The following is a 113313-nucleotide window of genomic DNA, read 5'->3' as shown; positions in this document are numbered from 1 at the left end:
CAGGTCCGCGAGGGTGTTCAGGGAGCCGTCAAGAATTTGACGGACGGCATCAAGAAGGCCACCGAGGGGCTCGGCGGCAAGAGCACCAAGGCCGGCAAGCACGCCAAGTCCAGCGGCGGCTCGTCATCGTCAGGATCGAGCAGCGCAAGTTCAAGCGGCGCAGCCTGATTCACCGCCACCCGGTGGGCCTCCTCTGATGAGGGGGCCCACTGCTGGTTTACCGGCCCTTGGTCCAGCTGCCCGCGTCGCCGACGATGCCGACGGGCACGGCGCCGGTCAAGCTGACGTTCTGCACGCTCGGCCCGGCCGCGACGATCGTGGTGTCTTGCAAGATCGGCAACACCGTGGACATGTTCCACAGCTTGGGCTCGACCGCCTGGATCACCTCGGCGATGTTCTGCGAACCATCCAGTGCCGCATCGATCTTCTGCTGGATGCTGTGGTCACAGATGCCGGTGATGTTGCTGGGCGCCTGCACCAACGCGCCCGAGTCGGGAGCCGGGATGGGCTGGGTCGATGTCGGAGTGGTGACCGGTGCGGGGGCGGTACTGGTGGTCGGCTTCGGTGACGGCGACGGCGCGACACCGGGGACCGCGGTGGAGACAGCGGTCGCTTCCAGCGCGCGGCAGCCGTAGCGCGAGGCAAGGCTGGTGGCCAGGTCTCCCCCGGCCTGATGCCAGCCGACGACGGCGTCGACACGGTTGTTGGTCAGCGCATCGCCGTAGAGCGCAACGGGATCCAAAGCCAGCACCGAGGCGTCGATACCGACATTCCGCAGTTGATCGGCCGCGGTATTGGCCACTGCCACCGAAGTCGGATCATTGGATGCCACGCCCAGAACCAACGACAGCGGGTCGCCGTCCTTGGTGATGCGCTGCCTGCTGTTGCCGGGGGCCGGCGGCGCACCGGGCGCGGGAGGCTCGGCGGCGGGTTCGATCTCGTATCCGGCGCCGCGCAACAGATCCAGTGCGGCCTCCCTCGACATCGCCGGAGGAGCCGTCGGCACATAGCCGGGATCTGACGGCGAGCGCACCTGGGCCTGGGCCAGCGTCACCGTGTTGTCGTCACCCGCACCCACCGACGCCAGCAGATCGACATCGATGAGACCCAGGATCGCCTTGCGCACCTGAGCTTGCTCCAGGGTGGGCTGCTGCCCCCGCAGGGTCAGCTGCATGACACGGGGCGTCACGATCCGGGCGGTGCGAACATCGGGGATCGCACTCAACTGCGCGAAAGTGGCTGCGCCGCCGTGCACCTGGGCCACCTGGGTGTCGCCGTTGCGAATCGAGTCGGCGAGTGCGGCGGGCGCACCACCGCGCCGGAACAGCACCAGATCGGGTTTTGCCGGCGCACTCCAGTACCGGTCGTTGCGGGCCAGCAGGATCTCATCGCGTTGCGGGTCAATGCTCTCCACCCGGAACTGCCCGCCGGTCACCGGCATGGCGCGGGCCAGACCGGCCCCGAAGCCACCCGGGATGTCCTTGACGATGTGAGCCGGCAGGATGTCGTTGAACAGCTCCCGCCACGCCGGGTAGGGCTGCGAGAACGTCACCACCGCCTGCTTGCCGCCCTCCACCGACTGCACACCGGTGATCAGGTCGTAGCCTGCCGGGTCCACAACGCCTGGCTGGCTGACCATTTGGCGCCACAGATACCAGTAGTCGTCGGCGGCGATGGGCGCATTGTCGGTCCACTGCGCTTCCGGGCGGATCTTGTAGGTGACCGTGAACGGGTTCTCACTGGTGACCTCGGCCGATTCGAGCAAGGTCGGATCGAGCTCCCAGCGCGACCCCGTCGGCGACTTCGGGTCGGGCACCGGGCGGAACGAGCTCGGCAGCACCATCGAGGCGACCGCGGCATTCACCGGGGACTGGTCCGACAGCAGGTGCGGGTTGAAGCCCGGGCCGATCGAGTCGATGGCCATGATGATCTGTGTCGCCTTCATCGGAGGCGGCGGCGTCGTCTCTGTGGTCTCGGTGCTCTGCGGCGCCGGCGGCGGGCTGACCGTACAGCCGCTGAACAGAAGCGCCGGCACCGAAACGAGCGCCCCGATCATCAGATGGGCGCGGCGGATGGGTGTCGGCACGCTACTCAGGGTAACGAGCCCCTGCGGCCGTCACTGCCGCGCACCGGCACTCACAGTTCACCGGCTCCACAGCTACTCGCATCACCAGAATCGATCCAAGTCTTTCAAGGTGCAACCAAGACGGCACTGCCAGCGAGATTACCTCTGACATGCGCAGATGGCTGCACGACAACGGACCGGCGCCAGCGAACTACCCCAACTTCACGATTTTTGCATCTATCTCAGGCGATTCTCAGATAGCGTTCGCCGTCAGCCGGAGTGACCGGCACCACGCATCACGAGAGGAGACCCCGTTGCCACAAGCACTGCGGCCTTACGTAACGGCCGGAATGGCGATCGCAGGCGCCAGCGTCATCGCCGTCACCCCGATATCGGCTCCCCCACCGCAGGCGGAGCGCACGATCGAATATTCGTCGGTCCAACTGTCGGGGTCGGTACAGGCGTTCGACGCTCCCGCCGCCGACGCCGGCGCCAACGCGATCCCGCCGGAGCTGAGCCCCGCCGAGGCCTACCAGTACGTCGCGATGCTGACCGCGGCGTACGTGATGGATGCCATCGCCCCGATCGTCAGTAACCCGACGCCGATCCTCAGCCAGGTCCTGGCCAACCAGTTCTGGTACGCCAACATCCTGACGATGGGGACCGTCACTGGCGCGACGAATCTCCTCGGGACGCTGCAGGAGGTGCCCGAGCAGCTGAGCACGGCGGCCGCACAGCTGATGGCGGGTGATCCCGCCGCAGCGATCTCGACGGTGTGGAACAGCGTGGTGGTGGATTCGTTGATGGCGGTCGCGATACCGCTCATCCCGGCGCTTGAGATCCCTGTCGCGATCAGTCAGAACATCGCCAATGTCATCGCCGCCACGCCAACCATGGTGATGGAACTGGGGTTTGACGTACTCGGGATCGCCAACAACACCGTGGAGGCGACGGCGGCGTCGCTCCGCAGCATTGTCGAAGCGGCCGGATCCGGTGACCCGACAGCCGTCGCGAACGCGATCCTGGTCGCACCCGCCAACATCGCCAGCGGACTCCTCATCGGCGACATCGCCGAAGGAGGACACAACCCCGGCTTGATCAACGGCCTTGCCAAACATCTGGTGCTGGCCCGGGAGACCATCGCCGAAGCCCTCGGCGCGCCGCCCCGGGAGATACCCGAGGCCGCCCCCGCAGCCAGGGCAGCCGCGGCAGAACCCATCGGTGTCAAAGCCGAAACCGTCACGCTCACCGCCGAACCGGCCACGACGGAACACGAAGCGACGGAACCCAAAGCGACGGAGCCCGAAGCGAAGTCCGTCGTCCGCACCAGCCCCAAGGCAGTGCCAGGAAAGGCCGGCCTGACCGGTAAACGCCATGCGGCGGCACCCAAGTTGGCGAAGACGATCAGCGACCGCGTCACGGCCACCGTCGACAAGCTGGGATCCAACGTGAAGAAAGCACTCACCAAACCGGACAAGACGGCTTCGACCGCCGCCCGGTAACTCGAACCACGAGCGGCCAGTTATCGCACCTCAGGCCCGAAAAGCCGTGCAATAACTGGCCATTCGGCAGCTGAAAGTGAAACTAGCCCCGCGCCTTGGCCCGGGCCTTCGCCCGCGCCCGCAGCGAGGCCGTCAGCTCCACCTTGCGCACGCGGACGACCTCAGGGGTCACCTCCACGCACTCGTCCTCGGCGCAGAATTCCATGGCCTGCTCCAGGCCCAATTCCAGCGGCCGGGCCAGGGTTTCCATGACGTCGGCGGTCGACGACCGCATGTTCGTCAGCTTCTTCTCGCGGGTGATGTTGATGTCGAGATCCTCGGCGCGCGGGTTGATCCCGACAACCTGGCCCTCATAGGTGTCCTGACCGGGCTCGACGAAGAACTGTCCGCGGTCGGCCAGCTGGATCATCGCGAACGGGGTGATCGAACCGGACCGGTCGCTCACCAGCGAGCCGGTGTGGCGGGCGCGGATCTCCCCGGCCCACGGCCGGTAGCCCTCGAACACCGCGTTGGCGATACCGGTGCCACGGGTCTCGGTGAGGAAGTCGGTGCGGAACCCGATCAGCCCACGGCTGGGCACCACGAAGTCCATCCGCACCCACCCGGCGGCGTGGTTGGTCATCTGCTCCATGCGGCCCTTGCGGTTGGCCATCAGCTGGGTGATGGCGCCGACGAACTCCTCGGGGCAGTCGATGGTGAGCTCTTCGAACGGCTCGTGCAGCTTGCCGTCGATGTTCTTGGTGACCACCTGCGGCTTGCCGACGGTCAGCTCGAAGCCCTCACGGCGCATCTGCTCGACCAAGATGGCCAGCGCCAGCTCACCGCGGCCCTGCACCTCCCAGGCGTCGGGGCGGCCGATGTCGACGACCCGGATCGACACGTTGCCGATCAACTCGGAGTCGAGGCGGTTCTTGACCATGCGGGCGGTCAGCTTGTGCCCGGACACCCGACCGGCCAGCGGCGAGGTGTTGGTGCCGATGGTCACCGAGATGGCGGGCTCGTCGACGGTGATGCGCGGCAGGGCGTGCGCGTGCTCGGGGTCGGCCAGGGTGTCGCCGATCATGATCTCGGGGATGCCCGCGACGGCGACGATGTCTCCGGCTACGGCTTCCTCGGTCGGATTGCGGTCGACGCCTTCGGTGGCCAACAGCTCGGTGATCTTGGCGTTGGTGATCACCGGCGCGCCGTCGACCTCACGCATCCAAGCGACCTGCTGGCCCTTCTTGAGCCGGCCGTTGTAGATACGGATCAGGGCGAGGCGGCCGAGGAAGGCCGACGCGTCGAGGTTGGTGACCAGCGCCTGCAGCGGGGCCTCAGGGTCACCGGACGGGGCCGGGATGTGTTCCATCAGCACGTCGAACAGCGGGTCCAGGTTCTCGCCGTCAGGGTTCTCGCCGTTGGCGGGTTGCGTGGTCGACGCGATACCGGCGCGGCCCGAGGCGTACAACGTGGGCAGGTCCAGTGCCTTCTCGGCAGCGGCCTGGGCTTCCTCGTCGAGGTCGGAGGCGACGTCCAGCAGCAGGTCGTGGCTTTCCTCGACCACCTCGGCGATGCGGGCGTCGGGCCGGTCGGTCTTGTTGACCACCAGGATCACCGGAAGGTGCGCGGCCAGGGCCTTGCGCAGCACGAACCGCGTCTGCGGGAGCGGGCCTTCGGAGGCGTCGACGAGCAGCACCACACCGTCGACCATGGACAGGCCGCGCTCCACCTCGCCGCCGAAATCGGCGTGACCTGGGGTGTCGATGACGTTGATCACCGTCATCGAACCGTCCGCATGGTGCCGGTGCACCGCGGTGTTCTTGGCCAGGATGGTGATGCCCTTTTCCTTCTCAAGGTCACCTGAGTCCATCAAGCGCTCGACCGCGTCGTCGCCACGGTGCGTCAAGGCACCGGACTGTCGCAGCATCGCATCGACTAGGGTCGTCTTGCCGTGGTCGACGTGGGCGACGATGGCGACATTGCGAAAGCTCGGGCGTGAATCCACCCCGACATTCTCGCAGGCACGCCGGTCGATCACGAAAACGAGAGAGCCCCGTCACGTTGAAGTCCGCAAAGATCGCCCGCCTGAAGCCCAAGAAAAAGTGCTGCAGGAGCAAGCCGCGCTGCAAACGGTGCCCCCTGGTGCTGCACCAGGTCCGCAAGGCCGAACACCACGGAGCGAGCGGCAAAGAGCTGGACAAGGTCTTCAAACGGGCCAGGAAATCCTAAGGTTCGCGAGTACCGTTTCAGGTATCCGTCACGTGTGCGATGAGCGTGCTTGGAGGTGCCAGGATGACGGTTTATGAAGCGCTCACGGTCGCTTTGATCATGGTGCTGGCCGCGGGGACCACGGTCGCGATCTACGTGGGCATGGCCAACTGGATCGGGGCCTGTTACATGGTCCGCTGCAGCGAATGCCACCACCTCACCTTCGCGTCGGCGAACCAGCCGCAGGCCTCCTGCGCGCACTGCCGCCACCCGATGCTGCTGCACCCGCTGTATGCGACGCAGCACCCGGGCCACGCCGTGCGGGTGGTCAACGACCGGTTGCGGTACTGAGGGCACTCACAGCACCGACGGAACCTTGTCGAAGGTCACCACGTAGTCGGTGTTCGTGCCGGGTGTGACGATGGTGTGGGTCTGCGCTCCGCCGTCGGACCAGCTGACGAACACCAGCTGACCGTCCTCGACGTATTGCGGTGACGGGACGCCGAGGACCCGCTCGACACCCACCACCGACGTCTCGGTGTGAGAACCGGTGTAGGGCTTGCCGTCGATGGTGAAGACTGCGTCCGGGTCACTCGCGGTGAACGTCTGCGTGACGGTGTTCGGGTAGACCATGGCCGAGGAAGTCGTGGACAGGCCGGTGCTGTCGGTGACCGTCAGCCTGACCTCGTACCAAGTGTCCGCCGAGTTGTGCGGGTCGGTCGGAACGGTGATGCTGCCCGTCTTGCCGACGACATTGCTGGTGACCGGATGGATGTGGTCGGCGTGGTGGAACACCACGGTCCAGTTGTAGGCGCTGTCGGGCAGTGTCTCATCTTGATCCAACGCCGAACCGGTGAACGAAATGGTGTCGCCGGCATTGTATTTCGTGTTGTCGAGGGGGCCGCCCAGCGGCGTGGTGATGGTCAGGTCGTGCGGCGCGGTGCTGCCGACGGTGATCGACTGCGTGTCCTGCCCCGTCTTCTCCCCGTCGCTCACGGTCAACGTCACGTGGTAGGTGCCGTTGGTGTCGTAGGTCTTGGTCGGATTGGCCTGCGTCGAGGTGGTGCCGTCACCGAAGTCCCAGTGATACGTGAGCGCGGTGTCCGGGTCGGGGTCACCGGAGCCCTGCGACGAGAACTCGACGACCAGAGGCGAATACCCGTTACTCGGCGTCGCCGTGAGAACAGCTGTCGGAGCCCGATTTCCGCCCGACGGTGCGATCACCGACAGCTCACCGGGATAGATGTTGAGTTGATAGATGTTGCCGTCAGGCCCCTGGATCAGCCGCACCGGCGTCCCCGCCTGGCCGTCGAAGGGCTGCTCGCTGACGTAGCTGGCGTAGTTCTCGTCGAGGGTCAGCACCTTGATCCAGCCGAGCGTGTAGTCGGCGACGAAGACCTTGCCCTGGTACTCCTCGGGGAAGGTGTCGCCGGTGTACACCAGGACAGAGGTGATCGAGGCGGTTCCAGCGGGCGTGTTGTGGTCGTAGGAGTAGATCGGATTGACGTAACCGCAGCCGACACATACGCCTTCAGCACCGGGCCACCCGTAGTTGGCGCCCTTCGTCACGACGTTGAGCTCTTCCCACGACGTGTCGCCCACATCGCCTACCAGCAGCTGGCCGTTGGGCGCGACGTCGAACCGGAACGGGTTACGCAGTCCGTAGGCCCAGATTTCCTTGCGGGCACCCGGTGTGTTGTAGAAGGGATTGTCCGTCGGGATCGTTCCGTCAGGGTGGATCCGCATGATCTTGCCGTGGATGTTGGTCAGATCTTGCGCGTTGGTGCTGACCGAGTTGTCGCCCTTGGCCCAGTAGATGTAATCGGCGGCGTCGCCGGGATTGTCCTCGTAGTAGATCTCCCCGCCGTGGTGGATGGGCCCGGCCACCTCGTCCGACGCGATCAGCACCTTCTCGGAGGCCAGGATGGCGGCTTGATCACCGGAGAGCGTGAAGCGCGACAGCACATCGGTGTCGTTGCCGTTGGTGTATGACACGTAGACGTAGTGGTTTTCCGCGAAGTTCGGGTCGACCTCGATGCCACCGATACCGCTCTCGAAGTCGGTCTTGGTCGGCAGGACCACCACGGTGGTCGTCCCCTGCCCCTCCTGGTAAAGCTTGATCGCCCCGCCCTTTTCGGCGATCAGGATTCCACCGTCGTCCGGCAGGAACCGGAAATCCACCGGTTCGGACAGCCCCGACACGATCACGGTGCGTTCGAGCTCCGCCGGCAGCCCCTCGGTGGGCTCTCCGCACGACTGCGTCACCTGCTGAAGCGTCAAAGTACCCCAGGCCGTCACCGCTTCGGTGAAGTCGGAAATCGGTGGAGCGGAGAGGATCTGGTCAGCCTGTCGGCGCACCCAGCCGAGCACGGCCCACAACGCCGGCGAATCCGGCGTCTCCCCGGGGGCGGGCCCTGCCAGCAGGGGCATGATGTACTCGTTGATCACGCCGCCGAGCTTCTGGGCGATGGGAGCCACCGTCGTGAAGACGTTGCAGAAGCAACCCCAGGCCTTCTGGATCGGCTCGGGTGAATTCGGCCCCGGAAGCGGCAGCGGTGGGATGGTGATCGCTTTTGCCTGCGTCTGGGTCTGCAGCGTCACCGTCGGTTTCGGCACCGTGTCGAGCGCTTCGATCTTGGCTTTCATGACACCCAGAAATGTCGCGCGCTCGGTGTCCTCCGCCCGCTTCAACTGCGGCTCCGTTTTGCGCACCTTCGAATTGAGCTCACCGGCAAGATGATTCGACGAACTCAGCGCATGGGTGTCTTCTGCGACTTGCGGCTCGTCCGATGTCACCGGCTCTGACTCCAGCTCGACGACAACCGCCGGTTGATCGGGGAGGTTCGGCGGTACGTCCGGCGCGTCCTTGACGGCGCCCCTCGTGTGCGCCCCGCCCGAGCTACGAATGATCACACCGCGGTCGAGGGTGACAACGGATTGCTCGGCCGTGGATCTCTTCGTGATCAGTACTTTCGAGCGTGACCTGGCGGGCCGCTCGGAAGACCCGGTGGCCGCTGTCGCCGTGGGCTGAGGGGATGCAGCCGGCGGTTGCGGATCCGTCGCGGGCTGGCTGTTCGCTTCCGACGACGGCGATTCCGAGGTCGACGTAGAGGCGGTCTCGTCAGCCGCTGCCACCCCGGCAGGAGAGGCGACGGCAGCGCCGAGCCCTAGGGCGACTGCCACCGCGCCGACGCGGGCGGCGTGCTTGACTCCGGCGCCGACAGGCTGACTGAACATGGGCCCCCCACGAATCCATCTCCCGTTCTCGAGGAATGGAGCGGGACGATCGTGCCCAGACTCTATGGCTTTCCTGTGAATTTGGCGTGTGAATCCTGGAACTCGCCGGCCGAGTTGCCGCCCTGGTAATGGGGCATCGCATGGTCGCGGAGCTCGCGGCCGGTGACCTTCTCGGTGCGGATCCGTACGAAGTGATCGCGCCGCCCTTCGGCCCACGGCTGCACGAAAGTTCCGGCGATCTCCACCTGTTCATCGACATCGGTGATCGGCTCGGCATGGCCGACAACGGTCACGCTCCAGCCCCTCCGTAGGTCGGCGTCGAGCTCGTCGGCCTGAAACGCCACCACCTGATGCTCGATGGCCGCGGTCAGCTTGGGCCCGCCGGCCACCCGGATCACCACATCGTCGTGCAACAACCGGAAGTTGACCGGCTGCACGGCCGGAAGGGCGTCCTCGGTGAACACCAATCGTCCGACACGCACCCGCTCCAGCAGATCCAGGCATTGCCTGCGGGTGAGCACGCCGAGTTCTTGTCCCTTCATCGGTCAACCTCTCTGTACGTTGAAGAGTCCCCGCCCCGCGTCCGGGGCGGCCAACTGCTCCATATCTCCATCCTGCACCTGCTACCCACTCCCTGGCAGAGCCGAAGGTCCCCTCATTGCGACGCTCACCAGCCCCGGCGCTGCGGCCGTGATCCGACCAGTTCGCTGCGCTCGGCGACATCGCGGCTGCGGTACACGACGTAAGGCCGGAAGAGGTAGCCGATCGGCGCGCTGAACACGTGCACCAGCCGGGTGAACGGCCAGAGGCAAAACAGGACGAGCGCGATCATCACGTGGATGTGGAAGTACAACGGCGCCTGAGCCATCAGGTCGCCACGTGGCTGCAGGATCCAGATCGAGCGGAACCACGGTGACACTGTCTCGCGGTAGTCGTGCTCGGCACCCTCCGGCGTGGCGCCGATGGCCGTACAGGCGAATCCGGCCACCATCGCGGCCACCAGCACCACGTACATCGTCTTGTCGTTGACGGTGGTCGCCATGAAGACGGGGCCGGTGGCCCGGCGACGGTAGATCAGCAGTGCGATGCCGACCAGGGCCGCGATGCCGGCGATGCCGCCGAGGATCACCGCCTGCAGGTGATAGACGTGATCACTCATCACCAGGTCCATCCACGATTCCGGGATGAACAGGCCGACGACATGCCCGATGAACACCACGAGCATGCCGAAGTGGAACATCGGGCTGGCGATGCGCAGCAGTCGCGACTCGTAGAGCTGCGACGAGCGCGTGGTCCAGCCGAACTTGTCGTAGCGGTAGCGCCACCAGGTGCCGACGGCGACCATCGCCAGTGTCACATACGGCACCACGTCCCAGAAGATCTCCCAGTCCATCGTCCCGGCCTCCTCATGCCCTTCGGGGCGGCACTGTCAGTTGAAAAGGTTGTAGGCCAACAGATTCAGCCGGCGGCCCGGACACCATCAACCGCGACACATCATCGACCGAAGCCAGAGGCGGCAGGGTCGCGTCGACGGCTGCGACGGCGGGCGCGTAGGGCGACTTCCGCTCGGCCAAGGCTTCGGCCACCACGCCGATCGGCACTCGGTACTTGGCGAGCAGCCGCCGCCCGGCAGCCGGATCGACTGTGGCGGCGAACTCCAGGACCACCGGAAGGTGGTCGGGGGCCTCACCTTTCGGCATCTCGACACCGGCAGCACGGTAGGTCTGAGTGAATTCCACCATATCCGCTCCCCGGTTCCGGGTGTCTCCCGACGTCCAGTAGGTCAGCAGCATGGTGCACCGCTTCTGCAGGTCGAAGGTCTCGACATACTCCTGGGCCAGCTCCATGGCCGGGCGCAGGCTCAGCCCGGCAACGGTTTCGTCGAGCAGCGCCCTGGGCTCGCCGGTGACATGGTCCAGCAGGCGCGCGGCGGTCTGCAGCCGGTCGGCGTGGCCGTCGTCCGGGTAGGAAAGCAGCAGTGACGCCGCCTGCCACACCAGGCGGTCCTGCATCGCGTTTTCGCGATTACGGCGTCTTCGCATGCTCATCGATCCCCCGGGAACATGCCCGAGGGCACTCCCCTGCCGTCCCAGTTGAGGAGGTTCACCCGCGACGGCCGCTCGGCGTTGGCGGCCATGCCGCCGGTGGTCTGCCGGTGCTGCAGTGCATGGAAGGTCTCCACCGCCACCGGTACCGGCCCGCCGCTGGCCTCACCGAACGGACCCGACTCGTACATTCCCGGCCCACCTTCGAAGGACAGGGAACAGCCGGGCTCCTCCGCCCCCGGTATGCCCTCGGAGCTGTACGCAGTCGGAATGACGTAGCGCTCCTCGTATTTCGCGAGCGCCAGCAGCCGGTACATCTCGTATGTCTGTTCCTCGGTCATGCCGACTGCGGCCGGGATGTGCGGTTGGGTCTCGCGACCGAGGTTGATGTCGCGCATGTAGGACCGCATCGCCGCGAGACGACGCAGCACCCCCTCGACCACGGCGGTGTCCCCCGCGGTGAACAGCCCGGCCAGATACTCGATCGGGATACGCAGGGCCTCCAGCGCCCCGAACAGATTGCCGACGTCCTCGCCGTCATGTCCGTCGCGGCTGACCGCGTCGACCACCGGGGACAGCGGCGGGATGTACCAGACCATCGGCACGGTGCGGAACTCCGGATGCAATGGCAGCGCAACACCATAGGTGTGAATGAGCTTGTATATCGGGGACCGCTGGGCGGCTTCGATCCACTCGTCGGAGATGCCCTCGGCCCGGGCCCCGGCGATCACCTCGGGGTCGGTCGGGTCCAGCAGGATCTGCCGCTGCGCCTCGTAGAGGTCCTTGTCGTCGGGCACCGACGCCGCCTCCAGCACCCGGTCCACGTCGTAGAGCACCAGACCGAGGTAGCGCAACCGCCCCACGCAGGTCTCAGAGCACACCGTGGGCAGCCCGACCTCGATCCGCGGGTAGCACAGCGTGCACTTCTCGGCCTTGCCCGTCTTGTGGTTGAAATAGACCTTCTTGTAAGGGCATCCGGACACACACATCCGCCATCCGCGGCAACGGTCCTGATCGACCAGCACGATGCCGTCCTCGGAACGCTTGTACATCGCGCCCGACGGACAGGACGCCACGCACGCCGGGTTGAGGCAGTGCTCGCAGATGCGCGGCAGGTAGAACATGAAGGTCTGCTCGAGTTCGAGCTTGATCTGCTCGCTTACCTGTTTGAGCACCGGGTCCCCCGGCACGATCTCCGGTGAACCGGCCAGGTCGTCATCCCAGTTCGCCGACCATGACACCTTCATGGGCTTGCCGGTGATCAAGCTGCGCGGCGGCGCGGTGGGGATGTGTTCGCCGAGTGGTGCCGAGGTCAAGTTCTCGTAGTCATACGTCCACGGCTCGTAGTAGTCCTCGATGGACGGCAGCTTCGGGTTCGCGAAGATCCTGGCCAGCTTGGCCAGCCGACCACCGTCACGCAGGCGCAGCCGGCCACGCCGGTCCAGCTTCCATCCGCCGCGCCATTTGTCCTGGTCCTGGTACGTTCGTGGATAGCCCTGTCCCGGACGGGTTTCCACGTTGTTGAACCAGACGTATTCGGTGCCGGCCCGGTTGGTCCAGGCTTGTTTGCAGGTGACCGAACAGGTTTGACACCCGATGCACTTGTCGAGGTTCATCACCATCGCCATCTGGGCCATGACCTTCACTGGTACTTCACCTCCTGCGAACGGCGGCGAACCACCGTCACCTCGTCACGCTGATTTCCGGTCGGGCCGAGATAGTTGAAGGCGAACGAATGCTGGGCATACCCGCCGGCGAGATGGCTGGGCTTGACCAACAGCCGGGTCAGCGAATTGTGAATGCCACCACGGGTTCCCGTGGTTTCACTCAGCGGCACGTCAATGGTCCGTTCCTGGGCGTGGTAGACGTACACCACACCCTCGGGCATCCGGTGGCTGACCACCGCCCGGCACACCAGCACGCCGTTACGGTTGACCGCCTCGATCCAGTCGTTGTCTGACACGTCGATCTTCGCGGCGTCCGCCGGGCTCATCCACATGGTCGGTCCGCCCCGCGACAACGACAGCATGAACAAGTTGTCCTGATACTCCGAGTGGATCGACCACTTGGAATGCGGGGTCAGGTACCGCACCGTCAGGCCGATACCGTCGCGGCCCAGTTTGGATTCGCCGAACAACCGCGCCATGTCCAGCGGTGGCCGGTAGATCGGCAGTTGCTCGCCGAGTTCCTCCAGCCAGTCATGGTCGACGTAGAAGTGCATGCGTCCGGTGAGGGTGTGAAACGGCTTGAGCTCCTCGATGTTCACCGTGAACGGCGCGTAGCGGCGCCCACCGGTCTCACTGCCCGACCACTCCGGGCTGGTGATCACCGGTACCGGGCGGGCCTGGGTGTCGGCGTAGGTGATCCGGCGTTCCTCGTTGCCGATGGCCAGGTGGATCAGCTTGCGGCCGGTGCGCCGTTCGAGTTCGCGGAATCCTTCCACGGCCAGCCGGCCGTTGGAGGTGCCCGACAGCGCCAGGATCACATCGGCCATCCGCTCGGCTGTAGTGATCGCCGGGCGGCCCTGGCCGGCACCCGAATCCATCACCCCGAATTTGGCGGCGAGCTCAGCGACCTCCTGGTCGGGGTGGGTGGTGATGCCCTTGGTGGTCAGCCCCAGACTCTCGACCAGCGGCCCGAGAGTTGCCCACTTTTCCGCGATCGCCGCGTAGTCGCGCTCGACCACCACCAGCGGTCCCATTGTCTTGCCCGGCACCGGCGTCTCACCGGTGACCCGCCAATCATGTTCGGTGCCAGCGGGGTAGGCCATCGCGCCGGGGGTGTCGTGCTGCAGCGTGCCCATCACCACGTCGGTGCGGGTACCCAGATGCCGGGCGGCCAACGTGCTGAAGGTTCGGGCGATCGCACCGAAAGCTTCGAAGTCCGACCGGGTTTCCCACGGCGGGTCGACCGCCGGGCTGAAGGCATGGATATAGGGATGCATGTCGGTACTGGACAGGTCGGCCTTCTCGTACCACGTCGCCGCGGGCAGCACCACGTCAGAGAGCAGCGTCGTCGACGTCATCCGGAAGTCGATCGACATCAGCAGATCGAGCTTGCCTTCGGGGATGTCGTCGGTCCAGGCCACATCGTTGGGCCGCAGCCCCTCGGCGGTGGGCTCGGCCTGCACGTTCGACGTGGTGCCCAGCAGGTGGCGCAGGAAGTATTCGTTGCCCTTGCTGGACGAGCCCAGCAGGTTGGCTCGCCAGACGTTGAGCACCCGCGGCCAGTTCGCCGGATTGTCCGGGTCGGTGACCGCGAGTTTCAGCCCGCCACTGGCCAATTGACCGGCGACGTACTCCGGCACTTCCTGGCCGGCGGCCTTGGCCTCGTCGACCACATCCAGGCTGGACCGGTCGAACTGCGGGTAGAACGGCGTCCACCCCATCGCCACCGCCGAAGCCATCACATCCATGGTGTGCTTGTCGCGGAAGCGGCCTCGGCCGACCGGGCTGGACAGGGCGTCGGCGCGGTAGCCGTCGTAGCGCCACTGATCGGTGTGGGCATACCAGTAGGAGGTTCCCGCCATCTGCCGGGGCGGGCGCGACCAGTCCGTGCCCATCGCCATCGCCGCCCACCCGGTCACCGGCCGGCACTTCTCCTGACCCACGTAATGCGCCCAGCCGCCACCGTTGCGACCCATCGAACCGGTGAGCAGCAGCAGCGCCAGGACAGCCCGGTAGGTGGCGTCACCGTGAAACCACTGGCAGATCCCCGCGCCCATGATGATCATCGACCTGCCACCGGATTCCTCGGCGTTGCGGGCGAATTCGCGCGCGATGCGGATCGCCTGACCGGCCGACACCCCGGTGATCTGCTCCTGCCAGGCCGGGGTGTACGGCTGGCCGGCGTCGTCGTATCCGGTGGGCCACTCGCCGGGCAGGCCCGGCCGGTGCACGCCGTACTGGGCCAGCATCAGGTCGAACACCGTGCACACCAGGTGCTCGCCGACCCGTCGCACCGGCACCCCGCGCCGCATGGTCGTGCCGCTGCCGTCGACGGTGTCGAAACGGGGCAGCGTGATCTCGGCGGTCTCGAATATGTCGTCCAACACCGTCAGGGCGGGTGAGAGATTCTCCAGATCCAGATTCCACTTGCCGACACCGTCAGCGCCATACCGGAATCCCAACGAGCCCTGCGGCACCGCGATACTGTTGCTGGCACCGTCGAGCAGCACCGGCTTGAACGCCGCGTTCTCCTGTTCGGCCACCGGGCCGCCCAGATCAGCGGCGGTGAGATTCTTACCGGGAACCACCATGCCGTCGCGTTCTTCGAGCTTGACCAGGAACGGCAGATCGGTGAATCTGCGGACGTAGTCGACGAAGTACGGAATCCGGTTCCGCACAAAACATTCGTCGAGGATGACGTGACCCATCGCCATTGCCAGCGCACCGTCGGTGCCCGCCGCGCACGGCATCCATTCGTCTGCGAACTTGGTGTTGTCGGCGTAATCCGGGCTGACCGTCACCACTTTGGTACCCCGATAGCGGACTTCGGCCATCCAATGCGCGTCGGGGGTGCGGGTGACCGGGACGTTGGAACCCCACATCATCAGATACGACGCGTCCCACCAGTCCCCGGACTCCGGCACGTCGGTCTGGTCTCCGAACACCTGCGGAGAGGCCACCGGAAGGTCGGCGTACCAGTCGTAGAACGACGTCATCACCCCGCCGAGGAGTTCGACGAAACGCGAGCCCGCGGCGAACGACACCATCGACATCGCGGGGATAGGCGAGAATCCGGCGACCCGGTCCGGCCCGTAGGTCTTGATCGTGTGCACATGCGCGGCGGCGATCATCTCGGTGGCCTCAGCCCAGCTGACCCGGACCAGACCACCTTTGCCGCGGGCCTGGTGATACCGCTTGCGCCGCGCGGGATCGCCTTGGATGTCGGCCCACGCCAGCACCGGATCCTTCAAGCGGGTCTTGGCTTCCCGGTACATCTCCACCAGCACCCCGCGTGCGTACGGGTACCGCACTCGCGTCGGCGAGTAGGTGTACCACGAGAACGCCGCACCGCGGGGGCACCCGCGCGGCTCGTATTCGGGGCGGTCCGGACCCACGGACGGGTAGTCGGTCTCCTGGGTTTCCCAGGTGATGATCCCGTCCTTGACGTAGATCTTCCAGGAACACGATCCGGTGCAGTTGACCCCATGGGTGGAGCGGACCACCTTGTCGTGGCTCCACCGGTCGCGGTAGAACACGTCGCCCTGACGGCCCCCCTGCCGCGTGACCGTTCGCAGATCACCGGAGAACTCACCGGCGGTGAAGAACCTGCCACTGCGCTCCAGCAACTCTTCGATCGATCCGCCGATGTGGGGCTTGGTCATTGACGCGCCTCCTTGGGCTGGGGTTCGTGGGCATGTAGTCGCAGGGCCGTGTAGCCGAACGCCACCAGTGCCGTCGCCACGAGAAGCAGCAACCCGACCGAATAGTCATGATCGACAGCGTCGTACGTCGCTCCCATCACCAAGGGTGGGAAGTAGCCGCCCAATCCGCCTGCGGCGGCCACGATCCCGGTGACCGAGCCGACCTCCTTGTGCGGTGACCGCCGTGCCACCCAGGCGAACACGCCGCCGGTGCCGATACCGAGGAAGATCGCCAGAGCGATGAACGTCGCCGCAGACCACACATCGGGTGGTGGCTGGAACATCGCGACGAAGGCGAGTACCGCGGTCCCGGCGAAGGACGTGAGCACCACATACTTGGGTGGGATGCGGTCCGAGAGCGCACCGCCGATCGGGCGGGCCAGCACCGCGGCCAACGCGAACCCCGCTGTGCGACTTCCGGCTTGGACCGAGGAGAACTCGTACACGTTCTTGATGTAGGTGGGCAGGTAGTTGCTGAACGCCACGAATCCGCCGAAGACCACCGCGTACAGGAACGACATCTCCCATGTCACGGGAAGCTTCAGCGCCGACTTGAGCTTGGGCAGCACCGGATCGGTATTCGGCTCGAACGCGGGGGCATTGCGCATCACCACCAAACACAGCACCGCGGTCAGCGCCAGGGCGGCCGCGATGATGAGATGGGTGGGGAACAACCCGAACCAGCGCACGAATCGCGGCGTGAAGAATGCCGACAGCGCCGTTCCGACCATGCCCATGCCGAATACACCGGTGGCGTAACCGCGCCGGGACGGCTCATACCAGTTATTGGCGAACGGGATTCCGACGGCGAAAATTGTGCCCGCGATGCCCAGGAAGAACCCGCACACCAACAACATCGGGTACGACCTGGCCTCGCCGGCCGCCCCGACGGCCAACACCGGCACGATCGAGGCCAGCGTCACCGCGAGGAACATCGTGCGGCCGCCGTACCTGTCGGTCAGCGCGCCCACTGCGATCCGGCCGAGCGAGCCGACCAATATCGGAGTCGCGACCAGCATCGAAGCCTGGGTGCTGCTCAACTTCATGTCGCCGGCGTAAGTGGTGGACAGCGGGCCGATCATGTTCCAGGCCCAGAAATTGATGGCCGAGACCCAGGTGGCCAGCAAGAGATTGATGCTCTGCCCTTGGCCCAGGTACGGCGTACTTGCCGTGGTCACCACAACAGCAAAACATCATATTCGCCACGGTCGCGTCATTTTCCCGGAAACGTTGCAGGTAGTTTCACGGAAATGTAATCCGCAACATCGATATGTCGAAATTAATCCTGTTGCGTGGTCGCCCTATTGTGCGAGCGAATATAGAGCTGCCCGAAATCGCGTCATTCTAGGTACTTTCACGTCTTCTCGGCGAAGAAGGGGAAAACGCGGCGGCCAGCTCCGGGAGCCAGACGCGGTCGGCGGGCACCCACGGCAGCTGGTCGAGTTCGTCGACCGTCACCCAGCGCAGCGCCCGGTGATCGTGCGGCTGCGGACTGCCCGAGGTGAGGGTGGCCCGATAGGCGCGCAGTGTCATGCCCGCGTTCAGAGCGACGTCCACGCCGAGACGGTCACCGACGGACACCTCGACGCCCAGCTCCTCCCGCAGCTCGCGGGTGAGCGCGTCGGCGTCACTCTCACCGGTGGCCACCTTGCCGCCCGGCAGCTCCCATAGACCGGCCAGCTCTGGGGGCCGCTTGCGTTGCGCGACCAACAGCCCAGCCGCCGAGAACAGGGCACCGGCCACGACGATCTGTTCATCCATCGCGCCCGACGGTATACCGTCGGGTATGGCCGTGTTATCGAACGATCAGGTCGACGCCGCACTGCCCGATCTGCCGGGCTGGGAACGCGCGGCGGGCGCCCTGCGCAGATCCACAAAATTCCCGACGTTCCTCGACGGCATCGAAGCCGTGCGCCGCGTGGCTGAGTTCGCCGAGGAAAAAGACCACCATCCGGATATCGATATCCGTTGGCGCACCGTCACATTCGCCTTGGTGACACATTCCGCCGGCGGGATCACCGACAAGGACGTTCAGATGGCCGAGGAGATCAACCGGATTCTGTCCGACCAGCCCGGCTAGTCGCGATCCACGCCAGCGTCGCCAGCGTCGAGACGATGTAGACCAGCCCGGCCCAGGCCAGATACCAGGGCCGGCTGATCACCCAGATCGTCGGCTGGGCGAAGCTGAGCAACCACGGCACGCCGATCAGCGTCAGCGCCAACCATCCCCAACCCAGGATGCGCGCCCCCAGCCGGTCGGCCAATGGCCCGTGCAGCAACCAGATCATCAGCGGAATCAGCCAGACCCAGTGGTGCGTCCACGAAATCGGCGAAAGCAGCAACCCGAACAGGCTCACGATCACAATGGCGCCGAGCCGGTCGGCGCTGCCGCCGATGGCCCGCCACGCCAGCACGGCGAGGACCGCGGTGACCGCGATACCGAGCAGCACCGCCGGACCGTAGCCGGCGTCATGGCCGAGGATGCGCGAGATCCCACCGCGCCACGACTGGTTGAACGAGGTCCCGATCGGCCCGATCCGGTCTGCGTCGCCGAGCAATTCGGTGAAATACCGGCGGGCCTCATCCCCGATCACGAGAACCGACAGCGCGACCGTTCCGAAGAACACCACCGCCGAGAACACCGCGGTGCCCCAACGCCGCGCACCGACGAAATACAGACCCGACACCGCGGGCGTCAGCTTCACGCCGGCAGCCAGGCCCACCAACAGACCCGACAACCACCATCGATTGCTGTACACCGCGTAGAGCACCGCCAGCACCAGGACCACATTGACCTGGCCGTAGTCGAACGTGCTGCGCAGCGGTTCGGTCCAGATGCCGACGGCGGTCCACAACATCGCAAGACGCCGGGGCGCCGGCCCACCGAGCAGCAGCTGACTGATCCGCACCACGCCGTACAGCGCCGCGATGATGCCGAGCTGCCAGCAGAACGCCACCAGCCCGAACGGCAGCAGATGCAGCGGGTAGAACACCACCGCGGCAAACGGTGGATAGGTGAAAGGCAGTGGGAAATCCGGTGTCTGGTCCGCGTAGACGTAGTCGTACAGCGCGCCGGCATGACCGTCGAGCGTGGCGGCGCCACCGACGTAGACGTGCAGGTCGACGAAGTTGGCGCCGTTGGGGACGAGGTACGTCCAGGCCAGGCGCGCCGCAATGCTGAGGACCAGCAACACGGGCGCCAGGCGATAGAGCCACGCGGTTGCTGAGGGTCGGGTAGCCGGTTCGGTGTTAACGGACACGACTTTAGCGACCCGGCCCACGTGTCTTGCCGGGGGTTTGACGGGCCGGCTTGGCTCGCCCGCTTCGTCACGCTGGCTCGCGCACCGTTTGTCACGCCAGCGTGGCTCTCGACGGCGAGCGTCACGCTGGCGTGGCGATCCGCGGCCACCCTCGTCCACGTCGTCACGCTGGAGTGGCTCTCGTCGGCGGGCGCCACTCCAGCGTGACATTCGCGGCGACGGCGACAGCGGCGGCGACGGCGACGGCGAGGGCGAGGGCGACGGTGACGGCGACAGCGGCGACAGCGACGGCGGGGCCTCGGCAGCGGCCGGCGCATCACGCCCGAGGCACTGCCGGATAACGAAATCGACCGCTGCAGTAACGGTTGAATAACCGCCACACGTGTCACTTGAGTAACACCAGTAACTGGATAGTTTCGTGCTCAGTCGTTCAAGCAACCGATTGGGAGAACCATGATCTTCACCTGGAAAGCACTTTCCACCAGCATGATCGCGGCTGCCGGCGCAGTCCCGGTCGCGTTGGCCCTCAGCGCCACAGCGAACGCCGAGCCGGTCCCCCCGGCCCCGGCCATCCCCGGCGCGCCGAACCTGCCGATCGTCAACCAGCTCGCCGGCGTGCCGGCCGCCGCGCCGCAACTGCTGCAGGGTGTGAGCTCGGCGTTGACCGGCGCCCCCGCCGCCGCACCGGCACCTGCTCCCGGCGCCACCGCATCGGTGACGCTGCCGCAGATGCCCGCGACGGCCGCCCCCGCAGCCGCGAATGCACCGCTGGGATCGTTGGTGTCGGGCCTGCCGGCCGCGCCCGCTGCCGCCCCGGCGGCAACCGCTCCGGCTCCGGCCAGCGGCCCGGCCTCGCTGATCCCCTCGGCCGAGGTGACGATCCCGCAGGTGCCCGGGATGCCGATCCCGCTGCCCCAGAAGGTGAACATCCCCGGCGATCTGGCCTCTCTGGCCCCGGTCGCGGCGCAAACGGCTCTGCCTGCCACGTCACTGGCCCCGGCCGCGGCAGCAGCTCCGGCAGCGGTGGCGGCTCCCGCTGCTGCGGCGCCCGGCGTCTCGAACACCGGGGTTGCGGCGCTGGCCCCGCTGCTGACCGCCGGCCTGCCCTGATCCCCGAACTGGTCTGACCGCCCGAAACGATTGGGAAAGCCATGTCACCGCGTAAGTCCCTGAAAACGATGTTCGGCACCGCCGCTGCAATCGGGTCCACCGCCCTGTTGTTCTTCGGAAGCGCCGTCGCCAACGCCGACCCGGCACCGCTGCCGATCGACAACCTGCAGGCGCCCGGCCTGCCGGCGATGGAGAACCTGAGCCCGATCATCCAGCAGGCTGCGGCCGACCCTGGTGGCGCGGTGCAGCTGTTGATGGCAGCCGCGCAAGCCTTCGCTGCCAACAAGTCGGAGACGGCGGAATCCCGCAACGTCGCGACGGCGGTCAACCAGTTCGCGGCCCAACCGGTCGCCGCACCCGAGCATGTTCCCGCTCTGGGTGCCGGCGCCGACGCTCACCTGCCGATGGGTGTCGACCCGGCCCACGCGGCCGGGCCGGCCCCAGAAGCACTTCCGGCTCCAGCTCCGGCTCCGGCGCCCGCCGCGGCTGTCCCCGCACCGGCACCTGCCCCCGAGCCCGCACCCGCGCCCGCTCCCGGGGCTGTTCCGGCGGCGGTGACCATCCCGGCCCCGCCCGCCCCTGAAGCCGCACCCGCGCCCGCTCCGGCACCTGCGCCGGCACCGGCCGGGGCGCCCGCCCCGGCTCCCGATTTCGGGCCCGATGCCCCGACGACGCAGGACTTCATGTACCCGTCGATCAGCAACGGCTGCCTCAAGGACGGCGGAAACGTTCTGGCGACCGCGATTTCGGTGGCCGGACCGGCCACGATCCCCCTGCCCGGCCCGAAAGCCGGCCAGACCGCCTATGTGTTCACCGCGATCGGTACACCGGGCCCAGCCGCCGAGCAGAAGCTGCCGCTCAACGTCACCTGGGTCAACCTGACCACCGGAAAGTCCGGCAGTGCGACGCTTCAACCGCGCTCGGACATCAACCCTGAAGGACCGACCACGCTGACCGCGATCGCCGACACCGGCTCCGGCAGCATCATGTCGACGATCTTCGGACAGGTCACGACCACCGAGAAGCAGTGCCAGTTCATGCCCACCATCGGATCCACGGTGGTGCCCTGACCACACCGGATAAATGGGGAAACGAAATTCCCGGTCGCTGGCCCTCTTGTTGGCCGGCGACCGGGAATTTTGTGTGGGCCTAGTAGGCCATGAAGAGGATCATCTCGCGGTCGTACTCGCGCCCGGGGTGCTGCTGCGCCAGATGCGCCTGAGCCTTCTCAACCAGGTCGTCTTCATCGGTGCCGCTGATCGCTTCTCCACACGGGCAGTTCAGATGTGTCTTCGCCATATGTTCACCATCGCATAGGTAGCCCAGCTTTCAACCCCGAGTGTGCACACAGATCGCGATTTCGCCGCGAAACGCGATCTCAGCGCACGCTCGACGCGGAAATCAGCTCTTGGACTTGGCTTCTTTCGCGGCGGCCTTCATCTGCTTCTTGTAGGTGCGGACCTTCTGCAACGATCCCGGGTCCACCACGTCGGCCACCGACATGAAGCTGCCCGCGGCGCCGTAATCCCCTGCGGCCTCCCGCCAGCCCGCCGGCGTCACCCCGTACTGCTTGCCCAACAGCGCCAAGAAGATCCGGGCTTTCTGGTCACCGAACCCCGGCAACCGCTTGAGCCGGCGCAGCACCTCTTTACCGTCGGGGTCACCACCGGTCCACAGTGCCGTCACATCGCCGTCGTACTCGTCGACGATGGCTCGCGCGAGGTCCTGCACCCGCTTGCCCATCGACCCCGGAAACCGGTGGATGGCAGGGGTTTGCGACACCAGCTCGATGAACGCGTCGGGGTTGTAATCGGCGATCTCTCTGGCGTCGACGCCACCGAGACGGTCGGCGATCTTCTTGGGCCCGCCGAATGCGACCTCCATCGGAATCTGCTGGTCCAACAACATGCCCACCAAAAGCGCGAACGGGTTGGATTCCAGCAGGGCGTCGGCCTCGGGATCTTGGACCAGCTGCAGTTTTCCCACGTCGCCAGTCTAGGACCAGACCCGTTTTTGACGTCTGTGTCGGTGCGATGTGCGAATGTGTACGCGATAACCGGTGATGTGCCCATAGGAGATGGACATGAGACGCGTCGTTGCACCCCTTTTCGTGGCGGTGGTCACCGCGATTGCCTTGGCCGCCACCGCCAATGCGATCCCCGATCAGGGCACGCCGGATTTCGACAACTACATGCAGGGCCTGGACCGCAACGGCTTCCACCTGAACCCCGACACGGCCTGGCGCGTCGCCCACCAGGCGTGCATGGGCGGCATCCCGGGATACATCGGTTTGGAGCTGGCAGCCCAAGGTGTCATCGGCCCCGGATCCCAGGATCGGGTATTCGAGGTCGCCCGAAAGTACGCCTGCCCCGTGCAATAGGTGAGCTAGCTGCGGTTTCGCCGCACAGCCATCTAAGGTTGGCGCACGATGTCCGGCGAGGTTGCAGTCGCGCTTGCCCTGGCGCTGATCCTGGCGGCGGTCGCCGCCGTCGTCGTGGTGCGCACCCGAAAAGTCGTGGCCACGCCCACCGAACGGGCCGTGCACGCCGCGTTGCACACTGCGGCCCAGGCGGCCCGAGCGTTGCGTCAGGGCTTGGACACCGAATCCGCCCGCACCGCCGCCCCCTACCTGCGTGAATTGACCGGCACAGCAGGGCTGGCCCTGTTCGACGAGGACGCGGCACTGTTGGCGCGCGACGACGATGACGACGCGATCTGGCAGCCGGACACCGTCGACGTCTGCGCCGACACCGCACGGGAATCGATCGCCGCCGGGCGCCGGGTCCTGCGCACCGCGCGCTCGACGGCCGTGGTGGCCCAGCCGCTGCTGACCGAGGGCGGCGAGGTGCTCGGCGCCCTCGTGGTGCTGGCACCGGCCAGTCCCGGCCCGGGCATGCTCGGCGCCGTCGGCGAGGTGGCCCGGTACGCGGCCAGCCAGATCGAGCTGGCCGAGCTCGACGCGTCGCGCGCCCGGCTGGACCGGGCCGAGGTGCTCGCACTGCGGGCTCAGATCAGTCCGCATTTCATCTACAACGCGCTCAACACGATTGCGTCCTTCGTGCGCACCGACCCCGACCGGGCCCGGGAGCTGATCCTAGAATTCGCCGACTTCACCCGGTACTCGTTCCGCGCGGCCGGCCAGTACACCACGCTGGCCGACGAGCTACGCAACATCGACCGCTACCTCACCTTGGAGCGGGCGCGGTTCGGCACCAACTTGCGGGTGCGGCTCCAGGTAGCGCCGGAGGTGCTCAATGTGGTGGTGCCATTTCTGGCGCTGCAACCGTTGGTGGAGAACGCGGTGCGACACGGGCTGGCCGGCAACGGTGGCGGGTCCGTGGAGATCTTCGCGCGCGACGCCGGTACCGAATGCGTGATCACCGTCGAGGACGACGGGGCCGGCATGGATCCGGACTCCCTGCGCGCCGGACCGGGTGACGCGTTGGCCGACCGCTCCGGCGAATCCGCCCATGTCGGGTTGACCAATGTCGATCATCGGCTGCGCGCGGCGTTCGGCAACGACTACGGTCTTGTGGTCGAGACAGCGGTTGGCGCGGGCACGAAAGTGGTGATGCGCGTGCCGAAATTCCGCTCAGGGGTCAGAGCCGGCGGAGGTGGTTTCAGGTGAGCACAAACCTGACCGTGCTCGCCGTCGACGACGAGGCGCCCGCGCTGGACGAGCTCGCCTACCTGCTGGGCCGACACCCCGACATCAGCGAGGTACACACCGCCTCCGACGCCACCTCGGCGCTGCGCGAACTCACCCAGCACACGATCGACGCCGTGTTCCTCGACATCAACATGCCCGGGCTGTCAGGAATCGAATTGGCCGGTGTGCTGGCCAATTACGCGAATCCGCCCGCGGTGGTGTTCGTGACGGCCCACGAGGACAAAGCGGTGGCCGCCTTCGACGTCGGCGCCGTCGACTATCTGCTCAAACCGATCCGGCAGAACCGCCTCGACGAAGCCGTACGCCGCGTCGCCTCGGCGGCAACCCGGTCCACAACTGAATCGCCTTCCCAGCACGAAGACCAGGACTGGGACGTGGTCCCCGCCGAACTGGGCGGCATCACCCACCTGGTGCCCCGCGACAGCATCGGCTGGGTCGAAGCCGAGGGCGACTATGCCCGGCTGCACTCGGCCACCGGTGCCCACCTGGTACGAATCCCTTTGAGCACCTTGGAATCCCGCTGGCGCGACCACGGCTTCCAGCGCATCCATCGGTCCTATCTGGTGTCCCTGCGACAGGTCACCGGGCTGCGCACAGCCGACGGCGCGGTGCTGGTGCGGCTGCGCGCCAACGGGACCTCCCCCGCCGTCGAACTCCCGGTGAGCCGCCGTCAGGCCCGTGAACTGCGTGACCGGTTGGTCCGCGAGCCGATGCGCAATCTCAAGCCGGCGGGCACCGATGAGTGACCGGCCCACTCCGCAACGGCAGCGCGTCGTGCTCGCCCACCGCCGCGGTACCCGCATGGTGCGGACCCGGGTCGAGGTGGCCGAACAGACCCAGGTGGGCGACGCGCTGGTGCGCGGCCTGGTGCGGACCCAACTGGGTCTCGCGCTGCGGCTGGCGCTGGTCGTCGTGTCCGTAGTGGTGGCGCTGGTACTGCTCAACGCCGCAGTGCCGGAACTGGCCGCGCTCACCGTATTCGGGATCCGGCTCAACTGGCTGATCCTCGCCGGGCTGCTCTACCCGCTGCTGTACGGGGTGGGACGGCTGTATGTGCGTCTGGCCGAACAGGGCGAACGGGACTTTGTCCGGGTCGTCGACAGCGAACCATGACCGGCGCACCACTGACCGCCGCCGCCCTGCTGGCCGCCGTGGTGGCCACCATCGCCATCGGCGCCTACGGAGTCCGGTTGTCGCGCACCACCTCCGACTTCCTCGTCGCCTCTCGCAGCGTCGGCCCACAATGGAACGCCGCCGCGATCTCGGGGGAATACCTCTCCGCTGCATCGTTTCTCGGCGTGGCCGGGCTGATCGCCAAATACGGTGCCGACGCCCTGTGGTACCCGGTCGGATTCACCGCCGGCTATCTCGGCGTGCTGCTGTTCGTGGCCGCCCCGCTGCGACGCTCGGGTGCCTACACCGTCCCCGACTTCGCCGAGTTCCGGCTCGGCTCGGCGCGGCTGCGCAAGGTGGCCATGCTCGTCGTCGTGGTGATCTGTCTGTTCTATCTGGCCCCTCAGTATCAGGGTGCCGGGCTGGCCCTCAAAACGCTTCTGGGCGTTCCGGTCTGGGTCGGGCCGCTGCTGGTCGCCGGCATCGTCATCACCAACGTGGTCGCCGGAGGCATGCGGTCGATCACGTTCGTGCAGGCGTTCCAGTACTGGCTCAAGCTCACCGCCGTGGCGGTCCCGGCCCTGGCGTTGCTCGGCCTGTTCATCGGCGACCGTGGCGAATTGGGCGGCCCACTGCCGCCGACCGTGCAGCAGCAGACCACCGTGAAAGTCGAAACCGATGTCATCGTCCAGGTCATCGAACCGGCAGGGATCACCGTGTCCGGCGATCTCGACGGCCGCCCCGTCGCCTCCGCCACGATCGCCGCGCCCGGGCAACACACCCTCTCCGCGGGCACCACGTTGACGCTGGCCGCCGGCGCGGCCACACCCGTGGTGGCCGGCACGCCGGGCACCGGGGACGAGTGGATCGCCTCCGGTGGCGGCCTGGGCGGCGGCCACCCGCTCTACCAGGTGCTTTCCATCATCGTCGCGACGTTCCTCGGCACCATGGGCTTGCCACACGTGCTGGTCCGCTTCTACACCAACCCCGACGGCCGGGCCGCCCGGCGTACCGCGCTCGCCGTGGTGGCGCTGCTATCGGTGTTCTATTTCTTCCCGATCCTGCTGGGAGTGTTCTCCCGGCTGTATGTCCCGCAGCTGCTGATCACCGGAACTGCCGACGCCGCAGTGCTCTTGGCGCCCGGCGCGGCGGTCGGCGGGATCGGCGGCCAACTCCTGGCCGCCCTGGTGGCCGCGGGCGCCATCGCAGCGTTCCTGGCCACCTCCTCGGGCCTGTTGATCAGTGTCGCCGGCGCCCTGGCCACCGATGTGCTGCGTGGTCGGGTGCGCGACTTCCGGATCGCCGCAGTGGTCGGCGGTCTGGTCCCGATCCCGTTGTCGCTGTTGGTGTCCGGGCTTGAGCTGTCGCGCAGCGTCGGATTGGCCTTTGCCGTCGCGGCGTCCACGCTGTGCCCGCTACTGGTGCTCGGGGTCTGGTGGCGCGGCCTGACGGTCGCCGGCGCGGCGTGCGGGCTCGTGGTGGGCGGATGCGTGTGTGGCGGCGCGGTGCTGGTGGCCATCACCGGCGGCGTAGACGACGCGGTGCTCGGCGGGTGGCCCGCGGTGATGGTGGGCTACCCGGCGGCGGTCAGCGTGCCGATCGCCTTCCTCACGATGATCCTCGTCAGCCTGTTCACGAAGCCGACCCCTGGCGTCGCACAGATCTTCGCGCGCATGCATGTGCCCGAGCGCCTGGGCCTGGGTGTCGAGCGGGTGCCCGCAGGCTGACCGCCTGCCGCTCAGCCTCTGCGACCGACCGCTCAGCGCAGCGATGGCCGAATTCGGCGTATCGCCGGCGATACCCCTGCTGTGTGACCCACCTCTCAATTAGGTTCAGTTGTCAACCGACCCACAGCCAACTGTCAGGAGCCCTCGGTGCCCGAAATCGACCTTCCCGAGAGGGTTGCCCCCACCGGGGAGCAGTTCCTCGCCATGCAAGCCAGTCCCGAATTCCAGGAGCTGCGTACCAGATTGCGCCGCTTCGTTTTTCCGATGACCGCCTTCTTCCTGATCTGGTACGGCCTCTACGTCGCCCTCGGCGCGTTCGCCCACGACTTCATGGCCATCCAGGTGTTCGGCAACATCAACGTCGGACTGCTGATCGGTTTGGGCCAGTTCCTCACGACGTTCCTGATCACCGGGCTCTACGTGCGCTTCGCCAATCGTGAGCTCGACCCGCGGGCCACCGCCATCCGCGAAGAGCTGGAGGGCACCCGATGACCGTCACCACTCTTGCCGCCGAGACCGTCGGCAACCCGGCAGCCAACATCGGCATCTTCAGCCTCTTCGTCGTCGTCACGATGATCGTGGTGATCAAGGCCAGCAAGCGCAACGCGACCGCTGACGAGTTCTTCACCGGTGGCCGCGGCTTCTCCGGCCCGCAGAACGGTATCGCCATCGCCGGCGACTACCTGTCGGCGGCCAGCTTCCTCGGCATCGCCGGCGCCATCGCCGTGTACGGCTACGACGGCTTCCTCTACTCCATCGGCTTCCTGGTGGCCTGGCTGGTGGCCCTGCTGCTGGTGGCCGAATTGCTGCGCAACACCGGCAAATTCACCATGGCCGACGTACTGAGCTTCCGGCTCAAGCAGCGCCCGGTCCGGCTGGCCGCGGCCATCTCGACGCTGACCGTCTCGCTGTTCTACCTGCTGGCCCAGATGGCCGGCGCCGGCGGCCTGGTGGCGCTGCTGCTCGACGTCAACAGCCGGGCCGGGCAGTCGATCGTGATCGCCGTCGTCGGCGTTCTGATGATCGTCTACGTGCTGGTCGGCGGAATGAAGGGCACCACCTGGGTGCAGATCATCAAGGCCGTGCTGCTGATCGCCGGTGCTGCCCTGATGACGGTGATGGTGCTGAGCAAGTTCGGGCTGAACTTCTCCGAGATCCTCGGTTCGGCGCAGTCGGCGATCTCGGAAGCCACCACCAAGGGTGTCTCCAGCCGCGACGTGCTGGCCCCGGGCGCGCAGTACGGCGGATCGCTCACCTCGCAGATCAACTTCATCTCGCTGGCACTGGCGCTGGTGCTCGGCACCGCGGGCCTGCCGCATGTGCTGATGCGCTTCTACACCGTGCCGACCGCGAAAGAGGCTCGGCGGTCGGTGGTTTGGGCGATCGCGCTGATCGGCGCCTTCTACCTGTTCACCCTGGTGCTGGGCTACGGCGCCGCCGCGCTGGTCGGCCCGGACCGGATCCTCGGTGCCGCAGGCGGCGTCAACTCCGCGGCCCCGCTGCTGGCGTTCGAACTCGGCGGGGTGGTCCTGCTCGGCGTCATCTCGGCGGTCGCGTTCGCGACCATCCTCGCCGTGGTGGCCGGCCTGACCATCACCGCGTCGGCATCCTTCGCGCATGACATCTATGCGTCGGTCCTCAAGTCGCACAAGGTGACCGAGGACGAGCAGGTGCGGGTATCGCGGATCACCGCGGTCGTGCTGGGCGTGTTCGCGATCGGGCTGGGCATCCTGGCCAACGGCCAGAACGTGGCGTTCCTGGTGGCGCTGGCGTTCGCCGTGGCGGCCGCGGCCAACCTGCCGACCATCCTGTACTCGCTGTACTGGAGGCGGTTCAACACCCGAGGTGCGCTGTGGAGCATGTACGGCGGTCTGATCTCGACCATCGTGCTGATCGTGTTCTCCCCCGCCGTGTCCGGTTCGAAGACCGCGATGATCCCCGGTGCCGACTTCGATTTCTTCCCGCTGGCCAACCCGGGCATCGTGTCCATCCCGCTGGCCTTCGCTCTCGGCATCATCGGCACGCTCACCTCGCCCGACACCGGCGACGCCGAGCGCAACGCCGAGATGGAGGTGCGGTCGCTGACCGGGGTAGGTGCCGAGAAGGCGGTCGCGCACTAGCAACGAGCACTTCCCCAACCCGCTTCCCCACCCCCGCTTCCCACCCCCACTGTCACGCTGGAGTGGCGCCACAGCCCGGCCGCCACTCCAGCGTGACGCTGGCGGGTAGGGCGGCAATCGCTACCCTGAATTGTGCTCAGCCGCGTGTCGTTTCCCCTTCTCGCATACGCGTTCGCGGCGATCATGGTCGGCACCACCCTGCCCACCCCGATGTATGCGCTCTACGCCGAGCACATGCATTTCGCGGTGCTGACCACGACGGTCATCTACGCCACCTATGCCGGGGGCGTGCTGTTCGCACTGCTGGTGTTCGGCCGCTGGTCCGACGCGGTGGGCAGGCGGCCGATGCTGCTCGCCGGAGTGGCGTCGGCACTGGCCAGTGCGGTGGTGTTCCTGCTCGCCGACTCCGTGCCGCTACTGCTGATCGGCCGGGTGCTGTCCGGCCTGTCGGCCGGCCTCTTCACCGGAACTGCCACGGCGGCCGTCATCGAGGCCGCCCCGCAGGCCTGGAAGAACCGGGCCGCAGCGGTGGCCACGGTAGCCAACATCGGCGGTTTGGGCGCGGGCCCGCTGCTGGCCGGTCTGCTGGTGCAGTACGCACCGCAACCCCTTCACCTGCCGTTCCTGGTGCACATCGGACTCGCGCTTCTGGCGGGGTTCGCGGTGCTCGTCGTCCCGGAGACCTCGGCACGCACCGGCCGAATCGGATTGCAGCGCCTGTCGGTACCCACCGAGGTGCGGACCGTCTTCGTGATCGCCGCCCTGGCCGCCTTCGCCGGTTTCGCCGTGACGGGGCTGTTCACCGCGGTGGCACCGTCGTTCCTGTCGACGGTGATCGGCATCGGTAACCACGCGGTGGCCGGCGCGATCGCCTGCTCGATCTTCGCGGCCTCGGCGCTGACCCAGGTCTTCGCGAATCGAATGGCCGCCGAACGAGCAGTGGCGGTCGGGTGCGGGCTGCTGATCGCGGGCATGATGATTCTGACTGCGGCACTGTATTTTTCCTCGCTGCCCGGCCTGATCTCGGCGGCCGTGGTGTCCGGCATCGGCCAGGGCATGAGCTTCAGCCGGGGCCTGGCCGCTGTCGTCGAGCGTGCTCCGGCCCAGCGTCGAGCCGAGGTCAGCTCCACCTACTTCGTCGTCGCCTACATCGCCATCTCGCTTCCGGTGATCGGTGAAGGCCTGGCCGCGCAATCGCTGGGCCTGCGTACCGCGGGAATCACCTTCGCGATCGCGGTCGCCGTGCTGGCCTCGATCTGCCTGACCGCGATCCTGGTCGCCGAGGCGCGGGGCAAATCCCGTAGTTCTACCTAGGGACTACGCAGCCGCGGGACCATAGCGTTCTAGCCATGACCGTTGCTGCTGACACAGCTGCCAAGAAAGCCCCCGCGACGGGGCTGTTCCCGTCCCCCGCCGAGGTCGAGGCCCAGACGCCGGCCGGCCGGGACCGCGCCATCGACGTCATCCGGATCGCCTCACTGGTGGGTGTGGTGTTCGGCCACACCATCATGGCCACGAGCACGATCCGCGACGACGTGTTCATCTGGAGCAACCTGCTCACCGAATCCACCGTCTTCCAAGCGCTGACCTGGGTGTTCCAGATCATGCCGCTGTTCTTCTTCGCCGGCGTCGCCGCCTCGGTGCAGTCCTGGAACCCTGGCTCGTCCTGGGGCGGCTGGCTGCTCAAGCGCTGCACCCGGCTGTACCGGCCGGCGTTCTACTACCTGGCGTTCTGGACCGTCGCACTGGCGGGCCTGCGGTTCGTGCTGCCCGAGCATGTCTACGAGCCCATCGCCGGCATCTCCATCCAGCTGCTGTGGTTCCTCGGCGCCTATGTCCTGGTGTTGGCGGCGGTGCCGCTGCTGGCCCGCATCACCACAACCGGGCAGGTCACCGGCGCGATCGTCGGCACCTACGCGTTCATCGCCGCAATCGACGCCATCCGGATCAACATCGACGGTTACGCCTCGCTGGGCTACCTCAACACCGTGGTGTGGTTGATCCCCGGCGTGTTCGGTGTGGCCTACCGCCGCCACCTGCTGACCAGCGCCGCCGCCCTCAAGGTCGGGCTCGGCATGCTGGGCGTGAACCTTGCCCTGCTCTACTTCGGCCCCTACGAGCTGAGCCTGGTCGGCATCGAGACCCAGCACCTGAAGAACATGACACCGCCGTCGCTGCTGCTGGCCGGCCACGCAATCATGATGTGCGCGTTCGCGATTGCCGCTGCCCCTGCCATCAACCGCTGGGCGCAGCGGCCCCGGGTGTGGTGGCTGACCGCGATCGGCAACTCCGGGGCGATGACGCTGTACCTGTGGCACATGCCGCTGCTGCTGGGCCTGCACCTGGTGTTCGACTATCTGGGCGCCGACCGCTACGACCCCTCGGCCCCCGGCTTCGTCGCGCTCTCGCTGCTGCAGTTGGCTCTGATGGCCGGCATGGTCGCGATCGCGTTCACCGTGCTGCGGCCGCTGGAGAACAACCCGTTGCCGCTGTGGGACGGGGGCGTCGTCACCCGCACCGGACCCCGCAGTGCGGCGATCGGTCTGCTGCTGTGTGTGGCCGGCGCGGCGACACTGAGCTCGGTGGCCTGGGGCCTGAAGGATCAGGGTGTGTACTGCGTGGTCGTCATGGTGGCCGCGCTCGTCGCTGCCCGCGCGCTGGCGGACGGCTGACCGCATCGAGCGTGCGTACAGATCGCGAATTCCCGCAGAATCGCGATCTGTGCGCACACTCGGCGTTGGTGGACCGGGGCCTATCCGCTCTTGCGGCGGAACTCGCGCCGATTCTCCACCGGGCCGTGCGCACGGGGTTGGTTGCGGCCGCCGTCCTTGTGCGCGGCGCCTCCCGACGACTGCGCCTTCTTGCGCTCCAGGGCCTCCCGGAATTTGCGCTTGTTGTCGTCTTCCGGTTTGTCGTCAGCCATACGCCGCAGCGTAGCGTGACAGCACTGCAAACGTCATGCGGTTTAGCGCCGACCCGGCGGCATCCCGTACACGTGCGTGATCGGCAGCGTCAGCAACACGCGCCGGTCGTCGACCATGGCGCGCCGGTAATCGTCCCAATCCGGATGTTCCCCGGCGATGTTGCGGTACAACGCAATCAGCCCCTCGACCGTTTCGTCGTCGGGCGCGGCGGCCGGCGGAGTGAGGATCGCATCGCCTTCGGCCACCGCATAGGACCAACCGTCGTCGGAGCTGACATGAATGGACGCACGCGGATCCCGCCGCAGATTGCGGGTCTTGGCCCGCGGTTCGGTGATCGACACCTGGATCTGCACTGCCCGCGGGTCGAAGTAGTAGGAGACATTGGACAGCTGCGGACGACCATCCTGTTTGATCGTCGCAAGAACTCCCAGCGAGTTGCCGCCGATCAAGGCCAAAAGCTTGTCGTCGAAAACCTGGCGCCCCATGTGACGAGCGTACGTCTTTACCATCGGTTCGATGAGCGTGATTGACGGCAACACCCTCGAGGGCGTCTCGGCGACGACGTTGTGGACCCTGAGCAACCGCGGCCGCGAGGCCAAACGTTCCGACGGGGTGATCCGCGATCCGTGGGCGGTGGCACTGCTCGACTCGATCGAGTTCGACTACGGCAAGTTCGGCAGACCGACCCAGGCCCATGCCCTGCGGGACCGCTCATTCGACATCGAGACCCGCGACTACCTCGCGACGCACCCGAAGGCAGCGGTGGTGGCGCTCGCCGAGGGTTTGCAGACCAGCTTCTGGCGGCTCGATCAAGCCGGTGCGGCCGACGAATTGACCTGGTATTCGGTCGATCTACCGCCGGTAATCGCCCTCCGGGAACGCCTGCTGCCCTCCGATGACCGCATCGTCAACATCGCTCAATCCGCGCTCGACCGCAGCTGGATGGACCGGGTCGACGACCGCAACGGCGTGTTCATCACCGCCGAGGGTCTGCTGATGTACCTGGAGCCGGACGATGTGCGCAGCCTGATCGCCGACTGCGCGGCACGGTTTCCCGGCGGCCGGATGGTGTTCGACTCGATTCCGCATTGGGTGAGCCGACGCACCCTCAAGGGCCTGCGGCTGTCCAACCGGTACATCGCGCCACCGATGCCGTTCGCGCTGACCGCCGACGAGGGCCTGGCCATGGCCGGCACAGGGCCGGGCGCCATCGCCGGCGTGCGCTCGGCCCGCGACGTGCCGCTACAGCCGGGCCGCGGCTTGTTCAAGTTGGCCGCCGCGCCGTGGCTGGACCGGATCGGCCTGATCCACCGCATCCGCCCGTCCATCACCGCGCTGGACTTCTGACGGGCCGGCTCGCCACGACATGGCATTGTTCAACAGACGCCTGCTTATGGTGTGCGCCGCGCTGCTGGTCGCCGGAGTCACCTCCTGCGCGACGCCCACCGCCACGCAAACAAGGACCGCGCGGATCGAAGTGGTGCCCGAGGCACTCACCCAGCCCAAGTTCAGCGTCACCCGGTTCCACTACCTGCCCGAGGTACGCGCGGGCGGAAGATATCCCGATCAGAACTGGGTCGATTTGTACCTGCCCGGCGGCACCCACGCGTTCAATTCGATCCCGCTCGTGGTGCTCATCCACGGCGGCGGGTGGAAGAGCACGATGGGCGCCGGGGTGTTCGACGGATTGGCCCGCGAACTCACCAGCCGCGGCATGGCCGTCTACAACATCGAGTACCGGCGGGTCGGATCGGGCGGCGGGTGGCCGACCACGTTCACCGACGTGGCTCGGGCGATGGACTATGTCGCCCAGGTGAATCTGCGATACCCGCAGCTGGCCATCGACGACGCGCTGGTCGTGGGCCACAGTGCGGGAGCTCAGCTGGCGGTGTGGGCCAGCACCCGTCACGACCTGCACGGTGACGAGGTCGGATCCCGGCCGGTCTTCCGGCCGACTCGGGTCATCTCACTGGCCGGCCCGCTCGACATGGTTTACGCCGCCACTCACGGCGACAAGCACATCGCAGCGGTGCTCGGCGGACGCCCGTCCGAGGTGCCGAAGCGGTACGCCTCGGTGGATCCGATCCAGAATCTGGACCCGCAAGTGCCGGTGATCGCGGTCCACGGCACACTCGACACCGTTGTGGCACCGGCCAATTCGCGGCGCTACGTCGCAGCACTCGACAAGCTCGGCGGGCGGGCCGGCCTGGTGTTGCTGCCCGGCGAGAACCATACGTCGATCATGTCCAGCCGCTCGCCCGGATTCCGAGAGGTACTGCGCCTCATCACCACCACCTCGAAAGCCCAACCGGACCAGCTGCCGATGAAGTGAGTGGGTGTTTAGGCTGGAACCGTGACCCGGTACATCGCATTCTTGCGCGGCGTCAACGTGGGAGGCGTCAACCTCAAGATGGCCGAGGTGGGCAAAGCCATGGACGCCGCCGGGTTCACCGACGTCAAGACCATCCTGGCAAGCGGAAACGTCTTGCTGGACAGCCCTTCCAAGGCCCCTGAAGTTCGCAGCACGGCCGAGAAGGCACTACGGGATGCCTTCGGCTACGAGGCATGGGTGTTGGTGTACGACCTCGCCACCCTGAAGAAGATCTCGGACGGCTACCCGTTCGAACGTGAGGTTCCCGACCACCACTCCTATGTCACGTTCGTCAGCGACGACGAGTTGCTCGACGAGCTGGCGGCGCTGCCCCCGGGCCCCGACGAAAAGGTGCGGCGCGGCGACGGCGTCCTCTACTGGCAGGTACCCCGGGCCGCCACACTGGACAGTGCGATCGGCAAAACCATGGGCAAGAAACGCTACAAATCGTCGACGACGACACGCAATCTGCGCACGCTGGAGAAGGTGTTGCGCTGACGCGTCAGCCGCGGGCCCCGCGCATCCATCCCAACCCCTCGCTGGTGCCGGCGGCGGGGCGGTATTCACAGCCCACCCAGCCGTCGAACCCGGTCTCATCGATGACCGCCAGCAGGTGGTCGATCGCCAACTCACCGCTGTCCGGCTCGTGCCGGTCCGGGACGCCGGCGATCTGCAGGTGCCCCACCCGGCCGGTCGGGATATCGGACCGCAGCCGGACCGTCACGTCGCCTTCGGTGATCTGGCAGTGGTACAGGTCCAGTTGGACCTTGAGATTCGGCGCCCCGACCTCGTCGACGATCCGGTGCGCTTCGTCCTGGAAGCTCAACAGGTAGCCGGGCATGTCGCGCTGGTTGATCGGTTCGATCATCACCTCGACGCCGCGGTCGGCGGCCTGCGCGGCGGCCCAGGTGAGATTGCCGCGGTACACCGCCAGCCGCTCGGCACGCTCGGCCGCGGCCGGGGCAAGGCCCGCCATGACGTGTACCCGTGGGCACTTCAGAGTTTCGGCATAGGTCAGCGCATGCCGGAACCCGTCCCGGAACTCGGCCTCACGTCCGGGAAGCGAGGCGACGCCACGTTCGCCGGATTCGAAGTCCCCCGGTGGCGCGTTGAACAAAACCTGGCGCAGGCCGTTGGCGTCGAGCAGTCCGCGCAGGTGCTCGGCCGGGTAGGCGTATGGGAACAGGTACTCCACCGCCGTGAACCCGTCGGCTGCCGCGGCGGCGAACCGATCCGGAAAGGCATGCTCGACGTACATCATGGAGAGGTTGGCCGCAAAGCGTGGCACGGGCTGGCTCCTTCCATCCGATCAGCGGTTCACGCCATCTTTGCGTGTGGCCGGACGGCGGCGGCCGGACGCCCCCGGCCGAACACAGGTACATTCGCGGCAATGACGGATAGCCCAGTCAAAGTCAGCGGCGACGCGCTCACCGGTGTCTCCGAGACCGCGCTGATGACCCTGCAGGTACGCGCGCACGAGGCACGCCGCCCGGACGGCCTGATCGAGGATCCGATGGCAGTGCACCTGGTCGACTCGATCGACTTCGACTTCGCCAAGTTCGGCTACACCCGGCGCCAGGACATGGCCTTGCGGGCGTTGTTGTTCGACCGAATGACCTCCGACTATCTGCAAAGCCATCCGAAGGCCACGGTGGTGGCGTTGGCCGAAGGTTTGCAGACCAGCTTCTACCGGCTGGACGCAGCCGGGCTGGGGCATGAGTTCCGTTGGCTCTCGGTAGATCTGGAGCCGATGATCGAGTTCCGCAACAAGCTGCTGCCCAAGCCGGACCGGGTCGCCCAGTGCGCCCAGTCGGCACTGGACTTCAGCTGGATGGATCATGTCGACAACGGCGACGGCGTGTTCATCACCGCCGAGGGGCTGCTGATGTACCTGCAGCCCGAGGAGTCGATGTCGCTGATCCGCGCCTGCGCGCAACGCTTTCCGGGCGGGCAGATGATGTTCGACCTGCCGCCGGCCTTCTTCGCCTTCCTGACCCGCAAGGGGATGCCGACGTCGATGCGCTATCGGGTGCCGCCCATGCCGTTCAGCCTGTCGCCCGCGGAACTGGCCGATCTGGTCAACACGGTCCCCGGGGTCAGGGCGGTGCGCGATCTACCCATGCCGCCGGGCCGCGGCAGGATCTTCAACGCCCTGCTGCGCGCACAGCATCTGCCGGTCTTCGATTCGGTCCGCCCGGTGGTGGGGCTGCTGGAGTTCGGGTAGCTGCCCGCCGGATCAGGCGCTCGACCCGGCCAGTTCTGCCCGGGCTGTTTCGAACCGCAGGCTCGGGTCGGTCACCGGACCGTTGCGCAGCGTCTGGGCGTCGAGCGTGTAGTTCATGGTCATCTGCCATGGCCCGTCGACGCCCTGGCGGGGAATCTCGTCGATCGAGCGCTGCACGTAACCGGCGGCGAAGTCCAGCAGTGGGCGGGTCTGACCACCGGCGAACTCCGGCCGCACGGAGTCAAAACCGTTGTCGTCCATGTGTTTGAGCAAACGGCAGAAGTGTTCGCAGAGCAGACCGACCTTGAGCGTCCACGACGAGTTGGTGTAGCCGAAGGCGAAGGCGAAGTTGGGCACACCCGAGAGCATGATGCCCTTGTAGGCCACGGCTTCCGAGAGATTCACCGCCTGACCGTCGACGGTCAGCGTCATCCCTCCGAACAGCTGGATGTTGAGCCCCGTTGCGGTGACGATGATGTCGGCGTCCAATTCGCGGCCGGACTCCAGCAGGATGCCGTTCTCGGTGAAGGTCGCGATGCGGTCGGTGACCACCGAGGCGCCGCCGTCGCCGAGCGCGGTGAACAGATCGCCGTCGGGAACCGCGCACAGCCGCTGATCCCACGGGTTGTAGCGGGGGCTGAAGTGCTCGTCCACCGGGTAACCGGCGGGCAGCTTGGCGGCGTTGATCCGCCGGATCAACGCCCGGGCCGCCCTGGGATACTTCTGGCAGAACGTGTAGACCCCGCGCTGCTTGAGGATGTTCTTACGCCGGGTCAGTGCGTAGCCACGCTCATCACCGAGCAGGCGCTTGGCGGTGTTGGCGAAGGAGTCCTTGGCCGGCACCGGCATCACGTAGGTCGGTGAGCGCTGCAGCATGGTGACGTGGGCGGCCGTTCCCGCCATCGCCGGCACCAGCGTGACGGCGGTGGCGCCACTACCGATCACGACGACCTTCTTCCCCGTGTAATCGAGGTCTTCCGGCCAGTGCTGGGGATGCACGATGCGCCCGGTGAACCGGTCGGCGCCCTCGAATTGCGGGGCGTAACCCTGGTCGTAGCGGTAGTACCCGCCGCCGCAGAACAGCCAGTTCGCCGATATCTGGACGAGTTCGGGGTTCGACCCGTCGGCGTCGGTCCGCTCGACGTCCACGGTCCAGGCGGCCCGGGCCGAGTCCCAGGCGGCCGCCAGCACCTTGTGGCGCAGCCGGATGTGGTGGTCGATGCCGTTCTCGGCGGCCGTCTCACGCAGATAGGCCAGGATCTTGTCCGCGGTGGCGATGGCGTGCTCGTCGCGCCACGGCTTGAACTCGTACCCGAAGGTGTGCAGGTCGGAGTCGGACCGAATTCCCGGGTAGCGGAACAGATCCCAGGTGCCGCCGGTGGCACCGCGGGCTTCCAGGACGGCGTAACTGCGCCCCGGGTGTTCACGCTGGAGGTAGTAGGCAGCACCGATGCCGGAGATGCCGGCGCCGATGATGAGTACGTCGACGTGTTCGGTGTGGTTCATGTCTCAATGGTGGCGGCCCTCCCGACGCCACCCAAGGGCAGAAATGCCAAGAATGGCCCATTCAATGGTGCACTTTGCACCACCGATCTACGCTGGGCTGATGGGTTGGCAGCCACCGTCACAGCGGGTGAAAGACCTGATCCGGCAGTGCGCACAGATTGTGCTCAACCCGCGCGAGGAATGGCTCGACGAGTTCGACGCCGCCGTGCTGGCCGCCAGCCGGGAGATCGCGTCCGACCCCGAACTCGCCGCCGCCGTCGTCCGCAGCAACCATGCCAACCTGTATTTCTGGGGTTCGGCGAATGTGCGCGACCCAGGCGCCCCGGTGCCGCCGAACACCGGGCCGGAGCCGCTGAGCATTGCCCGAGAGCTGGTCCGCCGCGGCGTCAACGAATTTCCCCTCGACGCGTACCGGGTCGGTGAGGGGGTGGCCTGGCGCCGGCTGATGGAGATCGCGTTCGAGCTGACGTCCGACCCCGCCGAGCTACACGAGATGCTCGATATCTGCTCGCAGTCCATCAGCGCGTTCGTCGACGCCACACTGGCCGGGATCGCCGCGCAGATCGAGCTCGAACGCGAAGACCTGACCCGGGGCACCCACGCCGAGCGACGCGAGACCGTCGCGCTGTTGCTCGAAGGCGCCCCGATCCCCAGGCAGCGTGCCGAAGCCCGCCTGGGCCACCGCCTGACCGGACCCCACACCGCGGCGGTGATCTGGAGCGAGGACCCCGCCGGCGACATGTCCGGGCTGGACCGCGCCGCCGAGGCGTTCGGTCAGGACTGCGGTGATCCGCGGCCGCTGAGCGTGCTGGCGAGCACCGCCACCCGCTGGGTGTGGGCGGCGGGCAGCGCCGACATCGAGCACGGGTTCCCGGCCCTGGCCCGCGCCGCAGCAGAGCTGGACGCCGTCCGCATCGCCGTCGGGCCGGTGGCCGAGGGTCTGGATGGCTTCCGGCGCAGCCATTTCGACGCGATCACCACTCAGCAGATGATGGCCCGGCTGCATTCCACGCAACAGATCGCGCAATTCGGCGACGTCGAACTCGTCGCACTCATCACCGCCGAACCCGATCGTGCCGCCGAGTTCGTCAGCCACAACCTCGGCGCGCTCGAGACCGCTGACGCCGAATTACGGGAAACCGTACGGATATTCGTCACTGAACAGTGCAACGCTTCCCGGGCCGCGGCACGGCTGTACCTGCACCGCAATACGCTGCTGCGCCGGCTGGCCCGCGCAGAGGAACTGCTGCCCCGCCCGTTGACCGAGAACAGTGTCGCGGTTGCCGTCGCGCTGGACGTGCTGCGGTGGCGCGGCACCGCGACCGGCTGAGAGCCGATCAATCGAAGGCCGCGTCCAGATAGCGGAGTGCATCGCTCTTGCCGATACCGAGCGCGCGGGCGGCCTCGGCGAACGAGTGCGCAGCCGCGGCCATCGCCGCATCGGCCGGATCCGCCCGCGCTACGAACGTCCCGTACCGCCCGCGAGTCTCCAACACACCCGCCGACTCCAGCTCGCGATATGCCCTGGCCACGGTGTTGACCGCCAGGCCGACCTGGCCCGCCAACTCCCGCACCGTCGGCAGCCGGGTACCCGGAGCCAGCCGGCCCTGCCTTATTCCGTCGATAATCTGGATCCTGAGCTGATCGAACAGCGGTTTGTCCGCGCTCGGATCCACCCGAACCCAATCCCCCAACTGACCCACGTGCTCAGTATCACTCAAACCGACTACGTTGGTGATGTGCAAGTGACTGTCCTGTCGGGTGCCGGGATCTCGGCCGAAAGCGGGGTGCCGACGTTCCGCGACGTCGAGACGGGGCTGTGGGCGCAGGTGGACCCATACGAAATTTCCAGCGTCGAAGGCTGGCAGCAACGTCCGGAAAAGGTCTGGGCCTGGTACCTGTGGCGCCACTACATGATGGCCCACGTGCAGCCCAACGACGGGCATCGGGCCGTGGCCGCCTGGCAGGACTTCGCCGACGTCCACGTCATCACTCAGAACGTCGACAACCTGCACGAGCGCGCCGGCAGCACCAACGTGTACCACCTGCACGGAAACTTGTTCGAGTTCCGTTGCGACGCTTGCGGTTCGAGGTTCGAGGGCGATCTTCCCCCGATGCCCGAACCCGTCGAGACGATCGAACCCCCCGTGTGCCCGTGCGGCGGTCTGATCCGGCCCAGTGTCGTGTGGTTCGGTGAACCCTTGCCCGACGACGCCTGGCAACGGTCGGTCAAAGCGGTCGCCGATGCCGACGTGGTGATCGTGGTGGGCACCAGCTCGGTGGTGTATCCCGCGGCAGGGCTGGCCGAAGCGGCCGTGGCCGCGGGCACCGTAGTGGTGGAGGTCAACCCCGAGCGCACGCCGCTGTCCGACAGCGCGACGATCTCGCTGCGCGAGACCGCCGGCGCCTCCCTGCCGAACCTGCTGGAGCGGCTGCCCACACTGCTCGGTTCTAGGCAGGCCTGACCGCGCGACCGATGGCGAACTCGGTCACCGGCAGCGGCACCCAGGCCGGCATCGCCAGCTCACGGTGCGCAGAGGCGACCTCGAACCCGCTGCCCGCGATCGCCTGCTCGGTGTGCCGATGGGTATGGCAGTTGCCGAACAGCCGCGGCCACACCGTGGCATCGGCCACGCGCTGCATCCCGCCCCGCCAGCCGCGGCCGGCCACATGCTCGAGATACCGCAGCTCACCACCCGGCCGAAGCAGCGAGAACAACTGCTGCAGAACAGCATCCGGCTGCTCGATGGAGCACAGCACCAGCGAGCAGACCACCGCGTCGAACGGTTCGGTGCTGTCGAACTGTTCGGCAGTGTCACTGGTCACCGTCACCGGCACCGGGGCTTCGGCCGCGGCGGTACGGGCCACCTGCGCAAGGTGACGCTCGGGTTCGATGGCGACCACCTCGGTCACCGTCGAGGGATAGAAGGTGAAGTTGGTCCCGGTGCCCGCGCCGATCTCCAGGACCCGGCCGCTGAGCCCGGCGAGGTTCTCACTGCGCAGCCGCCGCAGGGCCTTCGGCTCCGAACTCGACAACGTCTTCCACACTCGGGCGAAAAACGGATTGTCGACGGTCTTGTCGGTCACGCTTGTCCTCCATCCGCGTATTCGCCGGCGAATCCCTTCAACCGAGCGATGGTTTCGTCGGGCTCCAGATCTGTTCCGATGATTCCCGAGACGATCTGGCCCGTACACACCGCCCGCAGCACACGGTCGGTGAACTTCTCGACATCTCCCCACGGCAGATACGGTTTGGAGATCAGAATGGCGGCCACGCCGTGCGCGGCGGTCCACAGTTCCAGCGCCAACATCGTGGCGTCGCCGGACGGGTACACCCCCTCGGCGATCAGCGTTTCCATCGCCGCGCGCATGTGCTGAAACGCCGAGCTGTTGAGGGTCACGTCGACGTCGCTGCCGGGTCTGCCCTCGCCCATCGTCGCCAGCCGGTACAACTCCGGCGTGCGCCTGGCGAAGCTCACATAAGCGTGGCCCTGGGCCCGCAACACCTCGATGGTCGAGGAATGGTCTGCGGCCGCGCGCTGCATCTCCTCGTCGAGCTTTTCGAAGTAGCGCGAGCACACGGCGTCCAGCAGCGCGTCCTTGTCGGCGAAATGCAGGTAGATCGACGGCGGGGTGACCCCGACCCGCTGAGCCACCGACCGGATCGACACCGCTTTGGCGTGGCCGGTCTCCAGCAGCAGATCGGTTGTGGCATCGAGGATCTGATCGCGAAGCAGCTCACCGGAACCCCGCGGCGCGCGGCGTCGTTTGCGAGGTTGAATCACCACGCTAGCCGTCCGTCACTCCAGCACCGGCGCATTCCCGCTTGTCGCCCGGTGGAATGTCGCCGGGCCCGCGAGGATCCCGTGCGGCCGGGCCTGACTCACTGATGCCGAATCGCTTGTGCAGACGGGCCAGCGGTGCCGGCGCCCACCAGTTCCACTGCCCCATCAGATGCATGAATGCCGGCACCAGCAGCATGCGCACCAACGTGGCGTCGACCAGCACCGCGATGGTCAGACCGAGGCCGAACATCCGCATGAAGGCCACCTGCGCGGCGATCAGCGCCGCGAACGAGATCGACATCAGCAGCGCGGCCGCTGTCACCACCCGGCCGGTGCGGGCCAGGCCGAGCGCCACACTCTCGTCGTTATCGTCACGGGTCCGGCCGGATTCGAGCCAGTACTCGCGAATTCGCGACACCAGGAACACCTCGTAGTCCATCGACAACCCGAAGGCGATGCAGAACAACAACACCGGCAGGTTCGCGACCAAGGTGCCCGTCGACGTGGTGCCCAGCGCGCCGAGGTGGCCGTCCTGAAATATCCACACCAGCGCACCGAACGCCGCCGAGAGCGACAACACGTTGAGCACCAACGCTTTCAGCGGAAGTATCACGCTGCCGGTGAGCAGGAACAGCAGCACGAACGTGATCGCGGCGATGATGCCGAGCACCATCGGCAGCCGTGAGGTGATCGCCTCTGAGCTGTCCCGGTTGACCTGGGCGATGCCGGTGAACTTCGTCTCGGTAGGTGCGGGCACCCCGTGCAGTGCGTCGAGTTGCGCCTCGGAGGCGTCGCTGAACAACGGCACGTTGCTGCCGATCGTCAGATATGCGCTGCCGTCGGCGATTCCGGTCCCCGATGTCGGCGGGCCGACCCGGCGCCCGTCGACGAACGTGCCGCCGGGCGCGGACACCGAGGCCCCGTCCGCGGCTCGCGACAGCTCACCGGCGTAGCGGTCGATTTCCGCGGGCGGCAGCCCGGCCACGTCCGGCAGCACCACCGTGACCGCGGTCGAGGAGTCGACGGCGAAATCCGTGCGCAGCTCGTCGCCGAGTTGGCGGGCCGATGCCGACGACGGCAGCACACGGTCGTCGGGGAAACCCCACTTGATCCCCAGGAACGGCGCGCCCAGCACCAACAGCAGCGCGATCACCGCGAGTCCGACCGGGAGCGCGCGCCGCATCACCCGCTTGGTCATGCGGTACCAGAAGGTCTGCTCGACAGGTTTGTTCACCGGCTCGGGCCGTCCCAGGGTTCGGCGGATGAACCGGCGAACGTCATAGGCGTCCAGGCGGTCACCGAGCAACGCAATGGCGGCGGGGGCCACCACGATGGCCGCGAACGCCGCCAGCGCCACCACCGCGATGCCCGCGTAGGCGAACGACTTGAGGAAGTACATCGGGAACAGCACCATCGCGACCATCGACAGCGCCACCGTCATCGCCGAGAACAGCACGGTGCGTCCGGCGGTGACCATGGTGCGCACCAGGGCCCGGTCGGGGTCGACGCCGTCGGCCAATTCGTCGCGGTAACGGCTGACGATCAACAGGGTGTAATCGATGGCCAGCGCCAGCCCCATCGCGACCGTGAGGTTGAGCGCGAAGATCGAGACGTCGGTGACCATCGTGAACCCGCGCAGCACGGCCAGCGAACCCAGAATCGCGAAGCCGCCGACCGCGAGCGGCAATGCTGCGGCCAGCAGTCCGCCGAACACCCAGACCAACACGACGAAGCTCAGCGGAATCGCGATGGATTCCATCATCAAGAGGTCTTTTTCGCTCTGCCCGTTGATCTGGACGTAGGTCATCGCCTCACCGCCGGCCCGCACGGTGACGCCATCGCGATCGTGCACGAGTTGATCGGTGAGCTCCTTGGCGTGCTTCTGCGCGCCGCTCTCCCCGCCGTTGATCCCGGCCAGGATGAGGCCGGTCTTGCCGTCCTTGCTGATCAGCGTGGCCGCCGCCGGCGGGGGCACGGTCCAGGACGAGCTGACCTCGGTCACGTACGGCGACGCCTTGAGCCGGCCGGCGATGTCGGTGCCCACCGCCCGGGCCGCAGGACCGTCAGCGCCGGCGCCGTCATCGGTCACGCTGATGACCAATTGCATGTCGCCGCGGGCGAACTTGTCCGACAGCAGCTGGGTGGCCTGCGCGGATTCCGACGTCGGGTCCTGGAAGCCGCCGGCCGACAGACTGTTGGCCACCGGAATGCCGAAGATGCCCGCGGCGACCATCACCAACGCGGCCACGAGGAGCACCCGTCGCGGTGCGGCGATGGCCAGATGTGCGATGCGGTGGAGCAATGCGCGTCCTTCCCCCGAAGAATATCGCCGTTAAGTTAACAGCGATAAGTTTCCGGCGTCAACGTCGACCTCGCTCTGGATACGGACGCCGGCACCGAACAGTTCACCCGATGGGCGCGCTGCGATGAATTCGGACGCTTCGCTACGTCTAATTGGGCATGGCCAACACCACCGTCGCCGAAACCGCGACCACACACATGACCGATACCGGGTTACTGATCCTGCGCATCGCCATCGGCGCAACCATGCTGCAAGCCGGCCTGATCAAGGCTTTCGACTTCGGCACCGCCGTCGGATTCATGGAGTCCAGCGGCTGGCGGTTGCCGGCATTCGGGGCCTTCATGGTCACCGCGGCCGAGACGCTGGGCGGCATCGGCCTGCTGCTCGGCATCCTGACGCCGCTGGCGGCCTGCGCGGTGATCGGCGCGATGGTCGACGCCTGGGCGGTGAACGTGTCAGCCGACGCCTTCTGGTCGCAACCGTTCAACGTGCCCTTTCTGGCCGCATTCGCCGCCGCGGCGCTGCTGTTCACCGGGGCCGGCGCGTACTCGGTCGATCACCGGGTGTTCGGCCGCTCCAGGGTGTCCGCCCGGCCATCCGTGGTTCTCGTGGTGATCGGCGTCGTCGTCGCCGTGGTGACCTGGATCGCGCTCAACGGGACCAACCCCATTCACGGCACAAAACCCCCTGCTTGAGACCCCAGCGAGGGTGACCCCGCCGATTTCCACACCAGGGCGGGGCCCAGCGTGGCGAGCGACCCTGCGGTCGAAACCGGCGCACGCCGCCGGCCGGGCTACTCGCCAGAAACCTACCCAAAAGTAGGATTGCCACCATTTTCCGAACCGTGACTCAAAGATTCCTTAATGGTGATCCATACGCTCAGTGTCATGTGGATCGACGACACCAGTGCCGATGTCATCAAGGTTGACTTCGAGGCTCTCTACCACGGCGATGTCCTCGTCGAGGGTGAAACCTCCGAGCAGTTTGACGACTTCCAAGAACTGCCCACCGCAGTATGAGAAAACGCGCGCCTCGCGGCGCGCGTTTCCCATCTTGAGTTTGCCGTAGCTAGCCCCTCCAGGGGCCACAGTCCTCGTCTCAGGCGAGGACTGCTTCTTTCTCCGACTCGGCTTCGCCCGCGCCGATCATGTTCGCCAGGCGCCCGCTGATCAGCTCCTCGGCCTCGGCGACCATCCGCGAGACGAGCTCACCGCAGGTGGGGATGTCGTTGATCAGGCCCATCGAGGTTCCGACCGACCAGATCCCTGCGTCGAGATCGCCGATCTCATAGACCTTCACGCCGCGTTTGCCGGCCACCAGATCCTTGACGTCCTCGAACTGGCCGCCATCCTTGAGGATCTGCACCACCTCACGCGAGACCGCGTTGCTCGCCACCCGCGCGGTGTTACCCAGGCTGCGGAAGATCAGCTCGGTGTCGAGCTCGGTGCCCGCCACGATCGCTTCCTTGACCTTCTGATGAATCGCCGATTCCACGGTGCACATGAACCGCGAGCCCATGTTGATGCCGTCGGCACCGAGCGCGAGCGCGGCCACCAAGCCCCGCGCGTCGGCGAAACCGCCCGAGGCGATCATCGGGATCTCGATCTTGGCCGACGCCGCCGGGATCAGCACCAGGCCCGGGATGTCGTCCTCGCCGGGGTGCCCGGCGCACTCGAAGCCGTCGATGCTGATGCCGTCCACACCGAGGCTCTGGGCCTTGACCGCGTGGCGCACCGAGGTGCACTTGTGCAGCACCTTGATGCCGTTGTCGTGGAACATCGGCAGGTGCGGCGCCGGGTTGGAGCCCGCGGTCTCGACGATCTTGATGCCGGAATCGACGATCACCTGGCGGTACTCGTCGTATGGCGGCGGGTTGATCGTCGGCAGGATGGTCAGGTTCACCCCGAACGGCTTGTCGGTGAGCTCACGACACCGCTCGATCTCCTTGGCCAGGTCCGCCGGGGTGGGCTGGGTGAGCGCGGTGATGAAACCCAGCGCACCCGCATTCGCCACGGCCGCAACGAGTTCGGCGCGACCGACCCACTGCATGCCACCCTGCACGATGGGGTGCTCGACCCCGAACGTCTCGGTGAACTTCGTCTTCAATGCCATATCAGTCCTTATTTACCTGGGGGCCATGCGGATTGCGCCGTCGAGGCGGATCACCTCGCCGTTGAGCATCGGGTTCTCGATGATGTGCACGGCCAGTGCGCCGTACTCATCGGGATCGCCGAGCCGAGCCGGGTGCGGCACCTGCTGGCCCAGCGACTTTTGCGCCTCTTCGGGCAGCGAGCCCAGCAGCGGGGTCTTGAACAGACCCGGCGCGATGGTGCACACGCGGATCAGCTCACGCGACAGATCGCGCGCGATCGGCAGGGTCATGCCGACCACACCGCCCTTGGACGCCGAGTAGGCGGCCTGACCGATCTGCCCGTCGAACGCCGCCACCGAGGCGGTGTTGATGATGACGCCGCGCTCTTCGTTCTTGAGCGGCTCCGTCTTGGCGATGCGCTCGGCCGACAGTCGGATCACGTTGAACGTGCCGATCAGGTTGACCTCGACCACCTTGCGGAACCCGTCCAGCGGGAACGCGCCGTTCTTGCTCAGGGTCTTGATGGCGTTGCCGATACCGGCGCAGTTGACGTTGATCCGCACCGGCCCAAGCGATTCCGCGACGTCGAGCGCCTCGGTCACCCCCGCCTCGTCGGTGACGTCGGTGGCGACGAACTTGGCCCGGTCGCCCAATTCGGCCACCACCTCTTCACCCTTGAGGTCGATGACGACCACCAGGGCACCCGCATCCAGCAGCCGCTTGGTGGTGGCCAGGCCGAGGCCCGAGGCACCGCCGGTGACGACGGCTACCGCGTCCTTGATCTCCATGTACCGCATTCCTTTCCGGCCGGCTTCCCGCCGGCCCATTGGTCGAACCGAATAGTGGTCGAACTAAACCCAGTCCCGCAGAACGGCTTCGGTGTCGGCGCCACGCTCGCGCGGCGGCGTGGGCACGGACAGGGCGCTGCGCGAGAATCGCGGTGCCGGCATCGGCTGCAGGTTGCCCTCGTCGTCGAAGAACGTGTCACGCTCGGCGATGTGCGGCTCGGTGAGCACCTCGGCGAACGAGAGCACCGGCGTCGCACACGCATCGGTACCGGCGAACACCTTGGCCCAATGATCGCGGTCGTGCGCCGCGAACGCCTTGGTGAAGGCCTCACGCAGCTCGGGCCAGCGGGCCATGTCGTTCTGCGCCGGCAGGTCGGCGCCGTCCAATTCGAGCCCCTTGAGCAGCTCGGCGTAGAACTGCGGCTCGATCGCCCCGATGGCCATGTACTTGCCGTCGGCGGTCTCGTAGGTGTCGTAGTAGGGCGCACCGGTGTCGAGCATGTTGGTGCCACGCTCGTCGGACCACATGCCGTTGGCGCGGAAGCCCCACATCATCTGCATCAGCACCGACGATCCGTCGACCATGGCCGCGTCGATCACCTGGCCCTTGCCGGAGGTCTGCCGCTCGAACAGGGCCGAGAGAATGCCGACGAGCAGGAACATCGACCCGCCACCGAAATCACCGGCCAGGTTCAGCGGCGGAACCGGCCGCTCACCCTTGCGGCCGACGGCATGCAGCAGGCCGTTGAGCGAGATGTAGTTGATGTCGTGGCCGGCCTGCAGGGCCCGCGGACCGTCCTGGCCCCAGCCCGTCATCCGGGCGTAGATCAACCGGTCGTTGATCTTGGCGCAGTCATCGGGGCCCAATCCCAGACGCTCGGTGACCCCGGGCCGGTAGCCCTCGATCAGCACGTCGGCCTTGGCGATCAGCTTGAGCACCAGCTCGCGGCCCTCGTCACTCTTGAGGTCCGCTGCCACCGAACGCCGGTTACGCAACATCGAATCGCGATCACCGGCCGGCACTCCCCCGCCGCGGCCCGGCCGCTCGATCCGCACGACGTCGGCGCCGAGATCGCCCAGAATCATCGCCGCGTGCGGGCCCGGGCCGATGCCGGCCAACTCGACAACGCGCAACCCTTGCAGTGGTCCTGCCATGCTCTTCCGCCCTTCGCGTGTTAGGCCTTGGTTGACCGGTGACATAGCTTACTTGTATAACCTTCTCGACCGGTATGGCCATAGCCGGCCCCGCCCGCAGCGGGCCACGGGCCCGCCAGACTTAAGGTGCATAGATGACCGTGACCCGCGAATACCCCGACGTCAAAGACGTATCCGTGACCCTCGAGGGCGGTGTGCTGTCGGTGACGCTGAACCGGCCCGACAGCCTCAACTCCCTGACCCAGGGCATGCTCGTCGCGATCGCCGACGCCATGGATCTGGCCGCCTCCGATCCCGAGGTCCGGGTGGTCCGCTTGGGTGGCGCGGGCCGCGGATTCAGCTCGGGTGCCGGCATCAGCGAGGAAGACCAGAACGCCGACAGCCACGACGCCGAAGGCGTGCTCGACGCCGCCAACCGGGCCGTCGCCTCGATCGTGGCGCTGCCCAAGCCGGTCGTGGCCGTCGTGCAGGGACCGGCCGCCGGCGTCGGGGTGTCCCTGGCCCTGGCGTGCGACGTGGTGCTGGCGTCCGAGGCGGCCTTCTTCCTACTGGCCTTCACCAAGATCGGGCTGATGCCCGACGGTGGCGCCTCGGCGCTCGTCGCCGCGAACATCGGCCGGATCCGGGCCATGCGCCTGGCGCTGCTGGCCGACCGGCTCACCGCCGCCGACGCCTACGACTGGGGTCTGATCAGCGCCGTGTACCCGGCCGACGAGTTCGACGCCGCGGTGGACAAGATCATCGCCAAGCTGCGGTCCGGCCCGGCAGTCGCCCTGCGAGAGACCAAGCAGGCCGTCAACGCCGCCACCCTCACCGAGCTCGAAGGGGCGTTCGCCCGCGAGCGCAAGGGCCAGCTGCAGCTGCTGGTGTCCAGCGACTTCCGCGAGGGCACCCAGGCCTTCCAGCAGAACCGCCGCCCGGAGTTCACCGACCGGTAATCGCACGCCGGGCTCACACGGCGAAAATCGTTGGACGCAACCCACTCCGGGTGGGCACCATCGAATGTTGTGAGCATGCAGCACGACACCCAGCCACCGGTCGGTCAGACCGGTGGCTGGCGTGTGCTCGCGCCCTTCCGCATCCGCGAGTACCGGCTGCTCATCGCCGCGGTCACGCTGTCGATCTTCGCCGAGGGCATGTGGTCGGTGGTGATGGCGTTGCAGGTCATCGCGATCGACAACGACCCGGCCTCACTGTCACTGGTGGCCACCTGCATGGGTGTGGGCTTGGTGGCATTCGTACTGGTCGGCGGCATCACCGCCGACCGGATCAACCAGCGCACCATCATCATCGCGGTGGAGACGATCAATCTGGTGACGGTCTCCACCATCGCGGTGCTGGGCCTGCTCGATTTGCTCAAGATCTGGCACCTGGCCGTCGCCGCGGGCATCCTCGGCATCGCCGCGGCGTTCTTCTTCCCCGCCTACAGCGCGCTGCTGCCACGCATCCTGCCGGCCGAACAACTGTTGGCGGCCAACGGCGTTGAGGGCGTGGTCCGCCCGGTGTTCCAACGTTCTGTCGGGCCCGCGGTGGCGGGCATGGTGATCGCCGCGACCTTCCCCTCGCTGGGCGCGGTCGTGGTGGCGGCGCTGTTCGGCGCGGGCCTGGTCCTGCTCGTCGCCACCCGGCCGACCGTGGATTCGATTGCGGCGCAGGAGGACAACGAGCGCCCCCACGTACTGCGTGATCTGCGTGAGGGCTTCGCGTTCATGGTGCGCACGCCGTGGCTGCTGTGGACGCTGTTGTTCGCGAGCATATTCGTGCTCGTCGTCCTCGGACCGATCGAGGTGCTGCTGCCGTTCATCGCCCAGGACCGGTTCGCCGACGGCGCCCGCGCCTACGGATTCATCCTGGCGTTCTTCGGATTCGGCAGCGCCCTGGGCGCGTTGACGGTGTCGTCGCGTCGGATGCCGCGGCGCTACCTGACCACGATGATGGCGATGTGGGGGCTGGGCTCGGTGCCGCTGGTCATCGTCGGCGTCACGTCGTCGTTCCCGTTGATGGCGTTGGCCACGTTCTGCATCGGCGTCACCGACGGCGCCGGGATGGTGATCTGGGGAACGCTGCTGCAGCGCCGGGTGCCGACGGAAATGCTGGGCCGGGTGTCGAGCCTGGACTTCTTCGTATCGCTGGCATTCATGCCGCTGTCGTTCGCGATCGTCGGCCCGCTGTCGAAGGTGGTCTCGATGGAGTCCATCTTCCTGGTGTCCGGACTGTTGCCCGCGGCGTTGGCGGCCGTGGCCGTGACGGCCGCCAGGATGCCGCGCGACGAGTTGACGCACCCGTTGCGTTAGACGCCGAAGATCGGCGGCAGGGCCAGCACCATGACCAGGCCCCAGAAGAAGTGGGTCAGCATGGGAGCCAGCACACCATCGGTCATACGGCGCTCCACTGCGCAGACCGCGCCGAGCAGAATCGCGGCGAATCCGAGCATCGGATTGCCCGACGCCATCACGGCGGCAACGTAGATCAGCGTGGAAATCGTCGCCGGGTGGTGGTCGTCCAATGCGGTGTACAGCGCCCCGCGAAAGAAGAGTTCCTCGGCCAACCCGTTGATCAGCGTGATCAGCACGACCACCACCAGGCTGCCGTGATTCGCGAATTCCAGTACCGCAGCGACATATTCGCGCAGGCCCGGAATCAGCCGGGCCACCAGCCCACCGAGGACGAACACCAGACCGAGGGCCAGACCCACCGCCGTGCCGAGCACCACCGGCAAGCGACCGGTCCCCAGGTGCAACGGGCCGGATATCAGCGCACCCACCGACCACACTCCGGCCAGGGCCAAAGTCAGCCAGTAGAAAGAACTCTCACCTGGTTCGGCACCCAGCGACACCGCCAGCAGAACGGCCCCGATGACCAGCACCACGGCGACGACGAGCCGTCGGCGCAACAGCCCGGCCGGCCGGCCCGTCGTCACCCCCGGCACGCCTCAAGCCCCGCTGGGAACCAGCCGGGCCGCCACGTCGAGGCCGGAGCGCACCACCGCGGCAACCGGTCCGGGCATCGGGGGCAACAGCCCGAGCGCAGAGCGCACGAAGCCGGGTGTGAGCTCCCGGATCCGGGCGGCGTCACCGCCGGCCCAGGCCGGGTCGGTGTCGGCCAGATGGTGCGGATCGGCCAGCGCGGTGACCGGCCGGCGCTCGGCCGGCGACCCGTCGGGACCCAAGGCCCGCCGGATCGCCTCGTCCACGGTCAGCAGGCCGCCCGGCGGATCCGGCACCACGGTGCGGATGCCCTCCCGCGCAGCACTCATCGGATGATCGAGCGAGGTGATCAAATCCGTTGCCAGACCGGCGGGAATCGGCAAGGCCGCCGCCGACACACGGGCCGCCACCCCGGCCCCGGGCCCACCGATCGGCACGGTCAGCCGGCGCGTGCCGGCCAGCCGGGCATAGGTCGCCACCAGTCCCTGATAAGTCGTGGTGTCCGGCCCGCAGATGTCGTAGTCGCCGGCAGGCACCTGATCCGATTCACCGGCCGCCACCAGGTAATGCAGCACGTCGCGGATCGAGATCGGGTCGATCCGGTTGGCCATCCAGGCGGGTGCGGGCAGGACCAGGAACCGGTCTGCCACGTAGCGCAGAATCTCGAAAGACGTTGAGCCCGAACCGATGATCAACGCAGCGCCCAGCCACACCACCTCGGGCCCGCCGTCGACGCGCAGCGCCTGAGCCACCTCGGCCCGGCCTGCGAGATGGTCCGACAGGCTCTCGGACTCCGGCACGAAACCGCCAAGATACACGATCCGCTGGACTCCGGCTGCCTGGGCTGCGGCCGCGACGTTGGCAGCGGCTCGGCTGTCGGCCTCCCGGAAGCCGGACTGCCCGATCCCGTGGGCCAGGTAATAGACCAGGTCGACCGGGCCGAGCTGCTCGAACGCGGCCTTGGTGGACAGCGGGTCGTCGGCATCGAGTTGCACCGCGGTGACGTCGTGGAACCAGCCGTACTCGGCGAGCTTGTCGAGACTACGCCCGGCCACGACCACGCGGTGCCCGCCGGTCAACAGCACGCTCACCAGACGCGAACCGACGTAGCCGCTCGCACCGATCACCAGAATCCGTTTACTCGCCGTATCAGTCACGCGGCGGTTAGTACCCGGCTTGACGGGGCGGCAATCGTCGGCCGCGTCACTCCGCGTCGCGGTGCAACCCCGTCAGGTGTGTGTAGGCCGCGGCGTTGAGCTGGTTGTGGCCGACCTCGTCATCGCTGAGTTCGCGGCGCACCTTGGCGGGCACACCGGCCACCAGCGAGCGCGGCGGCACCACCATGCCCTGCGGCACCACCGCGCCGGCGGCCACCAGCGAGCCGGCGCCGATCACCGCACCGTTGAGCACCACCGCACCCATGCCGACCAGGCTGTCCTGCTCGACGGTGCAGCCGTGCAGCACCACGTTGTGTCCCACCGTCACGCCGGTGGCGATGCGGCACGGGAAACCCGGGTCGACGTGGACGGTCACCCCGTCCTGGATGTTGCTACCCTCACCGACCTCGATGGGCTCGACCTCGGCACGCAGCGTCGCGCCGTACCAGACGCTGGCACCGGCGGCCAGCGAAACCTGGCCGATCACACTGGCATTGGGGGCAACCCAGGCGTCCGGGTCGATCTGCGGGGTGTGACCGGCAACGGAAACGATCAGTGGCTCAGGCATGCCGGTCATGGTAAACAGCCACTCGGCCGACGCCCCCGGGTGGCACGTTCTTGACGATGGCTGTCTGTAATGCCGCTGGCTCACGCCGCTGTCCTCGTGAACAGTGATCGGGTGACCACGCCCGACCCGAACCTGTCCACCGTCCGTATTCACTGGGCCTGGGTCGTGGCCGCGGTGAGCTTCGTGGCGATCCTCGGCGCGGCCGGGTTCCGGTCCATCCCCGGCGTGATGATGAATCCGCTGCACCACGAGTTCGGCTGGTCGCACGGCACGGTCGGGCTGGCGATGTCGGTCAACATGATGTTGTACGGCCTCACCGCGCCGTTCGCCGCCGCGTTGATGGATCGCTTCGGAGTTCGGCCCGTGCTGACCGTGGCACTGCTGCTGATCGCCACCGGTTCGGCGTGCAGCATCGCGATGACAGCCAGTTGGCAGCTGGTGCTGCTGTGGGGCGTGCTGGTCGGCGTCGGCACCGGGTCGATCTCGATGGGGTTCGTGGCGACCATCGCCACCCGTTGGTTCGAACACCGCCGCGGACTGGTCACCGGTGTGCTCACCGCCGCCAGTGCCACCGGTCAACTGCTGTTCCTTCCGGTCGTCGCGGCCGTCACGACACAACACGGCTGGCGCTGGGCATCGTTGATCGTCGCGGCCGCCTCGCTGGCCGTCGTCCCGCTCGTCGCGCTGTTCATGCGCAACCGTCCCGAAGACCTCGGATTGACGCCCTACGGAGCCACCGAGCCGGTCGTGCCCGCCCCCGCACCCGCGGGGGGACTCACCGCAGCCGTCGGCGGTCTACTCGTCGGCGCCCGCACCCGGGTGTTCTGGCTGCTGGCCGGCAGCTTCGCGATCTGTGGGATGACCACCAACGGCCTCATCGGCACCCACTTCATCCCGGCCGCCAACGACCACGGCATGCCCACCACGGTCGCCGCCGGCCTGCTGGCCACCATCGGCATTCTCGATGTCGCCGGCACAGTGTTCTCCGGCTGGCTCACCGACCGGCTGGACCCGCGGCTGCTGCTGCTCGTCTACTACGCGGGACGCGGCCTGTCCCTGTTGCTGTTGCCGTCACTGCTGTCCCCACACGCCCAACCGAGCACCTGGGTGTTCGTCATCTTCTACGGGCTGGACTGGGTGGCCACCGTGCCGCCGACCATCGTGCTGTGCCGGGAGCACTTCGGCGATCGTTCGCCAGTGGTGTTCGGCTGGGTGTTCGCCTCCCACCAGATCGGTGCGGCCATCGCCGCGGCGGGCGCCGGTTGGTTGCGGGATCTCAACGGCGATTACGACGCGGCCTTCCAGCTTGCCGGCGGGCTGTGTTTCGTCGCCGCGGTGCTCTGCCTCAGCATCCGAAAAGCGCAGGTCAAAAGCATTGATTCGGCGCGGGTAGACACTTCTGCTTTGCCGTAACCGCTTCGTAACCCTTACCATCCGATGCGGCGCCGCGGGGAACGCTGAGGCTGTCATGCTCGTGGTCGCTCGCCATAGTCGCGCGGACAACCGCGTAACGCGTCACCGACAGCCGACGAATACCAGGCTAGGCATGAGCGGGAGGAAAACCCACCAAATGAAGACTCGCACCAAGACACTGGGCGTTGCTGCGGCCGTCGCCGCCATCACTGCGTCGTTGCCGTTGGCGGCCACCGCCTCGGCTGACCCGGCGCCGACGACGACCACCGCCCCGGTGGTGGAGATCCCCGACCCCCAGGGCTCGGGTTGCGACAACTTCAAGAAGGCCATGCCGGAGTGGAAGAACCTCGCGGAACTGCCGGCGGGCAAGGTGCTGGCCAGCATCCCCGACATCAGCACGTTCAACGCGGCGCTGTCCGGCGGGATGAACCCGGACGTCAACATCATCCCGGTGCTCGACAACGGCCCGTACGTCATCTTCGCGCCCACCAATGACGCGTTCGCGGCCATGGAACCCGGCAAGCTCGACGCGCTCAAGGCCGATTCGGCCGCGCTCACCAGCTTCGACTACTACCACGCGTTCCTGGGCCTGCTCGGCCCCGATGACGTCAAGGGCCAGCGGCCCACCCAGCAGGGCGCCGAGGTCAAGGTGACCGGCAAGGGCGGCGACATCAAGGTCAACGACACCGCCAAGCTGGTCTGCGGTCCCATCCAGGCGCAGAACGCCCGCATCTACCTGATCGACACCGTGCTCGATCCCAACAGCCCGCCCGAGGAGCTGGTCCCGACCATCACGGGCACCAGCACCACGACCACGACGAAGGCTCCGGAGACCCCGGCTGCCGACGCCCCGATCGGCTGAGCTTCTCCGCGCGGCACTGCGCCAGCAGACGCAAATGTCCCCGACACGCCGGCGTGTCGGGGACATTTGCGTCTGATCGGCGAAAGAACTACACGCCGAGCTCGCGGCCGATGATCTCCTTCATGATCTCGGTGGTGCCACCGAAGATCGTCTGGATCCGTCCGTCCACGTAGGCCCGTGCGACGCGGTATTCCATCATGTAGCCGTAGCCGCCGTGCAGCTGCACGCACTGGTCGACGACCTTCTTGGCGACCTCGGTGGCCCACCACTTGGCCTTGGCCGCCTCGACCGCGGTCAGCTCACCGTCGACCACGCCCTGCAGGCAGCGGTCGAGGTAGTTCTCGGTGACCTCCAGCTCGGTCTCCATCTCGGCGAGCAGGAACCGGTTGTGCTGGAAACTGCCGATCGGCTGACCAAAAGCCTTGCGGTCCTTGGCGTATTGCAGCGTCTCCTGGAAGACGGCGCGGGCACCGTAGATCGCCGAGATCGCGATCCCGAGCCGCTCCGAGGGCAGGTTGGTCATCAGGTGGTAGAAACCACGACCCTCCTTGCCCAACAGGTTGGCATTGGGCACCCGGACGTTCTCGAAATTCAGCTCGGAGGTGTCCTGGCTGTGCAGGCCCATCTTGTCGAGCTTGCGTCCGCGGGTGAAGCCCTCCATACCGCGCTCCACGACGAACAGTGTGAAGCCCTTGTGGCCGGCCTCGGGGTCGGTGCGGGCCACCACGACACACAGGTCGCAGTTGATGCCTGACGAGATGAAGGTCTTGGAGCCGTTGATGATCCAGTCGTCGCCGTCACGCACCGCGGACGTGCGGATGCCGGCCAGGTCACTGCCCGCACCGGGCTCGGTCATCGCGATCGCGATGATCAGTTCGCCACTGGCGATCCCGGGCAGCCAGCGCTTCTTCTGCTCATCGTTGGCCAGTTCCTTGAAGTACGGGCCGACGACGTCGTTGTGCAGGCTCAGCGCCGGGCCGTGCACACCGGCTTTGGCGATCTCCTCGTCGATGATGGCGTTGAACCGGAAGTCGTCCGAGCCGCCGCCGCCGTACTCCTCGGGCATGTTGAACCCGATGAGGCCGTACTTGCCGGCGGCCGTGTATGCCGACCGGTCGACGATGCGCTCGGTCTCCCACTTCTCGGCGTTGGGCACGAGCTCGCGCTCGATGTACTCCTTGACCGTCTGCCGGAACGCCTCGTGCTCCGCGGTGTAGATCTGTCGCTTCATGACTTACCTTGCCTTCCAAACAGGTTCGCGCTTCTGAGCGAAGGCCAGCGGCCCTTCCTTGGCGTCCTCGGTCTGCAGCAGAGTGCTGAACTCGCGGTTGGTGCGCTTCCAGCCGTCCTTGTCGCCGACGACGACGCCCTCGTCGACCCCGTAGGCGACACGCTTGGAGGCCTGCACAGCCAGCGGCGCGTTGCCGGTGATCCGCTCGGCCAGCTTGAGCGCGGCGTCGACGACGGTGCCGTCGGGCACGACCTGGTTGATCAGGCCCCAGCGCAGCGCATCGGCGGACGACATCGGCTCACCGGTGAACAGCAGCTCATTGGCCACCTTGCGGGGCAGCTGCTCGGCGATACGGAACACACCGCCGGCACCGGCGATCAGGCCCCGCTTCACCTCGGGCAGACCGAACTTCGCGTTCTCCTCGGCGACGATGAGGTCGCTGGCCAGGGCCAGTTCGGTGCCGCCGCCCAGGGCGGTGCCGTTGACCGCGGCGATCGTCGGTTTGTCGATGAAATGGCTGACGTAGCCGGCGAATCCGTATTCCGGGTGCTCGGGGTGAAACAGGTTCTCGCCCCGGGAGATCGCCTTCAGGTCGGCGCCGGCGCAGAACGACTTGTCGCCCGATCCGGTGAGCACGACGGCGCGGATCTCGGGATCGTTCTGGGCCTGCTCCAGCGCGTCGCCGACGGCGATGCTGACCGAGGCGTTGATCGCATTGCGCGCCTCGGGCCGGTTGATGGTGATGAGCAGTACGTTGCCTTTGCGCTCTACGAGGGCGCCGGGCTGGGTGTCGGTCACAGGAGCTCCAGGATGGTCGCGTTGGCCTGGCCGCCGCCCTCGCACATGGTCTGCAGGCCGTACTGAATGTTGTTGTCCCGCATGTGGTACAGCAGCGTGGTCAGGATGCGGGCACCGGAACCGCCGAGCGGGTGGCCCAGCGCGATGGCGCCGCCGTTGGGGTTCAGGCGCTCTTCATCGGCGCCGATGTCCTTGAGCCAGGCCATCGGAACCGGGGCGAAGGCCTCGTTGACCTCGAACACCCCGATCTGGTCGACGCTCAGGCCGGACTTGGCCAGCGCCTTCTGGGTGGCCGGGATCGGCGCGGTCAGCATGATGACCGGGTCGGCACCGGCGAGCACCGCGGTGTGCACCTTGGCAAGCGGCTTGAGCCCCAGGTCTTTTGCCTTGTCGGCCGACATGATCAGCAGCGCGGCGGACCCGTCGGAGATCTGGCTGGAGTTACCGGCGTGGATCACGCCGTCTTCCTTGAAGGCGGGCTTGATGGCAGCCATGGATTCGACGGTGCCGCCGCGGCGGATGCCGCCGTCTTCCAGCACTGCGCTTTCGTTGCCGTGCTCGTCCTTTACCTTGATGCCCACGATCTGGTCCTTGAACGCACCCGCATCCTGTGCGGCAGCGGCCTTCTCGTGCGAACGCAGGGAGAACTCGTCGAGCTGGGTGCGCGAGAAGCCCCACTGCTCGGCGATCATCTCGGCGCCCACACCCTGGTTCGGGGTCTTGTGGTCGTAGCGCTCACGGAATGCCTCCGGGTAGGGATGCCCACCATTGGCCAGCGACGAACCCATCGGGGTCCGCGACATCGACTCCACGCCACCGGCGACCACGACGTCGTAGTGGCCCGCGATCACGCCCGCGACGGCGAAATGCAGGGACTGCTGGCTGGAACCGCACTGCCGATCCACGGTGACACCGGGCACGGTCTCGGGCCAACCGGCGGTCAGCACCGCGGTGCGGGCAATGTCGAGCGCCTGCTCACCGGCCTGCATGACGCAACCCCAGATGACGTCGTCGACGAGGGCGGGGTCGATCCCGGCGCGCTCCACGAGACCGTTGAGCACCTGGGCCGACAGCTCCGACGGATGCACACCTGAGAGGGCGCCGTTGCGCTTCCCGACGGGTGACCGGACAGCCTCGACGATGACGGCTTCAGCCATGACTTCTCCTTTGAAGGGTGGATGGTGCAACCCCCGGTCGAGCTCAAAAGGGGCGCTCGAGGTGAAAATAGACCAGTAGGTTTACTAGGTCAACCTACTGGTTGGTAGAGGTCGATGTTCCGTTCCTGCGGTGAACAGATGGTTTACTGAGTTGTACAGCTGGCCGTCCGGTCAGCATAAAAGTCGTCCTACCTGGGAGTGTCTGGTGGCTCGAACCACACCACTGGCGCCGATGATCGGCCCTGACGCGATAGCACCGCAGGCACCGGTCCGTTCCCCCAAGACGGCCGAGCTCGTCGCAGGCACGCTACGGCGCATGGTCGTCGACGGCCAGCTCAAAGAGGGCGACTTCCTGCCCAACGAGGCCGAGCTCATGGAGCACTTCGGCGTCAGCAGGCCCACGCTGCGCGAGGCCGTGCGGGTCCTGGAATCCGAACGGCTGGTCGAGGTGCGGCGCGGCTCCCGCACCGGAGCCCGGGTCCGGGTGCCCGGCCCCGAGATCGTCGCCCGCCCGGCCGGCCTGCTGCTCGAACTGTCCGGCGCCGATATCGCCGACCTCCTGGTGGGCCGGGCTGCGATCGAGCCGATGGCCGCACGCCTACTGGCCGAGAAAGGCGACGAGGCGGCGTTCGCCGAACTGGAACGCATGCTCGACGAGCACATCCCGACCGACCATCAGTCGGACCGGCTGGCCGAGACCACCGGCGACTTTCATCGCCGGGTCGTCGAGCTGTCCGGCAACGCCACCTTGGGCATCATCGCCGGCATGCTGCACGAGATCACCGTGCGCCACCACGCCTTCCTGTTCAAAGAGCGCAGGCCGGTTTCCAAGACCGATTACGACAAGCTGATGCGGTCCTACCGCAAGCTCATCACGATCATCCGCTCCGGCGACGGTGACGCCGCCGAGGCGCACTGGCGCAAGCACCTGGACACCGCACGGGTCCTGATGCTCCAAGACATCGAGAGCGTCAAGGTCCGCGACGTCATGCGCTGATCCCACTTTCCGCCGAGTCTGCGCCCAGCCCACCGAGTCTGCGCTCAGATCTCGTTTCGCGGCGATTTTGCGATCTGTGCGCAGTTTCGAAGATCCGTGCGCTGTTTCGAGCACCACAGCTAGTCCGGCCACACCGCCAACCTCGCATCGGTGTCGCGCCAGCCGTCGGTGGTCTTCCATCGCATCGGCAACAGGCGATAACGCCAGCTACCGGCCGCTCCCCCGGGTCCCACGTGGTCGACCGTGATCGAGATCAGGTCGGCATCAAGCCGTTTGGCGTGCGTCTCCAGATAGATGCCGGCCTCGTCGTCGAGCTCCGACATCAACTCGCCGAACAGCAACCGCGGCCCGGGCGGGCGATGCAGCAGCACGCACTGCGGTCGCTGCGGACAATGCCCGGCCCGGACCGTGGCATGACACTGCGTGTCGACCCCGCCCAGGTCGCTCATCAACCGCCCGGACTCGTCGATCCATACCTCGACCGGGTCAGGCGGTGACGTCATCTCGCTGGACATGGACGGGCAGTTCGTCGTCCCAGGGCTGGCGCGTCACCATGTCGGCAACGTTGACGTACCCCCGCTCGAACTCGCCCGTGGCAGCGTCGACCAACCGGTACTGCTGGGTCTGGCGCTGGATCGGCTGAGCGTCGAGCATCACCACCCGCACCTCCCCCGGCTCGAAGTGGCACCGCTTCTGCAGGGCGGCCACAAGTTGCTCGTTGCTCATGTGTCCGTCGCCGAAGTTCCAGCCGATGGCCGTGGAGACAATGCGCTCGCCATCGGTGAGCACGTAGTCATCCTCGTTCTGGCCGGCCATCGCCCGATGCGCCAGCGTGAACAGGGCGCGGCCGTGAGAGTTGAAGCCGCGGAACGCATATCCCATGTATAGGTACATCTGGGCGACCTCCGGGCTGCCGTAGTACCGCTCCATCTGGGCGGCCGGCATGCTGGCGATCGCGACGATGTCCTTCTCGATCTTCTCGGCGGCCGAGGGCTTGACGCACCACAGCGAGGTGTCCCAGTTGCCGGCGTAATAGCGCATCCCCGGCAGGAACGAGATCTTGCGCGGAAACAGGTTTCCGAGCACCACGGTGCCGGCGACGACGGCGAACAACACGATCGGCCACGGGCTGGTGAGATCCCCCAGGCCGATCCCCGGGTGCCCGACGAACAGTGCCAGCACCGAGAACATCATGAAGACGTTCCACTCCAGCGGCACGCCCATCGGGATGGAGCTCAGAATGCCGAAGTGGAAGACCAACATGACGAAGGCCGCGATGGCCGTCGCCCAGCCGCCGTGTGAGAAGAACAGCACCAGTGGCACCAAACCCTCGATGGCAGTGGAGAAGTGCGCCAGGAAACGCGATGGCCAACCGGGCCGGAGGTCGTCGGGGAAGTGTTCGAAGAACTTCCGCTTGATCCAGCGCGGCCGGAACACCGGGTTGTTGCTCATCATCGTCGAGATGACGAACGGGAAGTGTTTGGTGAGCTTCGAGGACGCCGCACCGATCCAGATGGTCAGGCAGATCAGCTTGGCGGCGATGACGATGTCGGCGCCGGCGAACAGGAAGCACACGGCCAGTGAGCCGTACACCTCGCCGCGGGCGGCCAAGAAGATCACCTTGTCGCGCAGGCCGGCCACGGCGAGCAGGCCGACGATCGCCGCGGTCTGCCACACCGGCAGCACGCCGATTTCGGTGCCGAGGGCCGGGATGGGCCCGGTGCCCTGCGAGGCCAGCGCCACCACCAGCATCACCAGCAACGCCCCGTACAGCGCTACGTCGACGAGGGTCCGGTCATCGCCCTTGGTCAGCGGCACCCGGTTGGGCCAAGGTGGCAGCCGAATCGTCTTGGGCCGCAACCAGTAGAGGATCGAGCCCATCGGCGGGAAGAACCGGTTGTTGAGCGGGCCGAAGCCGCAGCCGAGGCCGACGACCTCGAACAGCATCGTGTAGAACACGACCTTCTGGTAGACGATCGGCTCGGCGTACCAGGAGGCGACGTTGGTGAACCCGTCGACACCTTCAGTGGTCAGCGCGATCAGCCAGGCACCCAGGATGTAGGCCAGAATCTTGACGACGTAGAACAGGTGCAGCGCAACCGGGGTTCCGAACCCCACCTCCGCCCAGTGCCGCGCCATCGGCTGGATCTTCTCGGCGCGGCTGCCCTTGCTCCACTGCTCGTAGTCGATCTGCGGCGATTCCTGTTTGAGAAAACCCATGCCGCTCAGATTAGAACGTGTTCTATTCCGCTCTCACGCGAACACTAGGACTTCACCGGCGGGCGGTAGAAGATCACCAGCTGGCCGATGCCGCCGGCCAGCCCGAGCACCACCGCGATGGCCAGCCCGCACCAGCCGTGCAGCAGGTGATAGAAGCTGCAGTTGGAGAACAGCAGGTGATCAAGGCTGTAGCGCCCGGCCCCCAGCCCGGCGATCGCCACCGCGGCCACCGCCAGGATGAGGTTGTACTCCCAGCCCTCCTTGACGATGAAGAAGCCGTTGGCCCGGTGCACGGTCCAGGCGGCCACCAGCATCAGCGCCACGAACCCGGCGGCGGGCACCGGGGTGAGCAGGCCCAGAGCCAAGCCCAGCCCGGCCGCCAGTTCGGTGCTTGCCGCGACCCGGGCGTGGAACATGCCCGGCTTCATGCCGATGCTGTCGAACCATCCCGCGGTGCCGGGGATCCGGCCCCCACCGAAGAACTTGTTGTAGCCGTGAGCGGCCATGGTCAGGCCGAGCACCACGCGCAGGAGCAGGATCGCAGTGTCGTAAGCAGAGGAAGCCATGTAACAGAATGTAGGACATCTGTTAAGCCGCCGCCCAGCCCCCATCCACACTGAGAACCACTCCGTGGATGTTTCCGGAGTCTTCACCGGCCAGGAAGGCCACCGCCGCGGCGACCTCCTCCGGGGTGCTCATCCGCCGGGAGGGGACGCGGGCCAGCACCGGGGCGAGCTCATCTGCGATATCCGCGACCCGTTCGGTGGCGATCGGACCCGGTGCCACCGCATTCACCCGCACCCCGCGCGGACCGTATTCGACCGCCCACGATTTCGTCAGCGAGTGTGCGGCCGCCTTGGTCGACGAGTACAGCGCCGACCGGTCTCCGCCGATCAGCCCGTTGATCGATCCGACATTGACCACGGCTCCGTGGCCGCGCTCGGCCATGGCCGGCACCAGAGCACCGGTCAGCAGGAACGGCGCGATGACGTTCGCCTGATAGGACTCCAGCAGTGTTTCTTCAGAAATCTCCTCTGTGGGTTGCGGCATCCCCCAGACCGCCGCGTTGTTGACCAGGATGTCGATCTGCCCGCCGGCTGCTGCCGTGGCTTCACGTGCGAGTCGGTGGACTTCGTCGCCTCCGGCCCCCAGATCGGCGGCGACGAACTCGGCCCGCCCTCCAGTGGCGCGGATCTCGGCGACGACGGCGTCTCCGCGTTCCTTGTTGCGACCGCTGACGACGACGAGGGCGCCCTGGGATGCCAGGGCCTTGGCGATGGCGACGCCGAGGCCGCCGGTGGAACCAGTGACAAGTGCTGTGCGACCTTGCAGGCGCGTAGTGTTTGGACTCATGAGTCCAGGTATAGGCCGCTGAAAATGGACCTGCAAGTCCAGAAACTGACCGCGAAAGGCGAGGCCACCCGGCGCCGCATCATCGAGGGCGCCGCGGCGGTGATCCGCACCAACGGCGTGGCAGCCACCACGCTCGACGATATCCGCGCCCACACCCAGACCTCCAAGAGCCAGCTGTTCCACTACTTCCCCGACGGCAAGGATCAACTGCTGCTGGCGGTCGCCGAACGCGAAGCCCAGATGGTGCTGGAAGACCAGCAGCCCTACCTGGGCGAGCTGACCTCGTGGGCGGCCTGGCAACGCTGGCGCGACGCCGTGGTGGATCGGTACCGCCGCCAAGGGCAGAGCTGCCCGCTGAGCCTGCTGATGTCGGAGATCGGGCGCACCACCCCCGGCGCTCAGGCGGTCACGAAAGCCCTGCTGCGGCAATGGCACGACGAGATCGCCGACGGCATCCGCCATATGCAGTCGCAGGGCAAGATGGCCACCGATCTGGACGCCGACCAGGTGGGTGCCGCCCTACTGGCCGGCATCCAGGGCGGCGTCAGCGTGATGCTGGCCTCGGGCGACCTGAGCTATCTCGAATCCGCACTGGACGTCGGGATCGCCATGCTGCGCCGCGGTTAACCGCCCAGCGCGGCATCCAGCCGGGCCACGTACGCGTCGATGTCGCCGACCGCCGACTCCGCGGCGTGGACACTGACGGCCACAGTCTCGCCGATGCCGTGCACCCCATGGGTCAGCCCCATCATGAGCGACAGCGATGGGTAACCGGCCGTCACCACCACCCCGGCGCTGCCGAATCGCAGGTCGGCGGCTCCCCGATTGACGCTGGACACCACGGTATTGCCGGTCACCGCCGGCGCCCGCACGGTCGGATCGAATTGCGCCACCCCCCAACGCAACAACGGCGCAGGGGTCGCGGCGTACGCGCGGCCGGCCGCGGCCATGCCCGGATGCGCTGCCCGACGGCGACGGTCGGCGAAGTCGGCGGCGATGCGCGTGAAGCGTTCGGCGCCGGCCAGTTCGGGGTACAGCCCGATGCCGACGTTGCCGAAATGGTTGTGGGCACGCCGCTCTCCCGGCTTGGCCATGGGCACTTCGGCGCCGAGCTCGGCGGTGTCGTCGCCGAATTCACGTAGGTGCGCGGCCAGCGCCGAGGAGATGGCTGCAAGCACCCCGATGGTCACCGTCGGGCCGGGAATCTGGGCGCGGCGCCGGACGACGGTGCGGACCCAGCGTCGACCTGTCGGCGCCGAATTGCTGTGCAGCACAGGGCGCGACGGGGCCTGCGCCGGCACCGCACCGGCTTCGGTGTCACGTACCAGTTCGCGGTGGGTGCGGGCGGCCCGCACCGCACGCCATGGCAGCCGCGCGGGGGCAAACCGTTGCGACGGCACCGGGACGACCTCTTGCGGCCGGCCGAACAGCCAGGCGGCCAGCGCCGAGGCCCGGGTGCCGTCGGCGAGGGCGTGGGAAATCTGGAGTACCGCAACGGTGCCGGGACCGGTTTGAACCCCGGGAATCCCACGGACCCGGGTGAACACATGCAGGCGCCACGGCGCGACGGTGGCGTCGAGCTGGTGATCTGCCAGGCCGGCGACGGCGTCGAGGCACTCGTTCCAGCCGAGTTCGCCGTCATACCGGGCGAACTGATCGTCACCCACCTCCCGCTCCACCCAGGCCGGGTAGGTCAGCCGGCAGTCGTCGCGCACCTGTACGGTCAGGTCCGGGCAGCGTTGCGCGCGGCCACCGATCTCGGCCAGCACGGCGTCGACGTCGTCGGCCACGCCGCCGAATCCGTACAGCAGGAACTGATCGTTGGGAAGTTTGGCCGACATCCACCAGTTCTGGGCGTCGATTGCGGCCAGCCGACGCACCGGTCAGGTCCTCCCGGGGCTACCGATGAAATCGACGATGTGCTTCGCGACCACGTCCGGCTGCTCGAGCTGCAGGAAGTGGCCGGCACGCTCGACGATGTTCACCGCACTGTCCGGCGGCAGCACCCTCTGCACCCAATGGGCGTAATCGGCTGTCGCGCAGCCATCGTCGGCGCCGTGCAGGTACAGCGTCGGCACCACCGGAGCTGACAACCAATGCTCGTGCAACTCGGCGTACTGCGGTGGCGGTTTGCTGAGCCGGATCGTGGCCCGGTAGTAGCCGAGCGCGGCGCGCCACCGGTCCGGCGCACCGATCGCGGCGTCGACGTGACGCACGTCCTCGGCCGCGTTGTATCCCGGTGACCACAGCTTCCACAGCCGGGGCACCACCCAGGACGCGGAACGGTCCGGCAGCCAAGGTAATTGGAAGTACATCATGTACCAGCTGCGCAGCATCTGGCGCGGCAGCTTGGCCATGAGTCTGCTGGCCTCGGGCACCCGGCCCAACGGCTGGAACGACGCGGGCGGAGGCACGGACATGATCACCGTCTTGGCGAAGGCGTTGTCCGGCATCGCCGCCAGACCAGCCGCCGCGATGGCGCCCCAGTCGTGCCCGATGAGGACATCGTCACCGGTCGGGCCCACGGCCTGCAGCAGGCGCAGCGCATCGTCCATCAGCGCGCCCACGTGATAACTGCCGTCGGTCGGTATCGAGGAGGGCACGTAGCCGCGCATGAACGGCGCCACCACCCTCCAGCCGGCCCCGGCCAGGACTGGCGCCACCTTGCGCCAGCCATAGGCGGTGTCGGGAAAGCCGTGTAGGCACAACGCAACCGGGCCGTCGTCGGGCCCCCACACCAGCGCCCGCAGTTGCACCGCGGGGGTGGCGACATCGATCCAGCGTGGCTCGGTCACATCGGCACCGGGTCGTACTTGGACATCATCCAGCGATCATCGACCTTGACCATGGTGGCCCGCGCAACCGACGCGGTCTTCTGCGGCATGTTGTTTCCGACCTGGACGCTCTGGTTGACGAACAACACCAATTCGGCGCTGTCAGGCTTCGCGCTCACCACCCCGGCGCGCAAGACGTCGGCGACCGCGGCGATCTGCTGAGCATGCGCCGCCGGGATCACCTCGTTGATCATCGCGGAATATTTGCCGAGGAACTCCCCGGTCATCCGGTCCCGGGCCGCAGTCAGCTGCTGGTCCACCGTCTCGGTCTCGTACGACAGCATCTGGGCGGTGATCTCCTTTGCCGCCTGAACCGATTCGTCACGGGCCGTGTCGCTTTGATCCTGCGCGACGATCATCCACCGCAAGACCGCGCAGGCCACGGCCAGCACCAGCGCAACGGCGGCCAGCACCACCGGTGCGCTGACCCGTGACCGGGTGCGTGGGACTTCAGCGTCGGGTTCGGCGGGTTCGGCGCTCGGTTCCTCTGTGTCGGAGTCGGAACCGGCCACCTCGGCGGCGTCACCGTCGGCGGCATCACCCTCAGCGGCGTCATCCTCGGTGACGTCCACCGGCGCGTCGGTCACCGGCTCGGCCTCGGCTACCGCCACGGTTTCGACCGGATCGGCGGGACTCGTTTCTTCGACGACCTCCGGCTCAGGGCTGGCCTGCTCGGGTTCGGCTGGTGCTGCTGCCGCCTTGCGACGCCCGGCCGGCGGCATCGTGTGCCGGCCGCTCACTGGATGAACTCCACGTTCGAAACCTTTGACTTACCTTCGATGTCCTGCACCGTCACCACCATTCGCCACACCTGGGGCTTCTGTTCGGGCACACCCGCATTCGTCGACCGCACGGTTACCGACACCAGGACATTCGCCTTGTCGTTCGAGTAGGACTCCAGCCCCGAGGAGGTCACCGTCCCCACGGATTTCGACTTGATCTGCTTGACCACCTCAAGGAACGACTTCGAACGCCGCTCGAAGTCGTCGTAGAACTTCCCGGTCGAGATGTCGAGCACTCGCTGGACGTCGTCTTCGGCGTGCTCCCAGTCGATGCTGGTGAGGTTCGTCGCGCCCGCCCGCGCGGTGTCCACGAACATCGTCCGTCGCTGCTGTTCGTGATGGACCTGGTAGTAGCCGTAGCCCAGCCAACCGGTCAACGCCAGCAGCGCGACGACGAGCACGCCTCCGACGATCCCCGCAAAAGCGGAACGCCGGGAACCACCCGGCTTGGGTACCGAGTCGTCGGCATCGGTCGACTCGTTCTCTGCCTCAGATTCGACAACTGCGGCGTCGGGGGCGGACTGGCTCGACTCCTCGGTGCCGGTCGGCTCGACCGGCTCGGCGTCGGCGCTGTCGTCTGCCATACATCTGCTCCTCGTGGCACTACGTGGTGGCGCGCATCGGCACGCGTGCGGTCCAAAGTACGTGGCACCGGTCACACCGTCATCAGCGGTACCGGCAGTCCCGGATACGCCGCCCTTCTGTGCTGCTACGAGTTACCGAACTCCCGGCAGGCGGTGCGCGCGCCGACCGCACGCAGGGCAAAGTCCAACGCCGCGGCACAGGCAGACTCCCAGTCACCATCAGGAGTCAGACGTGACAACTCGTGGCTGACCACGGCGCGGATGGCTGCCGCGTCGCGCTCCGGCCTGGCCAGCGGAAGCGATCCGTCTTCGCGGCCGCGGCGCAGCAGATCCGCCAACGCCCGTTCGCGGTCGAGGCGCCACTGCTCTTGCACGGACTGGTACCCCCTGGCCGCACGGACCTCCTCCGAATCCAGGACCAGCGCGCGCCCACGCAACCGTGCATCGCGCATCACGTCGAACGACACTTTGATCCACTCGGCCAGCAGCTCTGCGGCAGAGCCCTGTGGGTCGGCGGCGATCTGATCGAGCCGACGGCCCAGCGACTTGCCCGAACTCGCCTGCATGGCCAGGAACAACGCGTCCTTGGATTCGAAATGCCGATAGAACGCCCGGGTGGACAACCCGGCCCGAGCGAGCACCGCCGCAATCGGTACCGCACCGTCGTGGGGCTCGGACAGGCAGGTGAAGGCGGCTTTGATGATCGCGTGGCGTTCCGCCGCCACCGCGTCCTCGGCCTCGGCACCTGGCTCGTTCTGCACGATTGCTGATTCTAGGAATGGCGCGCCGCGCGGGTCGCAGATGCGACGAAAACCCACCTGGGTAACGTGACCTCCCGGGGGCTGGCGAGAGGAATGTCCGTGAGCACCGGGAACACCGAGCACAGCGAGTCGCGCACCGTCACGTTCCGCGGAGTCGACGACCTGAACCTCGTCGGCGACGAATGGAACCGGGACGCCGCGTCCGCTGCCGACCGGCCCACCGTCCTGCTGTTGCACGGCGGCGGGCAGAACCGGTTCTCCTGGAAGAACACGGGACAGATTCTCGCCGATCGTGGTTTGCACGTGGTCGCGCTCGACGCACGAGGTCACGGCGACAGCGACCGCTCGCCGAGCGCGAACTATTCGGTGGAGGCGCTCTCCACCGACGTGCAGCAGGTGCTGTACCAGATCGGACGCCCGGTGGTGCTGATCGGCGCCAGCATGGGCGGGCTGACCAGCATCCTGGCCGCCCACGAAGCGGGCCCCGAACTGGTCACCAAACTGATCCTGGTCGATGTGGTGCCGCGGTTCGAGAAGAGCGGCAGCGCCCGGATCCGCGATTTCATGTTCACCAACGTGGACGGCTTCGATTCGCTTGAGGAGGCGGCCGAGGCCGTCGCGGCCTACCTGCCTTACCGCACCAAGCCGCGCAGCCCTGAGGGGCTGAAGAAGAACCTGCGGCTGCGCGACGGGCGCTGGTACTGGCACTGGGATCCGGCCTTCCTCACCAAACCCGAGGACGACCCGTTCGTGCGGGTGGAGAAGCTCGAACACGCGGCGATGGCCCTGAGCATTCCGATTCTGCTGATCCGCGGCAAGCTGTCCGACGTGGTCAGTCCCCAAGGGGTGCAGGACTTCCTGGAGAAGGTGCCCGCCGCCGAGTTCGTCGAGTTGCCCGATGCGGGGCACACTGCCGCGGGCGACGACAATGACGCGTTCTCGGAGGTCGTCGTGGAGTTCGTCGGACGGTGAACGCCGAACGAGACACCGTCGGTTTCAACTTTCTGCGCGAACCGGAACTTCCTGCCCCTCACGTCAGCGACCAGCAGGCCCGCGACATCCTGGCCACTCACTTCGGTCTGCATGCGGACGTGAAATCGCTGGGCAGCCAGCAGGACAAGAACTTTCTGGTCAGCTCCGGTGCCGTAGCCGCCGGCGTGCTCAAGATCGCCAACCCGGCCTTCAACGAAATCGAGCTGGCCGCACAGGAATTGGCGGCCGATCTGATCGCGACGGCGGAGCCGGACCTACGGGTGGCCCAGTCATTGCCCAACCTGCGCGGCGAAAAGCTCACCGCGGTCACCGGTCTGGGCTCAGGTGACGTGGCCCATGTCCGCCTGCTCCGGCATCTGCCCGGCGGAACGCTCCTCGAATCCGGATACCTGTCACCGGCCACGGTCGCCGAGCTCGGCGCGCTGGCCGCCAGGGTCAGCCGAACGTTGGCCGGCTTCAGCCATCCCGGCTTGGACCGCGTGTTGCAGTGGGATCTGCACTACGGGGCCGAAGTGGTGCGGGGCCTGGCCTCCCACGTGGACGACGACACCGCCCGCGCGCGGCTGCAATCGGCCGCCGACGAGGCGTGGGCCCGCATCGAACCTCTGGCCGACGCCCTGCCCCGGCAGGCAGTGCACATGGACCTCACCGACGCCAACGTGGTGGTGTCCCGCGGCATCGGCGGCGTCGTACAGCCCGACGGGATCATCGACTTCGGCGATCTGGCCGACAGCTGGGCCGTGAGCGAACTGGCCATCACACTGTCCTGCGTCCTGCAGCACCCCGGCGGAGATCCGACCGCCATCCTGCCCGGGATCCGCGCCTTCCATGCCCTCCGGCCGCTCAGTGCCGCCGAGGCAGAAGCGTTGTGGCCGTTGCTGGTTCTGCGCACCGCCGTACTCATCGTGAGCGGCGCCCACCAGGCCGGTTTCGATCCGGACAACGATTACCTCACCGAACAGTCCGACGGTGAATGGCAGATGTTCGAGCGCGCCACCTCGGTGCCGCTCGACGTGATGACCGCGCTGATCAAGTCCGACCTCGGCCTCGCGTCACCGGCTCCCCCCGTGCGCGTCGCCCGCCCGATGATCGCCATGCCGGCGTCGGTGGTGACGCTGGACCTGAGCACGACATCCGACGATCTGGACGACGCATTCGTCCCCGGGGGCTGGTTCAGACCGGACATTCAGGACGAATTGGCCAGGGCTGCAATCGATGACGGCGCGCAGCTGGTGCTAACCCGATTCGGGCAACCACAGATCGCACAGGCTCCGCCGTTGAGTCAAGAGGAGCCCGCGGTCGTCCCGACCGGGATCAGCATCTGGCCGGCAGAACGGTTGGTGCTCGCCGCGCCGTTCGACGGTGAGGTCATCGAACGTCTGGCGGATTCGGTGACGTTCAGGGGCGCCGAGTACGAGCTGACCGTCACCGGAATCGGGTCTGAGACCGGTGATCAGGGCGACGTCCTGGGCGCCGTCGAGCCCAGCCGTTGGACCCATGTGACACTGCGCCCGACCGGCGCCCCCCGCGCCCCCGAGCTGGCCACACCCGCACTGGCGCCCGGCTGGTTGGCATGCGTGCGTGACCCGCGGCCGCTGTTGGGGCTGGCGCCGCTCGAGACAGCGTGTGTGGACTCCGATCTCATCGCCCGGCGGGACCGGGCATTCGCGCCGGTACAGGAGCACTACTACCGTCGGCCGCCGCGGATCGAACGGGGCTGGCGGCACTTCCTGATGTCGACCAGCGGGCGCTGCTATCTGGACATGGTCAACAACGTCACAGTGCTGGGGCACGCGCACCCGCGGGTTGCGGCAGCCGCAGCCCGGCAGCTGCGCAAGCTCAACACCAACTCACGCTTCAACTACGCCTCCGTCGTGGAGTTCAGCGAGCGCCTCGCCGGGTTGCTACCCGAACCTCTCGACACTGTGTTCCTGGTCAATTCGGGTTCTGAGGCCAGCGATCTCGCGCTGCGGTTGGCGACGGCGGCCGCCGGGCGCCCCGACGTGGTGGCGATGCGCGAGGCGTATCACGGCTGGACCTACGGCACCGACGCGGTGTCGACGTCTACCGCCGACAACCCGAATGCGCTTACCACGCGGCCGAGTTGGGTGCACACGGTGGAGTCGCCCAACAGCTTCCGCGGGAAGTACCGCGGCAGCGAGGTGAGCCGCTACGCCGCCGACGCGGTGGCCCAGATCGACGGATTGATCGAAGAGGGTCGGGCCCCGGCGGCGTTCATCTGCGAGACGGTCTACGGCAACGCCGGTGGCATGGCGCTCCCGGACGGCTACCTGCAGCAGGTCTATGCGGCTGTCCGCGGCGCCGGCGGCTACGCCGTCGCCGACGAGGTGCAGGTCGGATACGGCCGTCTGGGCGAATGGTTTTGGGGTTTCGAGCAGCAGGGCGTCGTCCCCGACATCGTGTCGATGGCGAAATCGGTGGGCAACGGCTACCCGCTGGGCGCGGTGGTCACCAGCCGCGAGGTCGCCGAGGCCTTCCGCAGCCAGGGCTACTTCTTCTCCTCCACCGGCGGCAGCCCGCTGTCGTGTGCGATCGGGATGACAGTGCTCGACGTGCTGGCCGACGAAGGGCTGCAAGCCAACGCGGTCCGGGTCGGTGCGCATCTGAAGTCGCGATTGGAGGAGCTCGCCACCCGGCACCCGATCATCGGCACCGTTCACGGCGTCGGCCTGTACCTGGGTGTCGAGATGGTCCGGGATCCCCATACCTTGGAGCCGGCCACCGAGGAAACAGCACGGATCTGCGATCGGATGCTCGAACTCGGCGTGATCATCCAGCCGACCGGCGACCATCAGAACATCCTGAAAACCAAGCCGCCGTTGTGCATTGACGTCGACGCGGCCGACTTCTACGCCGATGCCCTGGACCGGGTGCTGACCGAAGGCTGGTAACAGTCTCGGGACCTACGTCGTCGGTTCAGTCCGTTCCGCCTCGGCCAGCCGCTGATGAAGCCGTGCCCGGATATCGTCCGGGGTATAGGCGTTGCGGCGGCGTTGGTCCCGCGCGACCATGACGCCGCCCGCGACGACACCGGCGACACCCGCCAGCCCGACCCACTTCCAGATACTCCGCATGCACTCAGTGTGCCTAAGCTGCGCTTGTGAAAGCGAACACGGTGTCGTTGACCAAGGCACTGGAAGAGACCCGTACCGGTGACATCTGGCTGTTCCGCGGCGGCTCGGGACCGGACCGGGCGATCCAGACGCTGACCAACAGCCCGGTCAACCATGTCGGTATGACGGTCGCGATCGACGACCTTCCGCCGCTGATCTGGCACGCCGAACTCGGCGACAAGCTGCTCGACATGTGGACCGGCACCTTTCATCGCGGGGTGCAGCTCAATGACGCCCGCCAGGTCGTCGAACGCTGGGCGCACAGCTATGGGCAGCGCTGCTGGCTGCGTCAGCTCACCCCGTTCGCCTCTCGGGAGCAGGAAGACCAGCTGCTCAAGGTGATCGCCCGGATGAACGGCACCGCCTTCCCCACCACGGCACGCCTGACCGGCCGCTGGCTGCGCGGACGGGTGCCGATCGTCAGCGACTTCACCCGCGGAATTCCCTTTGTACACAAGATGGTTCGCGAGTCAGCCGAACGCAAGAAGGCCCGCAGCCGGCAGGTCGGGCTGGAAACCGCCTACTGCGCCGAGACAGTGGCCATCACCTATGAGGAGATGGGACTGCTGACCACAGAGAAGCACTACAACTGGTTCGATCCCGGCTCGTTCTGGAGCGGTGACGAGTTGCCCTTGAGCGCCGACTACGGACTGGGCGATGAGATCTCAGTGATCGTCGACTGACCCACCGGGACCGAGCAGTAATCGCGGCGTTGTGCCGAAACCCGGCCCACGCGCCACTATCGATGCACAATTGCCTGGTGAGCAGCACCTCATAGGAGGGGAGCCACCATGGATCCCATCGCACGATTGGCGGCCGTAGCGGTATCTGGCGGGCTCGGCCTGGCTGGACTGGGGTTGGGCGTTGCGGGGGCCGATCCGGCCTTTGGCCCGAGCTATCAAGGCGGCAACTGTCCGGATGGTCTCACGTGCACCCACTGGTGTCCGGGCGATCCACCGATACCGGGCAGCCAGGTCATCACCTGGGACGCCGCCATTTGCCACGATTGGTACTGGAACTCAGAAGGCGTGGTGGACATCGGTTCCAACACCATCTATCCCTGGCACGGTTCTCCGCACGAGGCCCCGCCACCTCCGGTTCTCGGCCCTCCGCCACCGCCCGCTCCCCCGCAACCGCTGCCGCCCGATTGCCCGCCCTGGTCCCCGATCCTGGCCCCGTCGCGCTGCGGTGGGCTTTAGCGCGCCCACCGTTCGGGGATCGACGCCGGCACTGCGGTGCGGCGTCCCGACCTGCGCACAGTTCCTCCAACTCCGCATTTATGTTAATGTCCATTCTGGCTGCCGAGTGATACAGACAGCCGGTTTAACGGCTGATAGCGGCTAGCTTCGCAAGACTATGTGAGCGATCATTCACACATTGGGGGCGGCGATGACGGAAACTACATCCAGGAACGGCAACACCGCTCAGGCAGCGGTCGATGACGAGTTGACCGAGGTCGAGGTCGGCCGGATCGTCGAGACGCTGCGGGCGACCTTCCGTACCCGCCGGACCCGACCGGCGCAATGGCGCTCGGATCAACTGAACCGACTCGCCCAGATGATGACCGACAACGAAGCAGCGATCATCGATGCGCTGTCGGCGGATCTCGGCCGCGCACCCTTCGAATCCTGGCTGACCGACATCGCCGGCACCGTAGCCGAAGCACGTTACGCCGCAAAGCATGTCAAGCGCTGGATGCGTCGCGACCGACGGATGCTCGAACTACCCCAACTACCTGGGCGGGGCTGGGTCGAGTTCGAGCCTTACGGCACCGTGCTGATCATCGGAACCTGGAACCTGCCCTTCCTTCTCACCCTGGGACCCGCCATCGGCGCCATCGCAGCCGGAAACACCGTGCTGATCAAGCCTTCCGAATTCGCCCCGCGGACTTCACAGCTGTTGGTGGACCTGGTACCGCGCTACCTCGACCACGACGCGGTCGCGGTGGTTGAAGGCGGACGCGCGACCAGCGAACTGCTGCTCACCCAGAAGTTCGATCGAATCTTGTTCACCGGTGGCGCGGGGACCGGCCGCAAGATTCTGGCCGCGGCAGCCCGGCATCTGACACCCGTCACCCTGGAGTTGGGCGGAAAGAGCCCGGTGATCCTCGCCGAGGACTGCGATGTCGATGTCGCGGCCGCCCGGGTCGGGTGGACGAAGCTCATCAACTCCGGGCAGGTCTGCGTCGCTCCCGACTACGTGCTCGCCCATCGCGACGTCGCCGAGCGCTTCATCGACCGACTGTGCGATTCATGGGTTCGCTACCGGGAAGGCCAACCAAAAGGTATGCGGATACTAAACATTGACCACCTGGAGCGTCTCGGAGAGTACCTGATCGAAACCCGAGGGGACATCGCCTTCGGCGGCGGCATCGACCGCTCGTCGCTCACCGTCGAACCGACCGTGGTGGTCAACCCTGATCCCGCCGAACCCCTGATGACCGAGGAGATCTTCGGGCCGATCCTTCCCGTGCTCACGGTCGATTCTCATGACGAAGCAATCGATTTCGTGAACTCCCGCCCCAAGCCGCTTGCCGCGTACCTGTTCAGCCGGTCACGATCGGTACGCAATCGGGTGGTGTCCGAAGTGTCGGCAGGCGGAATGCTGATCAATCATGTGGCATTCCAGGCATCGACAACACGGCTGCCGTTCGGCGGGGTGGGCAACTCTGGGATGGGGGCCTACCACGGCCGTTGGGGCTTCGAAGAGTTCAGCCACACCAAGACGGTGCTCACCAAGCCCACCCGGCCCGACCTGTCCAAGATGCTGTACCCGCCCTACAGCGACCGGGCGTGGAAGTTGGCGCGCAAACTGTTCTGACCGGTTGAAGTCATAGAGGGGGTGTCGAAAGTGAAGAAGATGGCGAGTTTTCGTTGAAAACACGCCATCTTGCTCATACAAACAGATGTCAGCTGCTGCTGTCGCCGCTCCCCTCACTGCCGGTAGCTGCGCTGCCGGCCGTGCTGTCGGCGTCAGCTTTGGCGCCCCGGCCGCTGAGCCCCTTGACCGTGTCTCGGATGCCCGTACGGACTTCTTTGACAGTGCTGCGGACTTCACTGCGGAACTCCTTGACCGCGGTGCGCAACCTCTCACTCGGCCGGGTCGAAGTGGTGCCGGCTTTGCCCGGCTCGGCCTTGTTGCCGTCGGACAGGTCAGTGGCACCCACGGAGGTTTTCACGACGCTGTCGCCTTCGTCTTCCCCGGCTTCCTCAGGGGCGCTTTGCTCGCTCTCGGATCCCTTCGCATTCGAATCCTCTGCCGCAGAATCTGTTTCGGCGGTCAACGCGCGTGCACTTGCGGGCGGGCCGGCCAACGCATCGCTTTCCGCCTCGGTCTCGATCGTCGGGAAAGTCAGCTTGCTCAGCGGGTTACCCGCTCCGTCCCAGCCGATCGCGCCCGCGACTATCTGCGACAGGTTCGCCAGCGCGCCGATGGGCCCGACCCCTACACCCGGAGCGGCCAGAGTGATGGGGAAGCCCAGCGCACTGCTTGTGATCGACACGTCGATGGAGTTGAAGATCGAACCGCCGACCGCGCCTTCTCCCACCGTCTCGCCGACAGGAACCGTGTTTCCTGTGGCACCCGGGCTGAGGAGCCCGCCGAACGCGATCCCCAGGTTGTTGATCGTGGTGCCTTCCGGCAGCACTCCACTGATCGCCGGCAACAGCGGGTCGAGGCTGAGGGTGGCGCCATTGAAGAATCCATCGACGACGTTGGCGGGAAGGTTGAGCAGATCCCCGGCCATGATGCTGTTGAGGGCTGCCACTCCCGGGCTGACCAGCGGTCCGGCAAAGCCGATCAGGACACCGCTGAGCGGTGACGCCAGGAAGTGGACCAGGGGTGTGACGAACTCAGGCGTCCCCTCCGGCAGGAAACCCGGCACGAACGCCACGAGGATCGTATGGGTCGCGTCGTTGCTCAGCGCTACGACCGGAATCAAACCGGGGTCGTTGATGTCGTCAGGCAGGCCCTGCATCGTGGCCCATGAGAATGCCTTCTGCAGGTTCTCGCCCATGGCCTGGACGACGTCACCAATGCTGCCGGGATCATTGAGCACATCCCCGAGATAGCCGACCTGGTTCACAATGGCCTGCTGCAGGGCCGTGCCGGGGGCTTCGAAGAGGAACTGAGAGACCGTGGTCGCGTTCGCGGTACTCGAGTTGAACACCTCAATCCATCGGCTGAGGACATCCGTTTCAGCAGTGAGCGCTATCTGGGCTGCGGGTATGCGGGGAACCTGAATATCGGGCGGCGACGGTGCGATGGCCGGAGCCACCACGATCGCGGCGGCTGCAGTGAGCGCGACGCCTGCGGCGGCAATTGGGCGTAGGGATTCATGCATCGGACGAACCTCCGGCAGTGTGATCTAGGACACCCCGGACTCTAACTGAGAAGAAGCTGAGTATTGGCGAATCCGCAAACTAATTAACGCTGACGATCGCCTGGGCCGCTGCGCCGTTGCCGATATTGAATTTCATGACTCACCTGCCCGAGGGCAGGACCGCATCAACCGGCTTGCGGTCGAACATGTGCGCGCGCAAATGCTTCAGACCGGTTTGCCACGTGCCGCTGAACGCGGACATCGCGGCATAACGGGAGGTGACGGGGTCAATACCGCCGCGCCGGGGGCCTAGGCGACGACGCATTCAGACTGGCCGTCCACACGTCGAGCCAGATACAGCGGACCTAATCCGTGCCGTTGCGGCCGGTCAAACAGATGAGATCGCCCGTCATTTGAATCTGTAATCCACACTCGAGCCAGCATGAACCAGGCTTCTGAGCAAACTCAGAATAGTTGCCGCTGGGACCGGAATGAACATGTTCACACGACGTTCAGCACCCCGCCCTCACCGCAAGGTCAGCGGCGCCCTAGACCCCAAATTTGGCCCGGGCCGCATCAGTTACCGGAGTGAACAGGTTGACGAGGTTGCCGTCGGGATCCCGGAACATCAGCGCGCGGTTACCCCACGGCATCGTCGTGGGCTCGGTGACAACGTCGTCCAAGTGTCCGGCCAACCGCTCATACTCAGCATCCACGTCGTGGACGATGAACTCGATGATCGCGCTTCGGTTCGCCGCGGGCTCGGCAGATCCCTCACCGAACAGCGGAACCGTCTTGTCGCTGCCGATCGCCAGTGCGCCGACCGGCGTCGGGATCTCGGCGAAGAGTTCGTTACCCCAGACAGCACTGACACCGGTGACCTTCTCGTAGAACGCAACGAGCCGCTCGACATCGGCTGTGATGAGGCGGGTCGAAAGAAACTTCATGCCAACAACTCCTGTGGGTTTACCGTCATTGCGCCGACGCGCTCGGCAGGATGCTAGACACACCCTCCGACAAGCCAGGCCTAGCATCGAATGCCGTGACCGCCCGCAAGCCGACACCGGTACTCATCGCGTTGTCGGGGCTGCCGGGCGTCGGCAAGACCACGGTGGCACGCCAGGTGAGCGCTGAAATCGGCGCGGTGCATGTGCGAATCGACACGATCGAAGCGGCCATGACGAGATCAGGGATCGTCGATCGCGCCGGCGGCTGGGACGCGGTGCCTGAGGCCGGCTATCGGATCGCCTATGCGATGGCATCCGACTTCCTGCGCGCGGGGCACGACGTCGTGGCCGACAGCGTGAATCCGCTCGGTATCACGAGACAAGCCTGGGCAGAGGTCGCCCGGACGGCGCGAGCCGCACTCATCGAGGTCGAGGTGATCTGCAGCGATTCCAACATGCACCGCAGCCGCGTCGAAGCCCGGGCCTCCGACATCGAGGGGTTGAGGGTGCCGACCTGGCAACAGGTCCAGGACCGGGCCTATGAGCGGTGGGACCGCGCGGTTCTTCGCGTCGACACCGCGGCGGGCGTGGATCCCGCGGCGGCGGCCATCGTCGCTGCATTCCAGGCTCGAATGTGAAGGCGGTGGCGAGCTTTCGCACGTACCTCGCCATCGTCATCGCTGTGGCCGCGCGAGCTGGTTTGTAACCTGTCGAGATGGGCAAGGCGCTGGACGAGGGACCGTTCTTCCACGGCACCAAGGCGGACCTTCAGGTGGGAGAACTCCTCACCGCGGGCTTCCGTTCCAACTACCGGCCCGAAGTCGTGATGAACCACATCTACTTCACCGCCTTGCGCGACGGCGCAGGACTTGCCGCCGAACTCGCCGCCGGAGACGGCGCACCGCGGGTCTACATCGTGGAGCCGACCGGCGAGTTCGAGAACGATCCCAACGTCACCGACAAGAAGTTCCCGGGCAATCCCACCCGGTCTTACCGCAGCCGGGAGCCGCTCCGCGTGGTCGGCGAGGTCACCGACTGGACGCGACTGACGCCCGAAGCCCTGCAGATGTGGCGCGACCGGCTCGCCGCAATCCACGTCGATAGCCGCGGCGAGATCATCAACTAGGCCAGGCGCGATCAGCCGCTGACTCTGCGACCAGGGCGCAGAAGTTCGAGAGCACCTCGCCGCAGCCGCAGAGTCAACACAGCCTCAAACGTTGAAACGGAACTCCACCACGTCACCGTCGGCCATCACGTAGTCCTTGCCTTCCATCCGGACCTTGCCCGCGGCCTTGGCGGCGGCCATCGACCCGGCCTCGACCAAATCGGAGAACGACACGATCTCGGCCTTGATGAAGCCCTTCTCGAAGTCGGTGTGGATCACGCCGGCCGCCTTGGGGGCGGTGTCGCCCTGGTGGATGGTCCAGGCGCGCGCTTCTTTGGGCCCCGCGGTCAGATAGGTCTGCAGCCGCAGGGTGTGGAAGCCGGCGCGGGCCAGCGCGTCGAGACCGCGCTCGGTCTGCCCGATCGACTCCAGCAGCTCTTGCGCCGACTCGTCGTCGAGCTCGATCAGCTCCGACTCGATCTTGGCGTCGAGGAATACCGCGTCGGCCGGGGCCACCAGCTCGCGCAATTCGGCCTGCTTGGCGGGGTCGGTCAGCACCGACTCGTCGGCGTTGAACACATAGAGGAACGGCTTGGTGGTCATCAGGTTGAGCTCGCGCAGGATCGACCAGTCCTTGCCGGTCGAGAAAAGCGTCTTGCCGTCATTAAAAACTTCCTGAGCCGCGACCGCCGCATCCAGGACCGGCTTGCGCTCCTTGTTGTTGCGGGCCTCCTTCTCCAGCCGCGGCACCGCCTTCTCCAGCGTCTGCATGTCGGCCAGGATCAGCTCGGTCTCGATCACCTCGATGTCCGACCGGGGATCCACCCGCCCGTCGACGTGCACCACGTCGTCATCGGCGAACACCCGCACCACCTGGCAGATGGCGTCGCACTCGCGGATGTTGGCCAGGAACTTGTTGCCGAGGCCCGCACCCTCTGAGGCTCCTTTGACGATGCCGGCGATGTCGACGAACGTCACCGGCGCCGGCACGATCTTCTCCGAGCCGAAGATCTCGGCGAGCTTGTCGAGCCGGGGATCGGGCAGCGGAACCACGCCCTCGTTGGGCTCGATGGTCGCAAACGGGTAGTTGGCCGCCAACACGTCGTTACGTGTCAGGGCATTGAACAGAGTCGACTTTCCGACGTTCGGCAAACCGACGATTCCCAGGTTCAGGCTCACAGGGACCACAGTCTATGCCGGTGTGACAGGCACGCCAGCGCGAGCTGGCAGCACGCGACCAGACTGAGCCGGTACGGTCTACGTGTGTCAGGACAGCGCGCACAGTCGGCAGTGCCGGCTGACCATCGCTCTGTACACCCGCGTTTCGCCGGTGTGCCGTGGTGGGGAGCTGTGCTGGTCGCGGTCACGGCTACCGCCATCGGCTTTGCTTTCGATGCCGGTTCCGGCGATCGCGAGCTCAGCGCGGTATTCGCGGTCTGCTATTCGCTCGGTTGCATTTTGGCTGTTCTCGCGGTGCAGCAGGCCGGTCTGTTCACCGCCGTGATCCAGCCCCCACTCATACTTTTCGTCGCCGTTCCCGGGTCCTACTTCCTGTTCCACGGCGGCCAGCTGGGCGGTTTGAAAGACCTCGCGATCAACTGCGGATATCCGCTGATAGAACGCTTCCCGCTGATGTTGTTCCTTTCGGCTGCCGTTCTGCTGATCGGACTGGGCCGGTGGTACGTCGGGCTGACCACACGTCGCGGGGCCGACCAGACCGCAGCAACCGACTCCGCGGCGGCGAAACCTGCCAAGGCAACGCCGGTTTCAGGAATTGTGTCATCTGTCACAGAGAAACTCTCCGGGCTGGTTCTCCGCAAACCCGCCACTGCGTCGGCTCGCCGTGACCGGACTGCCCAGTCGGAAGCGGCGGGAGATGCCCCGCCGCGGCGCCGCCCGTCCGAACGGCCTCCACGCCGGCGTCCGGCAGGCACCGAGCCCGGCGCAGGCGCCGCGGGCGCGGCCGCGACGGCTTCCGGACGTCCCCGCGGCGAACGCAGGCCCACCAAGAGGACTGCGGCGCCACGCCCGCGCCCGACCCGTCGTGTCGAAGACGAACTCGGCAGCGAATTCGACGGCGCGATGCCCGAGCGGCCTCGGCGGCCCCGGCCTCCACGTGCGACCGAACCCGGAACCGGCGAACCCCGTAGGCGGGTGCGGACCCAGCCGCGCGAACCGCGCAAGCAGCCGCCGCCCGAGCGGCGCGAGAGTGGCGCGTTCGACGCCGGGCGTGAGCGCCCGCAGCGGCCCCGCCGTCGATTCGACGACTACCAGCCGTTCGAGGATTCGTTCGACCCGCCGACCGGGTCCGGGCGCTCAACGCATCATCCGGTGTCACGCGTGCGTTACCGCGGATCCGACGACGAGGACCACCGGGTGGAGCACCGCACGCGGCCACGCCCGTCAAAGCGTGCAGCCACCAGGGGCCGCCACTCCTGGGAGTACGACGACTAACGCGCTCAGGCGCGCGGCGGACGAATCTCGCGCGGCAGGGCGAACACCAACGTCTCGTTGGCGGTGGTGACGGGCTGGACGGTGCCGTAGCCGTACTCGGCCAGCCGTTCGAGCACACCGCGCACCAGCACCTCGGGCACCGACGCCCCGGACGTGACGCCCACTGTCGTGACGCCCTCCAACCAGGCCGGGTCGATGTCCTCGGCGTAGTCCACCAGATGCGCGGCCCGCGAGCCGGCACCGAGAGCCACCTCGACCAGGCGCACCGAGTTCGACGAGTTGCGTGAACCCACCACGATCACCAGCTCGCACTCGGGCGCCATCGCCTTGACGGCCACCTGACGGTTCTGAGTCGCGTAGCAGATGTCGTCGCTCGGCGGATCCTGCAGCGTCGGGAACTTCTCGCGGAGCCGGCGCACGGTCTCCATGGTCTCGTCGACACTCAACGTGGTCTGCGACAGCCAGATGACCTTCTCCGGGTCACGCACCGTGACCTTGTCGACCGCGTCGGGGTTGTCGACGACCTGGACGTGGTCGGGCGCCTCACCGGCCGTGCCGACCACCTCTTCGTGGCCCTCGTGGCCGATCAGCAAGATGTCGAAGTCGTCGCGGGCGAACCGCTTGGCCTCGTTGTGCACCTTGGTGACCAGCGGGCAGGTCGCGTCGATCACCTGCAGGCTGCGCGCTGCGGCAGTCTCGTGCACGGTCGGAGCGACGCCGTGGGCCGAGAACACCACGATCGCGCCTTCGGGCACTTCGTCGGTCTCGTCGACGAACACCGCGCCGGCCTTGGCCAGCGTCTCCACCACGTGCTTGTTGTGGACGATCTCGTGGCGCACGTACACCGGGGCGCCGTGCTTCTCCAGGGCGCGTTCGACGGTCTCGACGGCACGATCCACACCGGCGCAGTATCCGCGTGGCTCAGCCAGCAGGACCCGCTTGCCGGAGGCTTGCGAACCGCCGCCTGACCTCACCGAGCTGGTGGCACCCGGGATACCCATGTTGATTGTCGGCGGCATGTCTCCAGGGTACGGGGCCACCGCAGCGCCGAGCCAGCCGTAGGCTGTGCGCATGGGAACTGCACCGTACGGGGTCCGGCTGCTGGTGGGTGCGGCAGCGACCGCCCTGGAAGAAACCCGCAAGCTGCCTCAGACGATCCTGACTTATCCCATGACGGTGGCCAGTCAGGCGGCCAACCTCGTCATGCACGTCCAGCAGAACCTCGCTGAGCTGGTGGTCAAGGGTGACGAGACGCTCGAGCAGCTTTTTCCGCCCAAAGACGAGCAGCCCGAGTGGGCCACTTTCGACGAAGACCTCGAGGCTGACGGCGAGGATGGCTCTGACGCGCCCACTGCCGACGACGCCGAACGCCGCACCGAGGGGCGATTCGCCCTCTACAGCACCGGGGAACCGGAGTCGGCCGGTTCGACCAACGGCAAGGCCGGCAGCGCCCCCGCGGCAGGCACGGCCCCGGCCATCGTCGGTGAGCTCGGGTACGACACGCTGACGCTGGCGCAGCTGCGTGCCCGGTTGACCTCTCTGCGGGTGGCCGACCTCGAGGCGCTGCTGGCCTATGAAGAGGCCGGCCGGGCCCGCGCACCGTTCGTCACGTTGCTCGCCAACAGGATCACCCGCGCGACCGCGAAGTGACCGAACCGGGCCAGTCACCGGAGAATCCCTGGCCGGTTCGCGCCGTTGCGACGCGCGTCGCCAAATGGATCGACCGGCTCGGCACGGTGTGGGTCGAGGGCCAGCTGACCGAACTCAAGGTCCGACCGGATTCCAAGACTGTCTTCATGGTGCTGCGGGATCCGGCGGCAGACATGTCACTGACCTTGACGTGCCCGCGCGACCTGGTGCGCAACGCCCCGGTCAAGCTCACCGAGGGCACCCAGGTGATCATCTGCGGCAAGCCCAACTTCTACACCGGCCGCGGCACATTCTCGTTGCGGGTCAACGAGATTCGCGCGGTCGGTATCGGTGAGTTGTTGGCCCGGATCGAACGGCTGCGCCGGTTGCTGGAGGCCGAAGGGCTGTTCGACCCCCGACTCAAACGACCAATTCCGTTCCTGCCCAACACCATCGGCTTGATCACCGGCCGAGCTTCGGCCGCTGAGCGCGATGTGACGACCGTGGCCACGACCCGCTGGCCGGCCGTGCGCTTCGCGATCCGCAACACCATCGTGCAGGGCCCCAACGCGGTGCCGCAGATCGTCGAAGCCCTGTCGGCCCTGGATGCCGACCCCGATGTCGAGGTGATCGTGCTGGCCCGCGGCGGCGGCAGCGTCGAGGACCTGCTGCCGTTCTCCGACGAGACGCTGTGCCGGGCCATCGTGGCCTGCCGCACTCCGGTGGTCAGCGCCATCGGCCACGAACCCGACACTCCCCTTTCCGATCTGGTTGCCGACGTGCGCGCGGCCACCCCAACCGACGCGGCCAAGCGGATCGTGCCCGACGCGGCCGCCGAGCAGGCGCTGGTCGCCGATCTGCACCGGCGCAGCGCACGCGCACTGCGCAACTGGGTACATCGCGAACAGCACCATCTTCAGCAGTTGCGCAGCCGGCCGGTGCTTGCCCAGCCTCTGGCCGCGATCGACGCACGCGTCGACGAGATCACCCGCGCGCGAGCCACGACCCAGCGCGACATCACGCGATTGATCGACAGGCAGGCCGACACTGTCGGCCATCTGTCGGCACGACTGACCGCGCTCGGCCCGGCCGCGACACTGGCCCGCGGGTATGCGGTGGTCCAGGCGGTCCCGCCGGCCGGGGCGCCGACGGTTCTTCGCTGCGTGGCCGACGCACCAGAAGGCACCCGATTACGGGTGCGGGTGTCCGACGGAGTGATCTCAGCGGTCAGCGACGGTACCGAACAGAGGGATGATCATGAAGCCTATTAGTGAACTGGGCTACGAAGAGGCCCGTGACGAGCTGATCGCTGTCGTGCAGCAGCTGGAGCAGGGCGGGCTGGACCTCGACGCTTCGCTCAACCTCTGGGAACGTGGCGAGAAGCTGGCACAACGTTGCGAAGAACACTTAGCCGGAGCGAGGCAGCGCGTCGAGCAGGCACTAGCCGCCAGAGAGTCGGACGAAGATTGATTCAGCAACCAGTCTCGCGGTTCGCGGTCGAAACTGGAACCTGTTTCAGTTAAGCTGCCGGCATGGGTGACGCATCTCTGACCACTGAACTCGGCCGCGTCCTGGTCACCGGCGGCTCCGGCTTCGTCGGCGCCAACCTGGTGACCGAGCTGCTCGACCGCGGACATACGGTGCGCTCGTTCGACCGCGCACCATCACCGCTGGGCGCCCACGCGGGCCTTGAGGTCGTCGAGGGCGACATCTGCGACAAGCAGACCGTGGCCGCAGCCGTCCAGGACATCGACACCGTCATCCACACCGCGGCCATCATCGACCTGATGGGCGGCGCCTCGGTCACCGAGGAGTACCGCCAGCGCAGCTTCGCCGTCAACGTAGAAGGCACCAAGAACCTGGTGCACGCCTCCCAGGAGGCCGGCGTCCAACGCTTCGTCTACACCGCCTCCAACAGCGTGGTGATGGGTGGACAGGACATCGTCAACGGCGACGAGACCATGCCGTACACCAACCGGTTCAACGACCTGTACACCGAGACCAAGGTCGTGGCGGAGAAGTTCGTCCTCTCCCAGAACGGTGAGCAGGGCATGTTGACGTGTTCGATCCGGCCCAGCGGAATCTGGGGCCGCGGCGATCAGACCATGTTCCGCAAGGTGTTCGAGAACGTACTGGCCGGGCACGTCAAGGTGCTCGTCGGCAACAAGAACATCAAGCTGGACAACTCCTACGTGCACAACCTGATCCACGGGTTCATCCTGGCCGGCGAGCACCTGGTCCCCGGCGGCACCGCGCCCGGCCAGGCCTACTTCATCAACGACGGCGAGCCCATCAACATGTTCGAGTTCGCCCGTCCCGTCCTCGCCGCCTGCGGCCGCCCGCTGCCCAACTTCCGGGTGTCAGGACGCCTGGTGCACAAGGCGATGATGGCCTGGCAGTGGCTGCACTTCAAGTTCGGCCTGCCCGAGCCGTTGATCGAACCCCTTGCGGTGGAACGGCTTTACCTCAACAACTACTTCGCGCTCGCCAAAGCCCGGCGCGACCTGGGCTACGAACCGTTGTTCACCACTGAGCAAGCCATGGCCGAGTGCATGCCCTACTACGTCGATCTTTTCCGCCAGATGGAGTCCGGGGCCAAACAGTCCGTCCCCGCATAGCGGTCAGCGGTACAGGTGCACCGGGTGGTGCGTCGACTGCTCGATACGTGCCGAGGCGGCATGCAGTAGATCGCTGCCCAGCGCGATGAGCGCACGAGCCGCCGCGATCTCCTCACCGATCATCGGCGCGCCGGGATCTTTCGGGTTCCGGTACGCGTCTCCGGTGGTGGACATCGTGTCGTCACGCACCTGGGCCCGGGCCGAGGCGTGAGTGTGGATCTCGTCTTCGGAGAACTCGATCTCGACGAGCCATTTGTTGGTCAGATCCTTGTCGTACATGTCAATCACCCTCCACCTTCAAGGGTGCGCTCGATACTTCGCGGGCACCAGACCACAGCGTGACGAAAAGGTGGTGCAGCATGGCCAGGAAGGTCAGCGCCCACACCGCCAGGGCGATCCAACTCTCGATGTAGCCGATACGTTCCACGATCGGCAGCTGGTCGGCCTGGCCGAGGTAATGGCCGCCGACGCCGTACATGCCGAGGGGGAAGACCACACTCCACAGCGTGGCGTCATAGCGCAACGGGATGTGATGGACCCAGTGCCGCCAGATGCCGGCCGCGATCAACGGCGGGATGAGCCAGGCGCCGAAGGCCCAGAAGAACACCGACGCTCCCGCGATCAGGCCACGAGTGGCCGCGACCATCGGCGCGTCGGCCATCTCCACGATCCGCGCTCCGGCCACCACGGTGATGGCGGTGGCCCCCATCGCCACCCAGTACGACGGTGTGAGATCAGCCGGCAGCAGTGGGTACACCAGCAGCCGGACGGCAACGAAGATGCCCGCTGCACCGTACAGAAATATCCCCACCGACCACGAGAACACCGCCAGCAACGCCAATTCGGAACGGCCGGCGGCGATCTGAGGCTGCAGCGCCGCCGCCAGCACCGCGACGGACTGCGAGGCCACCACCCAGATGAACCAGGTGCCGTTGGCGCGCTGGAGCACGGGCCGCACGGCCTGACCGAGCACCGCCGTCCACGGCACCACGTAACCCAGCACCATCCACGCCACCCAACCGATCGCCAGAAGGGTGAACGCCAACCCGTAGTGGCCGTCGGTAGCGAGCCGGGCGCCCAATACACAGGTCGCCGCCACGAACGTGAACATGGCGAAACCGCGACTCGGATCGGTCAAGTCGGCCACGAACTCCCGACGCGCGGTGACGATGCGGGCGACCGTCAGCGCAACCAGCAATACGTACGCGCTCGCCGCCACCCACAGCAACACCACCGAAAGCGCGTGCACGCGGTGATAAGTCATGGCCAGCGACATGATCCCGGTGGCCATGACGAGCGCGAAGTAACCGGGATGCAGGGTGCGCACCGCATCGCGGATCGTCGGCTCACTCATGGCTCGGTCTTACCACCGCACCGACCGGCGAATGCGTAAATATCCGACGACAGGCGGGCGAAGCCATGCAGAGCACGCAACCGAGCGCCTAGGGTCGGAAGCGGGACGGGGTGGATCTGTCGAGGCGAGGAGCCAACATGCCAAACGGCAAACCGAACATCTTGGTGATCTGGGGCGACGACATCGGCATCAGCAATCTCAGTTGCTACAGCGACGGGCTGATGGGCTACCACACCCCGAATATCGACCGCCTGGCCAACGAGGGCATGCGGTTCACCGACTCGTACGGAGAGCAAAGCTGCACCGCGGGACGAGCTGCATTCATCAGTGGACAAAGCGTATACCGCACCGGCATGAGCAAAGTCGGGATACCCGGAGCCGACATCGGCTGGTCCGCTGAGGATCCGACGATCGCCGAACTACTCAAGCCGATGGGATACGCGACCGGGCAGTTCGGCAAGAACCACTTCGGTGATCTGAACAAGTACCTGCCAACCGTCCACGGTTTCGATGAATTCTTCGGAAACCTCTACCACCTCAACGCAGAGGAAGAGCCGGAGAACTTCGACTACCCGCACGAGGACCGGTACCCGCGGCTGTACAACCTGGCCAAACCGCGCGGCGTGCTGAAATGCAAGGCCACCAGCGAGGTCTCCACCGAGCCTGACGACCCGAAGTACGGACCCGTCGGAAAGCAGACCATCGAGGACACCGGACCGCTCAACACCAAGCGGATGGAGACCATCGACGAGGACATCGCCGACGCGACCGTCGACTACATCAAGCGCCAGCACCAGGCCGGCAATCCGTTCTTCGTGTGGTGCAACTTCACTCACATGCACCTCTACACGCACACCAAGCCCGAGAGTCGCGGGCAGGCCGGGCTATGGCAATCGCCGTACCACGACACGATGATCGACCACGATCGGAATGTCGGCACCGTGCTCGATGTCCTCGACGAACTCGGGATCGCCGACGACACCATCGTCATCTACTCGACCGACAACGGTCCGCACCGCAACACCTGGCCCGATGCCGGCACCACTCCGTTCCGCAGCGAAAAGGACACCAACTGGGAAGGTGCGTTCCGGGTACCCGAGTTGATCCGGTGGCCAGGAAAGATCAAGGCGGGCAGCGTCTCCAACGAGATCATCCAGCACCACGACTGGCTGCCCACCCTTCTGGCCGCCGCCGGCGATCCCGACATCGCCGAAAAGCTGAAAAAGGGCCATAAGGCGGGCGCTGACGGAGAAACCGAATACAAGGTGCACATCGATGGCTACAACCTGCTGCCTTATCTGACCGGGGAGGTCGACGAGAGCCCTCGGCGCGGGTTCTTCTACTTCTCCGACGACGGTGATCTGGTGGCGATGCGGTTCGAGAACTGGAAGATCGTCTTCGCCGAACAGCGCTGCCAGGGCACCCTGCGGATCTGGGCCGAACCGTTCACCCCGTTGCGCGTCCCGAAGCTCTTCAATCTGCGCACCGACCCCTACGAGTACGCCGACATCACGTCGAACACGTACTACGAGTGGCTGCTACGCCACGACTACTTCGTGTTCTACGCGACGGCGATGGCGACGAAGTTTCTCGAGACGTTCGAGGAATTCAAGCCACGGCACCCACCGGCCAGCTTCAGCATCGACCACGCGGTCGAGAAGCTGCACGAGTTCCTCGCCAAAGACTGACCGTGCGCGACTTGAGTTTTCCCTGAGAGACGCGCGAGTTCGTCATGAACCCGACCCCCGACGCCTAGCGTCGGGGTAGGTCGGGACTCTGAGGTGCGCGCGTCAACAAGATCCGATAAGAAAGTGAGGCCTGCACATGCCGAACAATCAACCCAACATCCTGGTCATCTGGGGTGACGACATCGGGATCAGCAATCTGTCTTGCTACAGCATGGGTTTGATGGGTTATCGGACGCCGAACATCGACCGGATCGCCCACGAGGGCATGATCTTCACCGACTCCTACGGTGAGCAGAGTTGCACCGCCGGACGGTCCTCTTTCATCACCGGCCAGAGTGTGTACCGCACCGGTCTGTCCAAAGTCGGCATGCCTGGCGTGGACATGGGCATGTCACCGGAAGACCCGACGATCGCGACACTGCTCAAGTCCGTCGGTTATGCCACCGGCCAATTCGGCAAGAACCATCTCGGTGATCTCAACAAGTACCTGCCCACCGCACACGGTTTCGACGAGTTCTTCGGCAACTTGTACCACCTCAACGCCGAGGAAGAGCCCGAAAACCCTGACTACCCAACCGAAGAGGAGGCCCCGCAGCTCCGCGCGAAGATGCTGCCGCGCGGTGTGGTGCATTCCTGGGCCACCGAGGAGGAATCCGATGAGGTCGACCCGCGCTTCGGCCCGTTGGGCAAGCAACGAGTCGAGGACACCGGACCGCTCACCAAGAAGCGCATGGAGACCATCGACGACGAAACCACCGAGGCCTGCATCGACTTCATCACACGCCAGAAAGAAGCGGGCAAGCCGTTCTTCGCCTGGATGAACACCACCCACATGCACTTCCGGACTCACACGAAGCCCGAAAGCCGCGGGCAAGCGGGCCGGTGGCAGTCCGAATACCACGACACGATGGTCGATCACGACCGCAATGTCGGCCAGTTGCTGGACGCGCTCGACGAGTTGGGTATCGCCGAGGACACCATCGTCATCTACTCCACCGACAACGGCCCGCACGCCAACACCTGGCCCGACGGGGCCACCACACCATTCCGCAGCGAGAAGAACACCAACTGGGAAGGCGCCTTCCGGGTTCCGGAGATGATCCGCTGGCCCGGAAAGATCAAGGCCGGTTCCATCTCCAACGAGATCATCCAGCACCACGACTGGCTGCCCACCTTCCTGGCGGCAGCCGGGGACGCTGACATCGTCGAGAAGCTCAAGAAGGGGCACCAGGCCGGCGACCGGACATACAAGGTCCACATCGACGGATACAACCTATTGCCCTATCTGACCGGTGAAGTCGAGAAGAGCCCGCGCCGGGGAATGGTGTATTTCTCCGACGACTGCGACGTGCTCGGTGTCCGGATCGACAACTGGAAGATCGTGTTCATGGAGCAGCGCTGCCAGGGCACACTGCAGATCTGGTTCGAGCCGTTCACCGTCCTGCGGGCGCCCAAGCTGTTCAACCTGCGCACCGATCCGTATGAACGCGCCGATATCACCTCCAACACCTACTGGGACTGGTACTTCGACCACGATTTCCTGGTGTTCATGGCCAACGCCCTGGTCACCCAATTCTTGGAAACCTTCAAGGAATTCCCGCCCCGGCGCGAACCGGCATCGTTCACGATCAAGAACGCCGTAGACCAACTGAACAAGTACCTCGAATCGATCGGCGGCTGAGTTGGGCGTACTACCTTCCTGGAACGACGGCTCCACGAAGTCGGCGATCATCGACTTCGTGGAGCGCGCCTCCACCGACGTGCCGCGCGAGGAACGCGTCGCGGTCTTCGACAACGACGGCACCCTGTGGTGTGAGAAGCCCGCCTACATTCAGCTGGATTTCCTGGTGCGCCGACTGGCCGAACAAGCCGCCGCCGACCCCGCGCTGGCCGCCACCCAGCCGTACACCGCGGCTGCCGCAGGCGACCTAGGCTGGTTCGGCGACGCCGTCACCAAGCACTACAACGGTGATGATTCCGCACTCAAAACCCTTGCTGGCGGCATACTTTCGGCGTACGCCGGGATGACTGTCGAGGATCATGCGGACCGCATCAAGGCGTTCTTCGCCGAGGCGCAGCACCCGACGCTCGGACGTCCGTACACCACGTGCGCCTATCTGCCAATGATCGAGTTGCTCCGGTACCTGGAGGCCAACGGTTTCACCAACTACATCGTTTCCGGTGGCGGGCGTGACTTCATGCGCCCGGTGACAGCGTCGATGTACGGGGTCCCACCGGAGCGGGTGATCGGCAGCTCCGTCGGGTTGGACTTCGTCGACGGCCAACTCAAGACCACGGCCACGCCGGAGTTCCTCAACGACGGCCCGGCCAAGGCGGTGCGTATCTGGGGCCGGATCGGGCGTCGCCCGATCTTCTCCGCGGGCAACTCCAACGGCGACATCCAGATGCTGGAATACACCGCGGCCGGTCGCGGCCCGTCGTTGAGCCTGCTGGTGCGTCACGACGACGCCGCGCGCGAATTCGATTACACCGCAGGCGCTGAGAAGGTGCTAGAGCTCGCTGCCGGACGTGGCTGGACAGTGGCGAGCATGCGCGACGATTGGACGACGGTCTTTGACTGAGCCCGCTCAGACCGATCTGGTCTGGATCCCGGCGCAGACGACGACCCTCGGCTCTGACGCGCACTACCCCGAGGAGGCCCCGGCGCGTGCGGTGGCCACCGAGGGTTTCTGGATCCAGCGCCATCAGGTGACCAACGCCGAGTACGCCGAATTCGTCGACGCCACCGGCTATGTCACCGTCGCCGAACGCCCGGTCGACCCGCAGGACTTCCCCGGCGCCCCACCGGAAAACCTGGTACCCGGCTCGATGGTGTTCCAGCGAACCAGCGGCCCGGTGGATCTACGCCACCTCAACCAATGGTGGGCATGGACGCCGGGCGCATGCTGGAACCACCCGCGCGGACCACGCTCGACGCTGAAGGGCCGCGAACGGCATCCCGTCGTGCACATCGCCTTTGACGACGCCGCCGCATATGCCGAGTGGGCCGGCCTGGAACTGCCGAGCGAGGCCGAGTGGGAGACGGCCGCGCGCGGCGGCCTCTCGAACGCGACCTACACCTGGGGCGACGAGCCGGAGCAGCCTGGTGAGCGCCTGGCGAACTACTGGCACGGCGAGTTCCCCTACCTTCCCGACACCGGTTATGGCACAACGAAACCGGTGGGGAGCTTCGAGCCCAACGGCTACGGCCTGTTCGACATGGCCGGCAACGTCTGGGAGTGGACCATGGACTGGTACGGCGAGGACCGCGCTGCCACGCCGTGCTGCGCTGCCGACACGTACGACCCGAACCAGCCGCAGTTCCAGATCGCCCGCAAGGTGATCAAGGGCGGCTCGTTCCTGTGTGCCGACAGCTACTGCATGCGCTACCGACCTGCTGCCCGGCGGCCACAGATGGTCGATACCGGCATGAGCCACATCGGTTTTCGGTGTGTACGGCACGCCGACTGACTGGGAAGGAAGTGGGCCTCCCGTGACCGAGAGGCCCACTGCCTGCCGCTACGCCGTGGGCGTGGTGCGTTTGCCGTTCTGCCCGTTCGCACCGTTGGCGCCGGCTTTTCCGGTGGCACCCTTCTGACCGGCGCTGCCGGCGCTGCCGCTGGCACCCGATGCGCCGGCCTGGCCGCTCGTGCCCGCAGTTCCGGAAGCCCCGGACGCACCCGTCGCCCCGGTGCTGCCCTTGGTCCCGGTCTTGCCCGAGGTGCCGGCCTTGCCGCCCGATCCGAACATGCCTCCCGAGCCCGCGGCGCCAGCGGAACCACCCTGACCACCAGCGCCACCAGCGCCACCGGCGCCCCCTGCACCTGCAGTACCCGCGCTGCCCGCCGCACCGCCGGAGCCACCTGCACCGCCCGCTCCGGCACCACCTGCCGAGCCAGCCGCACCGCCTGCACCACCGGCTCCACCGGCGCCGCCGAGGCCTCCCAGCCCGGCGGTACCGGGAGGGGCAGCGATGCTGCCGGCGGTCAGACCGCCCTTGCCGCCGTCACCGCCCTTACCACCGTCGGCTCCGGCACCGCCGTTGCCACCGTTACCGGCGTCACCGCCCTGACCACCGGCGCCACCCGAGCCACCGTTGCCACCGTTACCGGCATCGCCGCCCTGACCACCGGCACCGCCCGTACCGCCGGTCCCGCCCTGACCGCCGTTACCGGCCGCCCCGCCGGATCCGAAGATGCCGAACAAGCCTGCGCTGCCGCCATTTCCACCTTTACCGCCGGCGCTGCCCGTACCGCCCGCGGTACCGGTTGCACCCTGGGCACCGTTGCCGCCATTGGCGCCGGCCTGCCCGTTGGTGCCTGCGCCACCGGCCGTGCCGTCTCCACCGTTATGCCCGGCCTGACCGGCCGCGCCCTGCGCACCGTTACCGCCGTTACCGCCCTTGCCACCGTCGGCGCCCCAGGCTCCTACCCCGCCGGTGCCGCCGTTGCCGCCGCTGGCTCCGGGAATGTTCCCGTCGCCGCCGTTACCTCCGGCGCCGCCGACATTGCCGGGGCTGATGTTGCCGTTGCCGTTTCCGCCGTTGCCGCCCGGTGCGCCGGCACCACCATCCTCACCGCTTCGGGACGCCCCCGGCCCGATGCCGCCGGTGCCGTTTTTGCCGGTGGTACCGGCAGTTCCGGTCGGATTCACCCCGTCAGCACCGTCGGCACCATCTTCGCCGTCGATTCCGTCGGCGCCGTTCTCACCGTCTGCACCGTCCGCGCCGTTCGCCCCGTTAGCCCCCTTGGCACCCGTCGAGCCGTTCGTTCCGACAGTGCCCTCGCCACCGTTTCCGCCGGCGCCGCCGCTTCCGAAGAGCGAGAACATCCCGGCGTTGCCGCCGTTGCCACCGTTGCCTCCGTTGACGCCATCACCGCCGCGACCACCGTTGCCGCCGAACGCGCCGGCGGTGCCGCCGTTGCCGCCATTGGCCCCGGCACCGCCGTTGCCCCACAGCATCCCGCCGTTCCCGCCGTTGCACGCGGCACCGGCGCAGTCGGCCGCCGCGTCAAGGCCGTTACCGATCAGCCAACCGCCGTCGCCCACCGCGGGGTCCAGGTTGGCCGCCGCCAGCGCGTTCGGGGTCGGTGCACCGGCGGGCGCCGCGCCACCGTCGTGTTCAAGCCACCAGGCGTCGTCCGCGCCGGGGGCCAATGGGATCGTCACGGAATCGAAGCTGACCAGTTTGACCTCGGCGTTCACCTTGGTCGGTGCCGGCGCCGCCAGCGGTGCATTCGGGGTCGAGAACAGCAAGATGCTTGCTCCCGCCATTGCCACACCGGCGACGCCGGTTGTGACGATCGGACGCGCTGCGGAGCGCGACGTGGTTTTCCTGTGCTTGGCCACAGTCTGAACCCTTTCCTCGCCTAACGTTTCTGCGCACGGGAGACCCTCCCGCGCAGCGGTTTTCACCTGACGCCGACGGGGCCGCCGGCCGAAGAGAAAAGTACTCACCCAAAGTGAGAACGTGTGTCAGTTTGTGATCTTGATTCGATCAATCGCTGCGACCGCAACTATTAGCCGGGACTAATCACCGCGTTGAACAGGGATAATTAGATCCCTGTTGCTAACTACCCCGTCAATACTCGTTCCAGCCGCATGAATGGCATTCGTATCTTGCCCCTGCGAACTACGACCATTAATACGACTGCGCCCCGCCGAACGCGGGCGCGACGAAGCGCCGCAGCATCTGCTGCTCGGTGGCCTCGTCGGGCCCGGGCCAGACCAGCAGCGACAACACAAGACGCACGATCCACGCCGATGCCGCGGGATCGTCCTCGGCCAGCCCGGTGAGCTCGGTGGCGAACGCGGCAGGCACCGGCGATTGCGTCAGATCCGCCATCGCAGCCCCGCTGCGCAACGCGCCGAGCAGCAGCGCGAACATCGGATCGGCGCGAATACGCTGCAGCGCAACGGTAATCGCCGTCAGCACCCGTTCGGATCCGGTCAGTCCGGCGACCGCGCGACGAACTTCCTCCACGATCGAAGCCGCCAACCGCGCGAGCACGGCGTCACGGATCTGGGCCTTACCGCCCGCGTGCCGGTAGATCGTCGCACGGGAGCAATGCACCCGAGCCGCCAGCGCATCGATGTCCAGTGCGTCGAACCCGTCGCGGGCGGCCATCTCCGCAGCCGCGCTGTAGATGCGCTCGGCCGCTTCGACGCGCCGGTCGGCACCGACCAACCAGTCCGTCCGCGCTGGAGACATAACAGCGAACCTATCGCACCTTGAGACAAAATAGCGGAAGTTTCTCACCCCATCCGCAGGTCAACGACACGCCCTGAGACACCCCCATGGCGTCGGCGCGATCGACGGGTATCAACTTGGGCCGACCTCGTTGACTGCCACTGAAATGCCCGCCAACCTGGGCAAATGCTTCTGGCACACGAACTGTTCGAGCCCGCCTGCCTGCAGGATCCGTATCCGCTCTACGACCGGCTGCGGACGCAGGCCCCCGTGGCACAAGTCGGCGACTCGCCCTTCTTCGTGGTCACAGCCTTCGACGCCGTCATCGAGGCCACCGCACGACCCGACGACTTCTCGTCCAACCTGACCGCCACCATGTGGTCCCAACCCGACGGCACCGTCTCCGCATTCGGCATGGGCGAGCCGGGTGCCGACATCCACGTGCTGGCCACTGCCGACGACCCCGTCCACGCCGCTCATCGCAAGTTGGTGCTCCCGCGGATGGCGGCCAAGCGGATCGCCGAACTCGAACCCTTCATCGCCACCCTGGCCGACGACCTGCTGGCCGGCGCGCGCGGGGAGCTCGAGTGGATGTCGATCGTGGCTGATCGGTTGCCCATGCTGGTCGTCGCCCGGCTGCTGGGATTGCCGGCCGCCGATGTGGACCAGCTGGTGAACTGGGCCTACGCCAGCACTCAACTGCTCGACGGACTGGTCGATGCCGACCAGCTCACGGCGTCGGGTATCGCGGCCGTCGAACTCGGCGGGTACCTGACCGAACGGTTCGGCGCAGCATTGGCAAACCCCGGGCCGGATCTACTGGGTGATCTCGCGGCGTACAGCGAGGCCGAACGGGTCTCCCGGGATGCGGCGGTGTTCATGCTGATCCAACTGGTCGGCGCGGGAGCCGAATCGACTGCCTCGTTGATCGGCAGCGCCGTCTTGATCTTGAGTCGCCGACCCGATCTGGCCGAGCGGCTGCGGTGCGAGCCCGCCTTGATCGGCCCGTTTCTGGAAGAGGTGTTGCGGTTCGAGTCCCCGTTTCGGGGCCACTACCGGCATGTGCTGGCCGATACCGAACTGGCGGGCGTGGCGGTGCCCGCCGACAGCCATCTGCTGCTGTTATGGGGCGCAGCCAACCGCGATGAGACGCTGTTCGAAGCCCCGAACGAATTTCGGCTCGAACGGCCGAACATCAAGAATCACGTGGCTTTTGGCAAGGGCGGCCACTTCTGCCTCGGCGCGGCCCTGGCTCGTCTCGAAGCCCGCATCGTGATCGGGGCGCTGCTTTCGACGGGACGCACGATCCGCCCGGCGGGCGATGCCGAATGGCAGCCCAGCCTGCTGGTGCGCCGGCTACGTCAGCTTCCGCTGAGCGTGGAGTGAACTACCCGGAGTTCAGGCAGCGAGCGCGATGCTGTCGTCGTCGACGAACACCAGGCCACCGTCGTCGAGGTTGACGGCCCACCGCCGTGCCGGTCCGACGATTCGCTCGCCGGCGACCTCGACCGCAGTGCCGGCCAAGTCGGCAAAATCTTCCACGACAGTGCCGTGCAATTCTTCGTCAGTCCCCGGATACACAATCACCGAGGAGCCCACAGCAACTTCCTCGGCAATTTCGCCGGAGTCACTGTCGTTAACCCCCGTCGCGATATCTTCGGACATCCCACACCTCCCCAATTGCTGACGCGTGCAACCGAGTACATCACACACGCCTGCGATTGGCTCACTTTCGCCGATACCTACAGCCACACCTTGCATATGTCTCGGGCAAATTTCCAAATCCGCCAACGACGGCCGTTCTCGCAAATGCATCACAGCCAGAGCCACCGCGTGAGACCGGTCACACATAACAATTAACGATGCCATCGTTCAATGGTTTTGAGGCAACCGCAGCAACATTCGCCCGACCCGCGGGTCGCCCCAGTACGACGCGCAAGCATGGGTTGCTGAGGCCCCTCGGGCGAACGGCCCGCGACGCGCTTCCGAATCCGGACCCGATCGAGGTGACACACACCACACCGGCATTCGCTAGTGTTGCAACACGTTCTAGCGAGGAGGTCTATGTCCGACGCTGTTTTGGTTACCGGCGCGTTCGGTCTGGTGGGTTCGGCCGTCGTCAAGACCCTGGCCGCCAACGGACGCACGGTGGTCGCGACCGATCTCGACGTGCCCGCCAACCGCAAAGCCGCGGCCGCACTACCCGCCTCGGTGCAGGTGCGCTGGGCCGATCTGACCGATGCCGCCGCTGTCGACGCCTTGGTGGCGGCCGTCGCACCGGCCGCGATCGTCCACCTCGCCGCGATCATCCCGCCGTTCTGCTACATGCGCCGCGGCCTGGCCCGCAAGGTGAACGTCGAGGCCACCGCATCGCTGCTGCGCGCAGCCGAGGCTCAGCCGGCTCCGCCGCGGTTCGTGCAGGCCTCCAGCATCGCCGTCTACGGAGCCCGCAATCCGCACCACATAGACGACGTCCTGACCCCCGATACCCCGGTCAACCCGTCCGACATCTACGGCGCGCACAAGGTCGAGGCCGAGGCACTGGTCCGGGCATCGAAGCTGGAGTGGCTGATCCTGCGGCTCGGCGGGGTGATGAGCTCCGAGTTCAGCCTCGACATGGACGTCGACCTCATCTCGTTCGAGAGCGTGCTGCCCGCCGACGGGCGACTCCAGACCGTCGACGTGCGTGACGTCGCAGCGGCTTTCGTCGCCGCCACCACGGTCGACACAACCGCTGAAGTGCTGTTGATCGGCGGGGACGCCGCAACGCACCGGCACATCCAGTCCGCGGTCGGCTCGCAGGCGGCCGCGGCGATGGGAATCAAGGGCGGCCTCCCGACCGGGCGGCCCGGCAACCCCGACGACGACGCCGCCTGGTTCGCCACCGACTGGATGGACACCAGCCGCGCGCAGGAGGTCCTCGGCTTCCAGCACCACTCGTGGCCCCAACTGCTGGCCGACACCAGGGCCAACGCCGGATGGAAGCGCTTCCCGATCGGCCTGGCAGCACCCCTCATCCGGGCATTCCTGCGGTCGAAGTCGGCATACAAAAACTACCCCGGGCAGGTGGCCGACCCGTGGAACGCGATCGACAAGAAGTGGGGCGATCATCAACCCGACGGGAGCCAGGCATGACCACGGAACGTGTGGCGATCATCATCGGCGGGGCCTCGGGCATCGGTTGGGCCAGCGCGCAGGCCTTGGCTGCCGAAGGCTGCCGCATCGTGGTGGCCGACCGTGACGCCGACGGAGCAGCCGCCCGGGCCGCGCAGCTCGGTGCACCGCACACCAGCTCCTATGTCGAGGTCACCGACGAGGACGCGGTGCAGAAGTTGTTCGAATCCGTCGGCCCGGTCGACATCGTGGTCAACTGCGCGGGCTTCAGCAACGTCGGCCTGATCACCGACCTGGAGGTCGAGGACTTCCGCGCCGTCGTCGACGTCTGCCTCAACGGCGGGTTCATCGTCGCCAAACACGCGGGCCGCAACCTGCCCGAAGGCGGTGTCCTGGTGTCGATTTCGTCGCTCAACGGACGCCAGCCCGCAGCCGGTATGAGCGCCTACTGCGCGGCCAAGGCCGGGTTGTCGATGCTGACACAGGTAGCCGCGCTGGAGATGGGACCGCGCGGCATCCGGGTCAACGCGATCGCTCCGGGGTTCGTGAAGACCCCGCTGACCGATCCCGCGGCGATGATCCCCGGCGTGGTCGAGGAGTACGTCGAGAACACCGCGCTCGGTCGCAGCGGGACACCTGAAGACATCGCTGCGGCCGTGGTCTTCCTGTGTTCACCGCAGGCGTCGTGGCTGACGGGCGAGGTGCTCGACCTCAACGGCGGCGCGCACCTCAAGCGCTATCCGGACGTTCTGGGCCACGTGATGAAGCTGGCTCAGGCGTGACATCTCTGGCCGGCAAGCAGGCGATCGTCACCGGCGCCGGATCCGGCATCGGCGCGGCCCTGTGCCGCGCGCTGTCGGGCGCAGGCGCAGAGGTGCTCTGCACCGATATCGACGAGGCCGCGGCGGCACGTACCGCAGCGGCGCTGCCAGCTCGATCGGCCCGCCTCGACGTCACTGACGCCGCCGCCGTGCAAGCCGCCGTCGACTCCGTGGTGGAGCGCTCCGGGCGCCTCGACCTGATGTTCAACAACGCCGGCATCGTGTGGGGCGGGGACACCGAACTGCTCACGCTGGACCAGTGGAACGCGATCATCGACATCAACGTGCGCGGCGTCGTCCACGGTGTCGCCGCGGCGTACCCGCAGATGATCCGGCAGGGCCACGGCCACATCATCAACACCGCATCGATGGCCGGACTGGCCGCCGCGGGCCAGCTGACCAGCTATGTGATGACCAAGCATGCCGTCGTCGGGTTGTCCCTGGCGCTGCGTTCGGAGGCCGCCGCCCACGGCGTGGGCGTGCTGGCGGTCTGCCCGGCCGCGGTCGAAACCCCGATCCTGGACAAGGGCGCGGTCGGCGGCTTCGTCGGCCGCGACTACTTCCTGCAGGGCCAGGGCGTCAAAACCGCCTACGACGCCGACCGACTGGCTGCCGACACGCTGCGCGCCATCGAACGCAACAAGGCGATCCTGGTCAAACCCCGTCGCGCCCACGCCTCCTGGCTGTTCGCCCGCCTGGCACCCGGGCTGATGCAGCGCATGTCCACGAAGTTCGTCGCCTCCCAGCGGGCCGGTCAGGCCGCGCACCGCACGCCCGCGGGCCCCAGCGTCACGCTGGAGTGACGCTCAATGCCGACCGTCACGCCAGCGTGACGATAGGGTCAGCCCAATGGCGGGAAGGGACCCGATGAAAGACGAGTTCACCCTCACCCAGAAGCGGGCGCTCGCGGTCGTCACGGTGCTGGCGGTGCTGCTCGGCGCCTACTTCCTGCGCGGCTTCTTCGTCCTGATCGTGATGGCCGCGGTCGGCGCCTATCTGTTCACCCCGCTCTACCAACGGTTTCAGCGCCGCATGGGCACCGGACTCTCGGCCACGCTGACCGTCCTGGTCGCCATCCTCATGGTGATCATCCCGGTCGCGCTGGTGGTGTTCATGGCCATCGTCCAGGTGACCCAGCTGGTGAACACGGTAAGCACCTGGATCGCCGAGACCGATATCAGCACGCTGGGCGACCGAACCCTGCAATTGGTCAACTCACTGCTGGGCCGGGTGCCGTTCCTCGACATCCACCTCACCGCGGATTCGTTGCGCGACACCGTGGTCAAGCTCTCGCAGCACCTCGGCGAATGGTTGCTGGGCATTCTGCAGGGCGCGGTGGGCGGCATGGTCGGCGCCATCACCGCGTCGATCATCTTCCTGTACGTGTTCATCTCGATGCTGGTCAACAACGCCGAGATGGCCACACTGATCCGGCGGCTGAACCCGCTCGGCGAGGAGATCACCGACCTGTACCTGGCCAAGACCGGCGCCATGGTGAAGGGAACGGTCAAGGGCCAGTTCGTGATCGCGTTCTGTCAGGGCGTGGCCGGGGCCATCTCCATCTACATCGCCGGCTTCCACAACGGGTTCTTCGTCTTCGCGATTCTGCTGACCGCGCTGTCGGTGATCCCGCTCGGCGGCGGCATCGTCACCATTCCGTTCGGCATCGGAATGATGTTCTTCGGCAACATCATCGGCGGCATCTTCGTGGTCGCCTTCCACCTACTGGTGGTCACCAACATCGACAACCTGCTGCGCCCGTGGCTGGTGCCCAAAGCCGCCCGGCTGGACCCCGCGCTCATGCTGCTCGCGGTGTTCGCCGGCATCTCGATGTTCGGCTTCTTCGGTCTGGTGATCGGGCCGGTGCTGATGATCATCATCGTCACCACGGTCAGCGTGTACCTGGCGGTCTTCAAGGGCGTCGAGCTCGAGACGACAGAACCCGACGAACCCGGTCAGCGGCCGTGGCGACGGGTGTGGGACTGGTTCCAGAAACGGCTCGGGCGCGGGAAGGCCGGGCCCCGAGCCGAACCCGAAGCCGAAGCTAAGCCGTCAACCGCTCAGTGAGGAACGCCACCACGCGCTTACGCGCCTCGTACGCGGGGTGCCCGTCGACCTCGCGGACCTGATCGGTCAGTACGGAGTGGGCCGACGCCGGGATACCGTCGGTGTTGCCCTTCTTCGAGTTGATCTCGATGACCTCGAACGCGTCACCGAGCCGGGCCTTGAGGGTGGCGAACCGCTCCCCCGGGGCCATCTTGTCCTCGCTGAACCGCAGGGCCAACGCGCACAGTCCGTCGTTGGCGGCGCGCTGTTCGACGATCTTCAGCTCGGCCTCCGACAGGCCCGGATCGCGTTTCTGTGCCGCAGTCAGCGGTACGGGCACCGACGGCTGACTCAGCACCGGAGCCAGCACGCTGTCGTCCACCGCCGCGGCGAGCGCGAACCCGCCCGTGAAGCACTGCCCGATGACGCCGACGCCCTTACCCGGAGTGTTGGCGTTGAGGTCGCGGGCCAGCGCCCGCAGGTAGTGCGCGACAGGACGGTCGGCGTTCGTCGCGAAGGCCGCGAATTCCTTTGTCACACAGGCCTTCAGCATGACCGGGATGGCGCCGGGGCGCACCGCTGCCGCGCCCGGGGTGCCGAACAGCGACGGCGCGGCCACCGTGAAACCGTTGTCCACCAGATGGTTGCCCAACGCGAGCACACCGGGGTGCAGGCCGGGGATCTCCGGAATCAAGACCACGCCGGGGCCTTCGCCCTTGCGGTACACGTCGTAGGTCTGATCGGCTGCGGTGAACGGGGCGGCGGTCCACCCGGAGAGATCTGCAACTGGCGACGACAACACGGGCTCCATCCGTTGGTGCGTCACGGCCTCTTGATCGGCAGCGGCGACTGCTTCTGCGTCGCACTCGCCAGCGTACGGTACTCATCGGTACCACCGGCGCCCGTGATGGCCACCTGCGCCGGTCCGCTCAGCTTGGTCGTCCACACCGGCTCCGGGTCGCTGCTCTCGTAGACCACCCAGGTCACCCCGTCGACGTCCTGGGTGCCCGACGCATACGAATCCGGCTTGATCGAGGCCACCAGCGCCGCCTCATCGGCATTGCTCTGGGTCAGGCTCAGGTACTTGCCGCTGGGTGCCAGGTAGCCGATGCGCGAGGACACCGCGCGGCCGTGCTGGCCATCGGGCAGGGTCAGCCCGCCGTCGATACCGTGGCGACTCCCGGAATTGGGCTGCCAGCCCTCGGGCAGCTGCGGCAGCCGGATGGGAATCTTCAACGCTTCCGCGTCGGCCTGCAGAGCGGCCGGGGCATCGAATTCCGGCGGCGGACCCACCCCGGGCCCACCCGCTTGAAACGAACACATGCCCAGCAATCCGGCCAGTACGATGCAGGCCACCACCAGCGGGGCCATCGACCAGAACATATCCCGGCCGTCCTGCAGCAACCGCGACTTCTCCGGCTTCGGGACCGGAGTTGGCTGAGGAGTCGGCTCGGAGGACATGCTCGTCAGTATCCCAGCTCCCAAACCCTGACCACGTTCTGGGACAATCTGGGCCATGAGTCCCACGCGGGGGGAAGCCCCGGATCGCAACCTTGCCCTCGAACTCGTCCGGGTGACCGAGGCCGGCGCCATGGCAGCAGGCCGCTGGGTCGGCCGCGGTGACAAGGAGGGCGGCGACGGGGCAGCCGTCGACGCCATGCGCGAGCTGGTCAACTCGGTGTCGATGCGCGGCGTCGTGGTGATCGGCGAGGGCGAAAAAGACGAAGCACCGATGCTCTACAACGGTGAAGAGGTCGGCAACGGCGACGGGCCGGATTGCGACTTCGCCGTCGACCCCATCGACGGCACCACCCTGATGAGCAAAGGCATGCCCAATGCCATCTCGGTCCTGGCCGTCGCCGAACGCGGTGCCATGTTCGACCCGTCGGCCGTGTTCTACATGAACAAGATCGCCGTCGGCCCCGACAGCGCCGACGCCATCGACATCACCGCCCCGATCGGCGAGAACATCCGGCGGGTCGCCAAGGTGCGCGGCGCCTCGGTGAGCGATCTGACCGTGTGCATCCTGGACCGGCCACGGCACGCCCAGCTGATCGAGGACACCCGCGCCGCGGGCGCCCGTATCCGGCTGATCACCGACGGCGACGTCGCCGGCGCGATCTCGGCCTGCCGCCCCAACTCGGGCACCGACATCCTGGCCGGTATCGGCGGTACGCCCGAGGGCATCATCGCCGCCGCGGCGATCCGCTGCATGGGCGGCGCGATCCAGGCCCAGCTGGCCCCGACCGACGACGCCGAGCGGCAGAAGGCCATCGACGCCGGCTACGACCTCGACCAGGTGCTGTCCACCGAGGACCTGGTCTCGGGCGAGAACGTCTTCTTCTGCGCGACGGGCGTCACCGACGGCGACCTGCTCAAGGGCGTGCAGTACTACCCCGGCGGCTGCACCACGCAGTCCATCGTGATGCGGTCCAAGTCCGGCACCGTCCGGATGATCGAGGCCTACCACCGGCTGGCCAAGCTCAACGAATACTCCGCCATCGACTTCACCGGCGACAAGACCGCCGCCTACCCGCTCCCGTAAACCGAGAAAGGCACGCATGAGCACCGACAACGCTGTCGAATACCGCATCGAGCACGACACCATGGGCGAGGTCCGGGTGCCGGTCAACGCCTTGTGGCGGGCACAGACCCAGCGGGCCGTGGAGAACTTCCCGATCTCCTTCCGCGGCCTGGAACGCACCCAGATCCGGGCGCTGGGCCTGCTGAAGGCGGCCTGTGCCCAGGTCAACAAGGACCTGGGCCTGCTGGCCGCCGAGAAGGCCGATGCCATCATCGCGGCGGCCGGCGAGATCGCCGACGGCCTGCACGACGACCAGTTCCCGATCGACGTGTTCCAGACCGGTTCGGGCACCAGCTCCAACATGAACGCCAACGAGGTGATCGCCTCGATCGCCGCTCGCAACGGTGTGACCGTGCACCCGAACGACGACGTGAACATGTCGCAGAGCTCCAACGACACGTTCCCGACCGCGACCCACATCGCGGCCACCGAAGCCGCTGTGCGCCACCTGATCCCGGCGCTCGAGGTGCTGCACGAGTCGCTGGCCGCCAAGGCCAAGCAGTGGAAGACCGTGGTGAAGTCCGGCCGCACCCACCTGATGGACGCGGTGCCGGTGACGCTGGGCCAGGAGTTCGGCGGTTACGCCCGTCAGATCGAGGCCGGCATCGAACGGGTCAAGGCCACCCTCCCCCGCCTCGGTGAGCTGGCCATCGGCGGGACCGCGGTGGGCACCGGGCTCAACGCGCCCGACGGCTTCGGCGCCAAGGTGGTCGAGGTGCTGGTGAACCAGACCGGCCTGGCCGAATTGCGCACTGCCGCAGATTCGTTCGAGGCTCAGGCGGCCCGCGACGGGCTGGTCGAGGCGTCCGGTGCGCTCAAGACCATCGCGGCGTCGCTGACCAAGATCGCCAACGACGTGCGCTGGATGGGCTCGGGCCCGCTGACCGGCCTGGGCGAGATCCAGCTGCCGGATCTGCAGCCGGGCAGCTCGATCATGCCGGGCAAGGTCAATCCCGTTCTGCCCGAGGCGGTTACCCAGGTGGCCGCGCAGGTCATCGGCAACGACGCCGCCGTCACCGTCGGTGGCCTGTCCGGTGCGTTCGAGCTCAACGTGTACATCCCGATGATGGCGCGCAACGTGCTGGAATCGTTCACCCTATTGTCCAACGTCTCCCGGTTGTTCGCCGAGAAGTGCATCGACGGCTTGGTGGCCAACGAGGAGCACCTGCGCACCCTGGCCGAGTCCTCGCCGTCGATCGTGACGCCGCTGAACTCGGCGATCGGGTACGAGGAGGCCGCCAAGGTCGCCAAGCAGGCGTTGAAGGAGAAGAAGACCATCCGTCAGACCGTGATCGACCGCGGCCTGATCGGCGACAAGCTGAGCGAGGCCGAACTGGACAAGCGCCTCGATGTGCTCGCCATGGCGAAGGTCAAAGACGGGGAATAATCCCCCCGCGAGCAGACGTAAATGTCCCCGCACGCCCGGCGTGTCGGGGACATTTGCGTCTGCTCGGCAGGAGGGCGCTAGTCGGGAAGTGGTGCGGCCCAACGCAACACGGTGCCGCCACCAGGGCGGTCCGTGATGGTGAACCGGCCCCCGGCATCCACCGCGCGGGCCCGTAGGTTGCCCAAGCCGCTCTCGGTCACCTCGGCGGCGATCCCGCAGCCGTTGTCGGACACCTCGATGGACAAGTCGTCGGCGACGTCGACGACAACGCTGAGTTCGGTTGCACCCGAATGCCGTACCGCGTTGCTGATCGCCTCCCGCAACACCGCCTCGGCATGGTCGGCCAGGGGCACGTCGACCACCGACAAGGGACCGACGAACCGGGTGCTGATGTGGAGTGGCGCGTCGGCGAACTGGGCGATCACCTCATCGAGCCGCTGCCGTAGCCGCGTCGTACCCGCCTGCCCGCCGTGCAGATCGAAGATGGCCGTGCGGATCTCCTGGATCACCGCCTGCAGGTCATCGACCGTGCTGGTGAGCCGTTGCCGGATCTCCGGGGACTGCGTGCGCGGGATCGTGCCCTGCAGCGACAGGCCCAGCGCGAACAGCCGCTGGATCACGTGATCGTGCAGATCCCGGGCGATGCGATCGCGATCGGCCAGGATCTCCAGTTCCCGCACAGTGCGCTGGGAGCTGGCCAACTGCCAGGCCACCGCGGCCTGGTCGGCGAACGCCGCAGCCATGTCGAGCTGTTCGGCGGTGAAATTGCGCGCGCCGTCGGCGCGGACGGCCACCAGTACCCCGGCGACGGTGTCGACGGCACGCAGCGGCAACACCAGCGCCGGACCACCCGAACCGTCCAGCTCGAGGCGGTCCAGCCGGTGCGGCGTGCCGTCGCGGAACGCCGCCCCCACCGCGTCCTCCGTGGTACCTCGTCCCAGTGGAATCGAGTCGATCCGGGTCGGGCTGCCCGCGGTGGCAGCCACTACCAGAGCTTCGGCCTCGCCGACGGGCACGTCGCTGTCCGGCACCGCGACCACGATGCGGTCGGCACCGGTCAGTGTGAGGACTTCATCGGCGACCATCCGGAACACCGTGGCCGGATCGGTGCCGCCCAGTAATTCGGTGCCGATATCGCGGGTGGCCGCGATCCAGGCCTGACGGTCGCGGGACAGCTGGTAGAGCCGGGCGTTCTCCACGGCCACACCGGCGGCCGCTGCCAGCGCCTCCACCAGTACCTCGTCATCCTCGCTGAACGGCTGTCCGTTCATCTTGTCGGTGAGGTAGAGGTTGCCGAACACCTCGTCGCGAATCCGCACCGGGACACCGAGAAAAGTCCGCATCGGCGGGTGGTTCGGCGGGAACCCGACCGACGCCGGGTGCTGGTGGATGTCGTCGAGCCGGATCGGTTTCGGATCGTCGATCAGCACGCCGAGCACACCGCGCCCCTCGGGCAAATGCCCGATGAGAGCCCGGGTTTCGTCGTCGATGCCCTGGTAGACGAACTCGGTCAGCTCGTGATCGTCGCCGCGAACACCCAACGCACCGTAGCCGGCGTCGACCAGCTCGATCGCGGTACGCACGATGGTGCTCAGGGTTACCTCGAGGTCCAGGCCCGAGGTCACCGCAAGCATGGCCTCGACCAGGCCGTCAATCCGGTCGCGACCGGTGATGATCTCCTCGACCCGGTCCTGGACCTCGGTGAGCAGTTCACGCAGTCGCAATTGCGACAGAGTGTCGCGCAACTGCGGAGTCCGCTGTTCGTCGTTCGGCCGCGCCCCGTGCCGATTCATGTCCACCATGCTGGCACTACCGGCTGCAGCACACCAAGCTCGTCGTCAACTCGCATCCGGCTCAGGACCGAACCGAAATCTGCGTCCCGTGACCCGGACGGGTGACACCCGGACATAGTGCGTCTTCGACGTGGCGGTCCATGGCAGCAACTGCGCCTGTTCCGCTTGTTCCATGTCTTCGTCGGTGCGCAGGGTGCGGGCGATGCCTCGCACGATCACGCTCCAGCCCTCCGCCGGGCTGTGATCGTCGGCCTCGAACAGCACCTGGTTGTTGATGGCCGCGCTGATCAGTTTCGTCCCCGCCGCTGTCCGGAACAGGATGGTGCGGTTCTGCACCGCGAAATTGACCGGGAAGATGTGCGCCTCGTCGTCCACCGCGGTCACGAGCCGGCCGAGCGACGCGCCACCCAGCAGTTCCCAGCTTTCCTGCTCCGAAAGAATCTCGACCGGCTCACTTCGCGTTGACAATCCGATTCCCATGCCGATGACGCTATTGCCACGCGCATCGTGGCGCCATGGGCGAAAGCCCTGCCTGTCAGGGACCAAATACCCTGGCATCATTCATGATTACGACGGTCCAGCGTGGAGGCGAATACCGCGGCCTGCGTGCGGCGCTCCATGCCCAGCTTGGCCAGCAACCGCGACACGTAGTTCTTGACGGTCTTCTCGGCGAGGAACATCCGGGCCGCGATCTGCCGGTTGGTCAGCCCTTCCCCCAGTAGGTCCAGCAGTACCCGCTCCTGCTGGGTCAACCCGGCCAGTGGATCCGCACGCTCGGCATCGCCGCGCAGTTTGGCCATCAGCGCGGTGGCGGCACGATTGTCCAGCAGCGACTTCCCGGCCCCGACATCCTTGATCGCCTGGGCCAGTTCCATGCCCTTGATGTCCTTGACCACGTAGCCGCTGGCGCCGGCCAAAATGGCGTCCAGCATGGCTTCGTCGGAGGTGAACGAGGTCAGCATCAGGCAGCGCAGATCGGGCATGCGCGACAACAGTTCTCGGCACAGCTCGATACCGTTGCCGTCGGGCAGTCGGACGTCGAGCACCGCGACGTCGGGCGCCAGGGCGGGAACCCGGGCCAGCGCCTGCGCCACCGAGTCAGCCTCGCCGATGACGTCCAGCTCGGGGTCGGCGCTGAGCAAGTCGATCAGCCCGCGCCTAACCACTTCATGGTCGTCGACCAGAAAAACTCTGATCATCCCCCGAGTCTCACAACCGATGGCGCCGATCGCAAGTGAGCACTGCGCACCCCGAGCCCGCCAGCACCGTCTGCAACCCGGCCGATTCCGGATTGTCGGCCCCCAGGACCACCACCTGTGCCGAATCCGGATGTGCCGCCAGGTATTCCGCGGCACTGTCGTAGCCGTCGATGCACTGCACGTCCAGATCCGGGGAACGTTTCAGCGCGCGGGCCAGGCGGCGCTCGAGTTGCGCCTGGGACAACCGGTCGCGCTCGGCGACCGCACTCGCGTCGTACATTGCCCGGTGCCGCGAACCCCAGGTGGTCAGCACCCGCAGCGGTGCGCCTCGCCGCACGGCCTCGTCGATCGCGGTGTGCAGCGCATCGTTGCTGGCGGTGCGGCCGTCGGCTTCGACAACGACGGCCGCACCGGCGCCAGCGGGTGCGGTGGCCGCGACGGGGGCCATCAGGGTGTCGGTCATGCTCATCTCCTATTCGACGATCAGGATTCGAAGGTCAAGAAGGCGTCGACATCGCGGCGCGGCGTGGGTGGTGGCGCATCGGTGATGGTCGGTGCGATACCGATGCGGACCAGCAGTTGCGGGCAGGCGTCGCGACCGATCAGGGCGCCGATGATGTCGCGGCTGGCATGCAGCTCGGTCACGTGGCTCACCGGACAGGTGCTCAGGCCCGCGAGAGTGCACTCCAGCAGCAGCGCCGACAGGGCCTCGCCGGCGTCGAGTGCGTCCGCACGGCTGTATCCGTCGGTGGACAACACCACCAGCGTCGCCGAGTCGTCACCGACGGTCGGACGCCGGTCACTGTGCGAGGTGACCGGGAAGGTGCGCGCCACCGCGACGCGCTCACTTTCGGCAGCCGACACCAGAGAGCTCTGCGGGACACCGTCTTCGGTCGCGAACGGTGTTGTCCACCACGCAAGTTCGGCGTGGTAACCGGAATCGTAGAGGCGCAGCGACTCGGTGAGCTCGGCGGCTTCGGCCACTCTGCAGCGCTGGTCCTCGGCCAGCACATCCAGATGGACCGGGCCCTCGGCCAACCTCGCCCGCAGCAGTACCTCGAACGCATCCCAATCCGCATACCGGGCCATCGGCAGACGGTCGGTGCGCCGGGCCAGGATGGCGTCCGCGCGGCGGCGGTGGGCCTCGGTGACGAAGGACATCGGCGAGAACTGAAGCGTCGCCAGATGATTCAAGTCGTTGGGATTGGGGAAACGGTCGACGGTGGTGGCCCAGCCCGCCGCAGCCATGGCGACCCGCAGGTGGTCCAGCAGCACACCGCAGCTGATGACCGCCTCGCGCGCGGACCGGTCGGTCGTCGTCACCACCCGGTTGGGGTCCAGGTGCAGATGCACACCATCGTGTTCAACCACCAGCCGCCACGGCTGGGTGTTGTGCAGAGAGGGCGCACGCGATGCCAACTGCACCGCACGGGTGAGGGTCGCGGTATCGAACATCGTGTCGGGCATGCTTCAAGCCTGGTCTTGCCCGGGCCCGCCGGTTAGGGTCTTTGGTCCTCAACCCGATGCGATGTTCGTCTCATGCCCCGTTGTTGGGACCCCCCGAATTCGCGCCGGGGATGTCGGTGATCGGGAAGTTCGGCATCGGCGCGGGCGACGGTGTGGCGGGCAGCGAGGGGATCTGTTCCGGTGCAATGTCCTTGAGCGCCTCGGCCGGCGGCACGGGCGGCCCATTCTCCCGGCTGCCGTAACTGGTGCCCGGCTCGCGCTCGCCGAGCATGTGGCTGACGGTCACCAGGTGGTACCCGTTGGCCTTGAGCACCGGAATGAATTGGTACACCAGGTCCACGGTGGACGAATAGGTGTCGTGGAACAACACCACCGAGTTCGGCTTGATCTGCGTCATCAGCATGTAGCGGGTCGCCGCGGTGTTGGCGTCGTTGGCCCAGTCGAACGGGATGACGTCCCAGTTGATGTCGGCCAGCCCCTGTTTGCGGGCCTCGGCCAGCACCTGGTCGTTGATCAGCCCACCGGCCGTGCGCACCAGCTTCGGGCGCTGGCCCGTCGCCGCCTCGATGGCGTCACTGGCCTTGCTGAACTGCGCCGGGATCTCCTCCGGCGGGATGGTGGTCATGTTGGGGTGTTCCCAGGTATGGCTGCCCAGTTCCATCCCGGCCTCGACCACCCGCTTGGCGCCCTCTGGGTTGGCGGCGACCTTGTTGCCGATCTCGAAGAACGTGGCCTTGGCGTCGTTGTCCTGCAGGATCTTGAGCAGCCGATCGGTGTACGGCCCGGGGCCGTCGTCGAAGGTCAGCGCGATGCACTTCTCCTTCGAACAGTCCACCTCATCGGGGCCGTCGCGGTAGATGTGTCCGGTGAACGCCCCGACTACGACGACCACGACCGCCGCCGTCACGCCGACTACCGTCCACTGCCACGCCTGATTGTTGGGGAGCCTCGCCACCCCGGCAGCCTACCGGCCCTGTGATTTGGGTGCGTTCGGTAACGCCTGACGTTACTGAACGCACCCAAATCACCCTGAATCAGGGCAGGGCGCCGGGACTGAACTCCTCCAGCATCTCGGTGACCAGCGCCGCGATCGGCGACCGCTCGCTGCGCTGCAGCGTGATGTGGGCGAACAGCGGGTGACCCTTGAGCTTCTCGATCACCGCCGCGACGCCGTCATGGCGGCCCACCCGCAGGTTGTCGCGCTGGGCCACGTCGTGGGTGAGCACCACCCGCGAGCCCGCACCCAGCCGCGACAGCACGGTCAGCAGCACATTGCGCTCCAGCGATTGCGCCTCGTCGACGATGACGAACGAGTCGTGCAGCGACCGGCCCCGAATATGGGTCAGCGGAAGCACTTCCAGCATGCCGCGAGAGAGCACCTCTTCGAGCACCGCCGGGCTGGCCAACCCTTCGAGGGTGTCGAAGACGGCCTGCGCCCACGGGCCCATCTTCTCGCTCTCGCTGCCCGGCAGGTAGCCGAGATCCTGTCCCCCGACCGCATAGAGCGGACGGAACACCACGACCTTGCGCTGAGTCCGGCGTTCCAGCACCGCTTCCAGACCGGCGCACAGCGCCAGCGCGGATTTGCCGGTGCCGGCCTTGCCGCCGAGCGAGACGATGCCGACGGATTCGTCGAGCAGCAGGTCGAGGGCGACGCGCTGTTCGGCTGACCTTCCCCGGAGGCCGAACACTTCGCGATCACCACGGACCAACTGCACCCGCTTCTCGGCGTTGACCCGACCGAGCGCTGACGAACTCCCTCCGAGCAACCGGATCCCGGTGTGGCAGGGCAGATCCCGAGCCTCGGCCAGATCGATCTCACCGTCGGCGAACAGGGTGTCGATGTCTTCTGTCGCCACGTCGAACTCCGTCATGCCGGTCCAGCCGGACACGACGACATCCTGCGCGTGGTACTCGTCGGCGGCCAGGCCCACCGCGCCGGCTTTGACGCGCAGCGGGATGTCCTTGCTCACCAGCGTCACGTGCTTGCCCTCGGCCGCCAGATTGGCCGCACACGCGAGGATCCGGGTGTCGTTGGTCTCGGTCCGGAATCCGGTGGGTAGTACCGACTGGTCGATGTGATTCAACTCGACCTGCAACGTACCGCCCTCTGCGCCAACAGGAATCGGCTGATCGAGCCGACCGTGTTCGAGGCGCAGATCGTCGAACATCCGTAGCGCCTGCCGGGCGAACCAGCCCAGCTCGTGGTGGTGCCGTTTGGCTTCCAGCTCGCTGATCACGACCAGCGGGACCACCACTTCATGCTCGGCGAACCGGGTGCATGCCCATGGATCGGACAGCAACACGGATGTGTCGAGCACATAGGTACGGACAGGAGTATCAGTCACGTGGCGCTCCTAGAACCCGCGCGGCCCCACACGAGTTTCTCGGTGGACACTGCGGCACCAGGACCGGAGCCGGTCCTCTCGAGATTCAACCGATCGGTACCGTCCGGACAGCAGAGCATGTCGCTAGCCATCGGATTCGACGCTACTCCCGCGGTGGCGGGGTTGCTGTCCGGCGCGCCGCGCGTATGACGCCCGGCGCGTTACGTGTTGATGAACTCCTGGAGCGCAGGCTCGTCGGCGAGTCCCCAGGCGGCGATCCGGTCGGAGATGACCTGCGCCAATGCCGCCCTGTCGAAGATGCCGGCCTCGGCCACCACGGCGACCTTGTCCTGGTAGGCGTCGATGTCAGCGCCGATCACGTCAAGTTCGCGGGCCCGGGCCGCGATGGCCGCCACGGTCTCGTCGCGGTGGGTGTTCAGCAGGTGCGACACCAGGTTGGCGAAGAACAGCTCGTGACGCTCCTCGTCGAGGACGATGCGGTCCATCATCGAGCCCAGCACCGGCTCGGTGATCTGTGCCCGCAGGTTACGGGTGTAGACCGCGTGCGCGCGCTCGAAGAACGCCATGAACACCAGCGTCTCGATCTGGCTGTAGCTGTCGGCGCGGTAGCCCTTCATCACGTGCTCGACGCGGACGTCCTCGTTGGCCGTCGGGTCGATCTCGCGGGTGACGACGAGGTAGTTGCGCAGCGCCACGGCGTGCAGGTGCTCCTCGGCGGTCCAGCGGCCCAGGAAGCGGCCCCACTTGTCCTCGAGGATGAAGTGCTCGACGAGCTCGCGGTGGTAGCCGGACAGGTTGTCCTTGGTGATCAGCAGGATCTCCAAGGCGTCGGTGACCGTCTTGGGCAGGGTCACCTGCGAGGGATCCCAGTCCCGGCCACCGAGGAAGGCGAAGTTCTCGCCCTGGTCGAACGGCACGTAATCGTGCGCGTACCAGAGGACCTCGGTGTCCAGGTGTCGACGCAGCTCGGCCTCGACTACGGGCTCGAGCTCAAGGGTCAGCGCGTTAGCGACAGGTTTCTGTGCCATGCGGTAACTGTAACCCGGGTTTACATGTTTCTGAAAGTCGGACCGCCATGTGTTGCGGCCCACATTTTCAGAGGGTGAGGCCCGGGTACAGCGGGTTGGCCTCGAGCAGCTCGGCCGAGGCTGCGTGCACGCGCTCGGCGGTGCCGTCGGCCAGCTTGTACTTGGCCTTGGATGTTCCCTCCGGCTGCGTGTTGGAGAGCACGTCGACGATCAGCTCGGCGACCCGGTCGAAGTCGTCGGCGCCGAATCCGCGGCTGGTCAGCGCCGGAGTGCCCAGCCGGATCCCGCTGGTGTACCAGGCCCCGTTGGGGTCGGCCGGGATCGCGTTCCGGTTGGTCACGACGCCGGCGTCGAGCAGGGCCGACTCGGCCTGGCGGCCGGTCAGGCCGAACGAGCGCACGTCGAGCAGCACGATGTGGTTGTCGGTGCCGCCGGTGACCAGGCCGGCGTCCCGCTTGACGAAGCCGTCGGCCAGGGCCTGCGCGTTGTCGGCGACCTGCTGGGCGTAGGTCTGGAACGCGGGCTGACGGGCCTCGGCCAGCGCGACGGCCTTGGCCGCCATCACGTGGCTCAAGGGCCCGCCGAGCACCATCGGGCAGCCCTTGTCGACGGCCGGGGCGAATTCCTCGGTGGCCAGCACCATGCCGCCGCGCGGGCCGCGCAGCGACTTGTGCGTGGTGGTCGTGGTGACGTGCGCGTGCGGCACCGGGTCTTCGTCGCCGGTGAACACCTTGCCCGCGACCAGGCCGGCGAAGTGCGCCATGTCGACCATCAGGGTGGCGCCGACCTCGTCGGCGATCTCGCGCATCTTGGCGAAGTTGACCCGGCGCGGGTACGCGGAGTAGCCGGCGACGAGGATCAGCGGCTTGAATTCGCGGGCCGCCGCGGCGACGGCGTC

111 protein-coding genes (2 of these 111 cut by a window edge) are annotated in these 113313 nt (G+C 66.9%); 51 read left to right on the top strand and 60 right to left on the bottom strand.

What is annotated here, in order from left to right:
* On the top strand, positions 1-168 hold the end of the coding sequence (locus tag K6L26_RS09480; RefSeq protein ID WP_221853017.1) for a hypothetical protein. The gene continues 1071 nt to the left of window position 1, outside the view; the window shows 168 of its 1239 coding nt (coding positions 1072-1239); its start codon lies off the left edge, out of view; the stop codon is at positions 166-168.
* Positions 169-217: 49 nt separating this feature from the next.
* Here K6L26_RS09480 and K6L26_RS09475 read toward each other — a convergent pair whose 3' ends face one another.
* Positions 218-2056, bottom strand: coding sequence for an ABC transporter family substrate-binding protein (locus K6L26_RS09475; protein ID WP_221853362.1), 1839 nt, complete (start codon positions 2054-2056; stop codon positions 218-220).
* A 323-nt stretch (positions 2057-2379) separates the two neighbouring features.
* Between K6L26_RS09475 and K6L26_RS09470 the strand changes: the two genes are divergently transcribed.
* A complete protein-coding gene (locus K6L26_RS09470; protein ID WP_221853016.1) occupies positions 2380-3567 on the top strand; it encodes a hypothetical protein in 1188 nt (395 codons plus the stop codon).
* A gap of 82 nt (positions 3568-3649) precedes the next feature.
* Here the strand turns inward: K6L26_RS09470 and typA are convergent, their stop codons facing one another.
* Entirely contained in the window at positions 3650-5551 is a 1902-nt protein-coding gene (gene typA, locus K6L26_RS09465; protein ID WP_036394727.1) for a translational GTPase TypA, read from the bottom strand.
* A gap of 287 nt (positions 5552-5838) precedes the next feature.
* Between typA and K6L26_RS09460 the strand changes: the two genes are divergently transcribed.
* The gene (locus K6L26_RS09460; protein WP_019343449.1) at positions 5839-6105 is read left to right on the top strand and encodes a hypothetical protein; all 267 of its coding nucleotides are present in this window, start codon (positions 5839-5841) and stop codon (positions 6103-6105) included.
* Between the two features lie 6 nt (positions 6106-6111).
* Here the strand turns inward: K6L26_RS09460 and K6L26_RS09455 are convergent, their stop codons facing one another.
* From K6L26_RS09455 to K6L26_RS09420, 8 genes are all read right to left on the bottom strand, one after another.
* Positions 6112-8991 (bottom strand): PQQ-dependent sugar dehydrogenase, encoded by a 2880-nt coding sequence (locus K6L26_RS09455; RefSeq protein WP_221853015.1) that lies wholly within the window; start codon positions 8989-8991, stop codon positions 6112-6114.
* A 62-nt stretch (positions 8992-9053) separates the two neighbouring features.
* Positions 9054-9533: a pyridoxamine 5'-phosphate oxidase family protein gene (locus K6L26_RS09450; protein ID WP_019343451.1), complete on the bottom strand. Its 480-nt coding sequence runs from the start codon at positions 9531-9533 to the stop codon at positions 9054-9056.
* A gap of 125 nt (positions 9534-9658) precedes the next feature.
* Positions 9659-10384, bottom strand: coding sequence for a respiratory nitrate reductase subunit gamma (gene narI, locus K6L26_RS09445; protein WP_019343452.1), 726 nt, complete (start codon positions 10382-10384; stop codon positions 9659-9661).
* A 13-nt stretch (positions 10385-10397) separates the two neighbouring features.
* Complete coding sequence (narJ, locus tag K6L26_RS09440) at positions 10398-11039, bottom strand: nitrate reductase molybdenum cofactor assembly chaperone (RefSeq protein WP_085980326.1); 642 nt, start codon at positions 11037-11039, stop codon at positions 10398-10400.
* Positions 11036-12682 carry a nitrate reductase subunit beta gene (gene narH / locus K6L26_RS09435; RefSeq protein ID WP_221853014.1) on the bottom strand — a complete coding sequence of 549 codons (1647 nt, stop codon included), beginning with the start codon at positions 12680-12682 and terminating at the stop codon, positions 11036-11038. The genes narJ and narH overlap by 4 nt, the downstream gene beginning before the upstream one ends.
* A complete protein-coding gene (locus K6L26_RS09430) occupies positions 12679-16365 on the bottom strand; it encodes a nitrate reductase subunit alpha (RefSeq protein WP_221853013.1) in 3687 nt (1228 codons plus the stop codon). The genes narH and K6L26_RS09430 overlap by 4 nt, the downstream gene beginning before the upstream one ends.
* Complete coding sequence (locus K6L26_RS09425; RefSeq protein WP_043368139.1) at positions 16362-17582, bottom strand: nitrate/nitrite transporter; 1221 nt, start codon at positions 17580-17582, stop codon at positions 16362-16364. Before K6L26_RS09425 ends, K6L26_RS09430 begins: the two co-directional genes overlap by 4 nt.
* A 166-nt stretch (positions 17583-17748) precedes the next feature.
* On the bottom strand, positions 17749-18165 hold the full coding sequence (locus K6L26_RS09420) for a (deoxy)nucleoside triphosphate pyrophosphohydrolase (RefSeq protein ID WP_019344401.1): 417 nt from the start codon (positions 18163-18165) through the stop codon (positions 17749-17751).
* Between the two features lie 25 nt (positions 18166-18190).
* Between K6L26_RS09420 and K6L26_RS09415 the strand changes: the two genes are divergently transcribed.
* On the top strand, positions 18191-18484 hold the full coding sequence (locus K6L26_RS09415) for a 4a-hydroxytetrahydrobiopterin dehydratase (RefSeq protein ID WP_019344402.1): 294 nt from the start codon (positions 18191-18193) through the stop codon (positions 18482-18484).
* On the opposite strand, the gene K6L26_RS09410 is transcribed toward K6L26_RS09415, so the two are convergent.
* Positions 18453-19664, bottom strand: a complete 1212-nt coding sequence (locus tag K6L26_RS09410) for a mannosyltransferase (RefSeq protein ID WP_245008714.1) — start codon at positions 19662-19664, stop codon at positions 18453-18455. The two genes, K6L26_RS09415 and K6L26_RS09410, sit on opposite strands and share 32 nt — an antisense overlap.
* A 453-nt stretch (positions 19665-20117) precedes the next feature.
* Between K6L26_RS09410 and K6L26_RS09405 the strand changes: the two genes are divergently transcribed.
* Positions 20118-20774, top strand: coding sequence for a hypothetical protein (locus K6L26_RS09405; RefSeq protein WP_036394708.1), 657 nt, complete (start codon positions 20118-20120; stop codon positions 20772-20774).
* A gap of 41 nt (positions 20775-20815) precedes the next feature.
* Complete coding sequence (locus K6L26_RS09400) at positions 20816-21844, top strand: Rv1157c family protein (RefSeq protein WP_221853011.1); 1029 nt, start codon at positions 20816-20818, stop codon at positions 21842-21844.
* Between the two features lie 79 nt (positions 21845-21923).
* Here K6L26_RS09400 and K6L26_RS09395 read toward each other — a convergent pair whose 3' ends face one another.
* Together K6L26_RS09395 and K6L26_RS09390 are read right to left on the bottom strand one after the other, a co-directional pair.
* The gene (locus K6L26_RS09395; protein ID WP_003882209.1) at positions 21924-22073 is read right to left on the bottom strand and encodes a DUF1059 domain-containing protein; all 150 of its coding nucleotides are present in this window, start codon (positions 22071-22073) and stop codon (positions 21924-21926) included.
* 102 nt (positions 22074-22175) lie between these two features.
* On the bottom strand, positions 22176-22760 hold the full coding sequence (locus tag K6L26_RS09390) for an HhH-GPD-type base excision DNA repair protein (protein ID WP_019347900.1): 585 nt from the start codon (positions 22758-22760) through the stop codon (positions 22176-22178).
* A gap of 91 nt (positions 22761-22851) precedes the next feature.
* Here K6L26_RS09390 and K6L26_RS09385 point away from each other — a divergent pair, with 91 nt between their 5' ends.
* The 9 genes from K6L26_RS09385 (at position 22852) to K6L26_RS09345 (ending at position 32076) form a co-directional block, all read left to right on the top strand.
* Positions 22852-23154, top strand: a complete 303-nt coding sequence (locus K6L26_RS09385; protein ID WP_221853010.1) for a DUF732 domain-containing protein — start codon at positions 22852-22854, stop codon at positions 23152-23154.
* 48 nt (positions 23155-23202) lie between these two features.
* On the top strand, positions 23203-24402 hold the full coding sequence (locus K6L26_RS09380; RefSeq protein ID WP_076215408.1) for a sensor histidine kinase: 1200 nt from the start codon (positions 23203-23205) through the stop codon (positions 24400-24402).
* Positions 24399-25190, top strand: coding sequence for a LytR/AlgR family response regulator transcription factor (locus K6L26_RS09375; protein WP_221853009.1), 792 nt, complete (start codon positions 24399-24401; stop codon positions 25188-25190). Before K6L26_RS09380 ends, K6L26_RS09375 begins: the two co-directional genes overlap by 4 nt.
* Positions 25183-25557, top strand: coding sequence for a hypothetical protein (locus K6L26_RS09370; protein WP_036394692.1), 375 nt, complete (start codon positions 25183-25185; stop codon positions 25555-25557). The genes K6L26_RS09375 and K6L26_RS09370 overlap by 8 nt, the downstream gene beginning before the upstream one ends.
* Positions 25554-27284, top strand: coding sequence for a sodium/solute symporter (locus tag K6L26_RS09365; protein WP_047041126.1), 1731 nt, complete (start codon positions 25554-25556; stop codon positions 27282-27284). Before K6L26_RS09370 ends, K6L26_RS09365 begins: the two co-directional genes overlap by 4 nt.
* A gap of 147 nt (positions 27285-27431) precedes the next feature.
* A complete protein-coding gene (locus tag K6L26_RS09360; protein WP_019347908.1) occupies positions 27432-27776 on the top strand; it encodes a DUF485 domain-containing protein in 345 nt (114 codons plus the stop codon).
* Complete coding sequence (locus K6L26_RS09355) at positions 27773-29404, top strand: monocarboxylic acid transporter (protein WP_221853008.1); 1632 nt, start codon at positions 27773-27775, stop codon at positions 29402-29404. Before K6L26_RS09360 ends, K6L26_RS09355 begins: the two co-directional genes overlap by 4 nt.
* Positions 29405-29533: 129 nt before the next feature.
* Positions 29534-30718, top strand: coding sequence for an MFS transporter (locus K6L26_RS09350; RefSeq protein WP_280639573.1), 1185 nt, complete (start codon positions 29534-29536; stop codon positions 30716-30718).
* 35 nt (positions 30719-30753) lie between these two features.
* Positions 30754-32076, top strand: a complete 1323-nt coding sequence (locus K6L26_RS09345; RefSeq protein WP_221853007.1) for an acyltransferase family protein — start codon at positions 30754-30756, stop codon at positions 32074-32076.
* A gap of 80 nt (positions 32077-32156) precedes the next feature.
* On the opposite strand, the gene K6L26_RS09340 is transcribed toward K6L26_RS09345, so the two are convergent.
* Both K6L26_RS09340 and K6L26_RS09335 read right to left on the bottom strand, forming a co-directional pair.
* A complete protein-coding gene (locus K6L26_RS09340; RefSeq protein ID WP_019345398.1) occupies positions 32157-32327 on the bottom strand; it encodes a DUF5302 domain-containing protein in 171 nt (56 codons plus the stop codon).
* Positions 32328-32369: 42 nt separating this feature from the next.
* Positions 32370-32813, bottom strand: a complete 444-nt coding sequence (locus tag K6L26_RS09335) for a PPOX class F420-dependent oxidoreductase (RefSeq protein ID WP_019345399.1) — start codon at positions 32811-32813, stop codon at positions 32370-32372.
* A gap of 31 nt (positions 32814-32844) precedes the next feature.
* Here K6L26_RS09335 and K6L26_RS09330 point away from each other — a divergent pair, with 31 nt between their 5' ends.
* Genes K6L26_RS09330 through K6L26_RS09320 form a run of 3 tightly spaced genes read left to right on the top strand, consistent with a single transcriptional unit; the run spans position 32845 to position 35197 of the window.
* Entirely contained in the window at positions 32845-33675 is an 831-nt protein-coding gene (locus tag K6L26_RS09330; RefSeq protein ID WP_048896301.1) for a class I SAM-dependent methyltransferase, read from the top strand.
* A 19-nt stretch (positions 33676-33694) separates the two neighbouring features.
* Positions 33695-34660, top strand: coding sequence for an alpha/beta hydrolase family protein (locus tag K6L26_RS09325; RefSeq protein ID WP_245008713.1), 966 nt, complete (start codon positions 33695-33697; stop codon positions 34658-34660).
* A 21-nt stretch (positions 34661-34681) separates the two neighbouring features.
* Complete coding sequence (locus tag K6L26_RS09320) at positions 34682-35197, top strand: DUF1697 domain-containing protein (RefSeq protein WP_221853006.1); 516 nt, start codon at positions 34682-34684, stop codon at positions 35195-35197.
* Between the two features lie 4 nt (positions 35198-35201).
* Here K6L26_RS09320 and otnI read toward each other — a convergent pair whose 3' ends face one another.
* Complete coding sequence (gene otnI, locus K6L26_RS09315; protein WP_221853005.1) at positions 35202-35987, bottom strand: 2-oxo-tetronate isomerase; 786 nt, start codon at positions 35985-35987, stop codon at positions 35202-35204.
* 102 nt (positions 35988-36089) lie between these two features.
* Between otnI and K6L26_RS09310 the strand changes: the two genes are divergently transcribed.
* Entirely contained in the window at positions 36090-36923 is an 834-nt protein-coding gene (locus K6L26_RS09310) for a class I SAM-dependent methyltransferase (RefSeq protein WP_221853004.1), read from the top strand.
* 12 nt (positions 36924-36935) lie between these two features.
* Here K6L26_RS09310 and K6L26_RS09305 read toward each other — a convergent pair whose 3' ends face one another.
* Positions 36936-38429, bottom strand: a complete 1494-nt coding sequence (locus K6L26_RS09305) for a flavin-containing monooxygenase (protein ID WP_048896300.1) — start codon at positions 38427-38429, stop codon at positions 36936-36938.
* A gap of 100 nt (positions 38430-38529) precedes the next feature.
* Here K6L26_RS09305 and K6L26_RS09300 point away from each other — a divergent pair, with 100 nt between their 5' ends.
* Complete coding sequence (locus tag K6L26_RS09300; RefSeq protein WP_085141768.1) at positions 38530-39759, top strand: Rv1453 family transcriptional regulator; 1230 nt, start codon at positions 38530-38532, stop codon at positions 39757-39759.
* Between the two features lie 7 nt (positions 39760-39766).
* Here K6L26_RS09300 and K6L26_RS09295 read toward each other — a convergent pair whose 3' ends face one another.
* On the bottom strand, positions 39767-40132 hold the full coding sequence (locus K6L26_RS09295; protein ID WP_019348685.1) for an Rv1152 family transcriptional regulator: 366 nt from the start codon (positions 40130-40132) through the stop codon (positions 39767-39769).
* A gap of 36 nt (positions 40133-40168) precedes the next feature.
* On the opposite strand from K6L26_RS09295, the gene K6L26_RS09290 reads away from it, so the two are divergent.
* On the top strand, positions 40169-40894 hold the full coding sequence (locus K6L26_RS09290) for an NAD-dependent deacylase (protein WP_036395125.1): 726 nt from the start codon (positions 40169-40171) through the stop codon (positions 40892-40894).
* Here K6L26_RS09290 and K6L26_RS09285 read toward each other — a convergent pair.
* From K6L26_RS09285 to K6L26_RS09275, 3 genes are read right to left on the bottom strand one after another with little or no spacing between them, the layout of a single operon-like run.
* On the bottom strand, positions 40881-41516 hold the full coding sequence (locus K6L26_RS09285; protein WP_064899115.1) for a class I SAM-dependent methyltransferase: 636 nt from the start codon (positions 41514-41516) through the stop codon (positions 40881-40883). The two genes, K6L26_RS09290 and K6L26_RS09285, sit on opposite strands and share 14 nt — an antisense overlap.
* Positions 41513-42217, bottom strand: coding sequence for a TetR/AcrR family transcriptional regulator (locus tag K6L26_RS09280; RefSeq protein WP_019346707.1), 705 nt, complete (start codon positions 42215-42217; stop codon positions 41513-41515). The genes K6L26_RS09285 and K6L26_RS09280 overlap by 4 nt, the downstream gene beginning before the upstream one ends.
* A 1-nt stretch (position 42218) precedes the next feature.
* Positions 42219-44516, bottom strand: a complete 2298-nt coding sequence (locus K6L26_RS09275) for an MMPL family transporter (RefSeq protein WP_221853003.1) — start codon at positions 44514-44516, stop codon at positions 42219-42221.
* 158 nt (positions 44517-44674) lie between these two features.
* Between K6L26_RS09275 and K6L26_RS09270 the strand changes: the two genes are divergently transcribed.
* Positions 44675-45211, top strand: a complete 537-nt coding sequence (locus tag K6L26_RS09270; RefSeq protein ID WP_221853002.1) for a DoxX family protein — start codon at positions 44675-44677, stop codon at positions 45209-45211.
* Between the two features lie 192 nt (positions 45212-45403).
* Positions 45404-45535, top strand: coding sequence for a hypothetical protein (locus K6L26_RS31885; RefSeq protein ID WP_003882239.1), 132 nt, complete (start codon positions 45404-45406; stop codon positions 45533-45535).
* Positions 45536-45614: 79 nt separating this feature from the next.
* Here K6L26_RS31885 and K6L26_RS09265 read toward each other — a convergent pair whose 3' ends face one another.
* The 3 genes from K6L26_RS09265 to K6L26_RS09255 all read right to left on the bottom strand — a co-directional run bounded on the left by K6L26_RS09265 (position 45615) and on the right by K6L26_RS09255 (position 48551).
* The gene (locus tag K6L26_RS09265; RefSeq protein ID WP_019346711.1) at positions 45615-46628 is read right to left on the bottom strand and encodes an NAD(P)H-dependent flavin oxidoreductase; all 1014 of its coding nucleotides are present in this window, start codon (positions 46626-46628) and stop codon (positions 45615-45617) included.
* Positions 46629-46640: 12 nt separating this feature from the next.
* Positions 46641-47396: a 3-hydroxyacyl-CoA dehydrogenase gene (locus K6L26_RS09260; protein WP_221853001.1), complete on the bottom strand. Its 756-nt coding sequence runs from the start codon at positions 47394-47396 to the stop codon at positions 46641-46643.
* 63 nt (positions 47397-47459) lie between these two features.
* Complete coding sequence (locus tag K6L26_RS09255; RefSeq protein ID WP_019346713.1) at positions 47460-48551, bottom strand: CaiB/BaiF CoA transferase family protein; 1092 nt, start codon at positions 48549-48551, stop codon at positions 47460-47462.
* Between the two features lie 134 nt (positions 48552-48685).
* Between K6L26_RS09255 and K6L26_RS09250 the strand changes: the two genes are divergently transcribed.
* Complete coding sequence (locus K6L26_RS09250; RefSeq protein ID WP_019346714.1) at positions 48686-49489, top strand: enoyl-CoA hydratase; 804 nt, start codon at positions 48686-48688, stop codon at positions 49487-49489.
* 75 nt (positions 49490-49564) lie between these two features.
* Positions 49565-50845 carry a tetracycline efflux MFS transporter Tet(V) gene (gene tet(V) / locus K6L26_RS09245; protein ID WP_019346715.1) on the top strand — a complete coding sequence of 427 codons (1281 nt, stop codon included), beginning with the start codon at positions 49565-49567 and terminating at the stop codon, positions 50843-50845.
* Here tet(V) and K6L26_RS09240 read toward each other — a convergent pair.
* Genes K6L26_RS09240 through K6L26_RS09230 form a run of 3 tightly spaced genes read right to left on the bottom strand, consistent with a single transcriptional unit; the run spans position 50842 to position 53203 of the window.
* Entirely contained in the window at positions 50842-51480 is a 639-nt protein-coding gene (locus K6L26_RS09240) for a CPBP family intramembrane glutamic endopeptidase (RefSeq protein ID WP_221853000.1), read from the bottom strand. The two genes, tet(V) and K6L26_RS09240, sit on opposite strands and share 4 nt — an antisense overlap.
* Before the next feature lie 3 nt (positions 51481-51483).
* Positions 51484-52635, bottom strand: coding sequence for an NAD(P)H-binding protein (locus K6L26_RS09235; protein WP_221852999.1), 1152 nt, complete (start codon positions 52633-52635; stop codon positions 51484-51486).
* A gap of 46 nt (positions 52636-52681) precedes the next feature.
* Positions 52682-53203 carry a gamma carbonic anhydrase family protein gene (locus tag K6L26_RS09230; protein ID WP_036395122.1) on the bottom strand — a complete coding sequence of 174 codons (522 nt, stop codon included), beginning with the start codon at positions 53201-53203 and terminating at the stop codon, positions 52682-52684.
* A 69-nt stretch (positions 53204-53272) separates the two neighbouring features.
* Between K6L26_RS09230 and K6L26_RS09225 the strand changes: the two genes are divergently transcribed.
* Together K6L26_RS09225 and K6L26_RS09220 are read left to right on the top strand one after the other, a co-directional pair.
* On the top strand, positions 53273-54616 hold the full coding sequence (locus K6L26_RS09225) for an MFS transporter (RefSeq protein WP_221852998.1): 1344 nt from the start codon (positions 53273-53275) through the stop codon (positions 54614-54616).
* A gap of 157 nt (positions 54617-54773) precedes the next feature.
* Positions 54774-55478, top strand: a complete 705-nt coding sequence (locus tag K6L26_RS09220; protein WP_019345211.1) for a fasciclin domain-containing protein — start codon at positions 54774-54776, stop codon at positions 55476-55478.
* 88 nt (positions 55479-55566) lie between these two features.
* Here the strand turns inward: K6L26_RS09220 and K6L26_RS09215 are convergent, their stop codons facing one another.
* The 3 genes from K6L26_RS09215 to K6L26_RS09205 are packed head-to-tail and all read right to left on the bottom strand — an operon-like array spanning position 55567 to position 58664.
* A complete protein-coding gene (locus tag K6L26_RS09215; protein WP_019348630.1) occupies positions 55567-56709 on the bottom strand; it encodes an acyl-CoA dehydrogenase family protein in 1143 nt (380 codons plus the stop codon).
* Between the two features lie 3 nt (positions 56710-56712).
* Positions 56713-57507 (bottom strand): crotonase/enoyl-CoA hydratase family protein, encoded by a 795-nt coding sequence (locus tag K6L26_RS09210; RefSeq protein WP_019348631.1) that lies wholly within the window; start codon positions 57505-57507, stop codon positions 56713-56715.
* Positions 57504-58664 (bottom strand): thiolase family protein, encoded by a 1161-nt coding sequence (locus tag K6L26_RS09205; RefSeq protein WP_036394656.1) that lies wholly within the window; start codon positions 58662-58664, stop codon positions 57504-57506. Before K6L26_RS09205 ends, K6L26_RS09210 begins: the two co-directional genes overlap by 4 nt.
* Positions 58665-58869: 205 nt before the next feature.
* Between K6L26_RS09205 and K6L26_RS09200 the strand changes: the two genes are divergently transcribed.
* Positions 58870-59661, top strand: a complete 792-nt coding sequence (locus K6L26_RS09200; protein ID WP_036394655.1) for a FadR/GntR family transcriptional regulator — start codon at positions 58870-58872, stop codon at positions 59659-59661.
* A 119-nt stretch (positions 59662-59780) separates the two neighbouring features.
* Here K6L26_RS09200 and K6L26_RS09195 read toward each other — a convergent pair whose 3' ends face one another.
* Genes K6L26_RS09195 through K6L26_RS09180 form a run of 4 tightly spaced genes read right to left on the bottom strand, consistent with a single transcriptional unit; the run spans position 59781 to position 63234 of the window.
* Positions 59781-60164 carry a hypothetical protein gene (locus tag K6L26_RS09195; RefSeq protein ID WP_047039315.1) on the bottom strand — a complete coding sequence of 128 codons (384 nt, stop codon included), beginning with the start codon at positions 60162-60164 and terminating at the stop codon, positions 59781-59783.
* On the bottom strand, positions 60148-61881 hold the full coding sequence (locus tag K6L26_RS09190) for a DUF3556 domain-containing protein (protein ID WP_019349132.1): 1734 nt from the start codon (positions 61879-61881) through the stop codon (positions 60148-60150). The genes K6L26_RS09195 and K6L26_RS09190 overlap by 17 nt, the downstream gene beginning before the upstream one ends.
* 44 nt (positions 61882-61925) lie before the next feature.
* A complete protein-coding gene (locus tag K6L26_RS09185) occupies positions 61926-62447 on the bottom strand; it encodes a DoxX family protein (RefSeq protein ID WP_019349131.1) in 522 nt (173 codons plus the stop codon).
* Between the two features lie 22 nt (positions 62448-62469).
* The gene (locus K6L26_RS09180) at positions 62470-63234 is read right to left on the bottom strand and encodes an SDR family NAD(P)-dependent oxidoreductase (RefSeq protein ID WP_019349130.1); all 765 of its coding nucleotides are present in this window, start codon (positions 63232-63234) and stop codon (positions 62470-62472) included.
* 24 nt (positions 63235-63258) lie between these two features.
* Between K6L26_RS09180 and K6L26_RS09175 the strand changes: the two genes are divergently transcribed.
* Positions 63259-63861: a TetR/AcrR family transcriptional regulator gene (locus K6L26_RS09175; RefSeq protein WP_019349129.1), complete on the top strand. Its 603-nt coding sequence runs from the start codon at positions 63259-63261 to the stop codon at positions 63859-63861.
* Here the strand turns inward: K6L26_RS09175 and K6L26_RS09170 are convergent.
* The 5 genes from K6L26_RS09170 to K6L26_RS09150 form a co-directional block, all read right to left on the bottom strand.
* On the bottom strand, positions 63858-65114 hold the full coding sequence (locus tag K6L26_RS09170; protein ID WP_221852997.1) for a WS/DGAT/MGAT family O-acyltransferase: 1257 nt from the start codon (positions 65112-65114) through the stop codon (positions 63858-63860). The two genes, K6L26_RS09175 and K6L26_RS09170, sit on opposite strands and share 4 nt — an antisense overlap.
* 3 nt (positions 65115-65117) lie before the next feature.
* Positions 65118-66029, bottom strand: a complete 912-nt coding sequence (locus K6L26_RS09165) for an alpha/beta fold hydrolase (RefSeq protein WP_221852996.1) — start codon at positions 66027-66029, stop codon at positions 65118-65120.
* On the bottom strand, positions 66026-66808 hold the full coding sequence (locus K6L26_RS09160) for a hypothetical protein (protein WP_221852995.1): 783 nt from the start codon (positions 66806-66808) through the stop codon (positions 66026-66028). Before K6L26_RS09160 ends, K6L26_RS09165 begins: the two co-directional genes overlap by 4 nt.
* Positions 66805-67434 (bottom strand): Rv1363c family protein, encoded by a 630-nt coding sequence (locus K6L26_RS09155; RefSeq protein ID WP_221852994.1) that lies wholly within the window; start codon positions 67432-67434, stop codon positions 66805-66807. Before K6L26_RS09155 ends, K6L26_RS09160 begins: the two co-directional genes overlap by 4 nt.
* Positions 67435-67559: 125 nt before the next feature.
* Complete coding sequence (locus K6L26_RS09150; protein ID WP_234814405.1) at positions 67560-68195, bottom strand: TetR/AcrR family transcriptional regulator; 636 nt, start codon at positions 68193-68195, stop codon at positions 67560-67562.
* A gap of 99 nt (positions 68196-68294) precedes the next feature.
* Between K6L26_RS09150 and K6L26_RS09145 the strand changes: the two genes are divergently transcribed.
* A complete protein-coding gene (locus K6L26_RS09145) occupies positions 68295-69167 on the top strand; it encodes an alpha/beta fold hydrolase (RefSeq protein ID WP_435405358.1) in 873 nt (290 codons plus the stop codon).
* Positions 69164-72100 carry an aminotransferase gene (locus tag K6L26_RS09140; RefSeq protein WP_221852992.1) on the top strand — a complete coding sequence of 979 codons (2937 nt, stop codon included), beginning with the start codon at positions 69164-69166 and terminating at the stop codon, positions 72098-72100. Before K6L26_RS09145 ends, K6L26_RS09140 begins: the two co-directional genes overlap by 4 nt.
* Before the next feature lie 12 nt (positions 72101-72112).
* Here the strand turns inward: K6L26_RS09140 and K6L26_RS09135 are convergent, their stop codons facing one another.
* Complete coding sequence (locus tag K6L26_RS09135) at positions 72113-72283, bottom strand: hypothetical protein (protein ID WP_019347582.1); 171 nt, start codon at positions 72281-72283, stop codon at positions 72113-72115.
* A 41-nt stretch (positions 72284-72324) separates the two neighbouring features.
* Here K6L26_RS09135 and K6L26_RS09130 point away from each other — a divergent pair, with 41 nt between their 5' ends.
* Positions 72325-73005, top strand: a complete 681-nt coding sequence (locus K6L26_RS09130; RefSeq protein WP_435405365.1) for a guanylate cyclase — start codon at positions 72325-72327, stop codon at positions 73003-73005.
* Positions 73006-73711: 706 nt separating this feature from the next.
* Positions 73712-75142 carry an aldehyde dehydrogenase family protein gene (locus K6L26_RS09125; RefSeq protein ID WP_221852990.1) on the top strand — a complete coding sequence of 477 codons (1431 nt, stop codon included), beginning with the start codon at positions 73712-73714 and terminating at the stop codon, positions 75140-75142.
* 88 nt (positions 75143-75230) lie between these two features.
* Here the strand turns inward: K6L26_RS09125 and gjpA are convergent, their stop codons facing one another.
* Both gjpA and K6L26_RS09115 read right to left on the bottom strand, forming a co-directional pair.
* Positions 75231-76664, bottom strand: a complete 1434-nt coding sequence (gjpA, locus tag K6L26_RS09120; protein WP_221852989.1) for an outer membrane porin GjpA — start codon at positions 76662-76664, stop codon at positions 75231-75233.
* Positions 76665-77191: 527 nt separating this feature from the next.
* Positions 77192-77590 (bottom strand): VOC family protein, encoded by a 399-nt coding sequence (locus tag K6L26_RS09115; RefSeq protein WP_221852988.1) that lies wholly within the window; start codon positions 77588-77590, stop codon positions 77192-77194.
* Positions 77591-77685: 95 nt separating this feature from the next.
* On the opposite strand from K6L26_RS09115, the gene K6L26_RS09110 reads away from it, so the two are divergent.
* Together K6L26_RS09110 and arr are read left to right on the top strand one after the other, a co-directional pair.
* Positions 77686-78228 carry a P-loop nucleotide/nucleoside kinase family protein gene (locus K6L26_RS09110; RefSeq protein WP_221852987.1) on the top strand — a complete coding sequence of 181 codons (543 nt, stop codon included), beginning with the start codon at positions 77686-77688 and terminating at the stop codon, positions 78226-78228.
* Positions 78229-78305: 77 nt separating this feature from the next.
* A complete protein-coding gene (arr, locus tag K6L26_RS09105) occupies positions 78306-78716 on the top strand; it encodes an NAD(+)--rifampin ADP-ribosyltransferase (protein ID WP_221852986.1) in 411 nt (136 codons plus the stop codon).
* A gap of 84 nt (positions 78717-78800) precedes the next feature.
* On the opposite strand, the gene ychF is transcribed toward arr, so the two are convergent.
* Positions 78801-79874: a redox-regulated ATPase YchF gene (gene ychF / locus K6L26_RS09100; RefSeq protein ID WP_019347576.1), complete on the bottom strand. Its 1074-nt coding sequence runs from the start codon at positions 79872-79874 to the stop codon at positions 78801-78803.
* Positions 79875-79958: 84 nt separating this feature from the next.
* Here ychF and K6L26_RS09095 point away from each other — a divergent pair, with 84 nt between their 5' ends.
* On the top strand, positions 79959-81149 hold the full coding sequence (locus K6L26_RS09095) for a DUF6542 domain-containing protein (protein WP_221852985.1): 1191 nt from the start codon (positions 79959-79961) through the stop codon (positions 81147-81149).
* Positions 81150-81154: 5 nt separating this feature from the next.
* Here K6L26_RS09095 and K6L26_RS09090 read toward each other — a convergent pair whose 3' ends face one another.
* On the bottom strand, positions 81155-82168 hold the full coding sequence (locus K6L26_RS09090) for a 4-hydroxy-3-methylbut-2-enyl diphosphate reductase (RefSeq protein WP_036395111.1): 1014 nt from the start codon (positions 82166-82168) through the stop codon (positions 81155-81157).
* 52 nt (positions 82169-82220) lie between these two features.
* Here K6L26_RS09090 and K6L26_RS09085 point away from each other — a divergent pair, with 52 nt between their 5' ends.
* The 4 genes from K6L26_RS09085 to K6L26_RS09070 all read left to right on the top strand — a co-directional run bounded on the left by K6L26_RS09085 (position 82221) and on the right by K6L26_RS09070 (position 85396).
* Positions 82221-82799, top strand: coding sequence for a lipid droplet-associated protein (locus K6L26_RS09085; RefSeq protein ID WP_221852984.1), 579 nt, complete (start codon positions 82221-82223; stop codon positions 82797-82799).
* Positions 82796-84049, top strand: a complete 1254-nt coding sequence (xseA, locus tag K6L26_RS09080) for an exodeoxyribonuclease VII large subunit (protein ID WP_019347572.1) — start codon at positions 82796-82798, stop codon at positions 84047-84049. The genes K6L26_RS09085 and xseA overlap by 4 nt, the downstream gene beginning before the upstream one ends.
* Positions 84036-84248 carry an exodeoxyribonuclease VII small subunit gene (locus K6L26_RS09075; protein ID WP_019347571.1) on the top strand — a complete coding sequence of 71 codons (213 nt, stop codon included), beginning with the start codon at positions 84036-84038 and terminating at the stop codon, positions 84246-84248. Before xseA ends, K6L26_RS09075 begins: the two co-directional genes overlap by 14 nt.
* Before the next feature lie 62 nt (positions 84249-84310).
* On the top strand, positions 84311-85396 hold the full coding sequence (locus K6L26_RS09070) for a 3-beta-hydroxysteroid dehydrogenase (RefSeq protein WP_019347570.1): 1086 nt from the start codon (positions 84311-84313) through the stop codon (positions 85394-85396).
* 3 nt (positions 85397-85399) lie between these two features.
* Here the strand turns inward: K6L26_RS09070 and K6L26_RS09065 are convergent, their stop codons facing one another.
* A complete protein-coding gene (locus K6L26_RS09065; RefSeq protein WP_019347569.1) occupies positions 85400-85675 on the bottom strand; it encodes a dsRBD fold-containing protein in 276 nt (91 codons plus the stop codon).
* 1 nt (position 85676) lies between these two features.
* Positions 85677-86750 (bottom strand): tellurite resistance/C4-dicarboxylate transporter family protein, encoded by a 1074-nt coding sequence (locus tag K6L26_RS09060; protein WP_221852983.1) that lies wholly within the window; start codon positions 86748-86750, stop codon positions 85677-85679.
* Between the two features lie 137 nt (positions 86751-86887).
* Here K6L26_RS09060 and K6L26_RS09055 point away from each other — a divergent pair, with 137 nt between their 5' ends.
* The 4 genes from K6L26_RS09055 to K6L26_RS09040 all read left to right on the top strand — a co-directional run bounded on the left by K6L26_RS09055 (position 86888) and on the right by K6L26_RS09040 (position 91909).
* Positions 86888-88438, top strand: a complete 1551-nt coding sequence (locus K6L26_RS09055) for an arylsulfatase (RefSeq protein WP_221852982.1) — start codon at positions 86888-86890, stop codon at positions 88436-88438.
* Positions 88439-88574: 136 nt separating this feature from the next.
* Entirely contained in the window at positions 88575-90119 is a 1545-nt protein-coding gene (locus tag K6L26_RS09050; RefSeq protein WP_064899166.1) for an arylsulfatase, read from the top strand.
* Between the two features lies 1 nt (position 90120).
* Positions 90121-91020, top strand: a complete 900-nt coding sequence (locus tag K6L26_RS09045; RefSeq protein WP_221852981.1) for an HAD family hydrolase — start codon at positions 90121-90123, stop codon at positions 91018-91020.
* Positions 91013-91909: a formylglycine-generating enzyme family protein gene (locus tag K6L26_RS09040; protein ID WP_221852980.1), complete on the top strand. Its 897-nt coding sequence runs from the start codon at positions 91013-91015 to the stop codon at positions 91907-91909. The genes K6L26_RS09045 and K6L26_RS09040 overlap by 8 nt, the downstream gene beginning before the upstream one ends.
* 48 nt (positions 91910-91957) lie before the next feature.
* Here the strand turns inward: K6L26_RS09040 and K6L26_RS09035 are convergent, their stop codons facing one another.
* Positions 91958-93712, bottom strand: a complete 1755-nt coding sequence (locus K6L26_RS09035; RefSeq protein WP_221852979.1) for a hypothetical protein — start codon at positions 93710-93712, stop codon at positions 91958-91960.
* A 367-nt stretch (positions 93713-94079) separates the two neighbouring features.
* On the bottom strand, positions 94080-94649 hold the full coding sequence (locus K6L26_RS09030) for a TetR/AcrR family transcriptional regulator (RefSeq protein WP_036394628.1): 570 nt from the start codon (positions 94647-94649) through the stop codon (positions 94080-94082).
* A gap of 165 nt (positions 94650-94814) precedes the next feature.
* Here K6L26_RS09030 and K6L26_RS09025 point away from each other — a divergent pair, with 165 nt between their 5' ends.
* Positions 94815-96014 carry a cytochrome P450 gene (locus K6L26_RS09025; RefSeq protein WP_221852978.1) on the top strand — a complete coding sequence of 400 codons (1200 nt, stop codon included), beginning with the start codon at positions 94815-94817 and terminating at the stop codon, positions 96012-96014.
* Between the two features lie 12 nt (positions 96015-96026).
* Here K6L26_RS09025 and K6L26_RS31670 read toward each other — a convergent pair whose 3' ends face one another.
* Entirely contained in the window at positions 96027-96497 is a 471-nt protein-coding gene (locus K6L26_RS31670) for a hypothetical protein (protein ID WP_245008712.1), read from the bottom strand.
* A 195-nt stretch (positions 96498-96692) separates the two neighbouring features.
* Between K6L26_RS31670 and K6L26_RS09015 the strand changes: the two genes are divergently transcribed.
* The 4 genes from K6L26_RS09015 to K6L26_RS09000 all read left to right on the top strand — a co-directional run bounded on the left by K6L26_RS09015 (position 96693) and on the right by K6L26_RS09000 (position 100630).
* Positions 96693-97763: a cholesterol dehydrogenase/isomerase gene (locus K6L26_RS09015; RefSeq protein WP_076211482.1), complete on the top strand. Its 1071-nt coding sequence runs from the start codon at positions 96693-96695 to the stop codon at positions 97761-97763.
* Positions 97760-98524, top strand: coding sequence for an SDR family NAD(P)-dependent oxidoreductase (locus K6L26_RS09010; RefSeq protein ID WP_019346968.1), 765 nt, complete (start codon positions 97760-97762; stop codon positions 98522-98524). Before K6L26_RS09015 ends, K6L26_RS09010 begins: the two co-directional genes overlap by 4 nt.
* Positions 98521-99366 carry an SDR family NAD(P)-dependent oxidoreductase gene (locus K6L26_RS09005; protein WP_019346969.1) on the top strand — a complete coding sequence of 282 codons (846 nt, stop codon included), beginning with the start codon at positions 98521-98523 and terminating at the stop codon, positions 99364-99366. Before K6L26_RS09010 ends, K6L26_RS09005 begins: the two co-directional genes overlap by 4 nt.
* A 64-nt stretch (positions 99367-99430) precedes the next feature.
* Positions 99431-100630 carry an AI-2E family transporter gene (locus K6L26_RS09000; protein WP_065064193.1) on the top strand — a complete coding sequence of 400 codons (1200 nt, stop codon included), beginning with the start codon at positions 99431-99433 and terminating at the stop codon, positions 100628-100630.
* On the opposite strand, the gene K6L26_RS08995 is transcribed toward K6L26_RS09000, so the two are convergent.
* Both K6L26_RS08995 and K6L26_RS08990 read right to left on the bottom strand, forming a co-directional pair.
* Positions 100608-101420: a dienelactone hydrolase family protein gene (locus K6L26_RS08995; RefSeq protein ID WP_221853359.1), complete on the bottom strand. Its 813-nt coding sequence runs from the start codon at positions 101418-101420 to the stop codon at positions 100608-100610. The genes K6L26_RS09000 and K6L26_RS08995 overlap by 23 nt on opposite strands.
* Before the next feature lie 11 nt (positions 101421-101431).
* Positions 101432-102070 carry a DUF4245 domain-containing protein gene (locus K6L26_RS08990; RefSeq protein ID WP_019346972.1) on the bottom strand — a complete coding sequence of 213 codons (639 nt, stop codon included), beginning with the start codon at positions 102068-102070 and terminating at the stop codon, positions 101432-101434.
* A 55-nt stretch (positions 102071-102125) separates the two neighbouring features.
* On the opposite strand from K6L26_RS08990, the gene glpX reads away from it, so the two are divergent.
* Complete coding sequence (gene glpX, locus K6L26_RS08985) at positions 102126-103154, top strand: class II fructose-bisphosphatase (RefSeq protein WP_036394618.1); 1029 nt, start codon at positions 102126-102128, stop codon at positions 103152-103154.
* Between the two features lie 16 nt (positions 103155-103170).
* On the top strand, positions 103171-104580 hold the full coding sequence (locus K6L26_RS08980) for a class II fumarate hydratase (RefSeq protein WP_064899182.1): 1410 nt from the start codon (positions 103171-103173) through the stop codon (positions 104578-104580).
* Positions 104581-104657: 77 nt separating this feature from the next.
* Here K6L26_RS08980 and K6L26_RS08975 read toward each other — a convergent pair whose 3' ends face one another.
* From K6L26_RS08975 to K6L26_RS08935, 9 genes are all read right to left on the bottom strand, one after another.
* Positions 104658-106382, bottom strand: coding sequence for a sensor histidine kinase (locus tag K6L26_RS08975; RefSeq protein ID WP_275083411.1), 1725 nt, complete (start codon positions 106380-106382; stop codon positions 104658-104660).
* A gap of 36 nt (positions 106383-106418) precedes the next feature.
* A complete protein-coding gene (locus tag K6L26_RS08970; protein WP_221852976.1) occupies positions 106419-106853 on the bottom strand; it encodes a pyridoxamine 5'-phosphate oxidase family protein in 435 nt (144 codons plus the stop codon).
* A gap of 77 nt (positions 106854-106930) precedes the next feature.
* Positions 106931-107572: a hypoxia response regulator transcription factor DosR/DevR gene (dosR, locus tag K6L26_RS08965; RefSeq protein ID WP_019346840.1), complete on the bottom strand. Its 642-nt coding sequence runs from the start codon at positions 107570-107572 to the stop codon at positions 106931-106933.
* Positions 107573-107582: 10 nt separating this feature from the next.
* A complete protein-coding gene (locus tag K6L26_RS08960) occupies positions 107583-108035 on the bottom strand; it encodes a universal stress protein (protein WP_019346841.1) in 453 nt (150 codons plus the stop codon).
* Positions 108036-108055: 20 nt separating this feature from the next.
* Entirely contained in the window at positions 108056-109039 is a 984-nt protein-coding gene (locus K6L26_RS08955) for an Acg family FMN-binding oxidoreductase (RefSeq protein ID WP_085141817.1), read from the bottom strand.
* Between the two features lie 70 nt (positions 109040-109109).
* Positions 109110-109994 (bottom strand): polysaccharide deacetylase family protein, encoded by an 885-nt coding sequence (locus tag K6L26_RS08950; RefSeq protein WP_221852975.1) that lies wholly within the window; start codon positions 109992-109994, stop codon positions 109110-109112.
* Between the two features lie 79 nt (positions 109995-110073).
* Positions 110074-111387 carry an RNA 5'-3' helicase PhoH2 gene (locus tag K6L26_RS08945; RefSeq protein ID WP_036394612.1) on the bottom strand — a complete coding sequence of 438 codons (1314 nt, stop codon included), beginning with the start codon at positions 111385-111387 and terminating at the stop codon, positions 110074-110076.
* Positions 111388-111587: 200 nt separating this feature from the next.
* On the bottom strand, positions 111588-112415 hold the full coding sequence (locus K6L26_RS08940; RefSeq protein ID WP_221852974.1) for an acyl-ACP desaturase: 828 nt from the start codon (positions 112413-112415) through the stop codon (positions 111588-111590).
* A gap of 67 nt (positions 112416-112482) precedes the next feature.
* Positions 112483-113313 carry the 3' portion of a glycine hydroxymethyltransferase gene (locus tag K6L26_RS08935; protein WP_019344896.1) on the bottom strand. Its footprint extends 633 nt past the window's final position, so only the last 831 of its 1464 coding nucleotides appear in the window; its start codon lies off the right edge, out of view; its stop codon occupies positions 112483-112485.

Source organism: Mycobacterium farcinogenes, assembly GCF_019739075.1.
In the GTDB taxonomy this organism is placed as follows: Bacteria; Actinomycetota; Actinomycetes; order Mycobacteriales; family Mycobacteriaceae; genus Mycobacterium; species Mycobacterium senegalense.
This window is presented reverse-complemented; position numbering and strand designations above follow the sequence as displayed.

What these genes read in the sequence shown, in the direction of transcription:
- K6L26_RS09475 (WP_221853362.1), bottom strand. Translation starts at nt 2,056, where the DNA reads ATGATCGGGGCGCTCGTTTCGGTGCCGGCGCTTCTGTTCAGCGGCTGT.
- K6L26_RS09460 (WP_019343449.1), top strand. Translation starts at nt 5,839, where the DNA reads ATGACGGTTTATGAAGCGCTCACGGTCGCTTTGATCATGGTGCTGGCC.
- K6L26_RS09455 (WP_221853015.1), bottom strand. Translation starts at nt 8,991, where the DNA reads ATGTTCAGTCAGCCTGTCGGCGCCGGAGTCAAGCACGCCGCCCGCGTC.
- K6L26_RS09450 (WP_019343451.1), bottom strand. Translation starts at nt 9,533, where the DNA reads ATGAAGGGACAAGAACTCGGCGTGCTCACCCGCAGGCAATGCCTGGAT.
- narI (WP_019343452.1), bottom strand. Translation starts at nt 10,384, where the DNA reads ATGGACTGGGAGATCTTCTGGGACGTGGTGCCGTATGTGACACTGGCG.
- narJ (WP_085980326.1), bottom strand. Translation starts at nt 11,039, where the DNA reads ATGAGCATGCGAAGACGCCGTAATCGCGAAAACGCGATGCAGGACCGC.
- K6L26_RS09430 (WP_221853013.1), bottom strand. Translation starts at nt 16,365, where the DNA reads ATGACCAAGCCCCACATCGGCGGATCGATCGAAGAGTTGCTGGAGCGC.
- K6L26_RS09420 (WP_019344401.1), bottom strand. Translation starts at nt 18,165, where the DNA reads ATGGATGAACAGATCGTCGTGGCCGGTGCCCTGTTCTCGGCGGCTGGG.
- K6L26_RS09415 (WP_019344402.1), top strand. Translation starts at nt 18,191, where the DNA reads ATGGCCGTGTTATCGAACGATCAGGTCGACGCCGCACTGCCCGATCTG.
- K6L26_RS09405 (WP_036394708.1), top strand. Translation starts at nt 20,118, where the DNA reads ATGATCTTCACCTGGAAAGCACTTTCCACCAGCATGATCGCGGCTGCC.
- K6L26_RS09400 (WP_221853011.1), top strand. Translation starts at nt 20,816, where the DNA reads ATGTCACCGCGTAAGTCCCTGAAAACGATGTTCGGCACCGCCGCTGCA.
- K6L26_RS09395 (WP_003882209.1), bottom strand. Translation starts at nt 22,073, where the DNA reads ATGGCGAAGACACATCTGAACTGCCCGTGTGGAGAAGCGATCAGCGGC.
- K6L26_RS09385 (WP_221853010.1), top strand. Translation starts at nt 22,852, where the DNA reads ATGGACATGAGACGCGTCGTTGCACCCCTTTTCGTGGCGGTGGTCACC.
- K6L26_RS09380 (WP_076215408.1), top strand. Translation starts at nt 23,203, where the DNA reads ATGTCCGGCGAGGTTGCAGTCGCGCTTGCCCTGGCGCTGATCCTGGCG.
- K6L26_RS09370 (WP_036394692.1), top strand. Translation starts at nt 25,183, where the DNA reads ATGAGTGACCGGCCCACTCCGCAACGGCAGCGCGTCGTGCTCGCCCAC.
- K6L26_RS09365 (WP_047041126.1), top strand. Translation starts at nt 25,554, where the DNA reads ATGACCGGCGCACCACTGACCGCCGCCGCCCTGCTGGCCGCCGTGGTG.
- K6L26_RS09355 (WP_221853008.1), top strand. Translation starts at nt 27,773, where the DNA reads ATGACCGTCACCACTCTTGCCGCCGAGACCGTCGGCAACCCGGCAGCC.
- K6L26_RS09345 (WP_221853007.1), top strand. Translation starts at nt 30,754, where the DNA reads ATGACCGTTGCTGCTGACACAGCTGCCAAGAAAGCCCCCGCGACGGGG.
- K6L26_RS09340 (WP_019345398.1), bottom strand. Translation starts at nt 32,327, where the DNA reads ATGGCTGACGACAAACCGGAAGACGACAACAAGCGCAAATTCCGGGAG.
- K6L26_RS09335 (WP_019345399.1), bottom strand. Translation starts at nt 32,813, where the DNA reads ATGGGGCGCCAGGTTTTCGACGACAAGCTTTTGGCCTTGATCGGCGGC.
- K6L26_RS09330 (WP_048896301.1), top strand. Translation starts at nt 32,845, where the DNA reads ATGAGCGTGATTGACGGCAACACCCTCGAGGGCGTCTCGGCGACGACG.
- K6L26_RS09325 (WP_245008713.1), top strand. Translation starts at nt 33,695, where the DNA reads ATGGCATTGTTCAACAGACGCCTGCTTATGGTGTGCGCCGCGCTGCTG.
- K6L26_RS09310 (WP_221853004.1), top strand. Translation starts at nt 36,090, where the DNA reads ATGACGGATAGCCCAGTCAAAGTCAGCGGCGACGCGCTCACCGGTGTC.
- K6L26_RS09305 (WP_048896300.1), bottom strand. Translation starts at nt 38,429, where the DNA reads ATGAACCACACCGAACACGTCGACGTACTCATCATCGGCGCCGGCATC.
- K6L26_RS09300 (WP_085141768.1), top strand. Translation starts at nt 38,530, where the DNA reads ATGGGTTGGCAGCCACCGTCACAGCGGGTGAAAGACCTGATCCGGCAG.
- K6L26_RS09270 (WP_221853002.1), top strand. Translation starts at nt 44,675, where the DNA reads ATGGCCAACACCACCGTCGCCGAAACCGCGACCACACACATGACCGAT.
- K6L26_RS31885 (WP_003882239.1), top strand. Translation starts at nt 45,404, where the DNA reads ATGTGGATCGACGACACCAGTGCCGATGTCATCAAGGTTGACTTCGAG.
- K6L26_RS09265 (WP_019346711.1), bottom strand. Translation starts at nt 46,628, where the DNA reads ATGGCATTGAAGACGAAGTTCACCGAGACGTTCGGGGTCGAGCACCCC.
- K6L26_RS09260 (WP_221853001.1), bottom strand. Translation starts at nt 47,396, where the DNA reads ATGGAGATCAAGGACGCGGTAGCCGTCGTCACCGGCGGTGCCTCGGGC.
- K6L26_RS09255 (WP_019346713.1), bottom strand. Translation starts at nt 48,551, where the DNA reads ATGGCAGGACCACTGCAAGGGTTGCGCGTTGTCGAGTTGGCCGGCATC.
- K6L26_RS09250 (WP_019346714.1), top strand. Translation starts at nt 48,686, where the DNA reads ATGACCGTGACCCGCGAATACCCCGACGTCAAAGACGTATCCGTGACC.
- K6L26_RS09230 (WP_036395122.1), bottom strand. Translation starts at nt 53,203, where the DNA reads ATGCCTGAGCCACTGATCGTTTCCGTTGCCGGTCACACCCCGCAGATC.
- K6L26_RS09225 (WP_221852998.1), top strand. Translation starts at nt 53,273, where the DNA reads ATGCCGCTGGCTCACGCCGCTGTCCTCGTGAACAGTGATCGGGTGACC.
- K6L26_RS09220 (WP_019345211.1), top strand. Translation starts at nt 54,774, where the DNA reads ATGAAGACTCGCACCAAGACACTGGGCGTTGCTGCGGCCGTCGCCGCC.
- K6L26_RS09215 (WP_019348630.1), bottom strand. Translation starts at nt 56,709, where the DNA reads ATGAAGCGACAGATCTACACCGCGGAGCACGAGGCGTTCCGGCAGACG.
- K6L26_RS09205 (WP_036394656.1), bottom strand. Translation starts at nt 58,664, where the DNA reads ATGGCTGAAGCCGTCATCGTCGAGGCTGTCCGGTCACCCGTCGGGAAG.
- K6L26_RS09195 (WP_047039315.1), bottom strand. Translation starts at nt 60,164, where the DNA reads ATGACGTCACCGCCTGACCCGGTCGAGGTATGGATCGACGAGTCCGGG.
- K6L26_RS09190 (WP_019349132.1), bottom strand. Translation starts at nt 61,881, where the DNA reads ATGGGTTTTCTCAAACAGGAATCGCCGCAGATCGACTACGAGCAGTGG.
- K6L26_RS09185 (WP_019349131.1), bottom strand. Translation starts at nt 62,447, where the DNA reads ATGGCTTCCTCTGCTTACGACACTGCGATCCTGCTCCTGCGCGTGGTG.
- K6L26_RS09180 (WP_019349130.1), bottom strand. Translation starts at nt 63,234, where the DNA reads ATGAGTCCAAACACTACGCGCCTGCAAGGTCGCACAGCACTTGTCACT.
- K6L26_RS09175 (WP_019349129.1), top strand. Translation starts at nt 63,259, where the DNA reads ATGGACCTGCAAGTCCAGAAACTGACCGCGAAAGGCGAGGCCACCCGG.
- K6L26_RS09155 (WP_221852994.1), bottom strand. Translation starts at nt 67,434, where the DNA reads ATGGCAGACGACAGCGCCGACGCCGAGCCGGTCGAGCCGACCGGCACC.
- K6L26_RS09135 (WP_019347582.1), bottom strand. Translation starts at nt 72,283, where the DNA reads ATGCGGAGTATCTGGAAGTGGGTCGGGCTGGCGGGTGTCGCCGGTGTC.
- K6L26_RS09125 (WP_221852990.1), top strand. Translation starts at nt 73,712, where the DNA reads ATGACGGAAACTACATCCAGGAACGGCAACACCGCTCAGGCAGCGGTC.
- gjpA (WP_221852989.1), bottom strand. Translation starts at nt 76,664, where the DNA reads ATGCATGAATCCCTACGCCCAATTGCCGCCGCAGGCGTCGCGCTCACT.
- K6L26_RS09115 (WP_221852988.1), bottom strand. Translation starts at nt 77,590, where the DNA reads ATGAAGTTTCTTTCGACCCGCCTCATCACAGCCGATGTCGAGCGGCTC.
- arr (WP_221852986.1), top strand. Translation starts at nt 78,306, where the DNA reads ATGGGCAAGGCGCTGGACGAGGGACCGTTCTTCCACGGCACCAAGGCG.
- K6L26_RS09090 (WP_036395111.1), bottom strand. Translation starts at nt 82,168, where the DNA reads ATGCCGCCGACAATCAACATGGGTATCCCGGGTGCCACCAGCTCGGTG.
- K6L26_RS09085 (WP_221852984.1), top strand. Translation starts at nt 82,221, where the DNA reads ATGGGAACTGCACCGTACGGGGTCCGGCTGCTGGTGGGTGCGGCAGCG.
- K6L26_RS09075 (WP_019347571.1), top strand. Translation starts at nt 84,036, where the DNA reads ATGAAGCCTATTAGTGAACTGGGCTACGAAGAGGCCCGTGACGAGCTG.
- K6L26_RS09070 (WP_019347570.1), top strand. Translation starts at nt 84,311, where the DNA reads ATGGGTGACGCATCTCTGACCACTGAACTCGGCCGCGTCCTGGTCACC.
- K6L26_RS09065 (WP_019347569.1), bottom strand. Translation starts at nt 85,675, where the DNA reads ATGTACGACAAGGATCTGACCAACAAATGGCTCGTCGAGATCGAGTTC.
- K6L26_RS09060 (WP_221852983.1), bottom strand. Translation starts at nt 86,750, where the DNA reads ATGAGTGAGCCGACGATCCGCGATGCGGTGCGCACCCTGCATCCCGGT.
- K6L26_RS09055 (WP_221852982.1), top strand. Translation starts at nt 86,888, where the DNA reads ATGCCAAACGGCAAACCGAACATCTTGGTGATCTGGGGCGACGACATC.
- K6L26_RS09050 (WP_064899166.1), top strand. Translation starts at nt 88,575, where the DNA reads ATGCCGAACAATCAACCCAACATCCTGGTCATCTGGGGTGACGACATC.
- K6L26_RS09035 (WP_221852979.1), bottom strand. Translation starts at nt 93,712, where the DNA reads ATGGCGGGAGCAAGCATCTTGCTGTTCTCGACCCCGAATGCACCGCTG.
- K6L26_RS09030 (WP_036394628.1), bottom strand. Translation starts at nt 94,649, where the DNA reads ATGTCTCCAGCGCGGACGGACTGGTTGGTCGGTGCCGACCGGCGCGTC.
- K6L26_RS09025 (WP_221852978.1), top strand. Translation starts at nt 94,815, where the DNA reads ATGCTTCTGGCACACGAACTGTTCGAGCCCGCCTGCCTGCAGGATCCG.
- K6L26_RS31670 (WP_245008712.1), bottom strand. Translation starts at nt 96,497, where the DNA reads ATGGCATCGTTAATTGTTATGTGTGACCGGTCTCACGCGGTGGCTCTG.
- K6L26_RS09015 (WP_076211482.1), top strand. Translation starts at nt 96,693, where the DNA reads ATGTCCGACGCTGTTTTGGTTACCGGCGCGTTCGGTCTGGTGGGTTCG.
- K6L26_RS09010 (WP_019346968.1), top strand. Translation starts at nt 97,760, where the DNA reads ATGACCACGGAACGTGTGGCGATCATCATCGGCGGGGCCTCGGGCATC.
- K6L26_RS09000 (WP_065064193.1), top strand. Translation starts at nt 99,431, where the DNA reads ATGAAAGACGAGTTCACCCTCACCCAGAAGCGGGCGCTCGCGGTCGTC.
- K6L26_RS08995 (WP_221853359.1), bottom strand. Translation starts at nt 101,420, where the DNA reads ATGGAGCCCGTGTTGTCGTCGCCAGTTGCAGATCTCTCCGGGTGGACC.
- K6L26_RS08990 (WP_019346972.1), bottom strand. Translation starts at nt 102,070, where the DNA reads ATGTCCTCCGAGCCGACTCCTCAGCCAACTCCGGTCCCGAAGCCGGAG.
- glpX (WP_036394618.1), top strand. Translation starts at nt 102,126, where the DNA reads ATGAGTCCCACGCGGGGGGAAGCCCCGGATCGCAACCTTGCCCTCGAA.
- K6L26_RS08980 (WP_064899182.1), top strand. Translation starts at nt 103,171, where the DNA reads ATGAGCACCGACAACGCTGTCGAATACCGCATCGAGCACGACACCATG.
- K6L26_RS08975 (WP_275083411.1), bottom strand. Translation starts at nt 106,382, where the DNA reads ATGGTGGACATGAATCGGCACGGGGCGCGGCCGAACGACGAACAGCGG.
- K6L26_RS08970 (WP_221852976.1), bottom strand. Translation starts at nt 106,853, where the DNA reads ATGGGAATCGGATTGTCAACGCGAAGTGAGCCGGTCGAGATTCTTTCG.
- dosR (WP_019346840.1), bottom strand. Translation starts at nt 107,572, where the DNA reads ATGATCAGAGTTTTTCTGGTCGACGACCATGAAGTGGTTAGGCGCGGG.
- K6L26_RS08960 (WP_019346841.1), bottom strand. Translation starts at nt 108,035, where the DNA reads ATGACCGACACCCTGATGGCCCCCGTCGCGGCCACCGCACCCGCTGGC.
- K6L26_RS08955 (WP_085141817.1), bottom strand. Translation starts at nt 109,039, where the DNA reads ATGCCCGACACGATGTTCGATACCGCGACCCTCACCCGTGCGGTGCAG.
- K6L26_RS08940 (WP_221852974.1), bottom strand. Translation starts at nt 112,415, where the DNA reads ATGGCACAGAAACCTGTCGCTAACGCGCTGACCCTTGAGCTCGAGCCC.